This window comes from Phytobacter cepae (assembly GCF_054165735.1).
This window is the reverse complement of record NZ_CM135107.1, coordinates 2,872,259-2,984,820: the sequence shown is the minus strand read 5'-3', so window position 1 is coordinate 2,984,820 and position 112,562 is coordinate 2,872,259. Positions and strand designations below refer to the sequence as shown.

General features: G+C 52.5%; 117 protein-coding genes, 2 tRNA genes, 1 other RNA gene and 1 other annotated feature (2 of these 121 running past the window's edge). Of the genes, 74 read left to right on the top strand and 46 right to left on the bottom strand.

What is annotated here, in order from left to right:
- The 25 genes from ACUY4Q_RS13960 to ACUY4Q_RS13840 all read left to right on the top strand — a co-directional run.
- On the top strand, positions 1 to 978 hold the 3' portion of the coding sequence (locus ACUY4Q_RS13960) for a terminase small subunit (protein ID WP_458043350.1). 18 nt of this gene lie to the left of the window's left edge; only the last 978 of its 996 coding nucleotides appear in the window; the start codon falls outside the window, past its left edge; the stop codon is at positions 976 to 978.
- Entirely contained in the window at positions 956 to 2,260 is a 1,305-nt protein-coding gene (locus ACUY4Q_RS13955) for a terminase large subunit domain-containing protein (protein ID WP_458043349.1), read from the top strand. The genes ACUY4Q_RS13960 and ACUY4Q_RS13955 overlap by 23 nt, the downstream gene beginning before the upstream one ends.
- 3 nt (positions 2,261 to 2,263) lie before the next feature.
- Positions 2,264 to 3,667, top strand: a complete 1,404-nt coding sequence (locus ACUY4Q_RS13950) for a DUF4055 domain-containing protein (RefSeq protein ID WP_458043348.1) — start codon at positions 2,264 to 2,266, stop codon at positions 3,665 to 3,667.
- A 1-nt stretch (position 3,668) separates the two neighbouring features.
- Positions 3,669 to 4,781, top strand: coding sequence for a phage minor head protein (locus ACUY4Q_RS13945; RefSeq protein ID WP_458043347.1), 1,113 nt, complete (start codon positions 3,669 to 3,671; stop codon positions 4,779 to 4,781).
- Between the two features lie 132 nt (positions 4,782 to 4,913).
- Positions 4,914 to 5,099, top strand: a complete 186-nt coding sequence (locus ACUY4Q_RS13940; protein WP_458043346.1) for a hypothetical protein — start codon at positions 4,914 to 4,916, stop codon at positions 5,097 to 5,099.
- 136 nt (positions 5,100 to 5,235) lie between these two features.
- Entirely contained in the window at positions 5,236 to 5,988 is a 753-nt protein-coding gene (locus tag ACUY4Q_RS13935; protein ID WP_458043345.1) for a DUF6651 domain-containing protein, read from the top strand.
- 19 nt (positions 5,989 to 6,007) lie between these two features.
- A complete protein-coding gene (locus ACUY4Q_RS13930) occupies positions 6,008 to 7,144 on the top strand; it encodes a major capsid protein (protein WP_458043344.1) in 1,137 nt (378 codons plus the stop codon).
- A 39-nt stretch (positions 7,145 to 7,183) separates the two neighbouring features.
- Positions 7,184 to 7,477: a hypothetical protein gene (locus ACUY4Q_RS13925; protein ID WP_458043343.1), complete on the top strand. Its 294-nt coding sequence runs from the start codon at positions 7,184 to 7,186 to the stop codon at positions 7,475 to 7,477.
- A gap of 2 nt (positions 7,478 to 7,479) precedes the next feature.
- Positions 7,480 to 7,962, top strand: a complete 483-nt coding sequence (locus tag ACUY4Q_RS13920) for a DnaT-like ssDNA-binding protein (protein ID WP_458043342.1) — start codon at positions 7,480 to 7,482, stop codon at positions 7,960 to 7,962.
- Between the two features lies 1 nt (position 7,963).
- A complete protein-coding gene (locus ACUY4Q_RS13915; RefSeq protein ID WP_458043341.1) occupies positions 7,964 to 8,317 on the top strand; it encodes a hypothetical protein in 354 nt (117 codons plus the stop codon).
- Positions 8,318 to 8,319: 2 nt separating this feature from the next.
- Positions 8,320 to 8,919, top strand: coding sequence for a hypothetical protein (locus ACUY4Q_RS13910; protein WP_458043340.1), 600 nt, complete (start codon positions 8,320 to 8,322; stop codon positions 8,917 to 8,919).
- Positions 8,920 to 8,926: 7 nt separating this feature from the next.
- The gene (locus ACUY4Q_RS13905) at positions 8,927 to 9,325 is read left to right on the top strand and encodes a DUF4128 domain-containing protein (protein ID WP_458043339.1); all 399 of its coding nucleotides are present in this window, start codon (positions 8,927 to 8,929) and stop codon (positions 9,323 to 9,325) included.
- 46 nt (positions 9,326 to 9,371) lie between these two features.
- Positions 9,372 to 10,304, top strand: a complete 933-nt coding sequence (locus tag ACUY4Q_RS13900) for a phage tail tube protein (protein ID WP_458043338.1) — start codon at positions 9,372 to 9,374, stop codon at positions 10,302 to 10,304.
- A gap of 46 nt (positions 10,305 to 10,350) precedes the next feature.
- Positions 10,351 to 10,689, top strand: coding sequence for a phage tail assembly chaperone (locus ACUY4Q_RS13895; protein WP_458043337.1), 339 nt, complete (start codon positions 10,351 to 10,353; stop codon positions 10,687 to 10,689).
- A gap of 17 nt (positions 10,690 to 10,706) precedes the next feature.
- Complete coding sequence (locus ACUY4Q_RS13890; protein ID WP_458043336.1) at positions 10,707 to 10,994, top strand: DUF1799 domain-containing protein; 288 nt, start codon at positions 10,707 to 10,709, stop codon at positions 10,992 to 10,994.
- Positions 10,994 to 13,804, top strand: a complete 2,811-nt coding sequence (locus tag ACUY4Q_RS13885) for a phage tail tape measure protein (RefSeq protein WP_458043335.1) — start codon at positions 10,994 to 10,996, stop codon at positions 13,802 to 13,804. The genes ACUY4Q_RS13890 and ACUY4Q_RS13885 overlap by 1 nt, the downstream gene beginning before the upstream one ends.
- Before the next feature lie 106 nt (positions 13,805 to 13,910).
- A complete protein-coding gene (locus tag ACUY4Q_RS13880; protein ID WP_458043334.1) occupies positions 13,911 to 14,258 on the top strand; it encodes a hypothetical protein in 348 nt (115 codons plus the stop codon).
- A 66-nt stretch (positions 14,259 to 14,324) separates the two neighbouring features.
- Complete coding sequence (locus tag ACUY4Q_RS13875) at positions 14,325 to 14,675, top strand: phage tail protein (protein ID WP_458043333.1); 351 nt, start codon at positions 14,325 to 14,327, stop codon at positions 14,673 to 14,675.
- Between the two features lie 8 nt (positions 14,676 to 14,683).
- A complete protein-coding gene (locus ACUY4Q_RS13870; RefSeq protein WP_458043332.1) occupies positions 14,684 to 15,457 on the top strand; it encodes a phage minor tail protein L in 774 nt (257 codons plus the stop codon).
- Between the two features lie 12 nt (positions 15,458 to 15,469).
- On the top strand, positions 15,470 to 16,201 hold the full coding sequence (locus ACUY4Q_RS13865) for a C40 family peptidase (RefSeq protein ID WP_458043331.1): 732 nt from the start codon (positions 15,470 to 15,472) through the stop codon (positions 16,199 to 16,201).
- Positions 16,189 to 16,785, top strand: a complete 597-nt coding sequence (locus tag ACUY4Q_RS13860; protein ID WP_458043330.1) for a tail assembly protein — start codon at positions 16,189 to 16,191, stop codon at positions 16,783 to 16,785. Before ACUY4Q_RS13865 ends, ACUY4Q_RS13860 begins: the two co-directional genes overlap by 13 nt.
- 55 nt (positions 16,786 to 16,840) lie before the next feature.
- Positions 16,841 to 20,668: a TipJ family phage tail tip protein gene (locus ACUY4Q_RS13855; protein ID WP_458043329.1), complete on the top strand. Its 3,828-nt coding sequence runs from the start codon at positions 16,841 to 16,843 to the stop codon at positions 20,666 to 20,668.
- 56 nt (positions 20,669 to 20,724) lie between these two features.
- Positions 20,725 to 22,722, top strand: a complete 1,998-nt coding sequence (locus tag ACUY4Q_RS13850) for a pyocin knob domain-containing protein (protein WP_458043328.1) — start codon at positions 20,725 to 20,727, stop codon at positions 22,720 to 22,722.
- Positions 22,722 to 23,138, top strand: coding sequence for a tail fiber assembly protein (locus tag ACUY4Q_RS13845; RefSeq protein WP_458043327.1), 417 nt, complete (start codon positions 22,722 to 22,724; stop codon positions 23,136 to 23,138). The genes ACUY4Q_RS13850 and ACUY4Q_RS13845 overlap by 1 nt, the downstream gene beginning before the upstream one ends.
- Before the next feature lie 120 nt (positions 23,139 to 23,258).
- The gene (locus ACUY4Q_RS13840; protein WP_458043326.1) at positions 23,259 to 23,624 is read left to right on the top strand and encodes a hypothetical protein; all 366 of its coding nucleotides are present in this window, start codon (positions 23,259 to 23,261) and stop codon (positions 23,622 to 23,624) included.
- Positions 23,625 to 23,873: 249 nt separating this feature from the next.
- Here the strand turns inward: ACUY4Q_RS13840 and ACUY4Q_RS13835 are convergent, their stop codons facing one another.
- Both ACUY4Q_RS13835 and ACUY4Q_RS13830 read right to left on the bottom strand, forming a co-directional pair.
- Complete coding sequence (locus ACUY4Q_RS13835; RefSeq protein ID WP_458043325.1) at positions 23,874 to 24,548, bottom strand: HNH endonuclease; 675 nt, start codon at positions 24,546 to 24,548, stop codon at positions 23,874 to 23,876.
- Positions 24,541 to 26,064, bottom strand: a complete 1,524-nt coding sequence (locus ACUY4Q_RS13830) for an AAA family ATPase (RefSeq protein ID WP_458043324.1) — start codon at positions 26,062 to 26,064, stop codon at positions 24,541 to 24,543. The genes ACUY4Q_RS13835 and ACUY4Q_RS13830 overlap by 8 nt, the downstream gene beginning before the upstream one ends.
- 547 nt (positions 26,065 to 26,611) lie before the next feature.
- On the opposite strand from ACUY4Q_RS13830, the gene ACUY4Q_RS13825 reads away from it, so the two are divergent.
- Entirely contained in the window at positions 26,612 to 26,806 is a 195-nt protein-coding gene (locus ACUY4Q_RS13825) for a hypothetical protein (RefSeq protein ID WP_458043323.1), read from the top strand.
- Between the two features lie 65 nt (positions 26,807 to 26,871).
- Here ACUY4Q_RS13825 and ACUY4Q_RS13820 read toward each other — a convergent pair whose 3' ends face one another.
- Positions 26,872 to 27,132, bottom strand: coding sequence for a hypothetical protein (locus ACUY4Q_RS13820; protein ID WP_458043322.1), 261 nt, complete (start codon positions 27,130 to 27,132; stop codon positions 26,872 to 26,874).
- A gap of 215 nt (positions 27,133 to 27,347) precedes the next feature.
- On the opposite strand from ACUY4Q_RS13820, the gene thrS reads away from it, so the two are divergent.
- From thrS to selO, 14 genes are all read left to right on the top strand, one after another.
- Positions 27,348 to 29,276: a threonine--tRNA ligase gene (gene thrS, locus ACUY4Q_RS13815; protein WP_458043321.1), complete on the top strand. Its 1,929-nt coding sequence runs from the start codon at positions 27,348 to 27,350 to the stop codon at positions 29,274 to 29,276.
- 3 nt (positions 29,277 to 29,279) lie between these two features.
- Complete coding sequence (gene infC, locus ACUY4Q_RS13810; RefSeq protein ID WP_437430553.1) at positions 29,280 to 29,822, top strand: translation initiation factor IF-3; 543 nt, start codon at positions 29,280 to 29,282, stop codon at positions 29,820 to 29,822.
- A gap of 94 nt (positions 29,823 to 29,916) precedes the next feature.
- Complete coding sequence (gene rpmI / locus ACUY4Q_RS13805; RefSeq protein WP_003030583.1) at positions 29,917 to 30,114, top strand: 50S ribosomal protein L35; 198 nt, start codon at positions 29,917 to 29,919, stop codon at positions 30,112 to 30,114.
- A gap of 51 nt (positions 30,115 to 30,165) precedes the next feature.
- Positions 30,166 to 30,522 carry a 50S ribosomal protein L20 gene (gene rplT, locus ACUY4Q_RS13800; RefSeq protein WP_313083822.1) on the top strand — a complete coding sequence of 119 codons (357 nt, stop codon included), beginning with the start codon at positions 30,166 to 30,168 and terminating at the stop codon, positions 30,520 to 30,522.
- A 117-nt stretch (positions 30,523 to 30,639) separates the two neighbouring features.
- Positions 30,640 to 30,763 (top strand) — a sequence feature (Phe leader region).
- On the top strand, positions 30,645 to 30,689 hold the full coding sequence (gene pheM, locus ACUY4Q_RS13795) for a pheST operon leader peptide PheM (protein ID WP_001386830.1): 45 nt from the start codon (positions 30,645 to 30,647) through the stop codon (positions 30,687 to 30,689). Its footprint overlaps the feature before it by 45 nt.
- 51 nt (positions 30,764 to 30,814) lie before the next feature.
- A complete protein-coding gene (gene pheS / locus ACUY4Q_RS13790; RefSeq protein ID WP_458043320.1) occupies positions 30,815 to 31,798 on the top strand; it encodes a phenylalanine--tRNA ligase subunit alpha in 984 nt (327 codons plus the stop codon).
- Between the two features lie 15 nt (positions 31,799 to 31,813).
- On the top strand, positions 31,814 to 34,201 hold the full coding sequence (gene pheT, locus ACUY4Q_RS13785; protein ID WP_458043319.1) for a phenylalanine--tRNA ligase subunit beta: 2,388 nt from the start codon (positions 31,814 to 31,816) through the stop codon (positions 34,199 to 34,201).
- Positions 34,202 to 34,205: 4 nt separating this feature from the next.
- A complete protein-coding gene (gene ihfA, locus ACUY4Q_RS13780; RefSeq protein ID WP_001229266.1) occupies positions 34,206 to 34,505 on the top strand; it encodes an integration host factor subunit alpha in 300 nt (99 codons plus the stop codon).
- A gap of 100 nt (positions 34,506 to 34,605) precedes the next feature.
- Complete coding sequence (btuC, locus tag ACUY4Q_RS13775; protein WP_458043318.1) at positions 34,606 to 35,592, top strand: vitamin B12 ABC transporter permease BtuC; 987 nt, start codon at positions 34,606 to 34,608, stop codon at positions 35,590 to 35,592.
- A gap of 34 nt (positions 35,593 to 35,626) precedes the next feature.
- Complete coding sequence (locus tag ACUY4Q_RS13770) at positions 35,627 to 36,178, top strand: glutathione peroxidase (protein ID WP_458043317.1); 552 nt, start codon at positions 35,627 to 35,629, stop codon at positions 36,176 to 36,178.
- Positions 36,175 to 36,924, top strand: coding sequence for a vitamin B12 ABC transporter ATP-binding protein BtuD (btuD, locus tag ACUY4Q_RS13765; RefSeq protein ID WP_458047341.1), 750 nt, complete (start codon positions 36,175 to 36,177; stop codon positions 36,922 to 36,924). Before ACUY4Q_RS13770 ends, btuD begins: the two co-directional genes overlap by 4 nt.
- A 75-nt stretch (positions 36,925 to 36,999) precedes the next feature.
- Positions 37,000 to 37,464 (top strand): C40 family peptidase, encoded by a 465-nt coding sequence (locus tag ACUY4Q_RS13760; RefSeq protein ID WP_458043316.1) that lies wholly within the window; start codon positions 37,000 to 37,002, stop codon positions 37,462 to 37,464.
- Positions 37,465 to 37,790: 326 nt separating this feature from the next.
- Positions 37,791 to 38,504, top strand: a complete 714-nt coding sequence (locus tag ACUY4Q_RS13755) for an EAL domain-containing protein (RefSeq protein WP_458043315.1) — start codon at positions 37,791 to 37,793, stop codon at positions 38,502 to 38,504.
- Between the two features lie 61 nt (positions 38,505 to 38,565).
- Complete coding sequence (selO, locus tag ACUY4Q_RS13750; RefSeq protein WP_458043314.1) at positions 38,566 to 40,008, top strand: protein adenylyltransferase SelO; 1,443 nt, start codon at positions 38,566 to 38,568, stop codon at positions 40,006 to 40,008.
- 7 nt (positions 40,009 to 40,015) lie between these two features.
- Here the strand turns inward: selO and hemP are convergent, their stop codons facing one another.
- The 3 genes from hemP to ppsR all read right to left on the bottom strand — a co-directional run bounded on the left by hemP (position 40,016) and on the right by ppsR (position 42,385).
- Entirely contained in the window at positions 40,016 to 40,213 is a 198-nt protein-coding gene (hemP, locus tag ACUY4Q_RS13745; protein ID WP_458043313.1) for a hemin uptake protein HemP, read from the bottom strand.
- A 142-nt stretch (positions 40,214 to 40,355) separates the two neighbouring features.
- A complete protein-coding gene (aroH, locus tag ACUY4Q_RS13740; protein ID WP_458043312.1) occupies positions 40,356 to 41,399 on the bottom strand; it encodes a 3-deoxy-7-phosphoheptulonate synthase AroH in 1,044 nt (347 codons plus the stop codon).
- Between the two features lie 149 nt (positions 41,400 to 41,548).
- A complete protein-coding gene (gene ppsR, locus ACUY4Q_RS13735) occupies positions 41,549 to 42,385 on the bottom strand; it encodes a posphoenolpyruvate synthetase regulatory kinase/phosphorylase PpsR (RefSeq protein ID WP_458043311.1) in 837 nt (278 codons plus the stop codon).
- A 332-nt stretch (positions 42,386 to 42,717) separates the two neighbouring features.
- Between ppsR and ppsA the strand changes: the two genes are divergently transcribed.
- The 3 genes from ppsA to ACUY4Q_RS13720 all read left to right on the top strand — a co-directional run bounded on the left by ppsA (position 42,718) and on the right by ACUY4Q_RS13720 (position 45,768).
- Positions 42,718 to 45,096 (top strand): phosphoenolpyruvate synthase, encoded by a 2,379-nt coding sequence (gene ppsA, locus ACUY4Q_RS13730; RefSeq protein ID WP_458043310.1) that lies wholly within the window; start codon positions 42,718 to 42,720, stop codon positions 45,094 to 45,096.
- A gap of 238 nt (positions 45,097 to 45,334) precedes the next feature.
- Positions 45,335 to 45,523, top strand: a complete 189-nt coding sequence (locus ACUY4Q_RS13725) for a hypothetical protein (RefSeq protein ID WP_458043309.1) — start codon at positions 45,335 to 45,337, stop codon at positions 45,521 to 45,523.
- A gap of 41 nt (positions 45,524 to 45,564) precedes the next feature.
- Positions 45,565 to 45,768 carry a hypothetical protein gene (locus ACUY4Q_RS13720; RefSeq protein WP_458043308.1) on the top strand — a complete coding sequence of 68 codons (204 nt, stop codon included), beginning with the start codon at positions 45,565 to 45,567 and terminating at the stop codon, positions 45,766 to 45,768.
- An 80-nt stretch (positions 45,769 to 45,848) separates the two neighbouring features.
- Here ACUY4Q_RS13720 and rprA read toward each other — a convergent pair.
- An RNA gene (gene rprA, locus ACUY4Q_RS13715) (antisense sRNA RprA) lies at positions 45,849 to 45,956 on the bottom strand.
- Between the two features lie 189 nt (positions 45,957 to 46,145).
- Entirely contained in the window at positions 46,146 to 47,258 is a 1,113-nt protein-coding gene (gene ydiK / locus ACUY4Q_RS13710; RefSeq protein WP_458043307.1) for an AI-2E family transporter YdiK, read from the bottom strand.
- 193 nt (positions 47,259 to 47,451) lie between these two features.
- On the opposite strand from ydiK, the gene ydiJ reads away from it, so the two are divergent.
- The 3 genes from ydiJ to lpxP all read left to right on the top strand — a co-directional run bounded on the left by ydiJ (position 47,452) and on the right by lpxP (position 52,046).
- Positions 47,452 to 50,508: a D-2-hydroxyglutarate dehydrogenase YdiJ gene (gene ydiJ / locus ACUY4Q_RS13705; RefSeq protein WP_458043306.1), complete on the top strand. Its 3,057-nt coding sequence runs from the start codon at positions 47,452 to 47,454 to the stop codon at positions 50,506 to 50,508.
- The gene (gene menI / locus ACUY4Q_RS13700; protein ID WP_458043305.1) at positions 50,505 to 50,915 is read left to right on the top strand and encodes a 1,4-dihydroxy-2-naphthoyl-CoA hydrolase; all 411 of its coding nucleotides are present in this window, start codon (positions 50,505 to 50,507) and stop codon (positions 50,913 to 50,915) included. Before ydiJ ends, menI begins: the two co-directional genes overlap by 4 nt.
- Before the next feature lie 213 nt (positions 50,916 to 51,128).
- Positions 51,129 to 52,046: a kdo(2)-lipid IV(A) palmitoleoyltransferase gene (gene lpxP / locus ACUY4Q_RS13695; protein WP_458043304.1), complete on the top strand. Its 918-nt coding sequence runs from the start codon at positions 51,129 to 51,131 to the stop codon at positions 52,044 to 52,046.
- 110 nt (positions 52,047 to 52,156) lie between these two features.
- On the opposite strand, the gene ACUY4Q_RS13690 is transcribed toward lpxP, so the two are convergent.
- Positions 52,157 to 52,366 (bottom strand): hypothetical protein, encoded by a 210-nt coding sequence (locus ACUY4Q_RS13690; RefSeq protein ID WP_458043303.1) that lies wholly within the window; start codon positions 52,364 to 52,366, stop codon positions 52,157 to 52,159.
- 204 nt (positions 52,367 to 52,570) lie between these two features.
- On the opposite strand from ACUY4Q_RS13690, the gene zinT reads away from it, so the two are divergent.
- The 10 genes from zinT to ldtE all read left to right on the top strand — a co-directional run bounded on the left by zinT (position 52,571) and on the right by ldtE (position 61,370).
- Positions 52,571 to 53,194: a metal-binding protein ZinT gene (gene zinT, locus ACUY4Q_RS13685; RefSeq protein ID WP_458047340.1), complete on the top strand. Its 624-nt coding sequence runs from the start codon at positions 52,571 to 52,573 to the stop codon at positions 53,192 to 53,194.
- A 112-nt stretch (positions 53,195 to 53,306) separates the two neighbouring features.
- Positions 53,307 to 53,945, top strand: a complete 639-nt coding sequence (leuE, locus tag ACUY4Q_RS13680; protein WP_458043302.1) for a leucine efflux protein LeuE — start codon at positions 53,307 to 53,309, stop codon at positions 53,943 to 53,945.
- 162 nt (positions 53,946 to 54,107) lie between these two features.
- On the top strand, positions 54,108 to 54,344 hold the full coding sequence (locus tag ACUY4Q_RS13675; RefSeq protein ID WP_458043301.1) for a DUF1272 domain-containing protein: 237 nt from the start codon (positions 54,108 to 54,110) through the stop codon (positions 54,342 to 54,344).
- Positions 54,345 to 54,740: 396 nt separating this feature from the next.
- Positions 54,741 to 55,109 carry a Fe-S cluster assembly scaffold SufA gene (sufA, locus tag ACUY4Q_RS13670; protein ID WP_458043300.1) on the top strand — a complete coding sequence of 123 codons (369 nt, stop codon included), beginning with the start codon at positions 54,741 to 54,743 and terminating at the stop codon, positions 55,107 to 55,109.
- 8 nt (positions 55,110 to 55,117) lie between these two features.
- A complete protein-coding gene (gene sufB / locus ACUY4Q_RS13665; protein WP_458043299.1) occupies positions 55,118 to 56,602 on the top strand; it encodes a Fe-S cluster assembly protein SufB in 1,485 nt (494 codons plus the stop codon).
- Positions 56,603 to 56,618: 16 nt separating this feature from the next.
- Positions 56,619 to 57,365 (top strand): Fe-S cluster assembly ATPase SufC, encoded by a 747-nt coding sequence (gene sufC / locus ACUY4Q_RS13660; RefSeq protein WP_458043298.1) that lies wholly within the window; start codon positions 56,619 to 56,621, stop codon positions 57,363 to 57,365.
- Positions 57,340 to 58,611, top strand: coding sequence for a Fe-S cluster assembly protein SufD (gene sufD / locus ACUY4Q_RS13655; protein WP_458043297.1), 1,272 nt, complete (start codon positions 57,340 to 57,342; stop codon positions 58,609 to 58,611). The genes sufC and sufD overlap by 26 nt, the downstream gene beginning before the upstream one ends.
- Positions 58,608 to 59,828, top strand: coding sequence for a cysteine desulfurase SufS (gene sufS / locus ACUY4Q_RS13650; protein ID WP_458043296.1), 1,221 nt, complete (start codon positions 58,608 to 58,610; stop codon positions 59,826 to 59,828). Before sufD ends, sufS begins: the two co-directional genes overlap by 4 nt.
- Before the next feature lie 11 nt (positions 59,829 to 59,839).
- Entirely contained in the window at positions 59,840 to 60,256 is a 417-nt protein-coding gene (gene sufE / locus ACUY4Q_RS13645; RefSeq protein ID WP_458043295.1) for a cysteine desulfuration protein SufE, read from the top strand.
- Positions 60,257 to 60,353: 97 nt separating this feature from the next.
- The gene (gene ldtE, locus ACUY4Q_RS13640) at positions 60,354 to 61,370 is read left to right on the top strand and encodes a L,D-transpeptidase LdtE (protein WP_458043294.1); all 1,017 of its coding nucleotides are present in this window, start codon (positions 60,354 to 60,356) and stop codon (positions 61,368 to 61,370) included.
- Positions 61,371 to 61,438: 68 nt separating this feature from the next.
- On the opposite strand, the gene ACUY4Q_RS13635 is transcribed toward ldtE, so the two are convergent.
- The 7 genes from ACUY4Q_RS13635 to mdtK form a co-directional block, all read right to left on the bottom strand.
- Positions 61,439 to 61,675 carry a major outer membrane lipoprotein gene (locus tag ACUY4Q_RS13635; protein WP_437430426.1) on the bottom strand — a complete coding sequence of 79 codons (237 nt, stop codon included), beginning with the start codon at positions 61,673 to 61,675 and terminating at the stop codon, positions 61,439 to 61,441.
- 308 nt (positions 61,676 to 61,983) lie between these two features.
- Positions 61,984 to 63,396 carry a pyruvate kinase PykF gene (gene pykF / locus ACUY4Q_RS13630; protein WP_458043293.1) on the bottom strand — a complete coding sequence of 471 codons (1,413 nt, stop codon included), beginning with the start codon at positions 63,394 to 63,396 and terminating at the stop codon, positions 61,984 to 61,986.
- Positions 63,397 to 63,403: 7 nt separating this feature from the next.
- Positions 63,404 to 63,604: a protein YnhH gene (ynhH, locus tag ACUY4Q_RS13625; protein ID WP_458043292.1), complete on the bottom strand. Its 201-nt coding sequence runs from the start codon at positions 63,602 to 63,604 to the stop codon at positions 63,404 to 63,406.
- Between the two features lie 283 nt (positions 63,605 to 63,887).
- A complete protein-coding gene (locus ACUY4Q_RS13620; RefSeq protein ID WP_458043291.1) occupies positions 63,888 to 64,679 on the bottom strand; it encodes an inositol monophosphatase family protein in 792 nt (263 codons plus the stop codon).
- 304 nt (positions 64,680 to 64,983) lie between these two features.
- A tRNA-Val gene (locus ACUY4Q_RS13615) sits at positions 64,984 to 65,060 on the bottom strand.
- Positions 65,061 to 65,070: 10 nt separating this feature from the next.
- Positions 65,071 to 65,147: transfer RNA gene (locus ACUY4Q_RS13610), tRNA-Val, on the bottom strand.
- Positions 65,148 to 65,298: 151 nt separating this feature from the next.
- Complete coding sequence (gene mdtK / locus ACUY4Q_RS13605; protein WP_458043290.1) at positions 65,299 to 66,672, bottom strand: MdtK family multidrug efflux MATE transporter; 1,374 nt, start codon at positions 66,670 to 66,672, stop codon at positions 65,299 to 65,301.
- A 227-nt stretch (positions 66,673 to 66,899) separates the two neighbouring features.
- On the opposite strand from mdtK, the gene ACUY4Q_RS13600 reads away from it, so the two are divergent.
- A complete protein-coding gene (locus tag ACUY4Q_RS13600; RefSeq protein WP_458043289.1) occupies positions 66,900 to 67,544 on the top strand; it encodes a riboflavin synthase subunit alpha in 645 nt (214 codons plus the stop codon).
- Positions 67,545 to 67,587: 43 nt separating this feature from the next.
- On the opposite strand, the gene cfa is transcribed toward ACUY4Q_RS13600, so the two are convergent.
- Both cfa and punC read right to left on the bottom strand, forming a co-directional pair.
- Positions 67,588 to 68,736, bottom strand: coding sequence for a cyclopropane fatty acyl phospholipid synthase (cfa, locus tag ACUY4Q_RS13595; RefSeq protein ID WP_458043288.1), 1,149 nt, complete (start codon positions 68,734 to 68,736; stop codon positions 67,588 to 67,590).
- 294 nt (positions 68,737 to 69,030) lie between these two features.
- Entirely contained in the window at positions 69,031 to 70,230 is a 1,200-nt protein-coding gene (gene punC / locus ACUY4Q_RS13590) for a purine nucleoside transporter PunC (RefSeq protein WP_458043287.1), read from the bottom strand.
- 114 nt (positions 70,231 to 70,344) lie between these two features.
- Here punC and punR point away from each other — a divergent pair, with 114 nt between their 5' ends.
- Entirely contained in the window at positions 70,345 to 71,256 is a 912-nt protein-coding gene (gene punR / locus ACUY4Q_RS13585) for a DNA-binding transcriptional activator PunR (RefSeq protein WP_458043286.1), read from the top strand.
- Between the two features lie 19 nt (positions 71,257 to 71,275).
- On the opposite strand, the gene purR is transcribed toward punR, so the two are convergent.
- Entirely contained in the window at positions 71,276 to 72,301 is a 1,026-nt protein-coding gene (gene purR / locus ACUY4Q_RS13580; protein WP_458043285.1) for an HTH-type transcriptional repressor PurR, read from the bottom strand.
- A 298-nt stretch (positions 72,302 to 72,599) separates the two neighbouring features.
- Here purR and cydH point away from each other — a divergent pair, with 298 nt between their 5' ends.
- Positions 72,600 to 72,689: a cytochrome bd-I oxidase subunit CydH gene (gene cydH / locus ACUY4Q_RS13575; protein WP_458043284.1), complete on the top strand. Its 90-nt coding sequence runs from the start codon at positions 72,600 to 72,602 to the stop codon at positions 72,687 to 72,689.
- A gap of 170 nt (positions 72,690 to 72,859) precedes the next feature.
- On the top strand, positions 72,860 to 74,029 hold the full coding sequence (locus tag ACUY4Q_RS13570) for an MFS transporter (RefSeq protein WP_458043283.1): 1,170 nt from the start codon (positions 72,860 to 72,862) through the stop codon (positions 74,027 to 74,029).
- Between the two features lie 81 nt (positions 74,030 to 74,110).
- On the opposite strand, the gene ACUY4Q_RS13565 is transcribed toward ACUY4Q_RS13570, so the two are convergent.
- Positions 74,111 to 74,956 (bottom strand): C40 family peptidase, encoded by an 846-nt coding sequence (locus ACUY4Q_RS13565; RefSeq protein WP_458043282.1) that lies wholly within the window; start codon positions 74,954 to 74,956, stop codon positions 74,111 to 74,113.
- Between the two features lie 341 nt (positions 74,957 to 75,297).
- Between ACUY4Q_RS13565 and grxD the strand changes: the two genes are divergently transcribed.
- The gene (gene grxD, locus ACUY4Q_RS13560; RefSeq protein ID WP_437889183.1) at positions 75,298 to 75,645 is read left to right on the top strand and encodes a monothiol glutaredoxin 4; all 348 of its coding nucleotides are present in this window, start codon (positions 75,298 to 75,300) and stop codon (positions 75,643 to 75,645) included.
- Between the two features lie 41 nt (positions 75,646 to 75,686).
- Here grxD and rnt read toward each other — a convergent pair whose 3' ends face one another.
- The 4 genes from rnt to ACUY4Q_RS13540 form a co-directional block, all read right to left on the bottom strand.
- Complete coding sequence (gene rnt / locus ACUY4Q_RS13555; RefSeq protein WP_458043281.1) at positions 75,687 to 76,337, bottom strand: ribonuclease T; 651 nt, start codon at positions 76,335 to 76,337, stop codon at positions 75,687 to 75,689.
- Positions 76,338 to 76,428: 91 nt separating this feature from the next.
- The gene (gene gloA, locus ACUY4Q_RS13550; protein WP_458043280.1) at positions 76,429 to 76,836 is read right to left on the bottom strand and encodes a lactoylglutathione lyase; all 408 of its coding nucleotides are present in this window, start codon (positions 76,834 to 76,836) and stop codon (positions 76,429 to 76,431) included.
- A gap of 84 nt (positions 76,837 to 76,920) precedes the next feature.
- Entirely contained in the window at positions 76,921 to 78,015 is a 1,095-nt protein-coding gene (locus tag ACUY4Q_RS13545; RefSeq protein WP_458043279.1) for an alkene reductase, read from the bottom strand.
- 53 nt (positions 78,016 to 78,068) lie between these two features.
- Positions 78,069 to 78,665, bottom strand: a complete 597-nt coding sequence (locus ACUY4Q_RS13540) for a TetR/AcrR family transcriptional regulator (protein ID WP_458043278.1) — start codon at positions 78,663 to 78,665, stop codon at positions 78,069 to 78,071.
- A 122-nt stretch (positions 78,666 to 78,787) separates the two neighbouring features.
- Here ACUY4Q_RS13540 and ACUY4Q_RS13535 point away from each other — a divergent pair, with 122 nt between their 5' ends.
- From ACUY4Q_RS13535 to sodC, 3 genes are all read left to right on the top strand, one after another.
- Positions 78,788 to 79,027 carry a DUF1289 domain-containing protein gene (locus ACUY4Q_RS13535; RefSeq protein ID WP_458043277.1) on the top strand — a complete coding sequence of 80 codons (240 nt, stop codon included), beginning with the start codon at positions 78,788 to 78,790 and terminating at the stop codon, positions 79,025 to 79,027.
- 48 nt (positions 79,028 to 79,075) lie between these two features.
- On the top strand, positions 79,076 to 79,972 hold the full coding sequence (locus tag ACUY4Q_RS13530; protein WP_458043276.1) for an aldo/keto reductase: 897 nt from the start codon (positions 79,076 to 79,078) through the stop codon (positions 79,970 to 79,972).
- A gap of 79 nt (positions 79,973 to 80,051) precedes the next feature.
- On the top strand, positions 80,052 to 80,573 hold the full coding sequence (sodC, locus tag ACUY4Q_RS13525; protein ID WP_458043275.1) for a superoxide dismutase [Cu-Zn] SodC: 522 nt from the start codon (positions 80,052 to 80,054) through the stop codon (positions 80,571 to 80,573).
- Here sodC and ACUY4Q_RS13520 read toward each other — a convergent pair.
- Genes ACUY4Q_RS13520 through ACUY4Q_RS13510 form a run of 3 tightly spaced genes read right to left on the bottom strand, consistent with a single transcriptional unit; the run spans position 80,566 to position 83,677 of the window.
- Positions 80,566 to 82,578 (bottom strand): FUSC family protein, encoded by a 2,013-nt coding sequence (locus ACUY4Q_RS13520; protein ID WP_458043274.1) that lies wholly within the window; start codon positions 82,576 to 82,578, stop codon positions 80,566 to 80,568. The two genes, sodC and ACUY4Q_RS13520, sit on opposite strands and share 8 nt — an antisense overlap.
- A 2-nt stretch (positions 82,579 to 82,580) precedes the next feature.
- Positions 82,581 to 83,438 carry an efflux RND transporter periplasmic adaptor subunit gene (locus ACUY4Q_RS13515; protein ID WP_458043273.1) on the bottom strand — a complete coding sequence of 286 codons (858 nt, stop codon included), beginning with the start codon at positions 83,436 to 83,438 and terminating at the stop codon, positions 82,581 to 82,583.
- Positions 83,439 to 83,440: 2 nt separating this feature from the next.
- Positions 83,441 to 83,677, bottom strand: coding sequence for a DUF1656 domain-containing protein (locus tag ACUY4Q_RS13510; RefSeq protein ID WP_458043272.1), 237 nt, complete (start codon positions 83,675 to 83,677; stop codon positions 83,441 to 83,443).
- Between the two features lie 175 nt (positions 83,678 to 83,852).
- On the opposite strand from ACUY4Q_RS13510, the gene slyA reads away from it, so the two are divergent.
- Positions 83,853 to 84,293 (top strand): transcriptional regulator SlyA, encoded by a 441-nt coding sequence (gene slyA, locus ACUY4Q_RS13505; RefSeq protein WP_458043271.1) that lies wholly within the window; start codon positions 83,853 to 83,855, stop codon positions 84,291 to 84,293.
- A 66-nt stretch (positions 84,294 to 84,359) separates the two neighbouring features.
- Here slyA and slyB read toward each other — a convergent pair whose 3' ends face one another.
- Complete coding sequence (slyB, locus tag ACUY4Q_RS13500; protein ID WP_437430451.1) at positions 84,360 to 84,827, bottom strand: outer membrane lipoprotein SlyB; 468 nt, start codon at positions 84,825 to 84,827, stop codon at positions 84,360 to 84,362.
- A gap of 282 nt (positions 84,828 to 85,109) precedes the next feature.
- Here slyB and anmK point away from each other — a divergent pair, with 282 nt between their 5' ends.
- The 4 genes from anmK to tyrS all read left to right on the top strand — a co-directional run bounded on the left by anmK (position 85,110) and on the right by tyrS (position 88,766).
- Positions 85,110 to 86,234, top strand: a complete 1,125-nt coding sequence (gene anmK / locus ACUY4Q_RS13495; RefSeq protein ID WP_458043270.1) for an anhydro-N-acetylmuramic acid kinase — start codon at positions 85,110 to 85,112, stop codon at positions 86,232 to 86,234.
- 95 nt (positions 86,235 to 86,329) lie between these two features.
- Positions 86,330 to 86,653, top strand: coding sequence for a C-type lysozyme inhibitor (gene mliC, locus ACUY4Q_RS13490; RefSeq protein ID WP_458043269.1), 324 nt, complete (start codon positions 86,330 to 86,332; stop codon positions 86,651 to 86,653).
- Between the two features lie 57 nt (positions 86,654 to 86,710).
- A complete protein-coding gene (gene pdxH, locus ACUY4Q_RS13485; protein WP_458043268.1) occupies positions 86,711 to 87,367 on the top strand; it encodes a pyridoxamine 5'-phosphate oxidase in 657 nt (218 codons plus the stop codon).
- A 124-nt stretch (positions 87,368 to 87,491) separates the two neighbouring features.
- Positions 87,492 to 88,766: a tyrosine--tRNA ligase gene (gene tyrS / locus ACUY4Q_RS13480; protein WP_458043267.1), complete on the top strand. Its 1,275-nt coding sequence runs from the start codon at positions 87,492 to 87,494 to the stop codon at positions 88,764 to 88,766.
- Positions 88,767 to 88,819: 53 nt separating this feature from the next.
- On the opposite strand, the gene gstA is transcribed toward tyrS, so the two are convergent.
- Positions 88,820 to 89,422, bottom strand: coding sequence for a glutathione transferase GstA (gene gstA / locus ACUY4Q_RS13475; protein WP_458043266.1), 603 nt, complete (start codon positions 89,420 to 89,422; stop codon positions 88,820 to 88,822).
- 108 nt (positions 89,423 to 89,530) lie between these two features.
- Positions 89,531 to 91,036, bottom strand: a complete 1,506-nt coding sequence (gene dtpA / locus ACUY4Q_RS13470; RefSeq protein WP_458043265.1) for a dipeptide/tripeptide permease DtpA — start codon at positions 91,034 to 91,036, stop codon at positions 89,531 to 89,533.
- 741 nt (positions 91,037 to 91,777) lie between these two features.
- Between dtpA and ACUY4Q_RS13465 the strand changes: the two genes are divergently transcribed.
- Positions 91,778 to 92,209: a CopD family protein gene (locus tag ACUY4Q_RS13465; protein ID WP_458043264.1), complete on the top strand. Its 432-nt coding sequence runs from the start codon at positions 91,778 to 91,780 to the stop codon at positions 92,207 to 92,209.
- A gap of 12 nt (positions 92,210 to 92,221) precedes the next feature.
- Here the strand turns inward: ACUY4Q_RS13465 and nth are convergent, their stop codons facing one another.
- The 10 genes from nth to blr form a co-directional block, all read right to left on the bottom strand.
- Positions 92,222 to 92,857, bottom strand: a complete 636-nt coding sequence (nth, locus tag ACUY4Q_RS13460; protein ID WP_458043263.1) for an endonuclease III — start codon at positions 92,855 to 92,857, stop codon at positions 92,222 to 92,224.
- Complete coding sequence (locus ACUY4Q_RS13455; protein ID WP_458043262.1) at positions 92,857 to 93,549, bottom strand: electron transport complex subunit E; 693 nt, start codon at positions 93,547 to 93,549, stop codon at positions 92,857 to 92,859. The genes nth and ACUY4Q_RS13455 overlap by 1 nt, the downstream gene beginning before the upstream one ends.
- A 2-nt stretch (positions 93,550 to 93,551) precedes the next feature.
- A complete protein-coding gene (rsxG, locus tag ACUY4Q_RS13450; RefSeq protein WP_458043261.1) occupies positions 93,552 to 94,172 on the bottom strand; it encodes an electron transport complex subunit RsxG in 621 nt (206 codons plus the stop codon).
- Positions 94,173 to 94,181: 9 nt separating this feature from the next.
- Complete coding sequence (rsxD, locus tag ACUY4Q_RS13445; protein ID WP_458043260.1) at positions 94,182 to 95,234, bottom strand: electron transport complex subunit RsxD; 1,053 nt, start codon at positions 95,232 to 95,234, stop codon at positions 94,182 to 94,184.
- The gene (rsxC, locus tag ACUY4Q_RS13440; RefSeq protein WP_458043259.1) at positions 95,235 to 97,448 is read right to left on the bottom strand and encodes an electron transport complex subunit RsxC; all 2,214 of its coding nucleotides are present in this window, start codon (positions 97,446 to 97,448) and stop codon (positions 95,235 to 95,237) included.
- Complete coding sequence (gene rsxB, locus ACUY4Q_RS13435; RefSeq protein ID WP_458043258.1) at positions 97,441 to 98,019, bottom strand: electron transport complex subunit RsxB; 579 nt, start codon at positions 98,017 to 98,019, stop codon at positions 97,441 to 97,443. The genes rsxC and rsxB overlap by 8 nt, the downstream gene beginning before the upstream one ends.
- On the bottom strand, positions 98,019 to 98,600 hold the full coding sequence (rsxA, locus tag ACUY4Q_RS13430) for an electron transport complex subunit RsxA (RefSeq protein ID WP_458043257.1): 582 nt from the start codon (positions 98,598 to 98,600) through the stop codon (positions 98,019 to 98,021). The genes rsxB and rsxA overlap by 1 nt, the downstream gene beginning before the upstream one ends.
- A gap of 76 nt (positions 98,601 to 98,676) precedes the next feature.
- Positions 98,677 to 99,114 (bottom strand): DUF2569 family protein, encoded by a 438-nt coding sequence (locus ACUY4Q_RS13425; protein ID WP_458043256.1) that lies wholly within the window; start codon positions 99,112 to 99,114, stop codon positions 98,677 to 98,679.
- Positions 99,115 to 99,185: 71 nt separating this feature from the next.
- On the bottom strand, positions 99,186 to 99,401 hold the full coding sequence (ydgT, locus tag ACUY4Q_RS13420) for a transcription modulator YdgT (protein ID WP_458043255.1): 216 nt from the start codon (positions 99,399 to 99,401) through the stop codon (positions 99,186 to 99,188).
- A 241-nt stretch (positions 99,402 to 99,642) separates the two neighbouring features.
- Complete coding sequence (gene blr, locus ACUY4Q_RS13415; protein WP_458043254.1) at positions 99,643 to 99,780, bottom strand: division septum protein Blr; 138 nt, start codon at positions 99,778 to 99,780, stop codon at positions 99,643 to 99,645.
- 224 nt (positions 99,781 to 100,004) lie between these two features.
- On the opposite strand from blr, the gene ACUY4Q_RS13410 reads away from it, so the two are divergent.
- Entirely contained in the window at positions 100,005 to 101,045 is a 1,041-nt protein-coding gene (locus tag ACUY4Q_RS13410; RefSeq protein WP_458043253.1) for an oxidoreductase, read from the top strand.
- A gap of 43 nt (positions 101,046 to 101,088) precedes the next feature.
- Here ACUY4Q_RS13410 and add read toward each other — a convergent pair whose 3' ends face one another.
- The 3 genes from add to malX all read right to left on the bottom strand — a co-directional run bounded on the left by add (position 101,089) and on the right by malX (position 105,009).
- On the bottom strand, positions 101,089 to 102,096 hold the full coding sequence (gene add, locus ACUY4Q_RS13405) for an adenosine deaminase (protein ID WP_458043252.1): 1,008 nt from the start codon (positions 102,094 to 102,096) through the stop codon (positions 101,089 to 101,091).
- A 101-nt stretch (positions 102,097 to 102,197) separates the two neighbouring features.
- The gene (locus ACUY4Q_RS13400; protein WP_458043251.1) at positions 102,198 to 103,370 is read right to left on the bottom strand and encodes a MalY/PatB family protein; all 1,173 of its coding nucleotides are present in this window, start codon (positions 103,368 to 103,370) and stop codon (positions 102,198 to 102,200) included.
- Between the two features lie 46 nt (positions 103,371 to 103,416).
- Positions 103,417 to 105,009, bottom strand: coding sequence for a maltose/glucose-specific PTS transporter subunit IIBC (malX, locus tag ACUY4Q_RS13395; protein ID WP_458043250.1), 1,593 nt, complete (start codon positions 105,007 to 105,009; stop codon positions 103,417 to 103,419).
- Between the two features lie 153 nt (positions 105,010 to 105,162).
- Between malX and malI the strand changes: the two genes are divergently transcribed.
- On the top strand, positions 105,163 to 106,191 hold the full coding sequence (gene malI, locus ACUY4Q_RS13390) for a Mal regulon transcriptional regulator MalI (RefSeq protein WP_458043249.1): 1,029 nt from the start codon (positions 105,163 to 105,165) through the stop codon (positions 106,189 to 106,191).
- Positions 106,192 to 106,218: 27 nt separating this feature from the next.
- Here malI and ACUY4Q_RS13385 read toward each other — a convergent pair whose 3' ends face one another.
- Both ACUY4Q_RS13385 and manA read right to left on the bottom strand, forming a co-directional pair.
- Positions 106,219 to 107,778 (bottom strand): YdgA family protein, encoded by a 1,560-nt coding sequence (locus ACUY4Q_RS13385; protein ID WP_458043248.1) that lies wholly within the window; start codon positions 107,776 to 107,778, stop codon positions 106,219 to 106,221.
- Positions 107,779 to 107,877: 99 nt separating this feature from the next.
- Positions 107,878 to 109,056 (bottom strand): mannose-6-phosphate isomerase, encoded by a 1,179-nt coding sequence (gene manA, locus ACUY4Q_RS13380; RefSeq protein ID WP_458043247.1) that lies wholly within the window; start codon positions 109,054 to 109,056, stop codon positions 107,878 to 107,880.
- A 197-nt stretch (positions 109,057 to 109,253) separates the two neighbouring features.
- On the opposite strand from manA, the gene fumA reads away from it, so the two are divergent.
- Both fumA and fumC read left to right on the top strand, forming a co-directional pair.
- On the top strand, positions 109,254 to 110,900 hold the full coding sequence (fumA, locus tag ACUY4Q_RS13375) for a class I fumarate hydratase FumA (protein WP_458043246.1): 1,647 nt from the start codon (positions 109,254 to 109,256) through the stop codon (positions 110,898 to 110,900).
- Between the two features lie 148 nt (positions 110,901 to 111,048).
- Positions 111,049 to 112,449, top strand: coding sequence for a class II fumarate hydratase (gene fumC / locus ACUY4Q_RS13370; RefSeq protein ID WP_458043245.1), 1,401 nt, complete (start codon positions 111,049 to 111,051; stop codon positions 112,447 to 112,449).
- Here the strand turns inward: fumC and tus are convergent.
- On the bottom strand, positions 112,446 to 112,562 hold the 3' end of the coding sequence (gene tus / locus ACUY4Q_RS13365; RefSeq protein ID WP_458043244.1) for a DNA replication terminus site-binding protein. Its footprint extends 813 nt past the window's final position; the window shows 117 of its 930 coding nt (coding positions 814–930); the start codon falls outside the window, past its right edge — the gene reads right to left on this strand; it ends in the stop codon at positions 112,446 to 112,448. The genes fumC and tus overlap by 4 nt on opposite strands.

The following is a 112,562-nucleotide window of genomic DNA, read 5'->3' as shown; positions in this document are numbered from 1 at the left end:
GGCGTGCTTCAGCAACGGTTCCTGTCCGATCATGCCGCAACCGGCGTATCACCGAAGGATTGGTGTGAAGCGCAGGGACTGAACTACGCGACTGCACGTCGACACATCAAAAAACCAACTGCGCAAATTGCGCAAAAAATTGCGCAAAAAACTGCGCAGAAAAAAGTGCGCACTGCGCAAAAGGAAAAGAGCGCAGAAGAACTGGCGGATGCCAAACTGAGTCCTAAGGTAAAACGCTTCATTGCTGAATACCTCAAGGACCAGAACGCCACCGCAGCAGCTGAACGGGCTGGCTATAGCGACCCAAACTATGGTCGCCAACTTCTTACGAATCCTAACGTTGCGCAGGCTATTGCGCAGCAGCAGAAAGCATCCATTGAGCGCACGCTTGGCAGTGCTGATGAAGTGCTTGAGCAGATGTGGCGCCTTGCCACTTTCGACGCTAACCATCTCTCACAATATCGTCGCGGGGCATGTCGCTACTGCTGGGGCTTCGGTCACCAGTACCAATGGCGTGATGCTGTGGAGCACGAAGAGAGGCGACTCGAAGCGGTTGAGCGTAAACGTCGCGAGCCTGAGGATGTGGGCGGTTATGGCTATGACCACAACCGTGAGCCTAACCCTGAATGCCCTCGCTGTAATGGTGATGGCATTGGACAGCCATATTTCTCCGATACCCGGAAGCTGGCCCCTGATGCCGCTCTGGCCTATTCAGGAGTGAAGCTCGGCAAGAATGGCGTTGAGATAACAGCTATCAGTCGCGAACGCATGTACGAAGCGGTGATGAAGCGGCTTGGCCTGGCTGATAGTGAGTTCGCGCAACGTCTCCAGCAAATCGAAATCGAGCGCCGGCAACTGGAGGTTGAGAAACTCCGCAAAGAGCTGGCAGCCGACCCTGAGGATGATGTCCCGGCACCAGTTGCAATCAACATCAACGTGATAGATGCGAGGGTTCGTGATGATAGCGCCGACGCTTAATGTTCCCCAGGCGCGCTTCCTCGCTATGCCGCATAAATTTAAGGCCTATGTTGCCGGGTTCGGATCCGGTAAAACGTGGGTTGGCTGCGGCGGCATCTGCAAGGGGATGTGGGAGTTTCCCAAAATAAACCAGGGCTACTTCGCGCCGACCTATCCTCAGATTCGTGACATCTTCTATCCGACAGTGGAAGAGGTGGCATTTGACTGGGGGATGAACGTCAAAATCAATGAGGGGAACAAAGAGGTTCACTTCTACGCTGGACGACAGTATCGCGGTACGACGATTTGCCGTTCGATGGAAAAGCCAGGCTCGATTGTCGGCTTTAAAATCGGCAATGCGATGGTTGATGAGCTGGATGTTATGGCTGCCGCTAAAGCGCAGCAGGCATGGCGAAAAATTATCGCTCGTATGCGATACAAAGTAGATGGCCTGCGCAATGGCATCGATGTCACCACCACCCCGGAAGGTTTCAAGTTCGTCTATCAGCAGTTTGTTAAAGCCGTGCGGGATAAGCCTGAGCTGGCGACGCTGTACGGCCTGATTCAGGCCTCTACCTTCGATAATGAAAAGAACCTTCCCCACGATTACATCCCTTCGCTGATGGATTCTTATCCGCCAGAGCTGATTAAGGCGTATTTGCGCGGACGGTTCACCAACCTGACCAGCGGCACCATCTACCACCAGTTCGATCGCCGGCTGAATGGCTGTGTCGATGAGGAACAAGCTGGCGAATCGCTTTACATCGGTATGGACTTCAACGTCGGGAAGATGGCAGCCATTGTTCATGTGCTGCGTGACGGAGAGCCACGTGCCGTTCGTGAACTGGTGAAGGTCTACGATACCCCGGCGATGATTAAGCGCATCCAGGAGGAATTCTGGCGCTATGAGGGCGGGCGTTACGTGGCCTCGCGTCAGATTTACATCTATCCGGATGCTTCCGGCGATTCGCGCAAATCAAACAATGCCAGCGCCACGGATATCGCCCAGCTTAAACAAGCCGGATTCAGTGTGGTGGTGAATGCTGCCAACCCGCCAGTGAAAGACCGCATTAACTCAGTGAATGCCATGTTCTGCAACGGCAACGGCGAGCGTCGTTACAAAGTGAATGTGACCCGCTGCCCTGTCTACACCGAGAGCCTGGAGCAGCAGGTTTGGGCGGCTAATGGCGAGCCGGATAAGTCCGCTGATAACGATCACCCCAATGATGCTGGTGGGTATTACATCGTGAAGCAATTCCCGATCATCAAACCAACTGGCAAAGTCACCAAACTACGGATGTAAACCATGCCTGATATTTCTACACCCAATCTGGACTATGGGAACATGGTGCAGGCGTGGGACATTAACGACGCCCTCATGGGCGGCACACTGTATATGCGCGAGCTGGGTGAAGCATATCTCCCGCGCTGGCCGAAAGAAGACAAAGAGGATTACAAAAAGCGCCTGGCGGTGGCCACGCTCCTGCCAGCTTATGAGGAGACAATCAACCAGAATGTCGGGCGTGTGTTTGCTGAGCCTATCCAACTGGGCGAGAATGTCCCGGATGCGCTGCGCGAGTATACGAAGAATGTTGATCTGGAAGCCAGTCGCCTCGATGTATGGGCGCAGGCCTTCTTCAGTCTTGCGATGCAGTACGGCCTGTCTCATGCGCTGGTGGATTATCCGCGGGTGGATGCCGAACAGGTGAAGACCAAAGCCGATGAGAAAGCTACTGGTGCACGGCCATACGTAACCATGCTTAATCCCCGCCAGGTGATCGGCTGGAAGTCAAAGATAGTCGGCGGTAAGAGGCAGCTTACTGCGCTGCGAATAAAAGAAGTAGTGGTCGAGGACGGCGACGACTTCGGCCAGACAAAAGTTGAGCAGATCCGACTGTTGACGCCTGGGAAGGTGCAGATTTACCGCAAAGCCACTGGCGCTGATGTTCAGGTGAACTGGACGCTGCATGAAGAATGGCAAACGTCGCGGCAGGACATCACGCTTGTCACGCTCTACACCAAGCGTACCGGGTTCATGTGCGGTTCTCCACCGCTCCTGAATATGGCGCTGCTGAACGTGAAGCACTGGCAGAGTCAGAGCGAGCAGGACAATATTCTTCATGTTGCGCGCGTGCCGCTGCTGACGGTATTTGGCCTTGGCGATGGTGAAGAGTTAGTTATAGGGTCTTCCTCGGCAACTCAATTCTCCGACCGTCAAACGCAGGGGCTCGAATACGTCGAGCACACCGGCTCTTCAATAGGTGCAGGCAAAGAGTCTCTCGCTGAGCTGGTGGAACAGATGCGACAGGCAGGTGCGAAGCTGCTGCGTACCGATAACACCTCGACAAAGTCCGTAGACCAGACCTCTGAAGAGAAAATGCAGGAGCAGTCGCCGCTCTACACCATGGCAACCAGCCTGGAAGACACGATCGACAACATCCTGCAAATCATGGCTGAGTACATCGGTGAGAAAGATGGCGGCAGCGTTGATGTCCGTACCGAACTGGATGTGGAATCGAAAGAGTTTAACCCACCAGCTGCGCTGGCTATCCAGGCGTTGCGTCAGGGCGGTGATATCCGTCGTGTGGATGCTATCAAATCCCTGCAGAAGCTGAACATCATAGATGCCGATGCGGACCCTGACGTGGTGCTGAACGAACTGCTGACCGAGTCGGCTTCCCTGACCGAACCGCCGACAGAAGAGGTGTGAAATGGCGCGTTCCGTTAATGACCGGCTGCAGGACGAGACGATAGCCCATGGCCTGTATGTGTCCCGTTATGGTACTGGCGTTGCACGGCGCATGATATCGCTTCTGAATAAGATGGATGCTGACCTTGCCGCAAAACTGCTGGTGCTGCTGGACGGCAAACGAGCGGATACCTACAGCGCCCGCCGCCTGGCATCGCTGCTGGCTGGTGTGCGCGAACTGAACCAACAGGCCTATGAGCCGATTAACGATGCGCTGGCGCGGGAGCTGATGCGCTATGTTGAGTATGAGGCCGGATACCAGTTGGACCTGTTCAGCAGCATCATTCCGAAGCAGATCGTCAAGCATGTGCCGCTGCAGAGTATCGCACCTGAGCAGGTCTACGCCGCAGCAGTGGCGCAGCCGTTCCAGGGGCGTCTGCTGAAGGAGTGGGGCCAGAAGCTTGAGGCTGACCGGCTGGACAAAATCACCAACGCTGTCCGCTCTGGGTTCCTCCAGGGTGAAACGGTAGAGCAGATTGTCCGGCGTGTAGCCGGCACACCAAAACTCAACCGTGAAGACGGGGCGATCAACGCATCCCGGCGCGACCTGGCTGTAGTGACGCGTACAGCGGTGAATCATATGGCCGCCACTGCACGTCAGGAGTTCGCCCAGGCTAACAGTGATATCGTGAAGGCCAAACAGTGGTCCTCAACGCTGGACACCCATACGAGCCAATGGTGCATCATCCGTGACCGCAAACTTTACTCGCTCGACGGCAAGCCGCTGGGGCATCAGATTCCGTATCTGCGCGGACCCGGTAAAATCCATTTCTGCTGTCGCTCGTGCGAAATTCTGGTTACGAAATCGTGGGAAGAGCTAAAGATTCCCTCCGACGAGCTGAGTAGCGCCACACGTGCCTCAATGGACGGGCAAGTGCCAGCGCAAACCAGCTATGCCGACTGGCTCGCCCGGCAGCCATACGCCCGGCAGGAACAGGTGCTGGGCGTGACAAGGGCACTGATGTTGCGTGATGGAAAAATCACTGTACCTGAGATGTTTAACGACCGTGGAGAGTATCTCACCCTTGAGCAACTAACACGTGAATCGAGTCCTGGAGGCGAAAATCCTAGATAGTGCTTATGATAAAGGCTGGTGGCGTGCATTAAGCGCCTATTCAGCAGAGTCGCCCAGGGAACTGTTTGCCAAGATAGTTTCAGCATTCGTGAATGGCGACAAGCGAAACATTTTCGACCCAGAGATACTAGATTGGCTGAGAATAAATTCCCGTACCTGACAAAAGCATTTGAACTGGCCCACGCTGAACCGCTGCCCGATGACATTGTCGAGCAACTTGATGCTATCTGTAAGGAAGCTGGAGAAATCACACCAGAGGGCAGAATGATTGGGGTCCTGATCGGCTCTATTTACACCAAGCTGCACAGCAAAGAATAACGCTCATTTCTGATACGAAAAATCCAATTAAGGCTGCCTCCGGGCAGCTTTTTTTATGCCTGCCGCTGAGCGGATGCGACGCGGCGCCCGGGTCGGATGACCCATTATCAATGGCCGGAAGGCTGGAGCAAAAACAATGAAACTCAAACTTGATGCTAACGGCAATGTGGTCGTTGAAAACGGTATGCCTGTCTATGTCCATGATGACGGCAAAGAAATCCCGTTCGACGCGGTCGCAGCGATGACCAAAATCACTTCTCTGAACGGTGAGGCCAAAACCCATCGTGAAGCGAAGGAAGCGGCGGAAGCCAGTCTCGCGAAATTCGCTGGCATCACCGACCCGACCAAAGCGGTCGAGGCCCTGGAAATGATGACCAAAATCGACCAGAAGAAGCTGATCGACGCAGGCGCAGTTGACCAGGTGAAGGCCGAGATCACCAAGGTATTCCAGCAGCAGCTGGACGAAGCGAACGGCAAGACCAAGCAGCTCGAAACCCAGCTCTACGACGAGATGATCGGCGGCCGCTTCGGTGGCTCTAAGTTCATTTCCGAGAAGATGGCGATTCCGGCTGAGTTCGTGCGTTCCCACTTCGGGCAAAACTTCAAAATCGAAGACGGCAAGGTCGTGGCTTACGACGGGCAGGGCAATAAGGTGTTCTCCCGTACCAAACCCGGCGAACTGGCTGGCTTCGATGAAGCGCTGGAATCTCTGGTCGAGTTGCATCCGCAGAAAGACTACATCCTCAAAGCGTCCGGCAACAGCGGCGGCGGTTCACATCAGTCGCAGCATCAGGCCGGGCAAAAAACCATGAAACGCGGTGCGTTCGACGCTCTGGATGGCGCAGGCAAGCAGGCTGCCCTGAGCGACGGCGTCAGCATCGTCGATTAAACGAAAGGATATTTAGTATATGAGCAACACGCTTACTGGGTTAATTCCTACTCTCTACACCGCACTGAACCGCGTATCCCGCGAGCAGGTGGGCTTTATCCCTGCCGTGGCGCGCAATGCAAAAGCTGATGCTGCGGCCAAAGACCAGACCGTCACCGCGCCGGTAGCACCGAAAACTACCACCGTTGATATCACCCCGGCGGCAACCGCGCCAAACGATGGCGATCAAAACATCGGTACCGTGGATGTCAAAATCACCAAATCCAAAATGGCCCCGGTCAAATGGAACGGTGAAGAACAACTGGCGATCGGTCCGTCAGGTAACTACGACGTCATTTTGGCTGACCAGTTTTCTCAGGCTTTCCGCGCGTTAAGCAATGAAATGGATGCCGACCTGGCGGCGCTGTATTACAAATCCTCTCGCGCTGTCGGTGCGCCGAAAGATACACCGTTCAGCATTAAAGACGATCTGTCTGATGCAGCACTGGCCCGCCAGATTCTGGTGGATAATGGTGCCCCAACTACCGACCTGCGCATGGTGCTTGGCGGCGAAGCGATGGCCTCAATTCGTGGTAAGCAGTCCGTGCTGTTCAAGGCGAATGAAGCCGGTACCGACCAACTCCTGCGTGAAGGCATCATCGGTCGCGTGATGGGCTTTAACCTGCACGAATCCGCCAACATCAAGCGCACTGCGAAAAGCACTGCGGCGGGCTTTAAGGTCAACGGCGCGAAGAAAGAGGGCGACATCATTGTTGCTATCTCTGCTGGCACTGGCGGTGTTGCTGCCGGGACCGCAGTGAAGTTCGATGGCGATGACAACAAGTACATCGTCGTAGCGGCAACCTCTTCCACTATCACCATCGGCGCGCCGGGCCTGCGTCAGGATCTTGCAGACCAGGCAGCCGTTACTGTGCTGAGCGAGTTCGCGCCAAACATGGCATTCGATCGCAACGCATTCCTGCTGGCGTGCCGTACTCCGGCAATGCCAAAAGGCGGTGACACTGCCGACGACGTCATGAACGTGACTGACCCTCAATCCGGTATCACCTTCCAGATCGCACTGTATCGCCAGTACCGTCAGGTGCGCTATGAGGTCGGTGTAGCGTGGGGTGTTGCATCCGTTCAGCCTGAGCATTCCACCATCATCATGGGTTAACCACAGGGGCTTCGGCCCCTTTGTTTTTCAGGAGGCCCAATGGCCGGATTAACCAGAGAACAGCGCGCGCAGCGTGAGGCTAAAAAGCTTGCGGCGCAGAACGGCGCTGAACATGCTCCTGCCCAGCAGGAACAGCAGCAGGAACAGCAGCAGGAACAGCAGCAGGAACAGCAGCAGGAACAGCAGCAGGAACAGCAGCAGGAACAGCAGGGAGTTGTGCTGGTGGTCATGGTGCGTGATACCCCGGAGTTCCCCGGCGGCCCGCTGAGCGCTGAGGTTCACCCTGACGAGGTTGACAACTGGCTGGCGCTGGACTGGCGACTGGAGGAATAACCATGCTGGTTGCCGATCCCCATTCACCTAATTTCAACAGCTACGCCAGCGTGATTGACCTGCGCGCATTCGCGGCGGGGCGCAGATATACCGTTCCTGCCGACGATGAAGAGTGTGAGACGTTGCTGATGCAGGCGATGGACTTTCTGGAAGGGAAAATATGGCGAGGGCAGCGCTCCAGCGCATCGCAGCCGCTGTCATGGCCGCGTTCGGGCGTGCGCTTCGATGGTGTTGACCTGCCGGATGACGCCATCCCTCAACGTCTGGTTGATGCGCAATGTCGCCTGGCTATCGAGTCGCAGGAGATTGACCTCACGCCTTCGGTTGCTGGTGGTGGCGCGGTGGTTATGGAGCGTGTTGAGGGTGCGGTAACGGTCCAGTATGAGCCGGGCACGAATAAGGCGGCACCGTCATTCCCCTGGTTCTACTCCTCATTGCGCGGGCTGGTGGTGGGCGGCAATCAGATCCGCATTAATAGGGGGTGATATGGCAATCGACTACCGACGCATGCGAAACACCGCGACCCGGTTGCTGACCGAGAACGGGAAGGCCTATCCGCTTACCCGCGGTGGCGGCACTACCCGCGATCAGTTCGGTAAAGAGTTAACGACTCCGGCAATCACTTCGACCGTCACTGGCGTTATCACCGAGTATTCCTCCCGTGAAATCGATGGCTCCCTGATTGCCACTGGTGATAAGAAACTCGCGGCCACGTTTGAAACTGAAGTGCGTATTGATGACCGCATCGAAATCGACGGCAAAAGATGGCGTGTGGTTCAGCCGAACCCGGTTAAACCTGCCGGTGTGCTGATCTCTTATAACATCCAACTAAGGGCATGATCATGGGTAGCAGTGCGAATCAACCCTTTCTGGCTGCCATTAAGTTGTTCGTTGATGGCTCTAAAGAGGAAATGGATGACGTTATCAGGCGAACGGGTATCAAAATCCTGGGACGGCTGGTGGATATGTCCCCGGTTGGCCAGCCTGATATTTGGGAGGTTAACCAGACTGCATCAGCCTATAACACCGCTGTTCGCGAGCATAATGCGACTCTGCGCGAGGATCCGTCAAACCTGACAAAGGCAGGACGGCTTAAGCGTGGCCTGCGTGTCAACGACTCGATGGATATCAAAAAGCCTGAGGGGTATGTCGGCGGGCGCTTCAGGAACAACTGGTACGTGGGCTTTGACAGCCGGCCAACCCAATCCAACGATACACCTGACGCTTCAGGCCAGGGCTCAAACTCCCGTGGCCTCGCAGTGCTTGAGGTGTTCAGAGTAGGACAGGTCAGCTCGATTTTCTTTACCAACAACCTGCCATATGCGCCGGCGCTGGAAAACGGTCATTCAAATCAGGCGCCAGGCGGTATGGTCGGACTGACAGCACTTGACGCGGCACAACTATTCCGTGAAGCAATGAGCGAGGTGCGCAATGGCCGGTGACCAGACAATGCGGATTGCTGATCTGCTGGAAGGTCGTGTAGCGGCTATTTGCTCCTCGATTGGGCTGCCAGTTACCTGGCCAAACATCGTCTTCGCTCCCCCTGATAATGCCCCTTATGGACGCGTTTATGTCTTACCGGCGCAAACTGTAGGGCAGGACCTGGAAGGTCAGTTGTGTACGTACCAGGGTATTCTGCAGCTCAATATCATCGCGCCAGCAGGTAGCGGTGTAACTCAGGCGAGAGGGTTGGTTAAGTCTGTCGCTGACGCCTTCCCGGAAGGGTTACCGCTGGTTGATGGTGACCTGACGGTTTATATAAACGGGCCGCCGCAGGTGCGCCAGCCAATTCAGAACGATATCGATATTACACATCCCGTCAGCATGCAGTACCGCGCTGATTACTGACCCGCCGCCCGGCGGGTTTTTTATTATCTAAATTCAGGAGAGTGCTATGGCATTCGCTATCCCCAACGGCTCACGTGTGAATGTGGCCAGGGCCTATCTGACTCCAGTTGTTTTCACTGCAGCATCGAATGCAACGGAGTGTGAGCTCACTGTTGCCTCAGCCGCAGGCATTCTGGCGGGAGATGTTGTCCAGGTGAATTCTGGCTGGCTCAAGCTCGACAACATGGTGTTGCGGGTCAAATCGGTTACCACCACAAAAGTGGTGCTGGAAGCGTTCGATACTACGGACACCAGGAAATTCCCGACGGGCACTGGCGCAGGTACGCTACGTAAAATTGATTCGTGGATCACCATGCCTCAGGTTATGACACTGTCCACCGAGGGCGGTGACCAGCAGACTATCAGCGTCCAGTTCATGGAGGATGATAAGGCCCGAACTATCCCAACATTTAAGAACGCCGTTGTTCAGGTTTATACCTTCGCGCATGACCCGCAACTGGCTATCTATAAGCGTCTGATTGACCTGGACGATTCTAGTGATACCACTGCTGTATGGTTTAACAATCCGCGTGGTAAGGCCGACCGCTTCTATTCCGCCAAGGTGTCATTCCAGCGCGTGCCTAAAACCGAAATCAACGCAGTGGAAAGCAACGAAGCGCGCATGAACTTCGAATCTGACATGCAGATTTACCCGATCGCCGACTCATCCGCTACCCCTCTTGCTTTCCTGACTAACCTTCCAGCGACCAAAAGTGTTGCTGCAGGTTCTTCTTTGGATCTGGCAGTGGTTATGCAGGGCGGCTCCGCCCCTTATACCTATGTGTGGAAAAAAGGCGGAACTGCTATTCCGGGCAAAACGGCTTCAACGTTCAACATCCCTTCGGTTGTATCCGGCGATGCCGGTTCTTACACCTGCGAGGTCACCGACGCCGCAGGTAAGACCCTGACCTCATCTGGTTGCACGATCACCGTCAGCTAATTAACTGGCCCGGTTCGCCGGGCTTTCTTTTCTCTGAGGAACCAAAATGACCCAATTTTCCCTGATCCCGGACCCCACTTTTTCCACCACTGCAAGCATCCCTCGTGCCGGCGCTGAAGACGGCAAACTGTCCTTCACCTTCCGCCATAAAACGCTGGAGGAGTTGCGCGCCATGGATGAGCAACTGCAGAAAAAAGCAGGTGATAAAAAGAGTGTCATCGAGCCGCAGGCCGACTACCTGATGGAGATTGTCGAAGACTGGGCGCTGCCTGACGAGTTCAACCGGGATAACGTGATCGTCCTTCTGCAGAACTATCCGCGCGCATTCGATAGCATCGGCCTGGCCTACACCAAAGAGCTGGTGGCGATCCGCGAAAAAAACTAAGGCAGGTCGCTGCAGCGTTGTACACGCCCGGACCAACTCTCGCGGAGTTAGCTGCTTTTGGTTTGACGCCTGAGGATGTGGAAGAAGAGGTGGGGATCCTGCCGTCAGCCTGGCATGCGTTCACCATCTTTTCTGCCCTGGCGACACAATGGCGCGTGGGCGCGAGCGGGGCTACTGGCCTTGATTACAACGTTCTCCCCTGGATGTTCAAATTGCACGGGGTAGAGGATGCGGCGGCCTGCATGGCTGATATTCAAATAATGGAAAGTGAAGCTCTCAAAGTGATGCATAAGGAGACGAGCTAATGACAGATCAAATCGCCTCGATTACTTTGCGGGCCGATGTTTCAGACCTTAAAACAGCCAGTAACGAACTCGATAAATTGAACGAGGCCGCAACGGGCGCAGTTGCGGGTGCTGATGCCCTGGCTGAAGCCGCGAAGCGGGTTAAGCCGTCCGCTCGTGAGGGGGCGGAAGGCATACGGGAACAACGCGAAGCCCTCAAAGGCTTGCTGGAAAATATCGACCCGGTCACCAAAGCCCTGAACCGACTCGATGAGCAGCAGGATGCGCTGCGCAATTTCCAGACCAGAGGTTTTCTGGATACCGACACCTTCCAGGCCTATAACAAGATTCTCGACGATACCCGTCTGAAGCTGACGGACACCGGCGAGGCTGCCGCGCGCGCTCAAACCGAACTGGCGGCAACGCAGGCCGCCGAAAAACAGTCGGCGTCACTAAAGAACCTGCTCAGCTCAATCGACCCTACGATTCGAGCATTCAATTCACTGGATGAGCAGCATTCACAACTGGTGGCACATTTCGAAGCCGGGCGTATTAACGGGGCTCAGTTCGAACACTTCAATGACATCCTTAATCAGACGCGTCAGCGCCTCTCCAGCGTCGCCGATGTGATTCCCGAAGCGCTGACAAAGCAACAGATTGCGGCGCAGAAGGCTGGTATTTCCCTGGGGCAGTACAGCGCAGCAATGCGCATGCTCCCGGCGCAGTTAACCGACATTGCGACACAGCTGGCAGGCGGCCAGTCTCCGTTCCTGATCCTTCTCCAGCAGGGCGGCCAGATTAAAGATTCGTTCGGCGGCGTTGGTAATACTTTCAAAGTTTTCCTGTCTTATTTAAACCCCATAAACGCGGCACTTGGTCTGTCAGCGCTAGCATTGGGTGGGTTGGCTGTTGCTGTGTATAAGGCACGGCAGGAGATTGATGAAGCATTAAAAATAGCGGCATCGTCTCTCGGTGCCAGTGGTGATGCTGCAGAACGGCTCGCTCTCAACATGGTCGCCATTTCTGATAAAACAGGTAAGACGATTGATGATGTCAGCAAGATGTTCATCACTACCAATGATGGTGCAAGCGAATCAATCAAAAAACTGATTGATGTCGGCTTTAGCTATGATGAGGCGAGGAAAGAGGTTGAGAAGTACAAAAGCACGGGCAATTTCACCTCACTGAATGCTGAGATTGACGTGCACCGACGGGAAATCCTTAAGATCGGTGACGCATGGTCAGAAGCCGCTATCAAGGAGAAGAACAGGTATACCGGTTCAAACCTTGGTAAGCAGAACGTCGCGCTTGGCGGTGGTATTGACTACGGGCTTAAATTCATCGCGCAGGGTATTGACCTGCAAAAAACGATGAATCAACTGACAATTGACGGTAACAAAGCAGTTGCAGACTCAGTTGACTGGATCAATAAAGCGTGGGAATCATCCGATCGTGTTGCTGGAGCGGAGGCCAGATTAAAAGAGGCTCATGAACAGTCGCGAAAAATTGCGTTTTCTGGCGATAGAGAGGCAATAGCAAACGCTCAGCAGCTTATTGTGTTACGCCAGCGTGAGGTTGATGAGGCAAAAAAACAGCGGGATAAAAAACCAAAAACCCCCGCAGTTAAAGTCGATGCTGACGACCGCACCATCGAGAACTACCAGTCCCAGTCCCGAACACTGACTGAGACCCTGGAAACCCTTCGAAAGACTGGTGATGTACACGCGAAAAACTCAGAGCTGAGTAAGCAACAATCTCGCTTCGCCGAACTTGACGAGGCATCAAAAACTCGTGCACTGACAACTCAGGAAAAGTCGCTTCTCTCGAGCCGGGATGCCATCCTCAACGCCGCAAAAGTTGTGGATCAGAAAAATAAAGAAGTTGAAGCCCAGCAGAAAATTAACGGGCTGGCATTGCAGGCCAATAAGTACGTTACGCAGATGTCGGAAAAAACAGCTGCTTTACGTGATGGTGCAGGTCTTAGCAGTCGCCAGACACAGCGATTGATGGAAGAGGCTCAGCTCAAACAGGGATGGCTTAATGGCGGGGGCAAAACTGGAGATGCTGGGTATGAAAAGGAATTAAAAGCCCTTCGAAATTATTACGCTGAAGAAGACAGGCTGCGCGGCGACTGGAAGGCTGGCGCATTAAGCGGTTGGAATGAATATCTTGAAGCCGCCACCAACACTTACGACTCCGTGAAGAACGTTGCGGGCTCAGCGCTAAATGGCCTATCTGGCATGTTGACCGACCTGATGATGACCGGCAAAGCATCGATAAAGGAGTTCGGTATGTCGATGCTGAAGATGATAGCAGAGGTGGTTAACCGGTTGCTGGTGGCCTATGCGGTTCAGGCGGCGATGGGGTGGATAAGTGGTTCGGCAAAAACTAACCCTCAAGGCGGTGGTATCGGCAGTCCCGATTTTCAAGGCCCCATCCGTAATGCTAAAGGCGGAGTCTATGACTCTCCAGGCCTCAGTAAGTATGTGAACGGTGTCTATGACTCTCCGCAATACTTCTCCTTCCAGGGCGCGTCGAAGTTTGCTAAAGGCGGTGTTTTTGCTGAGGCTGGTGCTGAGGCGATAATGCCGCTGACGCGTGACTCCGCGGGGCGATTGGGGGTCAGGGCGCAGGGCGGGGGTGGTACGGCTCCTCAGGTTAATATTGATATTTACGTTGATAATAAAGGTAATGCAACTTCGACTTCATCTGGAGACGGCAGCGCTGCAGCAAGGGCGCTAGGGAGTGAAATTGAGGCCAAGGTTACTGAGATTCTGAGAAGAGCAGCCCGCAGTGATGGCCTTCTCGGTCGGCAATTTCAGTCAAAATAAAACCCTGCCTATACCTTTCTGAGATAGCAATATCACTTACGCCTAGTTACACCATTGCATCCCTTGGTTATCATGCGCTAAACCATCCTTATCAAGGGAGAAGATTGTGCGCATAGAATGGGCTTTAGTTTTTCTATTAATTTTTGGAGTGAGTGGATGCAAAAACTTAACCGATTTGAGGAGTAAGGATCCTGACTTAACACTCTCATCAAGCAAATCGACACAAGTAGTATCTGAATGTTTGCTATTCGGATGGCAGTCTAAAAAACTCTTGGATGGCAGCACTATAAATACGTTCATGCAGCCTTACCCTGGGGGCAATACTGTCTATACCGAAAATTACACCGCCGCCGCTGATGTTGTGAAATATGATGGCGGCACACAGATAAGACTATACCTGCGAAGCTGGTACATAAGAGATAGTTTTGCAAAAATAGCAAAAGCTTGCATTTAAAAATCAAGCCCGCTCCCGGGCGTCAATCAATACCCAGCTTCGGCTGGGTTTTTTTATGGAGCAAATATGGCCGTTGATACTTACAAGTGGCGCTCGCAACTTGGAGCGGGCGCTATTGAATACAGTCAGACTATACGATCAGCTCAGTTTGGCGATGGCTATGAACAGGTTGCTGACAATGGTATTAACTCAACTGCAATTAAGATCCCGATGAAACACACTGGCATCGAAACGGAAGTTAACGCCGTTCGTGATTTCCTTCTGGCCCATACAGTAAAAGCTTTCATCATTACTCCACCGGGCGAAGCTAAAGGTCTTTATCGGGTAGTTGCAGATTCTGTTCAAAAAAACCAGATAAGCAGCAAATTTGCAGAGCTGACATTCACCCTTAAGCGCGCCTATGGCGTCTATGCGTGAGGTGACTCATGGTTGCTCTGATTGATACGGCGGCCTCACTTTCCCCCGGTGGTCGCGTACGACTTATTGAGGTTGATGCGAGCGAGTTTGCTGGTGGCATTCACCGTTTCCATTATGCGCCTTTTCCTCATACCCCAACTGAAATTGATGCGGCTAAAGGCGACGAGAACAAACTGGGACCCAAACCAATTATCTGGGGTGGGAAAACTTTCGATTTCTGGCCGTACCAGGTTACAGGTCTGGCCATGTCCACTGACCAGGCCGCCGAACCAACGCTGAGCGTTTCCAACCTGGACGGGCACATCACGGCGCTCTGCCTTCAGTTTAAGGACATGGTGAATGCAAAGGTTAGCGTTATTGACACCTACTCCATTTATCTGGATCCAGTGAACTTCCCCGGGGGCGTTAATTCCACCGCCGATTCGTCTATGTTTACTCTCCAGACCTTCTGGCTCGATACGAAAACGGCTGAAGACGATGAGATCGTGACGTGGTCACTGAGTAGTCCTGCGGATTTACAAAGCCTCGTGATTCCAACCCGGCAAATCACTTCATTATGCGAATGGGCACTGCGCGGACAATATCGCAGCGGTGACGGCTGCACCTACAACGGTACGGCGTATTTCGATGCGAAGGGTAATGCAGTCGCAGACCCGGCGCTGGATGTGTGCGGCGGCTGCCTCAATGACTGCCGTAAGCGGTTTGGTGCCGGACTGGCAGAACCTAACGCCGCAAACCTCGATTTTGGTGGCTTCCCGGCAACTGTTCTCTTCTCCCGATAACCGGATATACCAATGAATAAAACTATTATGGCGGCGATCCGCGTGCATGCGCTGGAGGAGTGCCCGCGCGAGTGCTGTGGCTTCGTCATCCAGTCGGGGCGGCGTCAGCGTTACATTCCGGTTCCGAACACCCACGAAAACCCGACAGAACATTTCCGCATTGACGGCGCGCACTGGGCGGATGCTGAGGATGTCGGAACGATTGTTCGCGTCATCCACTCCCATCCGGGCGATGGGGCGCGACCTATTCCTTCAGACCTCGATCGCCAGCAGTGCAATAACTCCGGCGTGGTCTGGGGCATCTACGCGCCGGACTGCGATGAGTATGCAGAGATAGCACCTGATGTCACCCCATTAGTTGGCCGCCCGTTCATCCTCGGTTCGCACGACTGCTGGGGGCTGATCATGGACTGGCACGCCACCCAGGGCGTGACACTTAACGATTTCCGTGTGGATTATCCATGGTGGGAGAGCCAGTACCCGGACAACCTGTATTTCGAGAACTGGGAGCGTGAGGGGTTTATCGAATGCGACCCGGCGCCGGGCTGCATGGTCATCATGCAGGTTGAGTCTGATAAGTGGAACCATGCGGGGATCATCACCGAAGAAGGCGAGCTTCTTCACCACTTGTACGGGCAGCCATCCTGTATTACGCCCTACGCCCGGGGTTATTTCAAAGACCGGACGATGATATGCGTCCGCCACAAGAACCTGCCTCAGGAGATTAAGCTATGGCGCGGTTAACCACTATTCGTTTTTATGGCGCACTGGGAGCGCGGTTCGGGCGCGTTCACAGACTGGCTGTTCAGACATCAGCAGAAGCGGTGAAGGCTTTGTGCATCAACCTTGATGGGCTGGAAGCCTACCTGATGAATGCCAAAAATAACGGAATGACATTCGCGGTGTTTCGCGGAAAGCGAAATATCGGCGTTGAAGATTTCAAAGACCTGAGTGGCGATAGCGACATCCGTATTGCTCCTGTGATGGAGGGTGCTAAAAAGGCGGGCATGTTCCAGACGATTATGGGAGCGGTAATGATTGTGGCGGGCCTTGCTTTGGGGCCGGTTGGATGGGGGGTAATAGGGGCAACCATGGCTACCGGATTAATTGTTGGCGGTATCAGTTCTATGGCGGGGGGAATTTATCAGATGCTTTCACCTCAACCTAAAGGATTACAGATGCGCCAGGATGCCGACAACAAACCTTCTTATGCCTTCGGTGGCGCTGTTAACACGATGGCAATGGGCAACCCCGTAGCTCTGCTTTATGGCGAGCGTGAGATTGGCGGCGCGATTATCAGCGCGGGAATTGTCGCTGAAGACATCTGACGCAACTTCTTTCAGCAAATAGCACCCAATAGGGTGCTTTTTTTATGGATGTAATATGGCAACGATCACTGGTGCGAAGGGCGGAGGCCAGAAGCAGCATACGCCCGTAGAACAGCCGGATTCAGCTCAGTCGATGGCGCGGTGCCGTATGTTGCTGGCGTTAGGGGAAGGCGAGTTTGCGGGTGGCCTGGATGCGACACGTATATTCCTGGATGGCACACCGCTGGGCAATGCTGACGGAACAATGAATTTTGAGGGTGTTTCGTGGGATTTTCGACCAGGAACACAGACTCAGACACCGATCCCCGGTTTCCCCGCTGTCGAAAACGAAATAAGCATTGGTGTTTCACTCACGAAAGCAACGCCATGGACGCGGGCTATTAGTAATACCCAGCTCGATGCAGTGCTGGTGCGCGTTGGCATTCCGCAGCTACAAAAGCAGGAAAAAGACGCGGATATTGTTGGCACAACTGTCAAATACCATATCGACCTGGCTATAGACGGTGGCGCTTTTTCCACAATCATGACCAAAACAGTCACGGAGAAACTCAGCGCGCTGTACGAACTGACGCATCGCATAAATTTGCCAAAGGCCAATACTGGCTGGCAAATTCGTGTAGTCCGCGACACCGCAGACAGTACCAGTCAGTTGCTGCAAAATAAAACGCAGGTGCAGGCGATAACTGAAGTGATCGATGCGCGCCTGCGTTATCCGCATACAGCGCTGTTGTATGTGTCATTTAATGCAAAATCATTCAGCAATATTCCAAAGATCTCCTGCAAGCCCAAAGGGCGCATCATCCGTATTCCCCAAAACTATGACCCGGTTGCCCGCAGTTACAGCGGAACCTGGAACGGTACGTTCAAATGGGGCTGGACCAACAACCCGGCGTGGATCTGGTTTGATGTCCTGACAGAGCCGCGCTTTGGCCTGGGTCGTCGTGTAACTGTAGACATGCTGGATAAGTGGGAGCTTTACCGCATTGCCCAACGCTGCGATCAGAAGGTACCGGACGGGAAAGGTGGCAATGGTAATGAGCCTCGCTTCATGTTCGACGTCTATATCCAGTCCGAAGCAGATGCCTGGCAGGTGATTAAGGATATCGCCGCGGGCTTCAACGGAATGACTTTCTGGGGCAACAACATGTTCAATGTTGTCTCCGATATGCCAGCTGATATGTCGAAGTTGCAGATCCTCACCCGTGCTTCTGTAGTTGGCAAGCCGGTGTACTCGAGCGGCAGTGAAAAAAACCGTTTCTCCAGTGCACTTGTTAACTTCAGCGACCCGGACAATCACTATCAGGACCGTACTACGGCAGTGATGTTCCCCGAACTCGTGAAGCAGTTCAAATTTAAGCAGACACAGTTAACAGCTATCGGTTGCACGCGTGAAAGCGAGGCGCAGCGACGCGGTGGATGGGCGGTGTACTCTAACTTCCTGGACCGAATCATCACACTGCAGACGGGTCTGGACGGGGTTGTTTATGTGCCGGGAACAGTTTTTGCCTTTGCTGATGAACGGGTGTCCGGTCGCATTTATGGCGGACGCATCACCGAATATAATTCTGCGATTAAAGCTGTTACAACGGATCGCGGGACCAGTGCTGTTGCAGGGGATTCATTGCTGATCCGCACTCAGGGCGGCACTGTTGAAAGTCGGGTTATCCAGGCAGTAAATGGCACGCAGCTGATTGTATCCACACCGTTCAAAGCTGCACCACTCCCTAACGCCATATTCGTTATCGATGCCGGACAGCTCCGCCTGCAGTATTTCAGAGTAACTAATCTGACATTTAATGATGAGGAAAATACATTCACCATTACCGGGACGGAATACAATGCGTCAAAATATGATGCTGTTGATAACAACGCCCGTCTGGATACCCCTCCGATCAGCCTGATTCCAACCGGGCTGGTGGCGCAACCACAAAATGTAGTTATTACCAGTTACGACTCCGTCCGCCAGGGGCAGCGTATTGCTACGCTGGTTGCGTCCTGGGATCCGCCTCTGGATAAGAATGGCAAACCCCAGGCAGATATCGTTTCATACCGGGTACAGTGGAAACGGGGTGAGAATGAGTGGATCAATGTTCCTGCAACAGGGCTACGTAATATCGAAGTGCCTGGGATTTTTGAAGGCGACTACCTCGTCAGAGTTTGTGCCATTAATTCTGGGGGGGCGTCGAGCCTCTGGGCGTCCTCCACTCTTACGCACCTGAGTGGGCGAATCGGCGCGGTACCGAAGCCTGTCGGACTTATTGCTACGCCAATCAACTGGGGTATTCAGCTCAACTGGGCATTCCCTGCAGGCAGCGAAGATACCCTTCAAACAGAAGTTCAGTACTCTGCATCGAGTACGGGTAATAACCCGATGCTCCTGGCCGGCGTTCCTTACCCCCAGCATTCATATACTCAGGCGGGCTTACGTGCAGGGCAGGAATTCTGGTACCGGGCGCGCCTTGTCGACCGTATAGGTAACCAGTCAGACTGGACTGACTGGGTGCGCGGGATGTCGAACGACCAGGCCAGTGATTATCTGGACGCTATTAAAGACCAGGTTCTGCTGGCCGCTGACGGTAAGGCGTTAACCGAGAAAATTGATTTCAGTATCGCCGGGATTTTGCAGGGCACACTGGCGGATATCCAGGGCGCGAAAGTTTCATTCGAGCAGTTTGGCATTGCGCGCGCTGAGATCTCCCAGGCTCAGGAGCTCATAGCTGATGCTGACAAGGCGTATGCGGAGTTCAAAGACCTGGTGGCTGTCCGGTTTGGTGACAGTGCTGCCGAAATCCTCACGGTTAAAAAGGCGCAGGCCACAACGGATTCTGCGTTGGCATCTCTGACCACAACGGTACAGGCGACCACGGAGAATGTGGATGCTCTCACTGGACGGATAACTAAAGCCGAGGCCAGTGTGGTGAGCATCAGCGAGGCGCAGACCAGTACTGACAAGGCGCTGGCTACGCTTGAGCAGCAGACAACTGCGACGTTTGATAAACAGCAGTCTGCGATAAACCAGAAGTTCACCTCATACGCTGACGCCACAAGTGCCAATGCTATCTACACGCTAAAAGCGGGCGTGAAATACAACGGCAATTACTATGATGCGGGTTTGTCGGTAGCGGTACTGGTCAACAATGGACAGGTATCAACCCGCGTTGCCATTAATGCAAATGAACTGGTTGTATTGTCCGGTAGCAGTACCAGCCAGATGTATTCGCCGTTCGCCATCATAAATGGTCAGGTGTTTCTGAACGATGCCTTTATTCAGAACGGCACAATCACGTCGGCCAAAATCGCGGATGCGGCCATCACCAACGCCAAAATCGCAAATGCCTCCATCACTAACGCCAAAATCAGCGGCGATTTGTGGTCAGCTAATTTTGTGTCGGGCATGTTTGGCTGGATTGTGAGGCAGGACGGCAGCGCTGAATTCAATAACGTTTTGATACGGGGGACTGTTGAGGCGGATGAATTTATTGGCGACGTGGCAAACGGGCAGGTATTCCCGGATACGGGCATCTCATCAACAGCCAACGTTGCCTTTACCTATACGGATTCCGGGACCAAATCGCGGGCTAAACATGTCGTGCTGATGGCGATGGTGAGTGTGGGTGGAGCAACCGGGCCAGGCACAGACGGCGGCGCAGCGGACGTGACCATGAGAATAGGTAACGTCAGCAAAACCTACCGCGTCAAAACAGTTTCCGGGCAAGGCAGGGTTTATACCACGTTGATGGTCAGCGCACTTATAACAGCGCGTTCTGTTGCCTGCTCTATTTCAGCTAACACCGGCGGTGAGTCATCAGGTGGCACCTGCCAGATCCTGTCTCCCAGCGTGATCGTTGCCCGTGGTTCGGGCGCATTCGAACAGACCACCTAATCCACCCAATACCACAAACCCGGCTCCGGCCGGGTTTTTTTATGCCCGGAGATAATATGTCCGCAGGAACTCTCAAATTTACCAACGGCTCAAACGCAGTTGTCGGTACCGGCACCACCTTCACCACAGACCTGAAAGCCGGTGATGTCATTACAACGACCATCGGCGGGGTGTTCTACACCCTGTTTGTGGATACCGTGACGAGCAACACCGCCGCCACGCTGACCGACCCGTTTACCGGGCCGACGACGACCGGCGCGGCATGGGTCGCCGTGCCGCAGCTGGCGCTCAACCGCATCACTGCGGCGCTGGCCGCACAAACAGCTGAAGCCGTTCGTCGCATTCTCCAGGAGAACGCCAACTGGCAGGCGTTTTACTCCGGCAGCGGGGATATCGTGGTCACGCTCCCGGATGGCACGCCGACGGGGCGACAGGTACCCGGCCCGTCCTGGTCGAAACTGATGACTACCATCGGCACTCCCCGCCAGTTTCGGGGTGACGTGGGGACCGCTGATTTAAACACGATTGATGGCTCTGTCGAGGGGGATTACAACCAGCCCCGCAACTCCAGCGCGACGGCGTCCCGTAATTATCCCGTCAATCTGGCGGGCTCCCTGCGTGTCTACAGCACCAACGCCAACAATATTAAATCCTGTATTCAGGAGTACGACGTATGGGACCGCAACAACACCTATACCCGATGCGGTGTCAGTACTGCCGCTGGCGTGGTCACCTGGACTGACTGGAGTGAGGTGAGTGCCGGGGCGCTGCGGTCAACACTTATCGCAAGTACCACTGACCTGGATACGCTGAACAGTCTGGCGTATCTGGGCACCTACCGCGTTTCTGCCGGGACACTGGCGAACCACTATCCCTATGAAGGTTTTGCGGGCTCTGTTGAGGTCGTCCAGGGTTACAGCAACGGGGTACAGCAGTTTGCCGTGTCTAACTACGGCAACACCTTTATGCGCTATATGTCCAGCGCAACAGTATGGTCAGCCTGGGTTAATACCGGCATTCAGGCACTGCCAGCTTTCTTTGAGGGAAATGCGGATAATTTACTGGATGACGGGGACTACCCCACCAGTAGTTTAACAACAGGGCTACCGGGACTCGATATGCTGGGCCTGGGGTCGCTGCCTTCAAACTGCCGTCTTGCAGTTCGTACGCAGCGCAATAACACCTCTGTCACCCAGGAATGGACTATTTATGGTTCCAGTGTCTCGCATAATGGGCGTAAATTTCACCGCGAGAAATTTTCGACTAATGCCTGGACGCCGTGGCAGGAAATCCTCGACACGCGGAGCATTGGCAACCTGTTCGGCATCGGGGCATCAAATCCGTCTCTGACCGGATTCGACTGGCAGAATTACGCGTTCGTCAACGGTGCCAGCTATCAGGTTTCTGCACCCAGCCAGGTGAACCCGCCCGTTGAGCTGAGTCAGCTGGGCAATCTGTCTTTGGGTGTCAATGTCCTGGGGATGTCGGGCGACCCGTCCAGCACCACGGCTATTTCCTGGTGCCTGATGCAGGTCTCCACCTACGTGAACGGGACCGGGTCCACCCGGCGCTTATTTCACGTTGTGTTTCGTGGCACGAAGGGCAACCGCTCTTATTCTGTAATCGAAATCCTCGCAGGCGCTGATATGGCCGACGCCCGTAACCGGCTGGGGGCATTCCCGGCGGCAGGGGGAACGCTGGGCGGTCCTCTTGCGATTAACACTGCGGCGAACATCAGAACTACGCTCGCAAACCTCGGCTTTTCTCAGGCCAGCGTGAATGCCTTTGACATCCCTGGTGCATCCCGAAATATGCGCGTAGTTACTGCAACCGCAGTTGTGACAACTAATAGCGCAGGGAATGGCACGGTGACGTTTCCGTCAGCATTCCCGAATGCGTGTATGTCGGTTGTCGCCAGCCACGGCGACAGAAATGGCGTCGGCACACTGAACGTTGTCGGATTTTCCACGGGCAGCATTACGGGATTCAATTTTTACGCGGAGGGCGTCATCAGTGCCGCCTGCCGTGTTAACTACATTGCAGTGGGGTACTGATGATGATGTACAGCTCGAAGGTTCAGGGATTTTTTCCGTCTGATGAGGAAGAACAGGCGCCCTATAATGAATCAGGCAATCTGCCTGATGACCTGAGTGAAATCTCTGACGAGGATTATGCCGCCTGGATTAATCCGCCAGCTGGCAAATGCAGTGCCTGGATGGAGGGAAAACCGGTGCTGATTGATGCGCCGGCGGTGAATTACATTCTGGAAGCGGAAACAAAGAGGCAGCAACTTCTTTCAGAGGCTCAGGCCGCCACGTACACCATCAACCTGAAACTGGCGATGGGGCGCACACTGACCGACAAAGAGAAGGTAAAGGTGAATGCCTGGCTGGATTACGTTGATGCGCTAAACGATAGCGACCTGTCAACAGCACCTGACATCGACTGGCCAGAACAGCCTACTGTTTGAATAACAGTTTACAGGGAAGAACCAGAGGCTATTCAAATGTGGCTTTGCCCCTGACCTGACCAGTAAAGTCAGTCATAATTAATCCAGCTTCTTTTCCATAATCTCTCAATAAGGACAGCTATGCACTTTAAATCAGGGATTTTGCTGGCAGGAATCATGCAATTGTCCGGATGTGTGGTGGATGATATGGATTCATCAAATTATAACTATGTCCCGTGGATACAGGTCTTTCAGAAGGTGGACGTTACTGGATGGACGAACATCCGCGACCGTAAGGAAGCACTATACAGTTGCGGTGTCGATCGTCGACAAAATCTGGATGACAAAAACTGGGGGCTGAACGTGGCCTATGAGAATGAAACGCTGCAGGACATCACCAGTCGAAATAAACGCATTTTTGCCTGCATGAAAAGTAAAGGGTATCAGGTCTATGGTTTTGACGAGTGTGGACCAATCAAAAAACCTACCGGACTATGTCCTAACTGAAATTGTCCCATGGGATAATCCTAACAACCTGCGAATAGGGTTACGGGCAGATTACGCTTTCTCAGTGTCCGCTGAGATCGAAAAGCGGAAGTCTGCGGCTTTCTTACTGCGAGATGGAAGTGTCACTAATTTTACCGTATATTAACGAGCGGGAGCATTTCGCTCCCTAAGTAGCTAAATAAAATTAGCTTAACACGCACATTACTACTTTTTACTACACTTTCTGTTATATTTCCAATTGACTAGGTGTCAACGCAGGTTTATTTTTTGCATCAGAGCCTTTAAGGCAATTTCCGCATCGACAGGATTTAGATCATCATAATCCGCCAACCACACTTGAACTGACTCACTAAAACTATTAGTGATACCAATTTCAGTTCCTAACTCTGGAACAAACTCAGAGGTGCCACAAATGGCTTCGCTGAACCGAATTAAATTGCAAATACGGAAAGTTTCGCGGCCTTTATCTGTAATTACTTCATGATATGACCTGCCTTTTTTATCTTTTCTTAGAGTAATATGATCATTGTAAGAGTCAAAGTGCGGATGTATTATTTTGTAAGACTCAGTATTCTCAGGGTAGGGTGCTCCGCTGTCGAGTGTAATTAGTAGCGGGTTTTTTTTGGATTTATACGTATTACAGTCTTTGCACGTAACAGCAAGATTTCTGGGAGTGTAAAGATATTGTGGGTAAGAAGATTTAGGAATAATATGATCAATATCCCATTGCCCACCATGAAATTCTTCTCTTAATCTTCCACAATAAGGACATATGAACTCTTGTTCATTGCGATGATAATCTCTAACTTCTTTGCGGAAGGCTTTACGCACTGAGCACGTACCATCCCAGTGCGAGGCGTCTCCATTGAATGTATTTACAAATTCCTGAGATCTTTCGCTGTATACAATAGGTCTATTAATCATCAGAACTCCTTGCATATTCAAAGCTAAGAATCTGCTTGAATATCAGTTGTACAGGGTCTCCTTCCGGTATTCTCTTTTTATTAATGAGTATGCTGATTTCGTGCATAAATTCATTGTCATCTTCTGTAAGGACGATCGTTTTCGATATCTTAGAAAGTATTAAAAGTAATTTTTTTATGATGAAGTCATTTTTATACCCTGGGCTTTTAAAAACACCGGTAAGTTGTTTTCCAGCAGACTGCTCTCTATAGGCTTTCAAGGGCTGTAGCTCATAAAATCTACCTTTCTCAAGTTTGTTTTCATTTCTTATTATTGAATCAAGATTATCTCTATTTTCTAGAGACAGCACACAGCCATTATCAAACTGCATGCCAGAAATAATTTGAGGTGAATGCGTCGCAATAAGTATATGAGCTTCAAGAGTGTCGGGGCATAAAAGAGATATGAAACGCATAAAATTAAGTTGCCATTCTGGATGTAAACTATTCTCTGGTTCGTCAATACAAATCATGCAGTTTTTTTCTACATATCCACTTAATACAATTGCATTGCCGAATAGTGTTCTCTGCCCAGAACTCAGTGAAACTATGTTGACTTCTTTTTTTGAGTTATGATGCATTACCTGAATTTCAGATACAGTAATCACATCCAATACAAATAAAATACCAATTATTTCAACTTCATTAAGATCATCAAATAGAGATTTAGATTCCGTGCTAATCGTTCCTTCTGCAACAGAAAAATATATACTATTGAAATTTCCCTGTGAAAACTTCCCTGCATCTAACATTAGCAATGTATCGTATAACCCATCCAAATGTTCTTTATATTTACTTTCTCTCAATATAATTTCAATCGACTTGTCCAACTTGAAATTTCTATTTTTTAACTCTTCGTTTTTTATATAATTAATTTTCTTGGTATGCGTAATACCTTCGTCAGACAGTATTGCACCCCCATTGTCCAAACTGCTTAACATAGACAAGACATACTTTATGTTGTGTATGTTTAAAGTACACCTAAGGTGCAAATCAGATTGCAACCCAAACATCATAAATGCTTCTTTCACTCTTTTAGCGTCTTGCAAACCTCTTTTGTTTTTATGACGTAATGAATTTTTAATGCATTGGTCAACAATGCCAGTTATCCCTCGTCTAGTATTGTCATTTACCTCTGGGTGAATGTAACTCATTGTAATTTCAGTTGCTTCTTTATTATTTAATTTATCATTGAGGATTCTATTGGATGTGAATCTATCAAACCTTGAGTTGCATATAGCAATGATTTTACTAGGATTCCTCTCTGACAAACATTCAAGTTCAACAGCGGGGTTGTGACCGGTGTTATTTGCATTGCTAAACAGAAAGAAATTTATAGCCTTACTTAATAAACTAGATTTTCCGCTTGCGTTATCACCGGTGAGAATTGTGTAATAATTGTTATGTGAGTCTTCACTAAAGTCACGGACTCTTATCTTGTCTCGACTTTCGTTCATGATTGAATTTATTCTAAACATTTTCATCCTTAACATTGAACTTAATTAATAATATTATTAATTACATCATTTTCCCGGTTCAGCCACGTGAGCTAGGTTCGGAGCATCACTAAGCACCGTCATCCCAGCAATCCTTATGTTGTGGATACCTTGGATTTCATTGGCATGTTAAGAGCCGATTGTTGTGGCATAGTAAATTTGGCTACTGAAACATAGGTGCCATCATTACTTTGCAGTATATCCCCTCTAGTGACAAACTGAATTTGGTCATCTCTTTATAGGCGCGAAAATTCCGCTCATGGCATAAAGCAGCCTTACCAGGTTTCTTTTGAGCCCAGGATATTTTGCCAACTCCACAAAGCATCCATGAGTTTTGTTCGTCATCTGGAAGTGCCAGCTCTGGTAGCCTTCAACCAAAATCAGTCAGATATTCAGTCGTAAAAATTGATAGCTGAAACCAGTATTGATTTGCCCCTCAATTAAAACTACTGTTTGCATATACAGTGATTATTGAGGGCAGATCATGCCACGCCGAGACGATATAGGTACCGCATTTAGAGCAGCGCTGATGAGAAACCCGAAGGGCTATCTGTGGCTGAGAACTGATGATTTCATCAGGGAACTGGCCGTGAAAAACTGGCATTTCACCCGGGAGGATGCAAACAACTGGATCATCCGTTACCAGTTTGATTTTGCGGACCAGACGTCAGACCACAGTGAAAATCGTCTCTGGCTGCTGCGCAACATGGGGATGGTGCACTGATGGGGTTTCCGAGTCCAGCTCAGGATTACGTAGAGCAAAGAATAGACCTGAACACCGTTTGCGGATTAACCCCGACAACGGGAGTGATAGACACCGCAACCGGGTACGCGATTGTTGAAACGCAACCAGTTCGCATTGAACAGGGTGACACCCTGCTTATTGGGGGGAGCGTTGGATTTCAGTTTGTACGACTGCACGGACATGCGTTCGTCACGCCGGATGGCGACGTCTATGAGGCTGAAGGCCAGGACGGTATCGTGGTGATCGGTCAGGTTAAGTTTTTTGTGTTGCGAGCGGATGAGGATGGTTGCCCAGTTATCTGACATGTAAACACATAACTTTTAACAAAGTGCTGAGACGTGTACTATTGCAGTGAGCTTATCGACAGAAGTGAAGGGTACATTTCATATTTGGTACACATGAATGTACACATTTATCAGAGTGAAGATAAAAACCTTTGCTAACCTGCTGATAGTAAATTGAAAAATGATTTTGCATGTGATCTTACGTGTGGGTCACCACTGCGAATTAAGGATATGAAATGCCAGTAATTACTCTTCCTGATGGCAGTCAACGCCATTTTGATCATGCTGTAAGCCCGATGGACGTTGCTCTCGACATTGGCCCGGGGCTTGCGAAAGCCACCATCGCCGGTCGTGTAAACGGCGAATTGGTTGATGCGTCTGATGTCATTGAACAGGATGCCACGCTCTCTCTCATCACCGCAAAAGATGAAGACGGTCTGGAAATCATCCGTCACTCCTGCGCGCATCTGTTAGGTCATGCGATTAAGCAGCTGTGGCCAAACACCAAAATGGCCATCGGCCCGGTCATCGATAACGGCTTCTACTATGATGTTGACCTCGACCATACGCTGACCCAGGAAGACATCGACGCGCTCGAAAAGCGTATGCACGAGCTCGCCGAGAAAAACTACGACGTTATCAAGAAGAAAGTCAGCTGGCATGAGGCGCGTGAAGCCTTTGTTAAACGCGGTGAGAGCTATAAAGTCTCTATTCTTGACGAAAATATTGCCCATGATGACAAACCTGGTTTGTATCATCATGAAGAATACATCGACATGTGCCGCGGTCCGCACGTGCCGAATATGCGTTTCTGTCATCACTTCAAGCTGATGAAAACAGCCGGCGCTTACTGGCGTGGCGACAGCAACAACAAAATGCTGCAGCGTATTTATGGCACCGCATGGGCCGATAAAAAAGCCCTGAACGCCTATTTACTGCGTCTTGAAGAAGCAGCAAAACGAGACCACCGTAAAATTGGTAAGCAACTCGACCTGTACCACATGCAGGAAGAGGCACCGGGTATGGTATTCTGGCATAACGATGGATGGACCATTTTCCGTGAACTGGAAACGTTTGTTCGTTCTAAACTGAAAGAGTATCAGTACCAGGAAGTGAAAGGCCCGTTCATGATGGACCGTGTGCTGTGGGAAAAAACCGGCCACTGGGACAACTACAAAGATGCGATGTTTACCACATCCTCTGAAAACCGCGAGTATTGCATCAAGCCGATGAACTGCCCGGGTCACGTGCAGATCTTCAACCAGGGGTTGAAATCCTACCGCGACCTGCCGCTACGTATGGCCGAGTTTGGTAGCTGCCATCGTAACGAGCCATCTGGCGCGTTGCATGGCCTGATGCGCGTTCGTGGCTTTACTCAGGATGATGCGCACATCTTCTGTACCGAAGAACAGGTACGTGATGAAGTGAACGCATGCATTCGACTGGTCTATGATATGTACAGCACCTTTGGCTTCGAGAAAATCGTTGTCAAACTGTCCACTCGTCCTGAAAAACGTATCGGCAGTGACGAAATGTGGGATCGTGCTGAGGCGGATCTGGCGGTTGCGCTGGAAGAGAATAATATCCCATTTGAGTATCAACTGGGTGAAGGCGCATTCTACGGTCCGAAAATTGAATTTACCCTGTATGACTGTCTCGATCGCGCCTGGCAGTGCGGTACTGTACAGCTGGACTTCTCCCTGCCGCAGCGTTTGAACGCCTCTTATGTAGGCGAAAGCAACGAACGTCAGGTACCGGTGATGATTCACCGTGCAATTCTTGGGTCACTGGAACGCTTTATTGGCATTCTGACCGAAGAATTTGCCGGTTTCTTCCCAACCTGGTTGGCACCCGTGCAGGTTGTGGTGATGAATATCACTGATTCTCAAGCCGAATATGTCAACGAATTGACCCAAAAATTGCAAAATGCGGGCATTCGTGTAAAAGCGGACTTGAGAAACGAGAAGATTGGCTTTAAAATCCGCGAGCACACTTTACGTCGTGTCCCTTATATGTTGGTCTGTGGTGATAAAGAGGTGGAAGCAGGCAAAGTGGCCGTTCGCACCCGCCGCGGTAAAGACCTGGGCAGCCTGGACGTAAGTGAAGTGATTGAGAAGCTGCAACAAGAGATTCGCAGCCGCAGTCTTCAACAACTGGAGGAATAAGGTATTAAAGGCGGAAAACGAGTTCAAACGGCACGTCCGAATCGTATCAATGGCGAGATTCGCGCCCAGGAAGTTCGCTTAACTGGTCTGGAAGGTGAGCAGCTGGGTATTGTGAGTCTGAGAGAAGCGATCGAAAAGGCTGAAGAGGCCGGAGTAGATTTAGTTGAAATCAGCCCTAACGCCGAACCGCCAGTTTGTCGTATTATGGACTACGGCAAGTTCCTTTATGAAAAGAGTAAGTCTTCTAAGGAACAGAAGAAAAAACAAAAAGTTATTCAGGTCAAGGAAATTAAATTCCGACCTGGCACCGACGATGGCGACTACCAGGTAAAACTCCGCAGCCTGGTACGCTTTCTGGAAGAGGGTGATAAAGCTAAGATCACGCTGCGTTTCCGCGGTCGTGAGATGGCTCACCAGCAGATCGGTATGGAAGTGCTTAATCGCGTCCGTGACGATCTGAGTGAACTGGCAGTGGTCGAATCCTTCCCATCGAAGATCGAAGGCCGCCAGATGATCATGGTGCTCGCTCCTAAGAAGAAACAGTAAGGCCTTCAAGTAGCGATTCCTGTGGAGCGAAAGCTTCGCAGGATTTGCTCGCCTTTGTTTCGTTTATTAACAATGCGAAGTGGAAGTTATTAAAATGCCAAAAATTAAGACCGTACGCGGTGCTGCTAAGCGCTTCAAAAAAACCGGTGGTGGTGGATTTAAGCGTAAGCACGCAAACCTGCGTCATATTCTGACCAAAAAATCTACTAAGCGTAAACGTCACCTGCGTCCAAAAGGCCTTGTTTCTAAAGGCGATCTGGGTCTGGTAATCGCGTGCCTTCCGTACGCATAAGTCGTTAACGTTTTTTAACTTTTTAATTAGAATAGATACAGGAGAGCACATATGGCTCGCGTAAAACGTGGTGTAGTTGCCCGTGCACGTCACAAGAAAATTTTGAAACAAGCTAAAGGCTACTACGGTGCGCGTTCTCGCGTATACCGCGTTGCCTTCCAGGCTGTTATCAAAGCAGGTCAGTATGCTTACCGTGACCGTCGTCAACGTAAGCGTCAGTTCCGTCAACTGTGGATTGCGCGTATCAACGCAGCAGCACGTCAGAACGGTATTTCTTACAGCAAATTCATCAACGGCCTGAAAAAAGCTTCTGTTGAAATCGACCGTAAGATCCTGGCTGACATCGCAGTATTCGACAAAGTAGCGTTCTCCGCTCTGGTCGAAAAAGCGAAAGCAGCACTGGCATAAGCCAGTTGAAAGAGGGAGCTTGTCTCCCTCTTTTTCGTTTTAACCCTGTCACTACGTTGACATTTATCCGATGAGCCCTTTCAATAAGGTGCCCGGTTTTTACCACACAAGGTAACGCAAGCATGAATGCTGCTATTTTCCGCTTCTTTTTTTACTTTAGCACCTGAACCCGGGAGGCGAGTGCGTGAAAGAAGAAACGGAAAATTAACGCCAAAAGCCTCCAACAGGAGGCTTTTTTTGTGTCTGAATTTTAAGTAAAAAGTCCAATAACAAGGACATAACGAGGAAAATTATGTCACATCTCGCAGAGCTGGTTGCCAGTGCACGGGCAGCCATTAATGATGCCTCAGATGTCGCTACGTTAGATAACGTACGTGTTGAATATCTGGGTAAGAAAGGGCATTTGACCCTTCAGATGACCACCCTGCGTGAGCTGCCGCCAGAAGAGCGCCCGGCTGCCGGAGCGGTGATTAACGAAGCAAAAGAACAGGTTCAACAGGCATTAAATGCGCGCAAATACGATTTAGAAAACGCAGCGCTGAATGCCCGTCTTGCGGCCGAGACCATTGACGTTTCCCTGCCGGGCCGTCGTATTGAAAATGGTGGTCTTCACCCGGTGACCCGCACCATTGACCGTATTGAACACTTCTTCGGTGAACTCGGTTTCACCGTGGCAACCGGTCCAGAAATTGAAGATGACTACCACAACTTTGATGCGCTGAATATTCCTGGTCATCACCCGGCGCGTGCCGATCATGACACCTTCTGGTTCGATGCGACCCGTCTGCTGCGTACGCAGACCTCGGGCGTACAGATTCGTACCATGAAAGACAAACAGCCACCGATTCGTATCATCGCCCCGGGCCGCGTGTATCGTAACGATTACGATCAGACCCACACCCCAATGTTCCACCAGATGGAAGGCCTGATTGTTGATACCAATATCAGCTTTACCAATCTGAAAGGGACGCTGCATGATTTCCTGAGCAACTTCTTTGAAGAAGATCTGCAAATTCGCTTCCGCCCGTCTTACTTCCCGTTCACCGAACCGTCTGCTGAAGTGGACGTGATGGGTAAAAACGGCAAATGGCTTGAAGTGCTTGGCTGTGGAATGGTGCACCCGAACGTGCTGCGTAACGTTGGCATCGATCCGGAAGTGTATTCTGGCTTTGCCTTCGGTATGGGTATGGAACGTCTGACCATGTTGCGTTACGGCGTGACCGATTTGCGCGCATTCTTCGAAAACGATTTGCGTTTCCTGAAACAGTTTAAATAAGGGCAGGACAGAACAATGAAATTTAGTGAACTGTGGTTACGCGAGTGGGTTAACCCGGCTGTCGATAGCGACGCGCTTTCGGATCAGATCACCATGGCCGGTCTCGAAGTTGATGGAGTAGAACCTGTTGCAGGCGCTTTTAACGGGGTAGTTGTGGGTGAAGTGGTTGAATGCGGTCAGCATCCCAATGCCGATAAGCTGCGCGTCACCAAAGTCAATGTTGGCGGTGAGCGTCTGCTGGATATTGTTTGTGGTGCACCAAACTGCCGTCAGGGGCTGAAAGTGGCGGTGGCAACAGTGGGTGCAGTGCTGCCGGGCGATTTTAAGATCAAAGCAGCAAAACTGCGTGGCGAACCGTCAGAAGGAATGCTGTGTTCGTTCTCTGAGCTGGGTATTTCTGACGACCATAGCGGTATTATTGAGCTGCCAGCGGACGCGCCGATTGGCACCGATATTCGTGAATACCTGAAACTGGACGATAACACCATTGAAATCAGTGTTACGCCAAACCGTGCCGACTGCCTTGGCATCATCGGTATTGCCCGTGATGTGGCTGCGTTGAACAAAGCCCCGCTGGTTGAACCGGAAATCGAACCGGTCGCGGCAACCGTCGCCGATACGTTATCCATTCAGGTTGACGCCTCTGATGCCTGCCCACGCTATCTGGGTCGCGTCGTCAAAGGCATCAATGTTAAAGCGCCAACGCCGCTGTGGATGAAAGAGAAACTGCGTCGCTGCGGTATTCGTTCCATTAATGCGGTGGTTGACGTAACCAACTACGTGCTGCTCGAACTGGGCCAGCCAATGCATGCCTTCGATAAAGATCGCATTGAGGGCGGTATCGTCGTTCGTATGGCACACGAGGGGGAAACCCTGGTACTGCTGGACGGCACCGAAGCTAAGCTGAACGCCGATACGCTGGTCATCGCCGACCACAACAAAGCGCTGGCGATGGGCGGTATTTTTGGCGGTGAGCATTCAGGTGTGAATGATGAAACCCAAAACGTACTGCTGGAGTCTGCTTTCTTCAGTCCGCTGTCCATTACTGGCCGTGCGCGCCGCCATGGTCTGCACACGGATGCCTCTCACCGCTATGAACGTGGCGTGGATCCGGCGCTTCAGTACAAAGCAATCGAGCGTGCAACCCGTCTGTTAATCGACATCTGCGGCGGCGAAGCCGGTCCGATCATTGATGTGACCAATGAAGCCACGCTGCCAAAACGTGAAACCATCCGCTTGCGTCGTAGTAAGCTGGATCGCCTGATCGGACACACTATTGCCGATGAAGAGGTCAGCGATATCCTTAAGCGTCTTGGCTGCGAAGTGACTGAAGGTCAGGACGAGTGGCACGCTGTTGCACCCGCCTGGCGTTTCGATCTTGCAATCGAAGAAGACCTGGTGGAAGAAGTTGCCCGACTGTACGGTTATAACAACATCCCTGATGCGCCGGTTCAGGCGGGCCTGGTGATGGGTTCTCACCGTGAAGCCGACCTGTCGCTGAAGCGTGTAAAAACGCTGCTTAACGATAAAGGCTATCAGGAAGTGATCACCTACAGCTTTGTTGATCCTAAAATTCAGCAGTGGATCCATCCGGGTGAAGAAGCGTTGATCCTGCCAAGCCCGATCTCCAGCGAAATGTCCGCGATGCGTCTCTCTCTGCTGACCGGCTTACTGGGCACCGTGGTGTATAACCAGAACCGTCAACAGAACCGCGTTCGTATTTTCGAGACCGGTTTGCGGTTTGTGCCTGATACTCAGGCCCCGCTGGGGATCCGCCAGGACGTGATGTTAGGTGGCGCCATTTGCGGAAACCGTCATGATGAGCACTGGAATCTGGCAAAAGAGAGCGTTGATTTCTTCGATCTGAAGGGCGACCTGGAGTCATTGCTGGACTTAACGGGCAAACTGTCCGCTATTGAATTCCGCAAAGCGAATAATCCTGCGCTTCATCCTGGTCAATCTGCCGAGATTTATCTGAAAGATGAATATGTTGGTTTCATTGGCGTGGTGCACCCAGAACTTGAACGTAAGCTGGATCTCAATGGCCGTACGCTGGTCTTTGAATTGTTATGGAACAAGGTCGCAGACCGCGTGGTTCCTCAGGCGCAGGAGGTTTCGCGCTTCCCGGCAAACCGTCGTGATATCGCTGTTGTCGTGGCTGAAAATGTCCCTGCGGCAGATATTTTGAACGAATGTAAGAAAGTTGGCGTAAATCAGGTAGTTGGCGTAAACTTATTTGACGTGTACCGCGGTAAGGGTGTTGCGGAGGGGCATAAGAGCCTCGCCATTAGCCTGATCCTTCAGGATACCAGCCGTACACTCGAAGAAGAGGAGATTGCCGCTACCGTTGCCAAATGTGTAGAGGCATTAAAAGAGCGATTCCAGGCATCATTGAGGGATTGAACCTATGGCGCTTACAAAAGCTGAAATGTCAGAATATCTGTTTGATAAGCTTGGGCTTAGCAAGCGGGATGCCAAAGAACTGGTAGAGCTGTTTTTCGAAGAGATCCGTCGTGCTCTGGAAAACGGTGAGCAGGTAAAACTCTCCGGTTTTGGTAACTTCGATCTGCGTGATAAGAATCAACGCCCGGGTCGAAACCCGAAAACGGGCGAGGATATTCCCATTACAGCGCGGCGTGTGGTGACCTTCAGACCCGGTCAGAAGTTGAAGAGCCGTGTCGAAAACGCTTCGCCTAAAGAAGAATAATCTGATCTAACTAAAAAGGCCGCTTAGCGGCCTTTTTTCTTTCCACTCCACGTTAGCGCCTTTAAAATCAACAGCCTTAACGATCGATTAACGAAATGCCATGCAGAGATATGCTCAACGACAGCGACGTCGGAACAGCCAATGGCTTGCGGGTCTGACGCTCCTTTTGCTGCTCGCCGTGATGATAAGCCTGTGTGCTGGGGACCAGTGGATTGCGCCTGGTAAGTGGTTTAATGCCAATGGGCAGCTTTTCGTCTGGCAGATTCGTATGCCGCGAACGCTTGCTGTATTACTGGTCGGGGCTGCACTGGCCCTCTCGGGAGCCATTATGCAGGCGCTATTTGAAAACCCGCTCGCGGAACCCGGATTGCTCGGTGTCTCTAACGGCGCCGGAGTAGGGTTAATTGCGGCAGTATTACTGGGCGGTGGCACATTACCTGACTGGTCGTTGGGGTTGTGTGCCATTGCCGGAGCGCTGGTGGTCACCGTGATCCTGTTGCGCTTCGCCCGGCGTCAACTGTCTACCAGCCGCTTACTGCTGGCAGGTGTGGCACTGGGCATTATTTGTAGCGCGCTGATGACCTGGGCCATTTACTTTTCCACCTCCTTCGATCTACGCCAGTTAATGTACTGGATGATGGGCGGATTTGGCGGTGTCGACTGGCGTCAAAGTTGGCTGATGCTGGCGCTGTTGCCCGTTATGGTCTGGGTCTGTTTCCAGTCTCAACCGCTGAATATTCTGGCCCTCGGCGAAACGTCTGCCCGTCAGTTAGGGTTGCCACTATGGCTATGGCGCAACCTGCTTGTGGTCGCGACGGGCTGGATGGTTGGCGTCAGCGTTGCGCTGGCGGGGTCGATTGGCTTTATCGGCCTGGTCGTCCCCCATATGCTGCGGCTGTGCGGCTTGACCGATCATCGTGTACTGCTTCCAGCCGGGGCACTGGCAGGTGCCATCGCGTTATTGTTTGCAGATGTGGTGGCACGTTTGGCGCTCAACGCGGCAGAGCTGCCCGTAGGCGTGGTGACCGCAACACTGGGCGCACCTGTTTTTATCTGGCTATTATTAATGTCCAGGGTCGGGCGCTAAGACGCGTGACCTGTCTTTCAACTGAGAGGATGCTATGCACCAGGATATTTTGAACACTGAGATTACAACGATTGATGGCGAAACTCTTTCGCTGGATACGTACCGGGGTAAGGTTCTGCTGATCGTGAACGTGGCGTCAAAATGCGGTCTGACGCCGCAGTATGAGCAACTGGAAAACATTCACAAAGCATGGGAGAAAGACGGCTTTAGCGTTCTCGGCTTCCCGTGCAATCAGTTCCTTGGTCAGGAACCGGGCAGTGAAGAAGAAATCAAAACCTTCTGCAGTACGACTTACGGCGTGACCTTCCCCCTGTCAGCCAAAATTGATGTCAACGGTGAAAAACGTCATCCGCTTTACAGCAAACTGATTGCAGCAGCACCGAAAGCCGTCGCACCCGAGGAAAGCGGCTTTTATGAACGCATGGCAAGCAAAGGTCGTGCACCGCTCTATCCGGACGACATTCTGTGGAATTTTGAAAAATTCCTGATTGGTCGTGATGGTCAGGTTATCCAGCGTTTTTCCCCGGATATGACGCCGGAAGATCCTATCGTGATGGAAGCTATTAAGCTGGCACTGGCAAAATAATGACCTTGCTGCAACTTCACAACGTTGAGGATGCAGGCAGGCTGGGGCCGGTAACGGCCTCGGTCACTCAGGGGGCTATGTTGCATCTCGTGGGGCCGAACGGCGCAGGAAAGAGCACCTTGCTGGCCCGTATGGCGGGTGTGACGCGCGGTGCTGGCGAGGTTATCTTAGCCGGGCAGACTCTCGACACGGTGCTTGCACCCGTGCTGGCACGGCAGCGTGCTTATCTGGCGCAGCAACAAACGCCGCCGTTTGCCATGCCCGTGTGGCACTACCTCTCCCTGCATCAGCACACACGCCCTCATGACGAGCTGAGTCGCCTTATCTCGGAGGCGCTGGGGTTGAGCGACAAACTGGGTCGACCGGTGAATCAACTTTCGGGGGGGGAATGGCAACGCGTACGTCTGGCAGCCGTCATTTTACAAATTCATCCGGTCGTCAATCCTGAAGGGCAACTGCTGATACTTGATGAACCCATGAACAGCCTTGATGTTGCGCAACAGGCGGCGCTCGACCGCATTTTAAGCGAGCTGGTGCAAAAGGGAATAACGATTATTATGAGCAGCCATGACCTGAATCATACGTTGCGTCATGCCCACCAGGTCTGGCTTCTGAGTCAAGGAAAACTGCTGGCAGCGGGACCGCGTGACGCTGTGATGACTTCGCAAAATCTTACCCACGCTTATGGCATTCCCTTTCGCCGTCTCGACATGGCGGGCCATCGAATGCTCATTCCTGAGGTGTGAGGTTAAACCTGCTTGCGCAAAAGTTAATTCACACGCTAAATTATTCCTGCATAACGATAAATGAGGTTTTCCAGAATGCGCATCTGGTTTCTTTTAGTGGCAACATTAGTGCTCGCAGGATGCAGCAGCCATCGCGCACCGCCCCCTAACGCACGGCTTTCAGATTCAATTACCGTCATTGCGGGTTTGAACGATCAGCTTCGTGACTGGCGCGGGACGCCGTATCGCTATGGTGGGATGAGCCGGAATGGCGTGGACTGCTCCGGTTTTGTCATGATGACCTTCCGTGACAAGTTCGCGCTGGCGCTGCCGCGCGACACCCGCTCGCAGGCCGATATTGGCACGCGGATCGATAAAGACGACTTGCTGCCAGGCGATCTGGTTTTCTTTAAAACAGGATCCGGTGAAAATGGGCTGCACGTTGGCATTTATGATACGGATAATGCCTTCATTCATGCCTCCACCAGTCAGGGGGTGATTCGCTCCTCACTCAATAATGTCTACTGGCGGAAAAATTTCTGGCAAGCCCGGCGTATTTGAATCCCATCCTTCATGATTCCTCACGGGCGGGTGGCTTGACCCGCCGTCGATGAGTACTAAACGCAAACTTCCGTGGATATTCCGTCTAAAATTCATCATTTCTTCAATATTTTTGATTTTACTAGGGTTTGCCGCATAGTGACTTCCCGTGACCGGGAAGTGGCTGGCAGGAAAAATTTATCCAGGATAAGCTGACAGAAGTTGTAGGGAACGCGTAACAGAATAATGGAAAATCATGAAGCCTGGCTTATTAAAATCAACTACGTTGAGAATGGTCGCATTTGTTTATCAATGCCGGATCTCACCCATGAAACGGGGCTGGCGCAATGATCGTATCGTTAGATGACTCTTACAGTTCAGAACTCTCTTTTCTGCCTGCCCGCAGCGGCTTTGGCATGCTGGTTGGGCTGGAAATTGTCGTCAATTTTGTCGGGGTGTCGAATAATGTTCGCGCCCCTGTAGAGCTCATTTTACCGCGTCTCAATGCCGCGGATGCGCTGACCTTATTTAAAGAGCAGTTGGCCCTTGCCGAGTCGTGCAAGCTTTTTTTCATTCAGCATCAGCTCGTTGCCTGGATAAACATTTCACCCGCCATCGTTGAAGCATTAATTTCAGATGAAGAGTTATCAGCCACGGTTGCCCGGCTGACTTTTGTGGAACTTTCGATCACTGAAAATTTCCCCGATTTAAATCTTGGCCGTGACAATCCGCAGCTAGCCCGCTTGTGCGATCGTTATCCCATTGTGCTGGCGAATTTCGGTGCCGGTAACATAACCTCTAAAGCTATTTTCGACGGACTCTTTAAGCGCGTCGCGCTGGATAAAAACTTTGTGCATCAGCGCTTAACTTCACGCTCTTTTGAGCCTTTTATGCGGGCGATTGTGTCGCAGATTGCGCCTTACTGCCGTTCGGTCATGATTGCCGGCATTGACGACGAGAAAACGTTAAAACGTGTCGCACCTTATCAATTCAGCGCTATGCAAGGGAATCTGTGGCCTGCGGTGACGGTGCCGATGATCACCAGCCTGGTGCATGTCTAAGAAACCTTTAACCACTGTTTAACATTCCTTAAACACTCTACAATAAAAGGCAGGAGGAACCATGAACCTGTCTTTTATTACTCGCTGGCGCGATGAGCTGCCAGGCTTTTATACCTCACTTTCCCCAACCCCTTTACAGAATGCCCGCGTGCTCTGGCACAACGAAACGCTGGCGGAAACGATGGGGATTGCCCCATCACTGTTTACGCCTGAGGTTGGGGCGGGGGTATGGGGTGGTGAAACACTGCTGCCCGGCATGTCGCCTCTGGCACAGGTCTACAGTGGGCATCAGTTTGGTGTCTGGGCCGGTCAGTTGGGCGATGGCCGGGGCATTCTGCTCGGTGAGCAACAGTTGCCGGATGGCACCACGCTGGACTGGCATTTGAAAGGGGCGGGGCTGACACCTTATTCCCGGATGGGCGACGGGCGCGCGGTTCTGCGCTCTACGCTGCGCGAAAGCCTGGCGAGTGAAGCGATGCACGCGCTTGGGATCGCCACTACGCGCGCACTGTCGGTGGTCACCAGTGATACGCCCGTTCAGCGTGAACGCGCTGAGCCGGGGGCAATGATGATGCGTATTGCGCAAAGCCATGTCCGTTTTGGTCACTTCGAGCACTTTTACTACCGACGCGAACCGGAAAAAGTTCGTCAACTGGCCGATTTTATTATCCGTCATCACTGGCCGCACTTGCAGGACGAGGCCGACAAATACGTGCTGTGGTTTAGCGACGTGATTACGCGCACGGCGCAGCTTATTGCTCGCTGGCAGGCGGTCGGTTTCGCCCATGGAGTAATGAACACCGATAACATGTCGATTCTGGGCCTGACGATGGACTACGGGCCCTTTGGTTTCCTGGACGACTACAAGCCGGACTTTATCTGTAATCATTCGGACTATCAGGGACGGTACAGTTTCGATAATCAGCCGACGGTTGCCCTGTGGAATTTGCAACGGCTGGCACAAACGCTTTCACCGTTTATCAGTATCGATGCATTAAATGCAGCGCTGGAAGGGTATCAGGAGGTCCTCCTGAACGAGTACGGAACGCTGATGCGGCAGAAACTCGGTTTCTTTACCCAGCAGAAGGCAGACAATGAGGTGCTGAGCGGCCTTTTCTCACTGATGGCTAAAGAAGGAAGCGATTACACCCGCACGTTCCGCTTGTTGAGTCATACAGCGCAACAGGAGCAACAGTCACCGCTGCGCGATGAGTTCATTGACCGCGAGGCCTTTGACAGCTGGTATACGCGCTATCGTGAACGCTTACTGGCGGAACAGGTTGAAGATGCGGCACGTCAACAGGCTATGCAAAGCGTTAACCCTGCGGTGGTGTTGCGCAACTGGCTGGCACAGCGTGCGATCGAACAGGCAGAGCAAGGAAACACGGATGAACTTTATCGCCTGCATGCGGTATTGCGTGAACCGTATCGCGACCGCGACGATGATTACAGCAGGCGGCCGCCTGACTGGGGCAAGCGTCTTGAAGTGAGTTGTTCGAGTTAAACGACACTCATTTAGTGAGGATAAGTTTGCCTGCCTGGGTTTGACGCAGCAGGTATTCTTGTCCCTGATGAATGATAACAATGCGGGCGGACTTTCCGAGCAGGTCCTGGCTGCTGATGCGTCGATCGCCAGGCAGGATGCTGGCGGGGTTTGCATTCGTCGCTGGTGGCTCAGCCTGAGCGGTGGTGTTATCCCTGTTAGACATGATAGATCGCAATGAGAGTCAAGTTATATTGATAATCATTATCGATACTTCATCTGATGACGGCAAGTATTATTCAAAGAATTGATAAGTTTACTGAATAAGTGCTCTGCGCCTGCCAGGGTTAAGGCAGGCGCAAGGGGCGTTAACGTGTCGCTACTGCGGCAGCGAGGCGGTCCAGAAGAGTTTCACTGTCTTCCCAGTTCAGGCAGGGATCGGTAATCGACTGGCCGTACACCAGTGGCTGACCCGCAACAATTTTTTGCGTGCCTTCCTGCAGGAAGCTCTCAACCATGACACCGGCAATAGCCGATGAGCCCGCGCGAATTTGCTGGCAAACGTCATCACACACCTCCAGTTGACGGCGATGCTGCTTCTGACAGTTACCATGGCTAAAATCGACGACCAGTTGCTCGGGCAGATTGAACTCCCTGAGCGTTTCACAGGCACTGGCAATATCCTCGGCGTAAAAGTTAGGTTTTTTGCCGCCGCGCATAATAATGTGACCATAAGGATTGCCGCTGGTCTGATAAATCGTCATCTGACCGTCCTTGTCTGGCGAGAGGAACATATGACTGGCGCGTGAGGCACGAATTGCATCGACAGCAATACGTGTGTTGCCATCCGTCCCGTTCTTAAAGCCCACGGGGCACGAGAGGGCAGATGCCATTTCACGGTGGATTTGGCTCTCGGTAGTCCGTGCTCCAATCGCTCCCCAACTGATCAAATCAGCAATAAACTGCCCCGTCACCATATCAAGAAACTCGGTTGCGGTCGGAACCCCCAGTTCATTCACGTCCAAAAGCAGTTTACGGGCGAGCTCAATACCATGATTAACACGATAACTGCCGTTGAGATCAGGATCGGATATTAAGCCTTTCCAGCCCACCACGGTGCGCGGTTTTTCGAAGTAGGTGCGCATAACAATTTCGAGTTTCGTATCGTGCTTTTCCCGCAAGATTTGCAAACGGCGAGCATAGTCCATTGCCGCATCCCGATCGTGGATGGAGCAAGGACCAATAATCACTAACAGACGTTTATCTTCACCATTGAGGATTTTTTCTACACGACGTCGGGACTGAGTGACATGCTCCGCGACCGCTGGGGTCACGGGATGTCGCTGCGCAAGCTCTTCTGGCGTCACCAGAGTGTCGATGCGCGCAGTGCGAAGTTCATCGGTTTTATTCATCAGCGTTCTCAAAAATTTTTTGCTCAAACGGCGCTATGCCGGAGGCGATGCCACACCATAAACCAATCACCGCTTAATTCAATAGCAGGTTGTGATAGGCATCACATTCAAGGCCCGCATGATAGCAAAAACATTACTCATGTACTAGCTTATTGGTACATGCGGCGACTGAGCCCCATAATGTCGAGAATTTTGGTAGCAATTTCTTCAACCGAATAATTTGTGCTGTTAAGCCAGGGAATCTGGTTTTTGCGATACAGCGCTTCGACTTCCGTCACTTCCATGCGGCACTGACGCATCGACGCGTATCGGCTGTTCTCGCGGCGTTCTTCTCGGATAGCCGCTAAGCGTTCAGGATTAATGGTCAGACCAAATAATTTATGCTGAAGTGGTTTTAAGGAGGCAGGTAAAACTAAATTATCCATGTCATCAGCAATAAACGGATAATTCGCTGCGCGAATGCCGAATTGCATGGCCAGATAAAGACTAGTGGGTGTTTTGCCACACCGTGACACGCCCAGTAAAATCACCTGCGCCTGATCGAGGTTGCGCAACGAAATACCATCATCGTGCGCCAGGGTGTAATCGATAGCGGCGATACGGGCATCGTATTTAATGAGATTGCCTGGATTTAACCCATGCGTGCGATGCGCAATAGGCGTTGGTTCCAATTTTAATTCCTGCTGCAACGGAGCGACCAGTGCCTGAACGATATCCTGACAGAATCCTTCGCTCTGTAAAATAATTGTGCGGATTTCCGGTAGCACAATGGAATAAAACACCAGCGGACGGATACCAGATTGCTGAAAGATGGCGTCAATCTGGTCTTTGACCGCCCTGGCGCGGCTTTCATTCTCAACAAACGGTAGCGTGATACTGTTTATCGATACCGGAAATTGCGACATCACCGCATGTCCTAATACTTCAGCGGTGATAGCGGTACCATCGGAAATATAAAACACCTGGCGATCAACGGCACTGTCCATTTTGCTCTTCCTGATAGTCATTGATAATTATCTAAAAGCATAAATTAAAGTCTGATAACTGCGTAGCGCCTTTTTTCATTTTTTAAAATGAAACGCTATTTTTATTTTTAATGAAAAGCACAGTTCAATTTTATTAAGAGCTTACGAAGCGAATGGTTTTGTTGCTGCGATGATAATCAATGCCTTACCAATCGGCGGTAAACTGTCCGAAAAGGTAAAAAATAAAACTGCTTGAACGATTCACCGTTTTTTTCAGAAGAATAATTATGCCAGGATGATTTCGTTATCCGAGCGTTAATTATCCATTCAAATATCACAAAAGGATTGTTTCGATGTCCAATAATGGCTCGTCTCCGCTGGTGCTTTGGTATGACCAACTCGGCATGAATGATGTAGACAGAGTTGGAGGCAAGAACGCCTCTCTTGGTGAAATGATTACCAATCTGTCAGGTATGGGGGTCTCTGTACCCAATGGTTTTGCGACCACCGCCGACGCCTTTAACCAGTTCCTGGAACAAAGCGGTCTGAATCAACGCATCTATGACCTGCTGGATAAAACGGACATTGATGATGTGACCGAGCTGGCAAAAGCCGGTACCCAGATTCGTCAATGGATTGTCGATACTCCGTTCCAGCCGGCATTTGAAGAGGCCATTCACCAGGCGTATGCACAACTTTCGGCTGATGATGAGCAGGCCTCCTTTGCGGTGCGTTCTTCTGCGACAGCGGAAGATATGCCGGATGCCTCATTTGCCGGGCAGCAGGAGACCTTCCTAAACGTACAGGGCTACGATGCGGTTCTGGTGGCGGTGAAACATGTGTTTGCTTCACTGTTTAACGACAGGGCAATCTCCTACCGTGTTCACCAGGGGTACGACCATCGTGGCGTCGCACTCTCAGCCGGTGTGCAGCGAATGGTACGCTCGGATATTGGTTCCGCAGGGGTGATGTTCTCGATTGATACCGAATCCGGTTTCGATCAGGTGGTCTTTATCACTTCCGCGTTCGGGCTGGGTGAGATGGTGGTGCAGGGCGCCGTTAACCCGGACGAATTTTATGTCCATAAGCCAACGCTTGCTGCCGATCGTCCGGCCATTGTTCGCCGTACTATGGGATCGAAAAAGATTCGCATGGTCTACGCACCCACCCAGGAGCATGGCAAGCAGGTTCGCATTGAAGATGTTGAGCAGGCCGAGCGTGACCGCTTCTCTCTGACCGATAGCGAAGTCCAGGAACTGGCGAAGCAGGCTGTCCAGATTGAGAAACACTACCAGCGTCCAATGGACATCGAATGGGCGAAGGATGGCCATACCGGCAAATTGTTTATTGTGCAGGCGCGCCCGGAGACCGTTCGTTCACGCGGCAAAGTTATGGAACGCTACACCCTGCACGCGCAAGGGAAAATCATTGCCGAAGGCCGCGCTATCGGCCATCGCATTGGCGCAGGGCCGGTGAAAGTGATTCATGACATCAGTGAAATGAACCGCATCGAGCCCGGTGATGTACTGGTAACCGACATGACCGACCCGGACTGGGAACCGATCATGAAAAAAGCCTCGGCGATTGTCACCAACCGTGGCGGTCGTACCTGCCATGCGGCGATTATCGCCCGCGAGCTGGGGATCCCGGCCGTGGTCGGGTGTGGCGATGCGACAGACCGTATTAAAGAGGGTGAAAACGTTACCGTCTCCTGTGCGGAAGGCGACACCGGTTATGTCTACGCAGATATGCTGGACTTCTCGGTTAAAAGCTCAAGCATTGATGAAATGCCGCCGCTGCCGTTGAAGATCATGATGAACGTGGGTAACCCGGACAGAGCGTTTGACTTTGCCTGTCTGCCAAATGAAGGTGTTGGCCTGGCGCGTCTCGAATTTATCATCAACCGCATGATTGGTGTGCACCCACGAGCCTTGCTGGAGTTCGACGATCAGGACGCGAAATTACAAAGTGAGATTCGTGAGCTGATGAAGGGTTACGATTCACCGAAAGAGTTTTATGTTGGCCGCCTCACCGAAGGCATCTCAACGCTGGGTGCTGCATTCTACCCGAAACGGGTGATTGTGCGCCTTTCCGACTTCAAATCTAACGAGTATGCCAACCTGGTGGGTGGCGAACGTTACGAGCCTGAAGAAGAGAACCCGATGCTGGGCTTCCGCGGGGCAGGCCGCTATGTCGCTGATAGCTTCCGTGATTGCTTCGCGCTGGAGTGTGATGCGGTTAAACGCGTGCGCAACGAAATGGGCCTGACCAATGTGGAAATTATGGTGCCGTTCGTCCGTACCGTAGACCAGGCAAAAGCAGTGGTGGAAGAGCTTGCACGTCAGGGGCTTAAACGTGGCGAGAACGGCCTCAAAATCATCATGATGTGTGAAATTCCATCGAACGCTTTGCTGGCGGAGCAATTCCTCGAATACTTCGATGGCTTCTCCATTGGGTCGAACGACATGACGCAGTTGGCATTGGGTCTGGATCGTGACTCTGGTGTGGTTTCTGAACTGTTTGATGAACGTAACGAGGCGGTAAAAGCGCTGCTCTCGATGGCAATTCAGGCTGCGAAGAAACAGGGCAAATATGTCGGTATCTGCGGACAGGGGCCGTCTGACCATGAAGATTTCGCTGCATGGTTGATGGAAGAAGGCATCGACAGCCTCTCTTTGAACCCGGACACCGTGGTGCAAACCTGGTTGAGCCTGGCTGAACTGAATAAGTAAGTCTGTATAAAACTCACCCCATCTCTTCGAGGTGGGGTTTTTTTATGCCTGAACGACACCACAAAAGCCTTTTCAGAATGGTACAAATTGTGTTTTAGCACGCTTAACTTAGAGAGGTGGTTATTTTAAAGAATAGAATTGCCGCACTTATTACAGACTTTAATCTCTGTTCTTCAACGTGTGAAAGAATAAAGCGGAAAGTCTCTCTTTAGGCTAAGTGTCGCATTAAGGGTACAAAATGAAACGCCTGATACTGCTTTTAACACTCCTTTCCTGCATCAGTCTGACCGGTTGCGCTTCCTACAACGAACACATCAAAGCATGCCATGGTGAAGATACCTCAACCGCGCATCTGGTGATGGATTATTTGCCCATCGGGGCGGTTGTTGATAACGGATATTGTGCGGCGAAGGATTCTGCCAAATAACGGGCTTTACCCTGGCTGTTCGGGACAATGAGGATAGTCAAATGCATTTCTATCAGGTCGATAACCTGCATGCCGTTATTGCGCGGTTGGTTGAGATAAAAGCATCAGAAAATGAATATGAACGGCTGTTGTCTCACCTGTGTGAAGCAGGGGAATACGCATTAAAAGAGCACACCGAAACGGCTTATAACACCTTTATGGATGAGTGCGGAGTTGCGCTGACTCAGATGAAGATTGAAATGTGAGCGAGACAAAAGGGTAAATAAGATGGCGTTGAGCACTTCGGATGCTATTACGGCACCTGGTGAAACCGCCCGCGTTGCACAGAAAAAAAAGCCCATCGTGGGAGATGGGCAAAGACTACACACAGCAATTCGTTGTTTCACTCAGGGGATTTCCATGCTTATAAATCAATGCGTTGATTTATAACCGTGACCTAATAGTAGGCATCTCGATTTTTTGCGTCGATCAGATTCGTCTCATTAGTTTAACATCTGTAAAGAATTTGCGAGGGATATGAGGCAGCAGGGCGGCAAAGCAGCGTCAACAGGCATCAAAGGGAAATGGATTGATTAGCGACGCTTAATATTACTTTAAGAAAGGCGGGTTTCCCCGCCATGACTTAGTGCGGAAGTTCGTCTTTATGCGCAGCGGGTTCGAGAACGTCATTGCTGACAGGCCCAGGGACCGGGACCTCATTAACCCAGGCGGAAAAGAGTCGCCAGCTCACGGCGAGCAGCACGGGGCCAATAAACAAGCCGATCATCCCAAATGCCACCAACCCGCCAATCACCCCTGAAAGAATCAGAATCAGCGGCAGGTCGGCACCCATGCGAATCAGCATCGGGCGGATAAAGTTATCCAGTGTACCCACCACGCAACTCCAGACCAACAAGACGGTACCCCAGGTGGAATCGCCACTCCAGTAAAGCCAGATAACTGCCGGCACCAGCACAATCAGCGGCCCCAGTTGCACCAGGCAGGTCATCAACATAATCACCGTAAAGAGGGTGGCATAGGGGATGCCGCTCACCGCAAGACCGATACCGCCCAGCACCGCCTGAACTAACGCGGTGACCACTACGCCCAGTGCAACCGCACGGATCGCTTGCCCGGCCAGCAGCACGGCGGCATCACCGCGATGAGCGGCAAGCCGGAAGGCAAAGTGGCGAATCCCTTCCGCCACGCGCTCACCACGCCAGTAAAGCAGGGCGCTGAAGAGCAACATGAGACCGCAATGGAGCATGAAACGGCCAATATGGGCGGCCTGACCAACAAACCATGTGGTCGTCGTACCCACGTATGGGCGCACTTTCGCCAGAATGGCGCTTCCTCCCATATCAAGCAGACTATGCCAACCGCTGTACAATTTATCGCCGAACAGGGGAATGCTGTTGAGCCAGCCCAGGTCCGGCGGCGTCAGTTCCCCGGAGGTAATTGCGCCAATTACCGGCCCGCTGGTATCAACGAGACTATTAACCAGCAAGGCGACCGGAATAATGAACAGCAGCGTGAGCATAATCGTCATTGCCAGGACGGCGAGGGAGCGCCGTCCAAAAAGGATACGCTGGACGCGAATAAGCACCGGCCAGGTGGCAATGACCACCGTACCTGCCCAGGCGAAGCCAAGAATAAAGGGCTGAACGATCCACAAACAAGCGACGATCATAAGGGCCAGGAACAGGACAGACAGCATGACCTGCGGCACATCCCTGGATTGCTGTTGAAAGGCCATAAGAGGTATTTACCTTAAAGAGGGTTAGGTGAAATCACTTAAGACAATCATTGATGATTTCGGTGCGTTTGGACAGTCAAATTCCGCCCATAATTCTGGTGGGCGTATAAGAAAAAAATGTGATACAACGTTGGGTGCTGCAAGCAAACGATTAACTATTCACAACTCTAACAGTCAGGCAGGGTCAAGAGTAATGATCCCACAGATTTCTCAGGCACCAGGCGTCGTTCAATTGGTGCTGAATTTTTTACAGGCACTGGAGCAACAAGGTTTTACAGGCGACACCGCCACGAGCTATGCCGACAGGCTAACTATGGCGACGGACAACAGTATTTATCAACTGCTGCCGGATGCGGTCGTCTTTCCCCGTTCCACTTCTGATGTCGCCTTAATTGCCCGTCTCGCCGCGCAAGCGCGTTTCCAGTCGTTGGTCTTTACCCCACGTGGTGGCGGTACCGGCACCAACGGACAGGCGCTGAACCAGGGCATCATTGTCGATATGTCTCGCTACATGAATCGCATCATGGAAATTAACCCCGAAGAAGGGTGGGTGCGGGTCGAAGCGGGGGTGATAAAAGATCAGCTTAACCAGTACCTCAAGCCCTACGGCTACTTCTTTGCGCCAGAATTATCCACCAGTAACCGCGCTACCCTTGGCGGCATGATCAATACCGATGCCTCCGGTCAAGGTTCTCTTGTCTATGGTAAAACCTCAGATCATGTGCTGGGTGTTCGGGCGGTGCTCCTGGGCGGCGACATCCTCGATACCCAACCCGTACCGGTTGCGCTGGCAGAAACGTTAGGCAAAGCGAACACAACAGTGGGCCGGATTTACCGGACCGTCTATGAACGTTGCCGTGAAAACCGCGAACTGATCATTGAAAAATTCCCAAAACTTAACCGTTTTTTGACCGGTTATGATTTGCGTCACGTCTTCAATGATGAGATGACGGAGTTCGATTTGACTCGCGTGTTGACCGGATCGGAAGGCACGTTGGCGTTTATCACTGAAGCCCGGCTGGATATCACTCCACTGCCGAAGGTGCGGCGACTGGTCAACGTCAAATATGATTCGTTTGATTCCGCGCTGCGTAATGCGCCTTTCATGGTCGATGCCCGCGCCCTGTCGGTTGAAACGGTTGATTCGAAAGTTCTCAACCTGGCCCGGGAAGATATTGTCTGGCATTCCGTCAAAGAGCTGATTACCGACGTACCGGATAAAACGCTGCTTGGCCTGAACATTGTTGAGTTCGCTGGCGATGATCTTGAGCTCATCACCAGCCAGGTCAGTTCACTTTGCGCACGGCTGGATGAGCTGATGGCGAAGGGAGAAGGGGGCGTCATTGGCTGGCAACGTTGTGACGATCTGGCGGGCATTGAGCGCATTTACGCAATGCGTAAAAAAGCGGTGGGCCTGCTGGGCAATGCCAAAGGGGCGGCTAAACCCATTCCGTTCGCTGAAGATACCTGCGTGCCTCCCGATCATCTTGCGGACTATATCGTCGAGTTCCGTGCCCTGCTGGACAGTCATGGTCTGAGTTATGGCATGTTCGGGCATGTGGATGCTGGCGTGCTGCATGTGCGCCCGGCGCTGGATATGTGCGATCCGCAGCAAGAGATCCTGATGAAGTCGATCTCCGATGACGTGGTGGCACTGACCGCCAAATATGGTGGCTTGTTGTGGGGTGAACACGGTAAGGGCTTTCGGGCCGAATACAGCCCGGCTTTCTTTGGTGAGGAGCTCTACGCCGAACTGCGTAAAGTGAAAGCGGCATTCGATCCGGATAATCGCCTTAACCCCGGCAAAATTTGCCCCCCTGAAGGTATCGATGCGCCGATGCGACAAGTGGATGACGTCAAACGCGGCCATTTCGACCGACAAATACCGATCTCGGTGCGCACCTCGTGGCGTGGCGCTATGGAGTGTAATGGCAACGGCTTGTGCTTCAACTTTGATGCCAAAAGCCCGATGTGTCCGTCGATGAAGATCTCCGGCAACCGCATTCATTCGCCGAAAGGTCGCGCTACGCTGGTACGCGAATGGTTGCGCTTGCTCGCCGATCGGGGTGTTGATCCGATCAAGCTCGAAAAAGAGCTGCCGGAAAGACGAGCCAGCCTGCGCACATTGATAGAGCGTACCCGTAATAGCTGGCATGCGCGTAAAGGAGAATACGATTTCTCCCATGAAGTGAAAGAGGCCATGTCCGGTTGTCTCGCCTGTAAAGCCTGCTCAACACAATGCCCGATCAAAATTGACGTGCCGGATTTCCGCTCGCGTTTCCTGCAGCTCTATCACACCCGTTATTTGCGACCCCTGCGCGATCATCTGGTGGCGACGGTCGAAAGTTATGCGCCGCTGATGGCGAGAGCGCCCAGAACGTTTAACTTCTTTATGAGCCAGCCGTGGGTACGTTCACTGTCGCAAAAACACATTGGCATGGTGGATCTGCCGCTACTCTCGGCACCTTCGTTGCAGCGCCAGATGGTGGGGCATGCCACGGCTAACCTGACGCTTGAGCAGCTTGAACAGCTTAGCGATGAACAGAAAGCCAAAACCGTGCTGGTGGTTCAGGACCCCTTCACCAGTTACTACGATGCGCAGGTTGTGGCCGATTTTGTTCGCCTGGTTGAAAAACTGGGGCTGCAGCCGGTGGTGTTACCGTTCTCACCCAACGGCAAGGCACAGCACATTAAAGGCTTCCTGCATCGCTTCGCAAAAACGGCGCAAAAAACCTCCGACTTCCTTAATAGAGTCGCGCAGTTGGGGATGCCGATGGTGGGGGTCGATCCTGCCCTGGTGCTCTGTTATCGCGATGAGTACAAGCAGGTGTTAGGTGACACCCGCGGTGACTTCCATGTTCTGCTGGTGCATGAATGGCTCTCAACTGCGATGAATAACATCGAATCTCGCGACGTAAGCGGCGAGTCCTGGTATTTATTTGGCCACTGCACTGAAGTCACTGCACTGCCTGCGTCACCCGGCCAGTGGGCAGGCATTTTTGCCCGTCTGGGGGCGAAGCTGGAAAACGTGAGCGTGGGATGCTGCGGCATGGCGGGCACTTACGGTCATGAGGTGAAAAACCACGCTAATTCACTCGGCATCTATGAGCTTTCCTGGCATCAGGCGATGCAGCGTCTGCCGCGCAGTCGTTGCCTTGCCGCAGGTTATTCCTGCCGTAGTCAGGTGAAGCGCGTTGAAGGTAACGGGGTACGCCATCCCCTACAGGCTTTACTGGAGATTATAGGATGATCTGGAAACGTGCGGTGACGCTTGAAGCCCTGAACAGTATGGGCGAGGGTAATATGGTCGGGTTGCTCGACATTCGTTTTGAGCGCATCACTGACGATGCGCTGGAAGCGACCATGCCTGTCGATAATCGGACCCATCAACCTTTTGGATTATTGCACGGGGGGGCCTCCGTGGTACTGGCGGAGACCCTCGGCTCGGTTGCCGGGTATCTGTGTACCGAGGGCGAGCACAAAGTGGTAGGCGTTGAGGTGAACGCGAACCATATCCGCTCAGTAAAAACCGGACGTGTGCGCGGCGTTTGCCGCGCGCTCCATACCGGGGCGCGCCACCAGGTCTGGCAGATTGATATCTTTGATGAACAGGACCGCCTTTGCTGCTCATCTCGCCTGACCACTGCGGTTGTATAATCCTGTTACGGCAGGTTATACCTGTCGTAAAAATTCATACTAACTTCATCTTTCTTTACACGCCGCGTCGTCCCGCCATGTTATTATTGCACAATTCAACACCCCCATAGCATCAACATCTATTGGAGTGAGACGCTGTAACGCATTAAGACCTAATGACAGGATTCATTGTTTCCTTAAGCGCTACTCCTATCGGGCTTTAAGGTAATCATTATGCATAGTTCTTTTAAACTGGCGTTTCTGCACCCGCGTCACTGGGTCACCTGGGCTGGGCTGGGTTTACTCTGGCTGCTGGTTCAACTTCCCTATCCTGTCTTATCTCGTCTTGGCGAAACCATTGGTAAACTTTCCCGCCGTTTTCTGAAGCGTCGCGAGTGTATTGCCCGCCGTAATCTTGAATTATGTTTCCCTGACATGACGAACGAGATGCGCGAGGCCATGATTGAAAAAAACTTTATGTCATTGGGCATGGGGTTGTTTGAAACCGGTATGGCCTGGTTCTGGTCAGACAGCCGCGTACGTCGCTGGTTTGATGTGGAGGGCTACCAGAATCTGGTGCAGGCCCAGGCAAACCAAAAAGGCGTGATGGTGGTCGGGGTTCACTTTATGTCACTTGAATTGGGTGGCCGTGTCATGGGGCTGTGCCAGCCCATGATGGCAACCTATCGGCCGCATAATAACGAACTGATGGAGTGGGTGCAGACCCGCGGGCGTATGCGGTCAAATAAATCCATGATCGACAGGCGTAACCTCAAGGGCCTCGTTAGCGAGCTTAAGAAAGGCGAAGCGGTATGGTTCGCGCCGGATCAGGATTACGGTCGCAAGGGCAGTACATTTGCGCCATTCTTCTCCGTACCAAATGCCGCGACCACCAACGGCACATACGTTCTTTCGCGTCTCTCCGGGGCCAGCATGCTGACGGTAACCATGGTGCGTAAAGCGGACCGCTCAGGGTATCAACTGCATATCGGCAGAGCGTTGACGGATTACCCGGCGAAAGATGAACATGAGGCGGCCAGTTACATTAACAAAGTGATTGAACGCGAAATCCTGCGCGCCCCGGAACAATACTTGTGGATCCACCGTCGCTTCAAAACGCGTCCACAGGGCGAAGTATCTTTATATTTGTAAGTTACCGTGTCCAATCCGCGCAATGCGGGTTGGACATTATTTTGCAGCCTGATTTCGCATATCCTTCTGATGACCAAACCTCACTGACTGACCGCTCTTGTTTCGTCTCCTCAGTGAAGCGCAGGAATGTCCATACTTTTTAGCTTGATGACGAAGTGATTGTCATGACGGGTTATTTTTGCGCCCTCATCACAATATTCGGCTGAAAGCTGAAAAAAAGTATCGGCATCCACATCAAATGCCAGTTCAACTTCTTTTTGCTTACCGGAATTGAGCAGTTGATACGCCTGACTCAAGCTGTGTGCTTTAGCGATAGACATGAAGAATGACCTCATTGACCGTGGTGTCGTGGTTAAAATGTGACCACCTTTTTATAGCAGGGAATGGTCAAATTACCAGTCAGCAGTCAGTGCGCAAAATGCCCTTCGCAATGTATTGATGTTGGTTATGTTATAATATAACATCTGCAACTCATTAATATAAAAGAGGGTCATATTGTGGTACGTCACTTTGCAAAATTAGCTATTGCTCTGGGTACAGTTCTGATTAGCGGACAGGCGCTTTCTCATGGCCACCACTCTCATGGCGCGCCGTTAACTGAGAAAGAGCAGAAAGCCGCAGAAGGGGAGTTTGATAATAACGATGTTAAAGACAGAAATTTGTCAGACTGGGACGGCGTATGGCAGTCCGTCTTGCCTTATCTGGTGAGCGGTGACCTTGATCCGGTGTTCAAAAAGAAGGCCGAAAAAGATTCGAGCAAAACCTTTGACGATATCAAAGCCTATTATCGCAAAGGGTATGCAACGGATGTGGACACCATTGGTATTGAGAATGGGGTGATGGAGTTTCACGTCGGCGATAACGTCAGCAGCTGCAAATACGATTATGCGGGTTATAAAATTTTAACGTATGTCTCTGGTAAAAAGGGCGTGCGTTACCTGTTCGAATGTAAGGATGCCACCAGTAAGGCCCCGAAGTATGTGCAGTTTAGCGATCATACTATTGGACCCCGTAAATCCGCCCACTACCATATTTTCATGGGAAACACCTCGCAGGCAGCCCTGCTTGAAGAGATGGACAACTGGCCGACCTACTACCCTTATCAACTGAAAAAGGAAGAGGTCGTCGACGAAATGTTACATCATTGATGAAACAACACCGTCTTCTCAGGAAGCTCGCTGCGGCGGGCTTTTTTTATGGCTACGCTTTGTGTAGCATACGCGCCCAGTGCAGCGCCTGAAGGTATCTCAAGGAGGATATGTGTTTGCCGAATACGGTGTGATCAGCTTCTGGTCCTATTTCATTGGTGCCATTTTCATCATCCTGGTTCCCGGGCCTAATACCTTTTTCGTATTGAAAAACAGCATTGCCGGGGGGCTTAAAAGGGGTTATGTCGCTGCGGCGGGCGTCTTTCTGGGTGATGCCATTTTGATGTTTCTGGCCTATGCCGGGGTGGCAACGCTGATTAAAACCACACCCGTCTTGTTCAACATTGTTCGTTATCTCGGCGCGTTTTACCTGCTCTGGCTTGGGCTTAAAATGCTTTACAGCACGCTGTTCCGTCGGGCCAGTGCGAACCCGGAACACGAAGTTCAGAAAGGGGAAATATTCAAACGATCGCTGATTCTGAGCCTGACAAATCCCAAAGCGATTCTCTTTTATGTCTCGTTTTTTGTGCAGTTTATAGATATCCATTACTCCAGCCCGGGGATGTCATTCTTCATCCTCGGCGTGACATTAGAGATGATCAGCGTTTGTTATTTCAGTTTTTTGATTGTTTCTGGCTCTTATGTGACGCAGTTGGTTAAGACCAAAAAGCGGCTTGCGAAGCTCGGCAATTCTTTAATTGGGCTGCTGTTTGTCGGCTTTGCCGCACGACTGGCAACATTGCAATCCTGAACATTCGGCCATGCAAATTACAGGCTCGCTTCGGCGGGCTTTTTTATTTTACTGCGTTGTCGCTGAAGGTATGTGAACCTTAAAAATGACTTTCGCAAGCTTAATAAAACTGCTATTGCTGCACACTAATCAACGAAGTATGGCCGTGAAGAAGAGGTTGATATGTTGGAGTTAAGACCGGGATGTGAGTGTTGCAACACCGATTTACCCGGCGATTCAGCCGATGCGGTGATCTGTTCTTTTGAATGTACCTTTTGCCGCGAGTGTGCAACAAAAATGGCGCTCCGTTGCCCGAACTGCGGGGGAGAGCTGGTCAGCCGCCCGCGCCGCTCTGCAGAAAAACTGGTTAACAATCCGGCTTCAACATCGCGCACGTTTAAACCCCTTGGCTGCAGTTAAGCGAAGCGCTTTTGCTCATGATATTTCTATCCCCTTTACAATAAGGGGATATTCTCCCCCTGATTTTTGCTTCCCTTTGTAGCAAAACAGTCATTTGCTGCCGTCAGAAACCTGTTCGCCCGCTTTTTTTAGCAGGCTATCTCAAAAATAGGCATTGCCTATACATCTTTAGCGGTCGCCGCTATTTACAAATGCCAGAAAAAATAGCCATTATTTATCAATTCATTAAACAATTTGTCACTTACCTGTAAAGCCTGTTGAGAGGGTCTATGCTTATAACATGCGCCTAAAAAACGGGCAGTACATGAATAACCCTTCGGAATAGAGGTTGAAGTGATAATCATTATCACTAACATAGTGTTATGCCTTTCAGGCTTCATGACATGAGGTAGACCCATGGAATCGCAATCAGAAACATTTAACCCGGCCGACTTTACCTGGCGTGGGTTGTCAATTACACCCGCTGCGGCAGAACACATTCGTGCGCTGATTCGCAAGCAACCCGAGCTGTTGGGCGTGCGTCTTGGCATCAAACAAACCGGCTGTGCAGGGTTTGGTTATGTGCTGGATACGGTCAGTGAACCGGCTAAGGATGATCTGCTATTCGAAAACGAAGGCGCGCGGCTTTATGTACCCCTTCAGGCGATGCCGTTTATCGACGGAACCGAAGTGGATTATGTGCGTGAAGGGTTAAACCAGTTATTCAAATTCAATAACCCGAAAGCCCAGAACGAATGTGGCTGCGGCGAAAGCTTTGGGGTATAGGCGGTACTATGTCTCGTAATACTGAAGCAACTGACGATGTCAAAACCTGGACCGGGAACCTCAATTACAAAGAGGGCTTTTTCACCCGGCTCAATACCGATGAATTGGCGAAAGGCATCAATGAAGATGTCGTGCGCGCTATCTCGGCTAAACGTAATGAACCTGAATGGATGCTGGAGTTCCGCCTCAACGCGTTTCGCGCCTGGCTTGAAATGGAAGAACCGCACTGGCTTAAAGCCCAGTATGAAAAGCTGGACTACCAGGATTACAGCTATTACTCAGCACCATCATGTGGCAGCTGCGACGACACGTGCGCTTCGCAGCCCGGAGCGGTGCAGCAAACTGAGGCCAATGGCTGGTTAACACAAGAAGTTGAAGAAGCCTTCAACCAGCTCGGTGTGCCGGTACGTGAAGGGAAAGAAGTGGCCGTTGATGCCATTTTTGACTCCGTCTCCGTGGCCACCACCTACCGTGAAAAACTCTCGGAACAGGGCATTATTTTCTGCTCTTTTGGTGAAGCCATTCATGATCACCCGGAGTTGGTAAAAAAATACCTCGGTACCGTCGTCCCGTCCAACGACAACTTCTTCGCGGCTCTTAACGCTGCGGTCGCTTCAGATGGCACCTTTATTTACATCCCGAAAGGTGTGCGTTGCCCTATGGAGCTTTCAACCTATTTCCGCATCAACGCGGAAAAAACCGGCCAGTTCGAACGAACCATTCTGGTGGCCGATGAAGGCAGCTATGTCAGCTACATCGAAGGGTGCTCTGCGCCCGTGCGCGACAGCTATCAGCTTCATGCAGCTGTTGTGGAAGTGATCATTCACCGTGATGCGGAAGTGAAATATTCCACCGTACAGAACTGGTTCCCGGGAGATAACAACACCGGCGGCATTCTGAACTTCGTCACCAAGCGTGCGCTGTGCGAAGGCGAAAACAGCAAAATGTCCTGGACCCAATCGGAAACCGGATCGGCAATTACCTGGAAATACCCGAGCTGTATTCTGCGCGGCGATAACTCCATCGGTGAGTTTTTCTCGGTGGCTTTGACCAGCGGTCATCAGCAGGCGGATACCGGCACCAAGATGATCCACATCGGTAAGAACACCCGCTCGACCATTATCTCCAAAGGCATCTCTGCCGGTAAAAGCCAGAACAGCTACCGCGGGCTGGTGAAAATCATGCCGAGCGCCACCAACGCGCGTAACTTTACGCAGTGTGACTCCATGCTGATTGGGCCGGATTGTGGTGCGCATACCTTCCCGTACGTGGAGTGTCGCAATAACAGTGCTCAGCTTGAACATGAAGCCACTACGTCGCGGATTGGAGAAGATCAGCTGTTTTACTGCTTGCAGCGCGGCATCAGCGAAGATGATGCCATCTCGATGATCGTCAATGGTTTCTGTAAGGATGTGTTCTCCGAACTGCCGCTGGAGTTTGCCGTTGAGGCGCAAAAACTGCTGGCCATCAGTCTTGAACACAGCGTCGGTTAAGGATTAAGGAACAAATATGTTAAGTATTAAAGACCTGCAGGTTAGCGTTGAAGACAAAGAGATTCTGCGAGGCCTGAACCTGGAGGTTCGCCCGGGCGAAGTGCATGCCATCATGGGGCCAAACGGCTCGGGTAAAAGTACGCTCTCGGCTACCCTTGCCGGCCGTGAAGATTACGAAGTGACCGGTGGCAGTATTGCCTATAAAGGCAAAGATCTGCTGGAGCTTTCCCCTGAAGATCGCGCCGGTGAAGGCGTGTTTATGGCGTTTCAGTATCCGGTTGAAATTCCGGGTGTCAGTAACCAGTTTTTCCTGCAAACCGCGCTGAATGCGGTACGTAAATACCGCGGTCAGGATGAGCTGGACCGCTTTGACTTCCAGGATTTAATGGAAGAGAAGATCAAATTGCTGAAAATGCCCGAGGATTTGCTGACGCGCTCGGTCAACGTGGGTTTCTCCGGTGGCGAGAAAAAGCGTAACGATATTCTGCAAATGGCGGTACTGGAACCGAATCTCTGCATTCTTGATGAGACCGATTCGGGGCTGGACATTGATGCCCTGAAAATCGTGGCCGATGGGGTGAACTCCCTGCGCGATACGCAGCGCTCATTTATTATCGTCACCCACTATCAGCGCATCCTTGATTACATCAAGCCAGACTACGTGCATGTGCTCTATCAGGGCCGTATCGTCAAATCCGGTGATTTCACGCTGGTTAAGCAACTGGAGGAGCAGGGGTATGGCTGGCTTACCGAACAGCAGTAATGCACTGCAACAGTGGCACCACCTGTTTGAAATGCAGGGTGGGGCACTTTCTGAAGACGCGCAACGGCATCTTCAACACATGCTGCGCCTGGGCTTGCCGACGCGTAAGCATGAAAACTGGAAATACACGCCGCTTGATGGGCTGCTTAACAGTGAGTTTGTTGCCCGTGCTGGTGCATTAACGGCGGCCCAATGCGCGGCACTGGCGCTTCCGGTTGATGCCCTGCGCCTGGTCTTTGTTGACGGGTATTTCAATGCGGAGTTGAGCGACGATACCACCGACTCTGGTTTCAACATCACTATTAACGAGGATCGCACTTCGCTTGCGGATCCTGTTCAGCCTGATGTGTTTTTGCATTTGACTGAGAGCCTGGCACAGACCGTGACGCATATTCAGGTTGCGCGAAATCAGCGCCCAGCCAGAACCTTATTGCTGATGCACGTTACGCAGGGGGTTGACGGAGAAGAGATGAACACGGCGCATTATCGCCATCACATCTCACTGGCGGAAGGGGCGGAAGCCACGGTTTATGAGCACTACGTCAGTCTTAATGACCAGCGCCATTTTACCGGCGCACGCTTCACCATGGAGGTGGCGGCCAATGCGCAGTTGCACCATTTCAAGATGGCCTTCGAAAATCCGCTGAGTTATCACTTTGCGCACAACGACATTCGTCTCGCGGGCGATGCGCTGGCGGATAGCCACAGTTTTCTGTTGGGTAGTGCAGTGAGCCGTCATAACACCAGCACCCAACTCAACGGTGAGAACACCACGCTGCGCATGAACAGTCTGGTCATGCCGGTTAAATCTGAGGTCTGCGATACCCGCACCTGGCTTGAGCATAACAAGGGCTACTGTAACAGCCGTCAGTTGCACAAGACTATCGTGAACGATAAGGGGCGTGCGGTCTTTAACGGTCTGATTAACGTGGCTCAGCATGCGCTGAAAACCGACGGTCAGATGACCAACAACAATTTATTATTGGGCCGCCTGTCTGAAGTCGATACCAAGCCGCAGCTGGAAATTTACGCTGACGATGTGAAATGCAGTCACGGTGCGACCATTGGCCGCATTGACGACGAACAGATGTTCTATTTGCGCTCCCGTGGGATTGACGAACAGGCGGCGCAACAGATGATCATTTATGCCTTTGCCGCTGAACTGACGGAAGCGATTGGCGACGAAGCGCTCAGGCAGCAGGTGCTGGCCCGTATTGGTCAGCGTCTTGCGGGAGGCAATGCATGACCTATTCCGTTGACAGCATACGCGCCGATTTTCCGGTCCTGACGCGTGAAATCAATGGTGTTCGGCTGGCGTATCTGGACAGCGCTGCCAGCGCGCAAAAACCCGCTCAGGTCATTGATGCGGAGGCGGAGTTTTACCGTCAGGGTTATGCTGCCGTTCATCGGGGCATACATACGTTAAGTGCCGAAGCCACACAGCGCATGGAAAAGGTCCGTGAGCAGGTGGCCGGTTTTCTTAACGCTCGCTTGCCTGAGGAGCTGGTGTTTGTTCGTGGCACCACCGAAGGGATCAACCTGGTGGCGAACAGCTGGGGCGATAGCCAGGTCCAGACCGGTGACAACATCATTATCAGCGCGATGGAACATCACGCGAATATCGTTCCGTGGCAGATGTTGTGCGAGCGGGTGGGCGCCGAACTCCGCGTGATCCCGCTTAACCAGGACGGCACGCTGCAACTCGACGCATTGCCGGGTTTGCTTGATGCACGCAGCCGCCTGTTGGCCATTACCCAGGTTTCAAACGTGCTCGGCACCGAGAACCCGGTGGCGGAAATGATTGCGCTGGCGCATCAGCATGGCGCGAAGGTGCTTGTTGATGGCGCGCAGGCCATCATGCACCACCAGGTCGATGTTCAGGCGCTGGATTGTGATTTTTACGTCTTCTCGGGGCATAAATTGTACGGGCCGACGGGCGTTGGCGTACTTTACGTCAAAGAGGAGATCCTTCAGGCCATGCCGCCATGGGAAGGCGGAGGCGCGATGATCGCGACCGTCAGCCTTACTGAAGGTACCACCTATGCTAAGGCACCGTGGCGCTTTGAGGCCGGTACGCCGAATACCGGGGGCATTATCGGTTTAGGTGCGGCCATTGACTATGTGAGCGCCGTTGGGCTGGAAAATATTGCCCGCTATGAGCAGTCGCTCATGGATTATGCCCTGAAAGCGCTCGCGGAGGTGCCAGACCTCACGCTGTACGGCCCAGCGCAGCGACTGGGTGTAATTGCCTTTAATTTGGGTAAACACCACGCTTACGATGTGGGCAGTTTCCTCGATAACTACGGAATTGCCGTTCGTACAGGCCATCATTGCGCCATGCCGTTAATGGCATTTTATAATGTGCCGGCCATGTGTCGTGCCTCACTGGTCATGTATAACACGCAAGAAGAGGTGGATCGTCTGGTAGCTGGCCTGAAACGTATTCATCAGTTGCTGGGTTAAGAGAGGGGAAGATGGCCGTATTACCGGATAAAGAGAAACTCCTGCGAAATTTTGGTCGCTGCACCAACTGGGAGGAGAAATATCTTTATATTATTGAGCTGGGGCAGCGCTTATCGCCGTTAGACGAAAGTGCGCATGTTCCTGAAAATATCATCCAGGGATGTCAAAGCCAGGTGTGGATTGTGATGCACCACAATGACAACGGGGTCATTGAATTAACGGGCGACAGTGATGCCGCTATTGTTAAAGGGCTGATAGCGGTGGTGTTTATTCTCTATCAGCAAATGACCCCGCAGGATATCGTCGCCTTCGATGTTCGTCCGTGGTTTGAAAAGATGTCCCTCACTCAACACCTTACCCCTTCGCGTTCGCAAGGGCTGGAAGCGATGATTCGCGCAATTCGCACCAAAGCCGCCAACATTAGCTAAACTCAAAAGACAGCTTTCATCCTGTTACGCGAGGTGGTTTTACCGCCTCGCTGGATTTTCAGCATTCGGCATCAGCCGTGAATACAGGAGTTTTAGCATGAACCGCGCGTCTCTTATCATAATAAGTCTTATCGGCGCGTACAGCGCCATTCAGAGCGCCTGGGCGGTGGATTATCCTCTTCCTCCTTCAGGCAGTCGCCTTATCGGGCAAAATCAAACCTACACCGTGCAAACAGGAGACAAGAACCTTCAGGCCATCGCTCGCCGTTTCGACACCGGCGCGATGCTCATCCTCGCCGCCAACAATACCATCGCACCGGTGCCTGGACCGGGCACCGTGGTCACTATCCCGTCTCAGATGCTGTTACCGGATATGCCACGGGAAGGGATTGTGGTCAACCTTGCCGAACTGCGGCTTTATTATTACCCGCCGGGTCAAAATATTGTGCAGGTTTTCCCGTTGGGGATAGGGCAGCAGGGGCTTGAAACGCCGGTCAGCGTGACGCGCGTGAGCCAAAAAATTCCTAATCCAACCTGGACGCCCACGGCAGGTATTCGTGCGCGTTCATTGGCGAATGGGATAACGCTGCCGCCCGTTGTGCCTGCCGGGCCAAATAACCCGCTGGGTCGCTTCGCGCTGCGTTTAGGGATTGGCCATGGCGAATACCTTATTCATGGCACCAACGCGCCTGACAGCGTGGGGCTGCGCGCGAGTTCGGGATGTATGCGTATGAACGCGGCGGACATCGAGACACTGTTCTCGCAGGTCACTACCGGCACACGTGTGGCCATCATCAACGAACCGGTGAAATATTCGATCGAACCGGACGGGCGGCATTACATTGAAGTGCATCGTCCTTTGTCCCAGACGCTCGAGGAGAATCCGCAGACGCTGCCCATCTCATTCTCAGCGACGCTTGCAGGCGCTATTGAACAAGGCGGCGGAGACAGGATGTTGATTGATAAGGCGCTTAACCGCCGTGCGGGCTACCCGGTTGCAATACCCGCTAATAAAAATGGTCAGGTTGTGACGCAAGGGGTGGTGTCAGTACAGAACAGTGCGGCAAAGCCAGTGACAGAAGAAGATGAGGCTGGCGCAACGGTGACGCAGTAAATCGGGGAACGGTTGAAGAGAGGCAAAAAAAATGGCGCACAATGTGCGCCATTTCAACACAGGTACTATTACTTACGGTATTTAGTAGCCTGGTTGTCCAAACGCTGGTTAGCGCGTGCTGCGTCGTCTTTAGCAGCCTGAACGTCGGAACGGATTGCGTTCACGTCGTTGCTCAGCTGGTCAACTTTAGCGTTCAGAGTCTGAACGTCAGAAGACAGCTGATCGATTTTAGCATTGCTGGAGCAACCAGCCAGCAGAGTAGAAGCCAGGATTACCGCGCCCAGTACCAGTTTAGTACGATTCATTATAAATACCCTCTAGATTGAGTTAATCTCCATGTAGCGTTACAAGTATTACACAAAGTTTTTTAGGTTGAGAATATTTTTTTGATGGGAATTCACTTAAATTTGATCGTTCGCTCAAAGAAACACCTACTTTGAATAAAACGTTAAAAAAAGTGTGATAAAACAGCAAGCTTCCATCGGATTCATCTTAGATAATAGCCTGTTTAAATAGTGAATTCCGATTTGCTTTTTTATTCATATTAATTTCAGATAAATAAAAAAAGCGCCCTGAGGCGCTTTTTTAATCACAGAACGTTGTCTGGTTATTATTACAGCACGTGCACAGAAGCCGTGTTGGTGGTGCCGCTGGAAACCAGTGCGCCAGAAACCATGACCACGACGTCGCCCTTCTGAGCCAGACCGCTCTGTACAGCCAGTTCTTTGCCCTGAAGATAGAAATCATCTGTAGAAGCGATTTCTTCAACCAGCTGCGCCACAACGCCTTTCGTCAGCACGAGCTGGCGAGCGGTGGTTTCATTGGTGGTCAGCGCCAGGATGGTGGCGTCCGGGAAGTATTTACGTACTGCACGCGCAGATTTACCGCCCTGGGTTGCAACCACGATCAGCGGTGCATCCAGTTTCTCAGCGGTTTCAACTGCGCCACGGCACACTGCTTCGGTGATGCGCAGTTTGCGGCTGTCGTTGTTGAAGTCCAGACGGCTGGTCATCACGCGGTCGGTGCGTTCGCAGATGGTGGCCATGATGGTCACGGCTTCCAGCGGGTATTTCCCTTTCGCTGATTCACCAGACAGCATGACTGCATCGGTACCATCCAGAATGGCGTTCGCCACGTCGCCAGCTTCTGCGCGGGTCGGACGTGGGTTTTTGATCATAGAATCAAGCATCTGCGTGGCAGTGATAACCACTTTACGCGCGCGGATACATTTTTCAATCATCATCTTCTGCGCGAAGATAACTTCTTCAACCGGGATTTCAACGCCCAGATCGCCACGTGCAACCATGATGCCGTCAGACGCTTCGAGGATTTCGTCGAAGTTATTCAGGCCTTCCTGGTTTTCGATTTTGGAGATGATCTGGATGTTTTCGCCGCCGTGGGCTTTCAGGTGTTGACGGATTTCTTCAACATCAGAGCGCTTACGGATGAAAGAGGCAGCGACGAAGTCAACGCCTTGTTCACAACCGAAGATCAGGTCTTGTTTATCTTTTTCAGCCAGCGCTGGCAGCGCAATGGAAACGCCTGGCAGGTTAACGCCTTTGTTTTCGCCCAGGTCGCCATTGTTCAGTACCTTACAAACAACTTTATCGCCTTCAATGGCGGTCACTTCCATGCCGATCAGACCATCGTCCACCAGCACGGTGTTACCTACCTGCAGGTCTTCGGTGAAGCCAGCGTAGGTCACTGCGACAGTCTCGTTGTTACCGACAACGGTTTTATCCGTTGTGAAGGTGAAGGTCTGGCCCGCTTTCAGCGCGACGTCATTACCGCCTTCCAGTTTGATGGTGCGGATTTCCGGACCTTTGGTGTCCAGCAGAATCGCCGCTTTTTTACCGGTTTTGCTCATCACGTTGCGCAAGTTCTGAATGCGCTGGCCGTGTTCAGCATAATCACCGTGAGAGAAGTTCAGACGCATTACGTTCATGCCTGCGTCCAGCATTTTGGTCAACATCTCTTCGGATTCGGTTTTCGGACCGATGGTGCAAACAATTTTGGTCTTTTTCATGACAGTTTTAATCTTTAAGTTGAGAGAGGGAAAGGGAAATCACGCTCCGGTGTGCGCATCGCGCCGGAGTTAAGCTTGTGTTGCGAAAGTTGCGATGCCACAGCCTAAGAATAGGTGACATCAAAAAAGCGTGCAGGGTAATAAAGTGTGCGCGTGTTTCAGCCCAACCGGGTATACAGCGATGTAATGTGAGAAATTTACAGTTCAATGAGCTGAAACCATTCAAGAGTGAATAGGCGGCTATTATACGACGAAAAAGGAGCAAAAGGAAAATGAAAACGCTGTTTCAAAAATCTTCTGTGCAGTTTCACAACGAAGTGTTATCAACGTGTTAAGTTAGCACAAATTTGAATTCAAGGGGTTGACGACCGAGCGGGTCTACTCCCCACGAAAAGCGTCGTTGCTGGCAGAGAACTTATTGTAACGCCGCCGTTTCTTAACACCAACATTGATGAAACAAAAAGGGCAAAACGGCGGCAGGCTTAATCGATTTAGCTATTTAGAATACGCAGTGCCTCTTCATGCAGACGAGGGCAACCTGACGCTAGAATTTTACCGCCCAACTCCGGGCGATCGCCGCTCAGTGTAGTGACAACCCCACCTGCCTGCTCAATGATGGGTATAAAAGCAACAATATCATAGGGTTGAAGCGAATATTCCAGGCAGAGATCGATCTGCCCGGCCGCCAGCATGGCCATGGCATAGCATTCACCGCCGTAGCGGGTCATCAAGGCCTGTGCATCAAGGGCGGCAAAATTGACCTCTGGCATCTGGCTAATAGGCTCAGGTGAGGTGGTATGCAGTATGGCCTGAGCGAGGGGTATCTCTTTGCGGGTATGCATTTGCGCAAGTCCCTGGGGACCGTTGCGCCATGCCTGCTTCCCGTCCCCCCAGAAACGCTCCCCGGTGAAAGGTTGCCCCATCATGCCGAGGTGTCCACGCCCTTCAACCGTTAAGCCAATCAGTGTGCCCCAGACTGGCAGACCACACAAAAAGGGTCGGGTCCCGTCAACCGGATCAAGCACCCATTGCAGCGGGCCGGATCCCGTGGTGCCAAATTCCTCTCCCATGATGGCGTGGTCAGGATAACGGGCATTAATGATGGCCCGCATGGCGCGTTCGGCTTCTCTGTCGGCATCCGTCACCGGATCAAAACGGTAGCCCTCTTTCGGTTTGCTACCCACGTGCAAATTCATTTGTGAACGAAAACGCGGCAATGTTTGTTTATCTGCGGCGTCAGTGAGTTCGTGGATAAAGTCGATATCAGGAAGGGTATAGGCCATGGTTCTGTCCTTAGTGAATGTTCATGACGGTAAACGCTGTGATGCTCGATTATGCTCGATAGTGCATTGTTACGTTAATTTAAACAAGCGGCAGAATGAGAATCGTACGGGATACGCCATTGACGCAGCAATGCAGGACGGCTGAATAAGTCAGGGAGGGCAAAGTTCTTAATATCGCTCAAAAGCGAGATGAAATAATGGCTTAAGGAAGATTTTGAAACAGACGATTACGAGCGGCGAGAGAAATATTTCGCTAACAGAAAATTTAAGGAATAGAGGAGGTAAAACAGGGAATATCATGAAATGGTGCGTCCGAGTGGACTCGAACCACCGACCCCCACCATGTCAAGGTGGTGCTCTAACCAACTGAGCTACGGACGCACTGAAGAAATGGTGCGTTCAATTGGACTCGAACCAACGACCCCCACCATGTCAAGGTGGTGCTCTAACCAACTGAGCTATGAACGCATTGTTGTGCCTGACAACGGGGACGAATATTAGCGGCAGGGCGGGAATGTGGCAAGCAGAAAATAGCAATTTTCTTTCTGAATTCACGCGATTGCGGAACAACTGCGCAATGTGCCGAGAAAGTAGCCGCCATCAGGCGGCTGGTAAGGGGTTATCGTGCCGCACGCTGCAAAATAGTCGCGGAAGGCTGACGTTGCAGGAAACGCATTCTGAGCATCATGAGGATGGCGGCAGAGGTCAGGCCGATGATGAAGCCGATCCAGAAACCCGCCGGACCCATGCGATCAACCACCAGGTCGGTGAGTGCCAAAATATAGCCTGACGGCAGTCCGAGTACCCAGTACGCCGTGAAGGTAATAAAGAAGATCGAACGGGTATCTTTATAACCACGCAAAATCCCGCTTCCGATAACCTGTATGGAGTCTGATATCTGGTAGATAGCCGCCAGCATCATGAGCTGAGATGCCAGCGTAATCACTTTCGGGTTATCGTTGTACAGCAGGGCGATAGGTTCGCGAAGCGACACGGTAAAAATAGCCGTAAGAACCGCGATGCAAACCCCCACGCCCAGTCCGGTGCGGGCTGCCGTTTGCGCATCCAGTGTTGAACCCTGGCCTAAGCGATATCCCACGCGAATCGTTACGGATGCGGCAAGCGATAACGGCAGCACAAACATCAGCGAGCTGAAGTTCAGCGCAATCTGGTGACCTGCGACATCGACAATGCCGAGCGGTGAAACCAACAGCGCGACCACGGCAAATAGCGTAACTTCAAAAAATAGCGCCAGCGCAATGGGCAAGCCTAACTGCACGAGGCGTTTTAACACTGCCCCGTCAGGTTTACTAAAGCCGCTGTCGTTACGGATATCCCGCATAGAGCCAGCACGTTTTACATACGAAAGCATGCAGGCAAACATCACCCAATATACGGCGGCGGTAGCAACCCCACAGCCGATGCCGCCCAGTTCAGGCATGCCAAAATGCCCGTAGATAAAGACGTAGTTAACGGGAATGTTGACCAGCAGGCCGAGAAAACCAATCACCATGCCGGGTTTGGTTTTTGCGAGCCCCTCACATTGGTTACGCGCGACCTGGAAAAAGAGATAGCCTGGTGCACCCCAGAGTAAGGCGCGCAGATAGCCGACGGCTTTGTCTGCAAGCTCAGGATCAATGTTATGCATGGCGCGAATAATATGGCCTGCATTCCACAGCACAATCATGATCAGAATGGAGACGAGTCCGGCCAGCCAAAACCCCTGACGCACCTGATGGGCGATCCGCTCACGTCGTCCGGAACCATTCATTTGCGCAATAACCGGCGTCAGGGCCAGCAAGAGTCCATGACCAAAGAGGATGGCCGGAAGCCAGATGGAAGTCCCAATAGCTACCGCTGCCATATCCGTGGCGCTGTAGCCCCCCGCCATGACGGTATCGACGAACCCCATCGCGGTTTGGGCGATTTGCGCAATCATCACCGGGATAGCCAGTGCTAATAACTGGCGCGCTTCTGTGAAGTACTTCTGCACTGCGAACACCTATACATTGTTGTTATTGGAGAGATAAAAAAACGCCGCCTTAACGGGCAGCCAGAGGAGGAGCAGGGGAATAAGCCAGACTATTGTAGCGAGGATTAGCTAATTATCTAGTGAAAAAACAGTCGCCGGGGTACCAAGGCTGGCAACATGATTTTCCACCTGTTATTGTGCATTCAGAAAGCGGTTACGCCGTGAAAAGGAAATACAGGAGTAGTGGCATGTTTACTGGTATTGTACAGGGCACCGCAAGACTGGTGTCCGTCGATGATAAACCCAATTTCCGTACGCACGTTGTTGAATTACCCGACCATATGCTGGGTGGGATTGAAACCGGCGCGTCGATTGCTAATAACGGTTGTTGCCTGACCGTAACAGAGATTAATGGTAGTCACATTAGTTTCGATCTGATGAAAGAAACGCTGCGAATTACCAATCTGGGTGAATTAGCGGTGGGCGATGCGGTTAACGTCGAACGCGCGGCGAAATTTAGTGATGAAATTGGCGGTCACCTGATGTCGGGCCATATTATGACGACTGCTGAAATTTCAAAAATTCTAACCTCAGAAAACAATCGTCAGATCTGGTTTAAAGTTCAGGACCCGACCTTGATGAAATACATCCTGTACAAAGGATTTATTGGCATCGATGGCATTAGTTTGACGGTGGGTGAGGTCACCCCGACGCGCTTTTGTGTGCACCTGATCCCTGAAACGCTGCAGCGCACTACGCTTGGAGCCAAGAAGCTCGGTCAACGGGTGAATATAGAAATCGACCCGCAAACCCAGGCGGTTGTCGACACGGTAGAACGTGTACTGGCCTCGAAAGAAGCCGCGGCGGTAAAAGCTGCCAGCAGCGAAGAGTAAAGGCAAAAAATAAACCCCGACATTTCGGGGTTTATTTTTTAAATTATCGCGCTACGCGTAAGCCATTTTCTATACCCCGACTAAAAACAACCTGCCAGAGCTGAATATCCCGCGCACGAAACGCACCTGCACAGGCGTTCAAATAGTAGCTAAACATTCTTTTAAAACGATCGGAATAGTTCTCTGCAATCTCTGGCCAGCTCGCGAGAAAACGCTCATGCCAGGCCATTAATGTTTTATCGTAATCTGCGCCGAAATTATGCCAGTCTTCCATAACAAAATGGGACTCACTGGCAGTAGCGATCTGGCGCACAGAGGGCAGGCAACCATTCGGGAAAATATAACGGTCTATCCAGGGGTCAACACTGAGATCGGTTTTTTTCGAACCGATGGTGTGAAGCAAGAATAAACCTTCCGGTTTGAGATTGCGGTCCACCACGGCGAAATAGGTGGCATAGTTTTTTGGCCCGACATGTTCAAACATTCCGACAGAGACAATACGATCAAATTGTTCATTGAGATCGCGATAATCCTGCAGACGAATATCAACATCCAGTCCCGCGCAACGTTCCTGAGCCATTTTTTGCTGTTCTGCTGAAATGGTAACGCCTACGACGCTCACGCCATAGCGTTGCGCCATAAATTGCGCCAGTCCTCCCCAACCACAACCAATATCCAGCACCCGCATACCCGGCTGAAGCTGCAGCTTTTCACAAATAAGGGTGAGTTTGGCGATTTGCGCCTCTTCAAGACCTTGAGCCTCTTTCCAGTAGGCGCAAGAGTATTGCATCTGCGGATCCAGCATACGCGTAAACAGATCGTTGCCCAGGTCGTAATGCTCTTTGCCGACGATCCAGGCGCGTTTTTTTGTTTGCAGATTAAATAATCTTGCCCCGGCGATACGCAGGGTGTCTTTCAAATGATGGGGCAGTTGATGTTCCAGCCCGGCACGCAACACCTGGGTAAAAAAAGTGTCCAGCCGGTCACACTCCCACCAGCCGTCCATGTAGCTTTCCCCAAGCCCCAGTGAACCCTCTTGTAACACGCGTTTAAAAAAATCCGGATGTTTAACCTGGATGTCCGATGCCGCAGAACCGTTAACCTGAATGCCGGCGCGGCTTAATAGCTCGCTTGCTATACGGAACCAGTTATCATCCCGTACGTTTACTTCTTCTATACACGATGAACTCATAACTTCTCCATCACCTGCAAGTGATCGATACCGTCAAAAAGCGTTGCCGCCTTTGGGGTGTGAGAAATATCACGGTGGAACCGTGAGGCTGATATCCGACGTAGAACAGAGGAAGGGAGATACCCTTGCCAGAATGGCCTTCCATGGTGAAACGGGCGCGATCCTGCTCCCGTTAATGCTTACAAAATTTTATTTTAGTACAGCCGAAATTGAGTATAGGCCTCAAAATCGGCTGATACAACCATAAACAATTAGCAGGCTAATCGCACAAATGTCACATAATTACGAGTGCAATCAGGCATGACTGGACGATTCAAGAGACGCTTTCTGGCGACGCGCATTATTTTCACGGCGTTGCATCACGAAACCCAGACCCGCCAGCAACACTGTCGACACCATTACACTGGTGGTCGCCAGGAGTGGGAAGGCGATCAGTGCTGATACCACCAGACTGGCAATAAAACACAAGCCCAGTTGCAGTGTGTTCTGCAGCGCAGCAGCCCGACCCGTGGCGTGAGGGAAGGGGCGCAGTGCTTCTGCGACCACGATGGGGTAAATCGCGCCGTTAGCCACGGCCATCAGGCAGAAGGGGATCAGCAGAGCAGTCAGGGAAGCACCAGGCAGCAAGCCCACGGCCCAGGTGGCAATCACGCTGAATGCAAAGGCGACCAACAGCCAGGGCAGCAAGCGCGCGCCAGACCATTTTTGCAGCGCCCAGCGGCAGCTATAACCCCCTATCAGGAAGGCGATGGTTTGTGGAACATAGCTCAGGCCAATGATGGTCGGGCCATAACCCATATCATGCAAAATAAAGGGAGAACCGGTCAGCCAGGCAAAGAAGCTGGCGGAGCAGGCGGCATAAATCAGCACGTTACCCCGGTAGGCTTTATCACGCAGCAGGGTAAGAAAGGTCACCGGCTGCGCGTCCGGGGCCGGTTTACGCGGCATAGCGCGCAGACGCAGCGCCGGCAGCATGAGCACCACCGTAATGGCGAAGAGGGTCGCAAAAATGGCCTGCCAGGAAAAATGGGCGAGGATCCAACTGCCAAGCAGTGGCGCGAGGGCGGGAGACAATCCAACCAGCGGCATGATAGTGGCAAAAATACGGTTAGTCCGTTGTGCCGGGTAGTGGTCGGTAACCAGCGCCTGCCAGGTGACGGCGGCCGCACAAACGCCCACGGCCTGAATAAAGCGCAAAACCAGCAGCCAGCGGGCATCCTCTACCCAGATCATTCCCAGGCAGCCGAGGGCAAAGATGGCCAGGCCACTTAACAGTACCGGCTTACGCCCATAGCGATCGGACAAGGGCCCCCAAACCAGCTGCGCGACAGCAAATCCGGCAAGGAAGAGGCTCAGCGTCGCGCTGACCACGGCGGCAGAAGTGTGCAAATCTTGCTGAATATTGGCGAAGGCAGGGAGGTACATGTCCGTTGCGAGGAAGCCGAGTACGCTTAATCCCGCCAGCCAGACTAAAAATCCTTTTCCTGGTTGCATGGTAAAAATCTCTTTCTTGTGCAGGTAAACAGGGAAACAGAGTCTAGGGAGTGTAACTTCGGTTGTGAACCGCTAATATTTGCGAATGGGTTTCAAAATTTTTGCAGGCAAAATATGTGGTCAGAATATTCTCTTGAAGTCGTCGACGCAGTGGCTCGCAATGGTAGCTTTAGCGCGGCCGCGCAGGAGCTGCATCGTGTGCCCTCTGCGGTCAGTTATACGGTGCGCCAACTGGAAGAGTGGCTCGCCGTTGCGCTTTTTGAACGTCGTCATCGCGATGTAGAACTCACCCCCGCCGGGGTGCTGTTTTTAAAAGAAGGGCGCTCTGTTATCAAAAAAATGCAGATCACCCGCCAGCAATGTCAACAAATTGCCAATGGCTGGCGTGGTCAACTGGCCATTGCTGTCGACAATATCGTCAAGCCTGAACGAACCCGGCAGATGATTGTTGATTTCTATCGCCATTTTAGCGATGTCGAACTGTTGGTGTTCCAGGAAGTATTTAACGGCGTTTGGGACGCATTGGCAGATGGCCGCGTGGAACTGGCCATCGGGGCGACGCAGGCGATACCCGTCGGGGGGCGCTATACCTTTCGGGATATGGGCATGCTGAGCTGGAAATGTGTAGTGGCGAGTCATCACCCGCTGGCCGGGATGAAGGCACCTCTCAGTGACGATACCTTGCGCAACTGGCCTTCGCTGGTGCGTGAAGATACCTCACGCTCTCTGCCGAAACGCATAACCTGGCTGCTGGATAACCAGAAACGGGTTGTGGCCCCGGATTGGGAATCGTCCGCCGCCTGCCTCTCTGCGGGATTGTGTGTTGGCATGGTGCCGGCACATTTTGCGCGCCCCTGGCTGGACAAAGGAGAGTGGGTGGCGCTGGAGCTTGAAAATCCTTTCCCGGACGCGGCCTGTTGCCTGACCTGGCAGCAAAACGAAGCTTCACCGGCGTTAAACTGGCTGCTGAGTTATTTGGGGGATAGTGAAACGCTGAATCGGGAGTGGTTGTGGGAGCAGGATTGACCCGCTCCCCTTGCAGAGATTAACGGCGATAATCGCGGAATGGACCATCCGCCACCGAACGACGCTCGATCAGTCGCGGATGGACTTCAATAGACTGGGAGACCTCACGTTTGTTAACGATACGGTCGAGCAGCATATTGAATGCCGTTTCACCCAGCGAATCCTTTGGCTGATGGATAGTGGTCAGCGACGGGGTAAAGTAGCGTGAGTTGCGCACGTTATCGTAACCGATCACCGAAATATCCTGTGGCACACGCAGGCCCATTTCGTCTGCTGCACAGAGGGCGCCCATCGCCATGATATCGCCACCGCAGAAAACAGCGGTGGGGCGGGATGGCTGGGTGAGAATTTGTTGCATGGCGCGATAACCGGACTCCGGTTCGAAATCGCCCTGAACAATCCAGTTTTCCGCTACGCTGATATGCGCTTCTTCCATCGCTTTCATAAAGCCAGCCAGTCGGCCTGCACCGGTATTACGCTCAAGCGGTCCTGGGATGACGCCAATGTCACGATGACCGCGTTCGACCAGATAACGCCCGGCCATGTAGCCGCCTTCAAACGCATTATCGATGACGGTGTCGGTAAAATCGGCTTTAGCTTCACCCCAGTCCATGACCACCATCGGAATATGGCGGTACTCGCCAAGCATAGTCAGCAGGGATTCCGGGTACTCTGAACACATCACCAGTAAACCATCAACGCGCTTTTGCGCCATCATCGACAGGTAGGCGCCTTGTTTTTCAAAATTGTTCCAGGCGTTACCCAAAATGAGGGTATAGCCTTTCTGGAAACAGTTCTTCTCAACGGCTTCGATTATCTCGGCAAAATAGGCCGCTTCGCTGCTGGTGGCCAGCAAACCGATGGATTTTGTGTGATTCACCTTCAGGCTACGGGCGACGGCACTCGGCGAGTAGTGAAGCTCCTTAATGGCCGCCCACACAGCATTACGCGTCTCTTCAGCGACGAAACGGGTTTTGTTAATAACATGTGATACGGTTGTGGTGGAAACGTTTGCTCGCTTCGCTACGTCTTTGATCGTTGCCATCAGATGTCACTCCATGCCATATCATAAGCTCCTGAAAATGCTAAAGGTAAACGTTTGCCTGCCTTCACCCTTTCACCGCGCGATGTACTGTTTTACGCCGGGAAAAAGACATTGGACGTCAGGAGGGGAGTCAATGGCCGGTACGCTAATAAATTTAGCGTCGAATTTTGTCTTATCTTGACCAAAAGGGGAAGCGCTAAAACGTATATCAATCTAAATCCTGCAAGATTTTTACGTTTATTTGTGCAAAAATGCGCTACCTCACTTTTTATGGGGTAATAGGAAAGGAGAAAAATTGATGAGCACCGACCTGAAGTTTTCTTTAGTGACGACTGTCATTGTGCTGGCCCTGATTGTTGCGGGTGCGATGACGGCGGCTCTGCACTGAGTTACCCCGAGGGAGAGTTCTCTCCCTCGCTGTTTTCTTCTTCTATTATCCCGAATTCAGCAATACTCTTTTCGCGTTTCACTCTCTTCTGTTTTTTGTGAACGCTGTCATACTTTTGACTTCTGTGACGGTGTCGGCCAACGACACGGCATTTCCGGAGTCAATAAATCATGAAAGTAAATTATCCACTGCTTGCCCTGGCGATAGGCGCTTTTGGCATCGGTACCACCGAGTTTTCCCCGATGGGACTGCTGCCCGTCATTGCACGGGGTGTCGATGTATCGATTCCGGCAGCGGGAATGCTGATCAGTGCCTATGCCATAGGTGTCATGGTGGGGGCCCCCCTTATGACGTTGCTGCTTTCCCATCGCGCGCGGCGTAATGCACTGATTTTTTTGATGGCAATCTTTACGCTTGGCAATGTGTTGTCCGCCATCTCGCCTGATTACACCACGCTCATGCTGTCGCGCATTATTACCAGTCTCAATCATGGCGCATTCTTTGGACTGGGTTCGGTGGTTGCCGCAAGCGTAGTGGCAAAAGAGAAGCAGGCCAGTGCGGTTGCCACCATGTTCATGGGGCTGACGATTGCTAATATCGGCGGGGTGCCGGCGGCGACATGGCTCGGTGAAACCATTGGCTGGCGGATGTCATTCCTTGCCACAGCGGGCCTTGGCATTATTGCGATAGTCAGCCTGTATCTCTCCTTGCCAAAAGGTAATGCCGGAGAGCGACCCGATGTACGTAAAGAACTCTCCGTACTGATGCGTCCGCAGGTGGTATCCGCTTTGATGACAACCGTACTGGGCGCCGGGGCGATGTTTACGCTTTATACCTATATCTCGCCTGTACTGCATGATATAGCCGACGCAGGACCCGCATTTATTACCGCAATGCTGGTGCTTATTGGCGTAGGGTTCTCTTTGGGGAATTATCTGGGTGGCAAGCTGGCTGACCGTTCCGTGACCGGAACCCTGAAAGGTTTCTTGCTGTTATTGATTGCCATCATGTTGGCGATCCCCTGGCTTGCACGCAGTGAAGTTGGCGCGGCGATCGGCATGGTTGTATGGGGTGCTGCCACCTTCGCGATTGTGCCGCCCCTACAGATGCGGGTTATGCGTGTCGCGCATGAAGCACCCGGTCTCTCTTCTTCAGTCAATATCGGCGCGTTCAACCTGGGAAATGCGCTGGGGGCAGCAGCGGGGGGCGCGGTGATTTCAGGTGGTCTCGGCTATGTTTTTGTTCCGGTAACCGGGGCGGTGATTGCCGGGATGGCATTACTGCTGGTGCTGTTGTCCGGTCGCGGTGCGGCTAATCCAGCCTGTGCGACCGCTGAATAAATAAAAAGCAGGAGGTTTACCCTCCTGCTTTTTACCTGCGTTTCAGGGTTATGACCTGCCATCACGCTCGAGGCAGCATATTTATCGAATGGTTTTAGGCGTGACCACGCGGCGGGCGCCAACATAATGACGCTGCCAGTAGTCTTCGCTTAACGACGTTATCTGGATATCCTGGCCGCTACGCGGAGACTGGATAAATTTGCCGTTGCCTACATACACACCCACGTGGTCAGCTGTACCGCGACCTTGAGTACGGAAAAATACCAGATCGCCGCTTTCCAGCTCTGCGACGTTGACCGGAGAGGCATCACGCAGGTGATACATCTCGTTCGCGGTACGAGGGATACGGAATTTTACGAGGTCTTTGTAGGCGTAATACACCAGTCCACTGCAATCAAAACCGGTCATTGGAGAGGTACCGCCCCAATGATAAGGCTTGCCAATCTGGTTCATCAGCTTTGACATTGCGGTTTTCTGAATTTTTTGCATCCGCACTTTGTGCGCTTCAGAAATCGTGACGGGTTTGCTTCCTTTCACTTTTACACATTGCGATTTATGGCCTTTACGCTTTGTGCATTTTTCGGTCATAGCAATAACCGGAGCGGGAACCTTGCTGGATTTACTATGACGGGGAGTATTCTTGCTGGTTTTACTGCTTGCGGTTTTCTTGCTGACGGTCGAGGTTTTTTTTGCCGTCGTTACTTTTTTATTTTCGGCTTTCGCCGTTGCCCTGGAGGCGGTGCCACTGCTTTTCTTTGATGTTTTATTGGTCTGACTATTTTTCTTACGTTCGGATGCTTTCACTACGTGCGACTTATTGACGGCCGCGCCTCGCGTTTGCTCAGAGGCCGTTGCTAAAGGTGTAAATGTCAGCGTAGTGAACAACAAAGCACAGAGCGTGATTGAAGCTTTTTGAATTCGCGCCACTGAGCAATCCCCTGGATAAGTGCAGGCATTCAATAATGCTTGCGTATGATTTAGAACCGCGTCGATTCTAATCCATAAAAAGCAGAAAAGTTAATAGGCTTTTTGCATCTAAAACTCTGTTTCGTTAGCAAGCGCAAAAAAAAGCACCAGTTATGCCCCTCATAAGCTCAATTGTTGAACTATCACGCGGCGGGAGAGGGGCGACCATGGGCACTTACGACGTAGATGAGGGTGACAGACGATAAAATAATGAGTGGTGAACAAAATGTTATTTTCCGTTGCTCGCATGAACCGTTACAATGACAGTTATCTGCCGATAAGAAGTTGAAGGAAGCAAGACAATGAGCACTACTCTTGAAAAAATCCAGACCCAAATCGCTGAGAACCCAATTCTGCTTTACATGAAAGGTTCTCCTAAACTGCCAAGCTGTGGTTTCTCCGCACAGGCTGTACAGGCGCTCTCTGCGTGTGGCGAACGCTTTGCTTACGTAGATATCCTGCAAAACCCGGATATTCGTGCTGAGTTGCCAAAATACGCTAACTGGCCGACGTTCCCGCAGCTGTGGGTCGACGGTGAGCTGGTCGGCGGTTGCGATATCATCATCGAAATGTATCAGCGCGGCGAACTGCAGCCGTTGATTAAAGAGACGGCTGCGAAGTACAAATCTGAAGAGCCGGGCGCAGAGTAATCTCTTAGCGCAAAAGAAAAGCGACCCTCGGGTCGCTTTTTTTATGCCTGTTCATCACCTGGCGGTAAAGGCCAACCGCCGAGGCGTTTCCAGCGATTCACTATTTCACAAAACAGCAGGGCAGTTTGTTCAGTATCGTATAGAGCGGAATGGGCCTGAGCGGCATCAAAATCAAGCCCGGCCGCCGCACACGCTTTGGACAGCACCGTTTGCCCCAGAGCCAGTCCGCTTAAAGAGGCCGTATCAAACGTCACGAAAGGGTGGAAGGGGTTGCGCTTCAATGAGGCACGCTCTGCCGCAGCCATCATAAAGCTGTGATCAAAGGTGGCATTATGGGCCACCATGATGGCGCGGTTGCAGTTGCTGTCTTTGATCCCTTTGCGCACCATTTTGAAGATGGCATGCAGGGCGTCGTACTCGTTCACGGCACCTCGCAGGGGGTTGCTCGGATCGATACCGTTAAAGGCCAGCGCTTCAGGCTGTAAATTAGCCCCTTCAAACGGCTCAACATGGAAATGCAGTGTCTCATCAGGCATCAACCAACCTTCTGAATCCATTTTCAACGTGATTGCAGCGACTTCGAGTAATGCATCAGTTTTGGCATTAAACCCGGCGGTTTCAACATCAATAACGACTGGGTAAAAACCACGAAAACGGTCGCACAGACCGGTGAGTTGAGCATTATCGGACATCTGAATCTCTTGGAATGGGAAAATGGCAGCGCATTATGGCAAATTTTGGGAAGGGATGGAAACGACGGGCGCACGGGGGCGCCCGTAACGATCAATTGCCCAGACCGCGTCCGGCATCTTTGGCTTCAATCAGCTCAACTTTATAGCCATCGGGATCTTCGATAAAGGCGATAACCGTAGTACCGCCTTTGACCGGGCCGGCTTCACGGGTCACGTTGCCACCGTTCTGGCGAATGCGTTCGCACGCTTGTGCGGCATTGTCCACTTCCAGTGCAATGTGGCCGTATGCAGTACCGAGCTCATAGCTGTCTACATCCCAGTTATAGGTCAGTTCCAGTACTGCGGTTTCAGATTCCGGGCCGTAACCCACGAAAGCCAGAGAGTACTTATATTCCGGGTTTTCGCTGGTGCGCAGCAGGGACATCCCCATGACGTTGGTATAAAAATCAATGGAACGCTGCAGGTCGCTAACGCGAAGCATGGTATGGAGAAAGCGCATAATATCCTCTTTTGCGTAAGTGAATTCTTATTCGAAACAGAGTTTTAGTATAGCGGCGAATCCTTGCCGCTATCAATCGAGGGATTATAAAGAGGGGTAATCGGTGTAACCTTCTGCACCACCACCGTAGAAGCTCTCCGGGCGTTGCGGGTTCAATGCGGCTTTGTGCTTCAGGCGCTCAACCAGATCCGGGTTAGCAATATAGTCGCGACCAAAGGCCACGGCGTCGATTAACCCTTTGCCGATCAGATCTTCTGCTTTTTCCAGGGTGTAAGCACCCGCACCAACGATAGGCCCATGGAAACGCTCGCGCACTTTCTGGCGGAAGGCTTCGGTGTAAGGCTCGCCGCCAGCCCAATCCGGCTCGGACATGTGCAGATAAGCGATGCCGCGTTTACCCAACTCTTCAATCAGATACAGCGCATCCGCTTCTTCATTCGGACCATTATCGGTGTTCTGGAAAGAGCCGATAGGGGAAACACGAATACCGATACGATCGGCACCCCAGGCTTCGCTGACGGCATCAACCACTTCCAGCACCAGACGTGCGCGGTTTTCAACGCTGCCACCGTATTGATCGGTACGCTGATTCGCAGACGGAGAGAGGAACTGGTGCAGCAGATAGCCATGCGCAGAATGCAGCTCAACAAGATCAAAACCGGCTTCGCGGGCGTTGATTACTGCCTGACGGAAATCATTCACGATCCCTGGGATCTCGTCGGTTTCCAGCGCGCGAGGAACAGAGGTCTCTTCACGGGTTGGGTTACCGTTCGCATCACGAAGAGAGGTACGGGTCCCTGCGGCAATCGCAGACGGGGCGACCGGTGCCTGTCCACCCGGTTGCAGAGTGTGGTGAGAGATACGACCGGTGTGCCACAACTGGACGGCGATACGGCCATCTTCAGCGTGAACGCCATCGGTTATTTTTTTCCATGCGGCAATTTGCTCCGGGCTGTGAAGACCCGGTGCGCCCGCATAACCTTTCGCCTGCGCAGAAATCTGCGTAGCTTCACTGATGATCAAACCAGAGCTGGCACGCTGACGATAATATTCGGCCATCAGTGGGGTAGGAATATCGCCCGGCTCGATGCTACGCAGACGCGTCAGGGGTGCCATAAATACACGGTTTGGCGCGGTAATTGCACCCACTTTCAAAGGGGTAAATACGTTACTTGACATAGATTCTCCTGAATAGACCGGTCGACTAGTAATAGTTTAAATAAAAACGCCTGTCAGGCAGGCGCTGCAATAATGGTTTGCGCGTGGGCCAGGGCACTTTCCAGTGGCACGGCACTGCGTGAAATCTTGGCTTGTAAATTTGCGCCCAGCCAGAGCGCATAAAGCACCTGAGCCTGCGTTTGTGCGTCACCCGGAAAGGTTAGACATTTTTCAAGGCGCCCGTTCTCCAGCGCACTCGCCAGCAGAGTGATAATCTGGCCGGCCCCTTTGTCCATTGCCGTACGCATGGTTTCGGACAGGTCACACACCTCGGCAGAGAGCTTCACCGTAAGGCAGCCGCTGATAATGCCCTGGTCGCAAAATTGCACCAGCGTGTGGCGGTAATACGCCAGCAGACGATCCCGGTAATTGCCTTCGCCATGGGCAAAATGGTCTGCGAGTCGTTGATGGTAACCAGCATAGTGCCGCTCCAGTAACGCCACGCCAAACGCTTCTTTTGAACGAAAATAGTGATAGAAAGAGCCCTTAGGCACTTCCGCCGTTTTCAATAATTCGCTCAACCCCATTCCGGTAAAACCCCGGTGCATACAAAGTCGCTCGCCGGTGGCCAGGAGGTGTTCGCGGGTATCGTGTTCGCTGTTTCTGCTCATGGAGTGGCACTCTACTAGACCGATCGGTCGGGTGCAAGTGGCAATAGATGCGCTTTTTCGACTTGCAGGTTAGGGCCTGACCGTCTTCAATGAAAGGTATGAGAGCAGAGAGAGGGTCAGACGTGGCAGAGCAACTGGAATTCTTCCCCGTTCAAAGCCCGTGCCGGGGAATATGCCAGTCCGATGAACGGGGATTTTGTCGCGGCTGTCTGCGTAGCCGTGAGGAGCGGTTTAACTGGCAAACGATGACCGATGCTCAAAAGCAAGAGGTGCTTCGCCTGTGTCGCCAGCGCTTATTGCGCAAATTACGTGCGAATAAAACCAGTCCACCTGAAGAACCTCAGCAGCCTTCACTTTTTTGACGCCATAATTGCGTATACTCAGCAGAAATTATTGTTGAGGAAGTGGTTATGGTTCAGCGAATTACCCTTGCACCGCAAGGACCAACGTTTTCCCGTTTCGTGATGGGCTACTGGCGTTTAATGGACTGGAATATGTCTGCGCGCCAGTTGGTGAGCTTTATTGAAGAGCATCTTGATCTCGGTGTGACCACCGTCGACCATGCCGATATCTACGGTGGTTACCAGTGTGAAGCGGCGTTTGGTGAAGCAATGAAACTGGCGCCGCAGCTGCGCAGCCGGATGGAAATTGTCACCAAATGCGGCATTGCCACCACGGCGCGCAAAGAGCATGCCATTGGTCACTACATTACTGAGCGCGATCATATCATCGCCAGCGCCGAGCAGTCGCTCACTCATCTGGCAACCGATCATCTTGATTTACTGCTTATTCACCGTCCGGATCCATTGATGGATGCCGATGAAGTCGCGGAAGCATTCCTGCACCTCCATCAAAGTGGGAAAGTGAGCCATTTCGGTGTTTCCAATTTTACGCCAGCCCAGTTTGCCTTACTGCAATCACGTCTGCCGTTTACCCTGGCCACCAACCAGGTTGAGCTTTCACCGGTACACCAGCCGTTATTGCTCGACGGCACCCTCGACCAGCTCCAGCAACTGCGTGTCCGCCCGATGGCGTGGTCCTGCCTTGGCGGAGGGCGTTTGTTTAATGACGCTGAATTCCAGCCGCTGCGTGATGAACTCGCACAAGTGGCGCAGGAACTGAATGCTCAAAGCATTGAGCAGGTCGTGTATGCCTGGGTTATGCGTCTGCCGTCTCAGCCCCTGCCAATAATCGGTTCCGGGAAAATTGAGCGTGTACGCTCTGCGTTGGTGGCAGAAAGCCTCAATATGACGCGCCAGCAGTGGTTCCGTATTCGTAAAGCGGCGCTGGGTTATGACGTACCCTAACGTGCGATGAGGCACAGTTTCCGGTGAATCTTTTCTCCTGAGTTAAACTTACAGGGGAAAAGTGAAAACCGGAGGTCTTATGAAGCGTTTTAGTCTGGCAATCGTAACGCTGTTCGTCTGCGCAGGGGCGCAGGCGGCCAGTGAAAAAGTCGAGATGAACCTGGTAACACCGCAGGGAACGGGGCAGTCTATCGGGACGGTCTCCATTGCTGAAACCGACAAAGGGCTGACGTTTACGCCTGATCTTAATGGTCTTCCCCCAGGCGAACATGGCTTTCATGTGCATGCTAAAGGGAGCTGCGAACCTGCGTTAAAAGAGGGCAAGCCCTCCGCTGCTGAAGCCGCAGGCGGGCACCTTGACCCCCATACCACGGGTAAACATGAAGGCCCAGAGGGGATGGGGCACCTGGGCGATTTGCCAGTGCTGGTTGTAAATAATGATGGCAAAGCCACTGACGAGGTGGTTGCGCCGCGCCTGAAAAAACTTTCAGAAGTGAAAGATAAAGCGCTCATGATCCACGTGGGCGGCGACAACATGTCCGATTCGCCAAAACCGTTGGGCGGTGGCGGAGAACGTTATGCCTGTGGCGTCATCAAGTAAGGGCGCTGTCGATTGAGCCTGCGGTTGGTGCCAGTTCCAGCTGGGAAAGTGAGCAGTGCAAGCGCCAGATAACCGCCGCGAGTTCGCGGGCAGCAGGCTGATGATGGTGGGCCAGCGTATCGCAGATGCGCTGGAACTCCGCCAGGGTCACGGCCAGGGGGCGTTGCTGAACGCCCCGTTCGCTCATCACATCGCGCAGTAAACTCAAACAGAGGTCCCGAACCTGACTCAATGGGTCTGAGCGTGCCTCCCATTTTCTCAACTGCCACACCACGTGAGAACAGTTGAGTAAAACCACTCCCCAACGCAATAACCATCGACGAGCGAGCGCATCCTGGCTGGTACTCAACTGACTAATGTGATGATAAACCACCGACTCGAACTCATGCTCACTGCGTGTGGGGCGGCGACTCAGTTGATCGACAAATTCACGACGTAACGCGCGTATCTGACGGCGACTTTTGCGCGCATCAGAACCGGGGCGAAGAACAGCGAACGCCAGCCATGACAATGCCACACCAAGAATTTTGGCCAAATCGTCATTAAGAAAATCTGCCAGATCGTAAACCGGGGGATTAGTGACCGAGATGAAGGAGCCCATAAAGACAATGAGCTGCCCCCACAGTCCGGCCTGTTTCGGCATCTGCAATTTAAACAGTTGCATCGTTGCCAGCAGGGGAAACAGGAACAGTAAAAAAATCCAAAGCTCACTGATTTGTACCATCAGGCCAAACTTAACCACAAAACTAAACAGCGTTAGCAGGAACAGCGTGCGTAGCAACAAAGTGAGAGAGCGGAAGGGGGCGGGAGATACGGAATAAAGCACACAGCTGATTGCGGCCAGCGTCAGAGCGGCGGAGCCTGACTCCCACTGAGAAGTAATCGTCCATGCCCCCACGAGGCTCAGGGCACAAAAGCTGCGTAACCCGCTCCAGAGCGCTTCGGTATTATCGGTGTAGCGCGTCAGCCCTGCCCGGTGCGGCAAACGATATTCGGTCACCGGGGTGGCATTTTCAACGCGCGCAAGCCAGCGACTGCTATTAAGATACAGGCGACAGAAATAGCGCAAACGCTGCCAGAACGCCTGATGTTTGTAGTCCCCATCGTCGCAAGGTTTCAGAGGGGCAATAATTCGCGCCACGGTATACAGATCTGTCTGCGGCTTCGCCAGCGCAACGATTAATGCGTCGATGATGTCACGGGTCGACGGGGGCGCATCCGGCCAGTTGACCAGCATTCTGCGCAGGCTGGAGATAACACTGGTCAGACGCAGCTGCTGGTGAAGTAAGTAGTTGAGTAAGGCATTCTGCCGGCGGAAACGATAATGGCTCCAGAAGGCCTGAATGCGCAACAGGTTCATCGTCAGGATCTGACCTATGACGCTCTCGTGCGCGGTGCGGATGGCATCGGTACTCTCGGGCTGCAACAACAAACTGGCATGCTCCAGCAAGCGCGCATGCATTTTTTTCAGTGCCGACAGCAGCGTGGTGCCGTCCGACGTGCTGGGCAGGATCATCATCATCATGCCGCCGCATAAAATGCCCAACATAACCTCGCAGACGCGGGCCTGAGCGATGTCCCAAAGCTCGGTGGTGTCGGTGATATTAACCACCGGAAAAGCAATAATTGCTGCGGTATAACCGGCGAGCTGAAAGGCGTAAGCCACATTGTTACTGAACTGAGCGCAAGCCCAGGTGCATAACCCTATCCAGCCTGCCATCGCAAAAAGAAACAGCCAGGGATCGTTGAGCGTATGGCCGGCTATCATCAGAGCGGCGCAGGCCCCCATCAAACTCCCCGCTACCCGGCCAAGACTTTTACTGATCACGCCGCCAACGGTAGGAAAACTCACCACCGCGGCGGAGGTCATTGCCCAGTAGGGCTCATCCAGGTTGAGACAATAGGCAATGGTGAGGGCGAGGCACATGGCCACACTGTTACGAATGGCATAGCGCCACTGCCCGGACGTCGCCGTTGACCAGGGGAAGGGGATGGGACCTTTCACACTCAACGCTCAATCGACACGGTGCAGGTGGTGCCGGATATCAACGTCACTCCAGCGGGCAGCGCATCAAACTGGATACGCACCGGAACACGCTGCGCCAGGCGAACCCAGGGCACGTTGGGTTTGATGTCGGGGACCAGTCCACTGTCCGTTTCTACGCTTTGGTCGTAGATGGCGCGCCCGATACTGGAAACGTGACCCTGTAACGTAATGTTCCCGCTATATAACACTATTCTGGCGATGTCGCCCTGGCGAATATGGCGCAGTTTGGTCTCTTCAAAATAGCCCACGACATAAAATGAATGGCTGTCGACAAGGGCAAAAACCGGCTCTCCTGCCGTGGCGTAGTTACCCTTACGGGTTGTGAGATTGGTCACCCAACCGTCCACCGGGGCTTTAACCGTGGTTTGCTCGCGCTGCCATTTCGCCTGTTCCAGTTGAGCCTGCGCGACGGCGACACTGGCTTGCATCGCTTTGACATTGATATTGGCGGTGTCGAGATCTTCAGCCGAAATATACCCCCTGGACAGATGGCGTCGGCGGTTGGCTTCGTTATTGGCTTTGGAAAGATCGGTCTGCGCACGCGCCAGCTGCGCCTGCGCATTGAGTACTGCGATGTCGTAAGGGGTCTCGTCAATGCGAAATAAAACGTCACCGGCTTTGACGAACTGATTATCTTTAATATTGAGCGTAGTGATACTTCCTGAGACCTGCGGAGTAATACTGACCTGCTCAGCACGCACTTTCCCATCGCGTGTCCAGGGAGACTGCATATAAAAGTTCCATAACCACCATCCGGCAACAAGGGCAACTGCCAGAACCAGTAACGTCGAAAAGTATTTCAGGGATTTTAATTGCATAGTCAAAACGCCATCAACAGGGCCAGCGATGCGCCAATCGCAATCACAAACAGGGAAAGGTCCATCAAAATGGGGTGCCAGATATCACCCGCATACATCCAGTCACGCAGAAACCGGTGTACGATCAGCCAGAGTAAGAAGCCCAACATTACGGCTTTGAAAATCGGCGGAAAGTAGACCGAGGCGCCGAAAATCAGGTCCTGCAGGGGCAACGCAGGGGAGTGAAGGGGTAACGTCACGAGTTTTAATCCTTTGAAAGCATCGCTGGTTCATTTTTAAAGCATAGATTCATCGCGCAGAGGAGGAAAGGAAGCAGTGATGACGCGAGCAGAGCAATGCATTTGTTTTAGAAATATAAATGCTGCACACTATTCTAAAATCAGTATAATAACTTAGCAAGCTAATTATAAGGAGATGAAATTGGAATCGCCATTAGGTTCTGATCTGGCACGCTTAGTGCGCATCTGGCGTGCATTAATTGACCATCGCCTGAAACCTCTGGAATTGACGCAAACGCATTGGGTTACGCTGCATAACATTCATCAGCTTCCACCCGATCAGTCGCAAATTCAACTGGCAAAAGCGATTGGCATTGAGCAGCCTTCGCTGGTGCGCACTTTGGACCAACTGGAAGAGAAAGGTCTTATTTCTCGACAGACGTGTGCCAACGATCGCCGTGCAAAACGGATTAAATTGACAGAAAAAGCGGACCCTATCATCGAAGAGATGGAAACGGTCATCAAGAAAACGCGGGGAGAGATACTTTCCGGGATTTCTGCCCAGGAGCTAGAACTGTTAATCAGTCTGATTTCGCGGTTAGAACAAAATATCAATGAACTGCAGTCGAAAGACTAAAATGCAAAAAGCCTTGTTAAAACAAGGCTTTTTTTTCGTCAAACGCTCGCGACCACCACATTCAACTTAACGCGGTGATACGGTAACCTGACGACCATTGGTAGCCAGTGCCACACGTTGGCCTGCTGCGAAACGAGAGTTGCCCTGTTTCTGCACGACCATAATGCTGCTGCCATCGTCTTTACGAATTTCCAGCTCGACGCCCTGGGATTTATTCATCGCTCCCTGCACGCCCTGACCTGCAACGCCGCCGGCTACGGCGCCTGCTGCGGTTGCCAGTGAGCGCCCGGTGCCACCGCCCACGGTGTTACCCAGGAAACCACCCAGCACTGCACCACCCAACGCGCCGATCACGTTGCTGTCATCGCCGCCCTGAATCTGCACCGGACGAACGTTGACAATGGTGCCGTAAGTGACATTTTGCACCTGTTTGGCTTCAGAGGCGGTATAGACGTCTCCGGAGAGCGAATTATCGTTAACACAACCAGCCAGAGTGAAACCAACCAGCGTAACTGCCAGTGCACGTAACATCATTTATGAATCTCCTGTTCACCAAAACGCGCTCGGATGAGCATCCGTCATGAGTAAATTATATGGCATCTCGCCATTCCTGGTCATGTCTTCTGCCAAAACGTGACAGAAATAATAGCCAAACCGGGTTTAACCCTCTTTAAACGAACCGATTATAAGTCAGCGGGGGCTATTTGAGACGGGAGAAAGTCTGACTTGATTGTTAAAAAGTATTTGTAATCGATAGTCAGGGTCACTGTTTTATGGTGGAGTGATAGGCCTCAGTTTTGCAAAGAAGGAAGGCGTATGAAATCGGGTCGCTACATTGGCGTGATGTCGGGAACGAGTCTGGATGGAGTAGATGTGGTTCTCGCGACGATTGACGAACGGATGGTGGCACAACAGGCAAGTTTAACCTGGCCTATGCCCATCGCCTTGAAGGAGGCGATTCTGAACGTCTGCCAGGGCCAACAGCTGACCCTCTCGCAACTGGGCCGTCTGGACAGTCAGTTAGGTAAGCTCTTTGCCGATGCTGTCCAGGCGTTGATGACACAAGAGCGTCTTACTGCCAAAGATATCGTGGCGATTGGCTGCCACGGCCAGACCGTCTGGCATGAACCCACTGGCGATGAGCCCCATACCCTGCAAATCGGCGATAATAATCAGATTGCTGCCCGTACCGGTGTAACCGTGGTGGGGGATTTTCGTCGGCGCGATATCGCGCTCGGTGGGCAGGGCGCGCCGTTGGTGCCTGCCTTCCATCAAGCTTTACTTATGCACCCGACGGAACGTCGCATGGTGCTTAATATTGGTGGTATTGCCAATATTTCTCTGCTCATTCCCGACAAGCCGGTCAGAGGCTATGACACCGGGCCGGGGAATATGCTGATGGATGCCTGGATCTGGCGTCAGCTTGGCAAACCCTACGACAAAGATGCGCAGTGGGCGAGCGGGGGAAAGGTTATCCTGCCGTTACTGCAAAATATGTTGAGCGATCCCTACTTCGCCGCGCCAGCGCCGAAAAGCACCGGCCGGGAATATTTCAACTATGGCTGGCTTGAACGCCACCTTGCGCATTTCCCGGCGCTGGATCCCCGTGACGTTGAAACGACGCTGGTGGAGCTGACTGCCGTGACCATTTCAGAGCAGGTGTTGCTAAGCGGAGGTTGCGAGCGGCTGCTGGTCTGCGGCGGCGGCAGCCGCAACCCACTGGTGATGGCGCGTCTCTCTGCGCTGTTACCGGGCACGGAAGTGACCACAACCGATGAAGCCGGTATCAGCGGTGATGATATGGAGGCGCTGGCCTTTGCATGGCTTGCCTGGCGTACCCTGGCAGGTTTACCCGGCAATCTCCCCTCTGTGACGGGAGCCTCTCAACCCACCGTGCTGGGGGCGATTTTTCCCGCCAATCCACGACAGAATCAGAGTTAACTGACGTTCACCTCGCCAGCGTACCGTTAGACTCCAGGTTTTAGGGAGGATGTTTGTCGCATCCTCCAGGACCTGGACCGTCGTGGAATTGCCTTATGAAAAAAATACTCATCGCCTGTCTGCCCGCACTGCTCGCCGGATGCAGCTACTACAATCAGTTTGTCGAGAGAATGCATACCGATACGCTGGCCTATCAGTGTGAAGAAAAACCCCTGACCGTGAAGCTCAATAAAACGCGTCAGGAAGCGAGTTTTGTCTATGACGACAAATTGCTGACCCTTGAACAAGGTCTGTCGGCGTCAGGTGCACGTTACACTGATGGTGTTTACGTCTTCTGGTCAAAAGGCGACAGCGCCACGGTCTACAAACGCGACCGCATTGTGCTGAACAACTGTCAGCTACAGAATCCGCAGCGTTGAGATTTTCGCAGGGGGGGCGCACAATAGCCCCACCTAATGACTCATAACGCTAACGCCATGTCTGATAACGATCAATTGCAGCAAATCGCACACCTGCGCCGTGAATACACCAAAGGCGGACTTCGCCGCAACGACCTGCCTGCTGAGCCACTGCCTCTGTTTGAACGTTGGCTGGGCCAGGCCTGTGAAGCCAAACTTGCCGACCCCACTGCAATGGTGGTCGCGACAGTCGACGAAAACGGTCAACCTTATCAACGTATTGTCCTGTTAAAACATTATGACGAGCGCGGTCTGGTGTTCTACACCAACCTGGGCAGCCGTAAAGCACAGCAGATCGAGAAAAACCCGGCCATCAGCTTGCTTTTCCCGTGGCATATGCTGGAACGTCAGGTCATGGTGATTGGTAAGGCCGAACGTCTCTCTACGCTTGACGTTGTAAAGTATTTCCACAGTCGCCCGCGCGACAGCCAGATTGGTGCATGGGTTTCTCAGCAATCCAGCCGCATCTCGGCCCGTGGCATTCTGGAAAGCAAGTTCCTCGAACTCAAACAAAAGTTCCAGCAGGGTGAAGTCCCGCTGCCAAGTTTCTGGGGAGGGTTCCGCGTCACTATTGAACAAATGGAATTCTGGCAGGGCGGTGCTAACCGTCTACACGATCGTTTTTTGTATCAACGCGAAAACGATGCCTGGAAAATTGATCGCCTCGCCCCATAATCCCTAAAAAATGTTGTGCTAAGCGCTGGTGCTCCTGCATCCGGCGCTTTATTCTATGTAACTTTCGCAGCTGGCGGAAAGTCGTGTACCGGCAGAGGTGCAGTCGTTTTAAATGGAGAATTTGATGGCAAGCAGTAACTTGATTAAACAATTGCAAGAGCGCGGGCTGGTAGCCCAGGTGACGGACGAAGAAGCGTTAGCAGAGCGACTGGCGCAAGGCCCGATCGCGCTCTATTGCGGCTTCGATCCCACCGCTGACAGCTTGCATTTGGGGCATCTTGTTCCTTTGTTATGCCTGAAACGCTTCCAGCAGGCAGGTCATAAACCTGTCGCGCTGGTGGGCGGCGCAACGGGTCTCATTGGCGACCCCAGCTTTAAAGCCGCCGAGCGTAAACTGAACACCGAAGACACCGTGCAGGAGTGGGTGGATAAAATCCGCAAACAGGTCGCGCCTTTCCTCGACTTTGACTGTGGCGAAAATTCAGCGATTGCAGCCAACAACTACGACTGGTTTGGCGGCATGAACGTGCTGACTTTCCTGCGTGATATCGGCAAGCACTTCTCTGTTAACCAGATGATCAATAAAGAAGCGGTGAAACAACGTTTGAACCGTGACGATCAGGGGATTTCGTTTACCGAGTTTTCATACAACCTGCTGCAGGGTTATGACTTCGCCTGTCTGAACAATTTGCACGGTGTGGCGCTGCAAATCGGGGGCTCCGATCAATGGGGTAACATTACCTCCGGTATCGATCTTACCCGTCGCCTGCATCAGAACCAGGTCTTTGGCCTGACAGTTCCGCTGATAACCAAAGCGGACGGCACCAAGTTCGGTAAAACCGAAGGCGGCGCAGTCTGGTTAGATCCGAAGAAAACCAGCCCGTACAAGTTTTATCAGTTCTGGATCAACACCGCAGATGCTGACGTTTATCGCTTCCTGAAATTCTTCACCTTTATGGACATCGCGGACATCAATGCGCTGGAAGAAGAAGATAAGAACAGCGGTAAAGCGCCACGTGCCCAGTACGTACTGGCCGAGCTGGTGACGAAACTGGTGCACGGTGAAGACGGTCTGGTGGCGGCAAAACGCATCACCGAAAGTCTGTTCAACGGTACCTTGAGCGATCTGAGCGAAGCCGATTTCGAGCAGCTGGCGCAGGATGGCGTACCAATGATCGAGATGGAAAAGGGTGCTGACCTGATGCAGGCGCTGGTCGATTCCGAGCTGCAGCCGTCGCGTGGTCAGGCGCGTAAAACCATCGCCTCCAACGCGGTCACTATCAACGGTGAAAAACAGGCGGACCCGGAGTACGTCTTTGCCGACGGCGATCGTCTGTTTGGGCGTTATACGCTGCTGCGTCGTGGTAAGAAAAACTACTGCCTGATCTGCTGGAAGTAAGCTATCGGTAATCATGAAAGGGAGTGAGAAATCACTCCCTTTTTTTATGGCGGTTAAATCCCTTCCGCCGCCATCGCCGCCGCAACTGCCGGGCGCGCGGCCACACGCTGCATATAGGCGGTGATATTTCCGGCCGCAGGCAGGGTCAGTTTTACCGCCACCGCCCAGCGCAGTACGGTGAACAGGTAACCATCGGCAATAGAGAAATGGTGACCGTTAATCCACTGCTGGTTTGCCAGGGTATCGTCGACGTATTGCAGTTTTTTCTCCAGCAAGGCGCGCGCAGTCGGTTTGAAATCTTCCGGAGTATCCGGGCGGAACAGAGGCGTAAAGCCTTTGTGCAGTTCGGTCGCGACGAAATTCAGCCATTCCAGTGTCTTATAACGCGTTAAATCACCCACGGGCGCCAGCAGCTGGCTTTGCGGCGCGCTGTCTGCAACATACTGCATAATCGCCACCCCTTCGGTCAGCAGCGTGTATGCATCAATCTGCAGCGCAGGGATCTGCCCCTTCGGGTTAATAGCAAAAAAGTCGTCACCGTTTTCCAGGCGTTTTTTCATCAAATCGACACTAGCCAGTTCAACGTCTTTTCCTGCTTCGCGCAGGGCAATATGGGAAGCCAGTGAGCAAGCACCTGGTTTGTAAAACAGTTTCATTCTTCTCTCCTTTTAGCTGAATTCCGGCATAGATTATTCCCCTCAGGCATAAAAAAAAAGCCGTTAACGAAAAGTTAACGGCTTTGCCAGACAGAACAGCACTAATGGCTATGCGACAGCTTTTTCAGCGTCTTGCGCGTCTTTATCGTCTGACAGCGTCATACGGTTCAGCTTAGGCGCGGCAATAATCATCAGCGCGGCAATTACCGCCGTGACAATACCGATCTGCAGGAAGACGTGACCATAGATTTCCAGTGACAGCAACGGGTCGGTTACGTTCTCTGGGATGGCCATCTGATTGGCGACATAACCGGCGATGATGTTTGCCCCAGCGGTGGTCAGGAACCAGCTACCCATGATGAAGCCCATCAGGCGCTGCGGCACCAGCTGTGCCACCATTGCCAGACCCAGACCGGAGATCATGAGTTCACCAATACTCTGCAGGCCATAGCTTGCAACCAGCCAGTTAACGGAAACAATACCGGCTTCTGAGGCGAATTTCGTCCCCAGCGGCAGCACCAGGAACGCACCAGAGCAGAGCACCATACCCATGGCGAATTTGTGCGGCATCGGCAGGGTATCGCCCATTTTATTGTAGATAGCGGCGAGAATTGGGCTACCGATGATAATCCAGAACGGGTTCAACGCCTGGAACTGCTCCGGCTCAAAGGTAAGGCCCAGCAGAGTATGCTCAACGTTACGGATAGCGAAGAAGTTCAGGGAGGTTGGCATCTGGCTGTAGAGCACGAAGAAAACGATAGCCTGCAGCATCAGGATGAAGGCGACAATCATTTTACGGCGTGCCGCGCCCTGCAGAGCAAAGGTCTCTTTAGCAAAGATGCACACGATGCACAGTGCGACAACACCGAGAACCATACGCGCAATACCCTGGTTATGCAGCAGCCAGGTGGCAATGGCAACCAGGATCACGACACCTACGATGGTTGCCAGCAGGTAACCGATGCGCACCGGTTCGAAGTCAGGTTTAGAGCCGTAGTTTTTCACCCAGCGTTTGCAGAAGGCAAAGTTCACGATAGTGATCAGCAGACCCACTACGCTCAGCGCGAAAGCAACGCTCCAGCCAAAGCGGGCAGCAAGCCATGGCGTGGCCAGCATGGAGAAGAAAGACCCCACGTTAACGGCCATGTAGTACATGGTAAATGCACCGTCCAGGCGCGGGTCATCTTTAGCGTAGCATTTCGACAGAAGAGAAGACGGATTAGCCTTAAACAGGCCATTACCTACGGCAATTGCCGCCATCCCCATATAGACGATACCCGCATCGTGGCCGGACCAGGCAACCAGCGCATAACCGGCTGCAAGTACAATCGCACCCAGCATAATGACGCGTTTAGTCCCCAGGACTTTGTCGCCTAGCCAGCCGCCGATGGCAACGAGGCCGTACACCAGTGCACTAAAGGAAGAGAACAACGTAATGGAATCGGACTCAGACATACCCAGCTGTTTCACCAGGTAAACGGCCATGATTCCTTGCAGACCGTAAAAGCCGAAACGCTCCCACAGCTCAATTGAAAAGATCAGGTAAAACGCTTTGGGTTGTTTGAAAGCGTTAAGACTTACGCTTTCTGTTGGTTTGTTGTTTGCTGTAGACACAAATACCTCTTTTTTTTCATCCCATATTAACGGGGGGATTCGGCACACGATGCCCAGTATTCATCGTGTTTATAATAATTGCGGGAGGGAAAACGGCGGGTAATGTTCCTTATCCTGACACTTGAGGCAAGGCTTTTGTAATGAACTGTTACATTTATCTTTAGCGATATTATAAACCGCTACTGCAAATGTTATTCAGCGTTAAATTTTGCCGCCCGGATTATGGTAGTTTTTTTCACTAACTGCTTGGGGATGAAATGGACTTAAGGTTATATCTTCTGCTGTTTTGCCTGTTAGGTAGTTTATCGGGCTGCGTGGTGATTATTTAATGGATATATATATCGGTTTTTAGCAATATAATGGATATGCTACGCAAACGTTATCGTCTATGTGATCGACTCATTAACATGATGATAGCAAAATGATAATAATCACCCGTGGGTAGAATTTTTTTGTCATAAAAAAACTATATACCATGATAAATGCTAATAAGCCCCCGCGTGGGCAATGAATGTTGACGATAGCGGAATAATCATCGTTAAGTGCTCTTCAACGCAGAATATGACAACGCAGTCTGGCATAAGCCGGGTTCAGGGGGCATATTGAGGGAAAACGTGTAAGTGGAGAGTCCATAGTAGATCAATGTTTTTGCGAATCTTTTTGTTTGTATAGCTGTAGTCAATGACATGTCTTCTCGATGCTGGCAGACTGCCTTTCTTATATTTTTTCGGAGTTTACCCCATGAATTTACACCCGTGGCTGAATGCTATACACATTATCGCGGCCATTATCTGGACAGGTGGAATGCTGGTGATGGCGGTCGTGGTGGGCTGGTGCGGCCATTTGATCCATCAAAAGGCGACATTACCTGTAGCTCTGTTGGAACACGTTCGCCAGTGGAGTCGAAAAGTCACCTCGCCCGCGATGGTAGTGTTATGGCTGATGGGGCTTGCAATGTTACTGCTGCACGGGCAAATGCCGCATGCCTGGCTTATCGTGAAAATCCTGCTGGTGATCGGGCTTTCCGGTATCCACGGCGTGCTGAGTGCCACACTGCGCCGTCTGGCCACGGGGCAGGGAAGTCGTATTCCGGGCGTTGTCTCTCAGGCCACCGCGGGGATTAGCGTGGCGGTGGCGTTAATTATTTTGCTCGCGGTCTTCAGGCCTTTCTGAACCAACGCGCGTTCAGAGTTCCGTTTTACTCTCGTACTCGCAGAGATCCTCGATGATGCAGGAGCCACAGCGGGGTTTGCGAGCAATGCAGGTGTAACGGCCGTGCAGAATAAGCCAGTGATGACAGTCGACTTTAAATTCCGCAGGGACGACGCTGAGCAGCTTCTCTTCAACCTGTTCTACGTTTTTACCGGGCGCGAAATGCGTCCGGTTGCAAACACGAAAAATATGGGTATCTACTGCAATAGTCGGCCAGCCAAACGCCGTATTCAGCACCACGTTAGCTGTCTTACGACCGACACCGGGCAGCGCTTCCAGCGCCGCTCTGTCTTCGGGGACTTGACCCGCATGCTGTTCGAGCAAAATACGGCAGGTTTTAATGACGTTTTCCGCTTTGGTATTAAACAGGCCAATGGTTTTGATATAGCCTTTTAACCCATCAACGCCAAGTTCCAGCATCGCCTGCGGGGTGTTTGCGACCGGATAGAGCAGGGCGGTGGCTTTATTGACACTCACGTCAGTGGCCTGTGCTGAGAGCAGCACGGCAATCAGCAGTTCAAAAGGTGAGTTAAAATTCAGTTCTGTCGTCGGGTGCGGATTATCGTCCCGCAGGCGGGTCAGGATTTCCCGCCGTTTCACTTTATTCATCAGGCGTTCCCGGGCACGGTTTGCGTTGTATCGCGCGCGATCGCTGCGGCACGGCGTTTTTTCGAACGCTCGTCGATCAGGTATTTAATGGCCAGCAACATTCCGAGGCCGATAAAGGCACCCGGTGGCAGCATGGCCAGTAAGAAAGAGGAGTCGGTGTGGAAGACTTCGACACGCAACACTTTTGCCCATCCGCCCAGCAGGCTATCGGCACCGTCAAACAACGTACCGTTACCCAAAATCTCGCGCAGCGAGCCCAGCGTAAACATGGTGCAGGTTGCGCCCATACCGATAGAAAAACCGTCCAGCGCAGAAAGGCCAGGGCTTTTTTTAGCGGCAAAGGCTTCTGCGCGTCCGACCACAATACAGTTGGTCACAATCAGAGGGATGAAAATCCCCAGCGACTGATATAACCCATAGGCATAGGCATTGATCAGCATCTGCACGATGCTCACCACCGAGGCAATGATCATCACGTAAATGGGAATACGGATTTCTGACGGCGTCCAGCGGCGTACCAACGAGATGGTCAGGTTGGTTAGCGTCAATACCAGTGTGGTCGCCAGCCCCAGCCCCAGCGCATTTGTGGCAGTGGAGGTGACCGCAAGCAGAGGACACATCCCCAACAGCTGAACCAGGGCAGAGTTATTTTTCCACAACCCCTGGACGATGATCTCTTTAATTTCGCTCATGGTTACTCCCCACAACTCGGCAAACTGGAAAGCTGGCCAGGCAAGCTCTGGGCATACAGGCCCGCTCGCTTAACAGCATTGACTACCGCACGGGGGGTAATAGTGGCGCCGGTAAACTGATCAAAATCACCGCCGTCTTTTTTCACTGCCCAGTGCGTATCGTTCGCGCCTTCAATTTTCTTACCGGCGAAACGGGTGATCCAGTCGGAAATACGCAGTTCAATTTTGTCACCGAGCCCCGGCGTTTCATGGTGTTCAGTGACACGTGTGCCCAGCACCGTTCCGTTAAAATCGGCACCCACTAATAGCTGAATGACGCCAGAGTAGCCATCAGGGGCGGTGGCTTCGAGTATGGCTCCCACTGGCGTATCGTCTTTACGTGCGATGTAGACTTTATGTGTGCCTTTTCCAAGCTCAGGGGCATCCACCAGGTAACAACTGTTCTGCAAGGCATTATTATAGCTGTCGGCAGGGAGGACCTGGCTGAACAACGCTTTTTGCTGCATCACGGCCTGTTCGGCAATGGTGGATTTGGTGAGCTGGTTAATAGCCGCAGTCATGCCGGTTGATGCCGCCGCGAACAGCGTCAACGTCATGCCATATTTTCGCATGGTATCAAGCATGGCGACTCCTTAACGATGGCCGTACACGCGAGGGCGTGTGAAATAATCAATCAATGGGACAGTAATATTCGCCAGCAATACTGCAAACGCCACACCGTCCGGGTAACCCCCGTAGCTGCGGATAAGCCAGACCAGCAAGCCGGCAAGTGCACCGAAAATCAGGCGACCTTTATTTGTCGTTGAGGCGGTAACCGGGTCGGTCAAAATAAAGAATGCCCCGAGCATGGTGGCGCCTGAAAGCAGATGCACCAGTGGTGATGCGAGGCTGCCTGGCGAGAAGAACCAGCCGAGCGTTGAACAAACCGTGAGTGAGATAAGGAAACTCACCGGAATGTGCCAGCGAATCGTTTTTTTAGCGAGCAGGAACAGGCCACCTAACAGATAACCGGCGTTGACCCACTGCCATCCCGCACCCGCCAGTGCGCCACTGAATATCGGGTAGTGAAGGATCTCACTGACGCTGTGGCCGGCGTGCAGCGAGGTTTTAAAGGTATCCAGCGGTGTGGCCTGGCTGATGCCATCAATGCCCATACGCAGGCTATCCATGGTGTGACCCGTGGCGGCATGACCGTTAAAAATGATCTGAACGGCATCCATCAGCCCAGGCACCGTCCTGGCAATTTCAAACGGCGGTAGCCAACTGGTCATCTGTACCGGGAAGGAGATGAGCAGCACCACATAACCAATCATTGCCGGGTTAAAGGGGTTATGCCCCAGCCCACCATAAAGCTGCTTGGCGATGATGACGGCAAACACGGTACCCAGGACAACCATCCACCAGGGGGCAAAAGGAGGAATGCTAATGGCCAATAACAGCCCGGTGAGCAGGGCGGCATTATCAGACAGAATGCCTTTGACATTTTGCTTACGCAGATGCAGCACCACGGCTTCAGAAGCCAGCGCAGAGGCAATGGCGATGGCGATTTGGATCAGGGTTCCCCAACCAAAAAACCACCATTGCGCCGCGATGCCCGGCAAGGTGGCGAACACGACCAGCATCATTATCCGTGAGGTCTGACGCTGGTTATGGGTATAAGGGGAACTTGCGATTCTGAAAACCATTTAATCCTCGTTAACGGCTTGCTGTGCGGCTTTTTTGGCCTGAACCCGAGCGATAGCTGCCGCTACTGCTGCTTTCCGGGGATCGTCATTGGCGGCGTCCGTCGACGCGGACTGCTGCTGTAATTTTTTGGCTTTCGCGCGGGCAATCGCTGCTTCTACCGCTGCTTTGCGCGGGTCGACCGGCTCGGCAACCACGGGTGCAGGTGCAGCGACCGGGGCCTCTGTCACGCCCTGTTGCTGTCGTTTTCTGGCCTTCGCGCGGGCAATCGCTGCTTCCACGGCGGCTTTGCGCGGGTCGATTGGCTCAGCAACCACGGGGGCAGGTGCAGCGACCGGGGCTTCTGTCACACCCTGTTGCTGTAGTTTTCTGGCTTTCGCACGCGCAATCGCCGCTTCCACCGCAGCTTTGCGCGGGTCGACCGGCTCAGCATCCGTCGGTTCGGCAATCGGTGCCGGGGGTTCGGCGCCGGTTTGCTGTAATTTTCTGGCTTTTGCACGGGCGATAGCGGCTTCCACCGCCGCTTTGCGCGGATCCAGCGGTTCGGCGGTGGTGGTGTCACCTGATTCAGCGCGTTCCGTCTGCAAGGCTTTCTCCGCCTGACGTGCGCGTGCCTGCGCCTTACGTGCTTCACGGGCGGCAATCATTTCGCTGTTATCCGGTGTGCTGCCGGCCTGAACAACCAGCGTCTGCGCGGCTGTGCTGTGTTTTTCACGCACCCTCGCCAGGGCTGCGTCAATCGCCTGCTGATCTTTCGCCGCTGGCTGTACCGCAGACTGCTTATGGCGCTCTGCACGCGCCGCTTTTTCACGTTCCAGACGTGCCTGACGCGCTTCAAAGCGGGCTTTTGCTTCGGCGTTACGCTTCTCTTCCTGTGCAATGGCGTAAATTTCCGCTTTCTCCTGACGGAAATATTGCACCAGTGGAATACTGCTCGGGCAAACCCAGGCACAGGCCCCACATTCGATACAGTCTGAAAGGTTGTGCGCCGTGGCTTTATCATGCTGCTGACCTTTACTGAACCAGTAAAGCTGCTGTGGCAGCAGATCGGCCGGGCAGGCATCCGCGCATGCGCTGCAACGAATGCAGCCCTGCTCTTCCGTTTGTTCACCCATTTCACTGGGGGAGGGGGCAAGCAGGCAGTTGGTAATTTTAACCACCGGCACATCGAGCCAGGGCAGCGTAAAGCCCATTAGCGGCCCGCCCATGATGACTAACTGCTCGGCTGACGGGCAGAAACCGGCGTTGTCCAGCAAATGACGCACCGGTGTTCCCAGACGCGCCCAGACGTTTCCTGGCTGGGTGACGCTTTCACCCGTCAGCGTCACCACACGTTCGGTCAGCGGTTCACCGTCAATAACGGCGCGTTTAATGGCGTAGGCGGTACCGACGTTTTGCATCAGCACGCCGATATCGGAAGAGCGGCCGCCATGGGGAACCTGTTTGCCGGTCAGGATCTGCGTGAGCTGCTTAGCCCCACCGGAGGGGTATTTGGTCGGGATGACGCGCAACTGAATATCATGTGAACCCGCCAGAACCGCACGCAGCATAGAAATGGCCTGAGGTTTGTTGTCCTCAATACCGATCAGTACCTGCCGCGGTTGCAGGATGTGCATCAGAATACGCACGCCTTCAACAATTTGCGCCGCGCAATCCTGCATCAGGCGATCGTCAGCGGTGATGTAAGGTTCACACTCGGCAGCATTAATGATCAACGTCTCGATGAGATCGCCGCCGCCTTTCAGTTTCGCTGCCGTCGGGAAGCCTGCACCGCCTAAGCCCGCGACGCCAAACTGATGGATACGTTCAATCAGCGCTGACCGTTCACGGCTGCGATAATCGCTCCACCCGTCACGTTCAATCCACTGGTCCTCGCCGTCGGCATCAATGATGACGCTGAGCTCTGGCAGGGCAGAAGGATGGGCGGTCGAATGAGGGGCGATTGCCGTGATGAGTCCGGATGTGGGAGCGTGCACCGGCAGCATACGCCCCCGGCCTCGCGTCAGTGCCTGACCGCGCAGAACCCGGTCGCCGACGCTGACGCACAATTCGCCCTCAGCACCGATATGCTGTTTCAGGGGAATAACAAAGCGTGTCGCCAGCGGTAATTGGCGCAGAGGCGTGCCATTAGACTGCGTTTTCATTTCCGGCGGATGAATACCACCGTGAAAATCCCACAGTTTGTCTTTACGAAAAGCGGAGAATAACTTAAGCATGTTGTTCCACGGGAATAATACGCACCGGAATCGTGTGCAAGTCCCATTTCCAGCTGGCGGTGGTCGTTTCAACCGGACGTAACTCAATACACTTCGTCGGGCACGGATCCACACAAAGATTACAACCCGTGCACAGGTCACTCATGACCGTGTGCATAGCGCGGGTCGCGCCAACAATGGCATCGACAGGACAAGCCTGAATACATTTGGTACAGCCGATACAGTTAGCTTCGTCGATAATAGCGAGCATACGCACGGGTTCAAGAGCGGCATCGTCACCGTCTATTGGCTGCGGATCGACGTTAAGCGTTTCGGCAATTTTCAGCATCACGGCTTCACCGCCCGGCGCACAGCGGTTGATTTTTTCACCCTGCAGGCCAACGGCCTCAGCGTAGGGCCGACAGCCAGGATAACCGCACTGGCCGCACTGGCTCTGCGGGAGCAAATCGTCAATTTTTTCGACAACCGGATCCTCTGCAACGGCGAAACGGCGCGACGCATAACCAAGAATGACGCCAAACAGTAGCCCGAGCACGCTCAGGGCAGCAATGGCTATCCAGATTGCATTCATTACAACTTCACCAGACCACTAAAGCCCATAAAGGCCAGAGACATTAGACCTGCGGTAATGAGCGCGATGGCATTACCGCGAAAAGGTGCGGGCACATCGGCGACGACGAGACGTTCACGGATGGCAGCAAACAACACCATGACCAGGGAGAATCCAACGGCGGCAGAAAAGCCATACAACGCGGATTGCAGGAAATTGTGCCCAAGGTTGATATTGAGCAATGGCACGCCAAGCACGGCACAGTTAGTGGTGATCAGCGGCAGGAAGATCCCCAACAGGCGATAGAGCGCCGGGCTGGTTTTACGTACCACCATCTCGGTGAACTGCACCACAACAGCAATGACAAGGATAAATGCCAGCGTGCGCAGGTAGACCAGTTCCAGCGGGATGAGCAGCCAGGTATCAATAATCCAGGCACAAATAGAGGCCAGCGTGATCACGAAGGTGGTGGCAAGCCCCATGCCCATGGCGGCTTCAAGTTTTTTGGACACACCCATAAATGGGCATAAGCCAAGGAACTTCACCAACACAAAATTATTGACCAGAACGGTTCCGATAAAAAGCAGCAGATAGTCTGTCATTAGATGGCCTGAAATAAAAAAGCCGCCTATTATCCGTCAAACGACAGCAGGCGACAACAGAATAACTGTAAGGTTATTACGGGTTCACAAAGGTCTGTTTAACACGCTCAGACCGTTTGAAGTAAGGCACGATGAGCGCAGTGGCGGCCAGAGCAAAAAGCAGATCGCGAACCGCTATTTCATCCGCAACAGGTAAAAAGGCAAAAGATTTCAGTGCCAGCAGCAGCGTGATGAGCAGCCAGATAATCATCTGTTTTAAGACGCTGCGGCGGCGTTTAAAAAAGGCGACAACCAGCCACAGCGTGTAACACCAGACCCCGGACGCAAACGCGAACGAAATAAACCAGATAAACAGATTCGCGACAGGGACAGCACCTATAGCGGCAATGAACTGGGGGAACTGCAGGCGGATAGCATACGCCAGACTGAGCGTCTGGCCCAGCAACGAAACCAGCAACCAGGCAAGGGGGGCAAGAAGCCAGCCGCCGATTCTTTCTGCATGTCTCGTTGTCATACTCTTCCTCATGGCCATAACGCTTTTACCGGCCAGGAGTATAAAGCATTATTGAACGAATGCTACAGATGCTATTGAACGTAATGCCAGACCGACTTGGGGACGCAACCAATGTCGAAAAGACAGCCGCCTGAAACCAGTTCGGCCCGACGGTGATCGGCTGCGCGATACATGTTAATGATTTCTATGTTGTCGGTCAGAGTGTAGTTGAGGTGATCGAACAGTTTTTCCAGACTTTCAAGGGAACTGATTTTGCGAAATTTTAATAAATAGTCCTGAACGGTCATGTTAAGCGTTATCCATATAATAGAAAGACAATAAAACATTCGCGGGTAATTCGGTCGAATAATAAACGGGCTTATCAGCGCATGATTGTCGCTGGGTGCACTACCGTTTATTTAGGAATTTTCTTTAAAGGGTGTTACAGACACCTGGACGGTGCCTGGGGATGAAGAGTAGCGCTCTTCTTTACGACTGGCAATACTCAACTGAATGCCATAATTAAGGGGCAAACGGCAGCAATCTCGTCTATTTTTTCTGCGCGATGTTACTCTGTTCAGGCGGCTGATAATTATCAATATGACTGGCAACGACTAAAAGAAGAGTCGACACGCCCAGCACCATCCAGCCCATTAATTCGATGATACGGTTAAAAATTGACGCCATTTGCTTACATCTCCCTGGTACTGCTTCCTTATTCGGTCCGGAATGTTACCCATGAGCATGAACATCGACAAGATAGCCAAAGTGATTTTTAGCAAAATAGGCCCTTTACCCCTCTATATTGCGATTATTCCTGGAGTTGAATGTTCGCAGGTGAATCAAAGAAGCGGTTGTGGGTAATAGAAAGTTGAGGTCAAATATCCGCTCCAAAGACAGGAGAACGTAATATGAGTGACAATATCCGCGTCGGACTGATTGGCTATGGCTACGCCAGTAAGACCTTCCATGCGCCGCTGATTGCGGGCACACCGGGCATGGAACTGGCTGCCGTTTCCAGTAGCGATGCAGCAAAAGTCAAGGCGGACTGGCCGAGTGTGCCGGTAGTCTCTGAGCCGAAGCACTTATTTAACGATCCCAAAATTGATTTGATTGTGATTCCTACCCCGAATGACACCCACTTCCCGCTGGCGAAAGCCGCGCTGGAAGCGGGCAAACATGTCGTGGTCGATAAGCCTTTCACCGTAACCCTGTCGCAAGCCAGAGAGCTGGACGCGCTGGCAAAAAATCTGGGCCGTGTGCTGTCCGTCTTCCACAATCGCCGCTGGGACAGCGATTTCTTGACCCTGAAAAGTATTTTTGCCGATGGCGCTTTAGGTGAGATCACCTATTTCGAATCGCATTTTGACCGTTATCGCCCGGAGATCCGTAATCGCTGGCGTGAGCAGGCCGGCCCTGGCAGCGGTATCTGGTACGATTTAGCCCCGCATTTGCTCGATCAGGCGGTTAACCTCTTTGGATTGCCGGTCTCCCTCACCGTGGATCTCGCACAATTGCGCCCGGGTTCGCAGGCAACCGACTATTTCCATGCGGTGCTCTCTTACCCGCAGCGTCGCGTCGTGCTGCATGGCACGATGTTGGCGGCGGCGGAGTCTGCGCGCTATATCGTTCACGGCACACGAGGCAGCTTCGTGAAATTTGGTCTCGATCCCCAGGAGGAGCGGCTGAAAAGCGGCGCGAGGCTGCCGCAGGAAGATTGGGGCTATGACATGCGTGATGGAGTACTGACCCGCGTTGAAGGCGAAGAGCGGGTAGAGGAAACCTGGCTGACCGTGCCGGGGAACTATCCGGCTTACTATGCCGGTATTCGCGATGCACTGAACGGGGTGGGAGAGAACCCGGTCCCTGCCAGTCAGGCCATTCGAATCATGGAATTGATAGAATTGGGCATCGAATCGGCGAAGCACCGGGCGACGCTCAGCCTGACGTAATAACAAACGCCGCTCATGAGCGGCGTTTCTTTTTCTCGCGGGATTATGCCTTTCCTTGCTGCACTTTCTCTTTTAATGCCTGCTTTTCGCTCGCGCTGAGAAAGGCAATCTCCAGGCCATTGATTTGCGCCTGGCGAATCTGATCAGGGCTCAGGCCTGCGGCTGGGGCAGCAACGTTATATTCATGACCAATATCCACCCCCTGAACGGCTGGATCATCGGTGTTGATCGACGCAAGCACGCCTTGTTCCAGGAAGGATTTCAGCGGATGTCTCGCCAGTGAGGCCACCGTGCTGGTTTGAATATTGGAGGTCAGGCAGGATTCTATCCCAATACGTTGCTCAGCAAGAAAGGCCACCAGCGCCGGATCGTCAATCGCTTTCACCCCATGTCCGATACGCTCTGCACCGAGCTCACGAATGGCCTGCCAGATACTTTCAGGCCCCGCCGCTTCACCCGCATGAACAGTAATATGCCACCCTGCGTCACGGGCGCGGTTGAAGTGAGAGAGGAACAGACTACCGGGGAACCCCAACTCGTCACCCGCGAGATCTAGCGCAGTGATGCCATCACGGTGAGCCAGAAGCGCATCCAGCTCCTGCTGACAGGCGGCTTCGCCAAAGGTACGGCTCATAATACCGATCAGGCGCGCCTGCACGCCAAAGGCGTTGCTCCCATCGCGCACTCCCGCAATAACGGCTTCGACCACCCCTTCGACGGGTAAATTATGGGTCATTGCCATATAGCCCGGAGAAAAACGCAGTTCAACATAATGCAGGCCGTTACGTGCCGCATCTTCCATGTTTTCATAGGCAACACGGCGGCAGGCTTCCAGCGAGGCCAGCACTTTCACCCCCCAGTCCAGTTTGGAGAGGAAACTCACCAGATCCGGCTCATTGGTGGAGACTTGCACGTGGGGTAACAGGGTGTCGAGCGTGTTGGCAGGAAGAGTGAGGTTAAACTCACGGCCAAGATCGAGAATGGTTTGTGCCCGAATATTGCCGTCCAGGTGGCGATGAATGTCGGTTAGTGGCAGGTTGGTATCAATCATGGTCGCACTCTTGTTTTAGGTAAAGTGCGATCTATTGTAAAAGGAAACCGGCATAAAAAGCCATGTTGCGCAAAAACAATGTTGTTTGCGCAACGCCACGCTTACTGAATAGCCCGAATGCCGGCAATCAGCCGCGCCACGCCTTGCTCCAGTTTTGCACGCGGGCAACCGGCATTCAGACGAATAAAGTGTTGAAAATCAGCACCATACGTTGAACCCGGCATGATCGCCACCTTTTGCCGATGGATTAGTTCATTTTGCAAAGTACCGGCATCAATACCCAATGGCGATAAATCAATCCAGGCAAGATAGGTGGATTCAGGAACCTGCCAGCTAAGCGAGGGAAATGCGCCGTTCAGTTCATCAGCGATATAGCGCAGATTTGCCTGTAAGTAACCGCGAAGGGCATCCAACCAGGTGGCGCCTTCCTGGTAAGCCGCAATATGGGCGACCAGAGACAGGACCGCAGGCGAGGAGAGGCCGTCACGGTTTTTCAGTGCGGCCAGGTAACGGTTGCGGTCAGTTTCATCGGCAATAAACCCGTACGCCCCCGTGAGCGCCGGGATATTAAAGCTCTTGGAGGCTGAGGTAAACAGCGCCCACGGGCCGCGCGCCACCTGATGCCAGGGCGTATGTTGCTGCCTGCTCCACACCATATCCATATGGATTTCGTCGCTTATCACCTTGACCTGATGACGTTCGCAAAGCATCGCCATCTCATTGAGCTCTTCCCGCGTCCAGACTTTACCAGTGGGATTATGCGGACTGCAGAGCAGTAAGATTTTGTTTTCCGGGCAGGCAAGAGCGGACTCCAGTTTTGCCATATCGCACTGCCAGCCTGTCTCATCGTGCTCCAGCGCAACCGGAACAAGCTTACTTTGGTTGCCCGCAACGGTTTTATAAAACGCATCATACGCAGGCGTGTGCACCACGATGCCGTCTCCGGGAGATGACCACTGACGAATCATTTCAGCAATCATATAAATAACCGAGGGGCCATACACCAGGCTGCGGCTGTCAATCATCGTATTGAAGCGATCGTCGAACCAATGGCTGATTGCGCCACTGAACGCGTCATTTTGCCAGCGGCTGTAGCCGAGCACGCCATGATTCAGGCGTTGCTGTAGGGCATCGGTAATGCAGGGGGCCGTTGCAAAATCCATATCGGAAATGGTGAAAGGGAGCAAATCCGCCTCGCCGAATCGGTCAGCAACATAGTCCCACTGCGTGCACCAGGTGCCGTGACGATCGATTATTTTCGAAAAATCAAACATGGCTCTTTCCTTTGAAAAACGCCCCCACGCGGTGAGGGCGATCATGCTATGCGTGTACGGAGTGCATTAATTCCGTCATCTCATCTTTGACTGACTGAACCTGAGGTCCAATCACCACCTGCAGGTTATGCTGATTGAGCTGGATAACGCCGATTGCCCGGTTGGCTTTTAGCGCCGCGCTGTCTACCCGTGACATATCTTTGACCGACAGGCGCAGGCGGGTAATGCAGTTATCCAGCGTGGTGATGTTTTCACTGCCACCCAGTGCGGCAAGGATAGCCGGCACGTTATAGCCGGATTTACCTGTTACGCCACTCGCGGTTTTTTCGGCGCTGCTGGCCGTCTCTGCCTCACGACCTGGCGTTTTGATATTGAAGCGCAGAATAGCGAAACGGAAGATGGCGTAGTAGGTCACAAACCAGACGGCTGCTACCACCGGCACCAGATACCATTTGGTTGCCAGACCGTGAAGTATGCCAAACACCACAAAATCAATGACGTTACCGTCAGTATTGCCGATGGTGACGCCCAGTACGGCCATGACGGTAAAGCCCAGTCCGGTCAACAAAGCATGAATCGCGTACAGAGCCGGAGCAACGAACAGGAACAGGAACTCCAGGGGTTCCGTTGTGCCGCCCACCACGCAGGCAATGACGCCTGAGATCAATAGCCCTTTAATTTTGTGACGGTTTTCCGGTTTTGCGCAGTGGTACATGGCCAGCGCGGCACCCGGTAAACCGCCGAGGAAGGCTGGCATTTTACCCTGCGACAGGAAGCGGGTTGCGCTCTCGGAGAAACCCTGAGTTGACGGGCAGCTCAATTGAGCCTGGAAAATGGTGAGCGCGCCGCTCACGCTATGGCCACATACGTCCATTGTCCCGCCTGCTTCCGTAAAGCGGATAATGGCGACCAGAATATGTTGCAAACCGAAGGGGAGCAGCAAACGTTCGCCGGTACCGAAAATCATCGGACCAAAACTGCCGGCACCATTAATCATCTGTCCAAGCCCGGTGATACCCATGGCGAAGTAGGGCCAGACCAGCGGGATCACTAGCCCAACCAGCCCCATAACCACGCTGGTAATGATGGGCACAAAGCGGGTGCCACCAAAAAACGCCAAGGCATCAGGCAGGCGAATAGTGTTAAAACGCTCGTGCAGGTTCCAGATAATGATCCCGGCGATAACCGCACCCAGGATCCCGGTATCAATGGACTGAATACCGATAACGTTCTGAATATTGTTGGCTTTAAGAATGGCCGCGTCAGTGGTGGGCAGGATGCCTTTGGCGGTGAGCCAAAAGTTAACGGCAAGGTTCATGACGGCATAACCGACAAAACCGGCAAAAGCAGCCACCCCTTTGTTCTCACGCGCCAGCCCCAGCGGGATAGCGATACAAAACATCACCGGCAGGAAACTAAAAGCGAAGGAACCGACTTTCCCCATCCAGACAAAAATCGCCTGCAGAATGGGGTGGCCCAGCGCCGGAAGTAAGGTAATGACACTTTGACTGCTGAGTGAACTGCCAATCCCCAGCATGATCCCGCAGAAAGAGAGCAGCGCGACCGGCAACATAAACGTCTTTCCTAATTGCTGGAAAAACTCCCACAGCGAAATTTTTTGCCTTTTTCTACCGGACATGCGTGCTCCTGATCGTTATGGTGAAGGTGAATGCAGCAGCAAGATAAAACGTTTTACCTAATTTTAGTGCGAAATAAATCACATAATTTGACCATCATATGGTTTATAACATCCGTCATTGGTAAATCGTTTTATCGGGTGTCAGACACTTTTATGTCTACAGTAAAAAAAATCACCATTAACGACGTCGCGTTGGCTGCCGGGGTTTCGGTGACAACGGTGTCGTTGGTACTGAGCGGCAAAGGACGCATTTCCGCCCAGACCGGGCAGCGCGTACACGATGCGATAGAAGAGTTGGGGTTCGTGCGTAATCGTCAGGCCTCGGCACTGCGCGGTGGGCAGACGGGCGTGATCGGCCTGATTGTCTGCGATCTCGCACAAACCTTTTATGCCGAGGCGACATCTGGACTGAGCGAGGCGTTGGAAAGCGAGGGCCGGATGGTCTTTTTACTCCATGGCGGACGTGGCGGCGAACATATGCTGACGCGCCTGAACACGTTGCTGACCCAGGGGGTAGATGGCGTGATTATCGCCGGGATGCCGGGCGAGCAGGGCGCTGCTTTGCGTGCGCGTGCGCAGGAAGCCGGTGTTCCGCTGATTTTTGCCTCCCGGGCCAACTACCCGGATGACAATGATACCGTCCGGCCCGACAACACCCTGGCGGCACAACGGGTGACCGAGCATCTTATTCAGCAGGGGCATCAACGTATCGCCTGGCTGGGTGGCGAAAGTTCGTCCCTGATTCGGGCCGAACGGGTGGGAGGGTATTGCGCCACGCTGTTGAAATACGGTCTGCCGTTTCACAGCGACTGGGTCGTGGAGTGCGACGCCAGTCAGAAACAGGCCGCAGAAGCCGTGCAGTTGCTGCTGAGCCGTAATCCGACTATCGATGCGTTGGTGTGTTATAACGGCCCGACGGCGGTAGGGGCCTGGTTTGGGTTACTGCGCGCAGGGCGTCAGGCAGGGTCGGGACTGGATCGTTTCTTTGAGCAGCAGGTCTCGCTCGCCGCTTTTGCGGATGCCTGGGAACAAGGGCAGTATGATATTCCGGTAGCCTGGGCCACGCTGTCGGGCAAAGAGATGGGGTATCTGCTGGCAGAGCGGATTTTGCAACGCATTGACGCGCCGGAACGCACCTTACACCATGTGGTGCTGTCTCCGGGGCTGGTAGTTAACCCATAAAAAACCCCTCCGAAGAGGGGCTTGCGACTACTGCTGCGGCACCACCGGTGCTGTGGGTGCCGCCGGGTCGGCAGGCACTGCCGGCGCTTGTGGCGCGCCCAAACCCGGTTGCCCCAGGGCAGGCAGGCCGAACATGCCTACAAATTCATCCAGCGGCATCTTCTCACCATTCAGCGTGACCTGACCGTTGGCATACTGCAGGCTGGTGCCAATGGTGTTGTTTTCCATTGTGGTGATGCGGAACATCTGCCCCATCGCCGCCAGCCCTTTAACCTGCTGATTGGCCAGTTTTTCGGCTTCCGCTTGCTGATACCCTTCAAGCTTCGCCACCTGCGTCATAAACTCAACCGCCATATCCATCGGGATGGTCAGCTTGCTGTCGATGGACTTCACATTGCGATCGACTTCCTGTGCCAGGGTCTGTGCCGGCGCGGTGGTTTTGGCCGGATCTTTCAGGAACAGCGACAGGTTAAAGGCGGTTTCACCTTTGGCGTTTTTCCAGCTCAGTGGGGCAATGGTGATAACCGGTTCGCCTTTGAGCAATAACGGTACCGCATTGAAGAAGGCTTCAGTGGCTTTTTGCTGATACAGCACCGGATCCTTCATCACGTCAGGCTGTGCCATAAGGGCCTGAGTCTGGGCGTTATATTGCTGGCTGAACTGGTGCCAGGCTTCGCCGTCAATCTGACCCACCTTCAGGGTCAGCTTGCCGCTGCCCATATCCTGGCCCTGAACTTTCAGGCTGCTAATGGCGTAATCCACCTGGCTGTCGATGTTTTTCTTGTCGGTAGAGACTTCGGATTTGGCATTCAGGTTCATGCCTTCCAGCACGGCCATCTCTTTGTTTTCCACCGCAATCGCCAGTTTATCCAGGGTCAGTTTCTGATTACCAATTCGCTCATTAAAGCTCGAAAGCTCGGTCGTCCCTTCGGTCTTCAGATTATTGAAGGAGAGTTGTACGCGCTGATTGTACTCGTTCACGGCATCAACCAGTGCGCTCTGCGCCTGACCGCTGAGCGTAACAACATTGCCATCCTTGTCCGCACTGAGGCGGAATTCGCCGCCGCTGAACGCGACTTTCTCACCTTCCTTTTCAGAATTCAGCGCGCGCAGGGAGATATCGCTACGCGAATCGCCGCCATAGCCAATACGGGTTTCAACCACAACCGGCGACTGACCTTTGGCGATATCAAACAGCGGCCTGGTCACGTCATTGTTCACAAGCGTAGAGTGAACCGACGCCATGGAAGGAATAAGGTTGAAGGTTTTTAGCTGCGCCAGCGGGAAGGGACCATGATCGACATTTTCATGCAGGACAATACTTTGCCCGGGTTTTAGCCACGGATTCTCTTTACCTTCGACGGGCTTAACCACCAGCTCCAGTTGGCTGGAGAAGAGGCCACGGTGATAATTTTGTGAGGAGATGACCACGCTCGCTTCCGGCGCAACGCGGTTTATCTGACTATTTGCTTCGGTAACCATCTGGGCAAGACGGCCCTCAAGTTGTTTTCCCGTGTACCAGGCACCTGCGGTCCAGACCACACCCAGAGCAATGACAACGCCTACAGCAACCAGCGATTTTTTCATTCGATTTGTCCCTAAAAATAAAACCAGGCGGAACAAGCCGCCTGGACAGATGAAAAGGCTGAGTAAATCTTAGCAACGCTTGCTAAAAAGTTCAGTAACTTAGTCCAGCTTATTATAGACCCGCGCTACGCGTCCGACACCGCTGACGCCGATCGGTGATTCATTGGCCGCGATAAATGCCGACTCGCCAGGCTTGAGCACCAGGCGGTTTTCGCCTTTACTGAGCACGGCTTCGCCCTCTACGCAGAAGACAATGGCTGCACTTTGCTGCGCCAGTTCTGCGGTACGGGTACTGAGGTCATGCAGGGAAAAGGCGAAATCGTCGACCGGAATCGGGAAGTCCAGCGAGGTGTCATTTTTGACCGGCGTGGTCAGCAGCGTGTCGGCCGGTTTAGGGGTGAATTTAACGTTAGCGACCAGCTCAGGAATATCAATGTATTTCGGGGTCAGGCCCGCGCGCAGCACGTTATCGGAGTTCGCCATCACCTCCAGGGCAACCCCTTTCAGATATGCGTGCGGCGTTTCCGCGAACAGGAACATCGCTTCACCTGGCTTGAGTTTCACCACGTTCAGCAACAGGGGAGAGAAAAGACCGCTGTCGTCCGGGTAAAATTCGCTAATCGCGCGAATGGTCTCCCAGGGCTCGCCCTGCTGGCCGTTCAGCGCCGCTTTGAGTACCGCCAGCGCACGGGATTTTTCGTCGCCCTGCATATTAAGCAGAGCAGCAAACAGTTCGCTCAGTCGTTCTGAACCCGGCTGCTGGAGAAAATGCGCGATAGCGTTATGTGCCCCTGCGACCGGTTGAAGCAGCGACACGATTTCTGCAAAGGGGCGGAACGCATTCATCGCCAGGAAGGGGGTGAGGGCGAAGACCAGTTCAGGTTTATGGTTAGGGTCTTTATAATTGCGCTCAGCGGCATCAAGAGGAATACCCGCCGCATTCTCTTTGGCAAAGCCTGTCTCTGAATTCTGCTTATTCGGATGCACCTGAATGGACAATGGCTGATCGGCGCAGAGGACCTTAAACAGGAAAGGCAGTTCACCGAAACGGTCGGCAACTGCCGTACCCAACAGTGTGGATTTATCCTGTTCAATCACCTGACGCAAGGAGTGCGGTTGACCCGCTGCATCCTGCACTTTTGAGCTGCTCTTCGGGTGCGCGCCCATCCACAATTCGGCCATTGGCAAATTGTCAGGGTTGTCGATGCCGTAGAGTTCCGTTAACGCAGTTTTACTTCCCCAGGCATAGTTTTGCACTGAGTTGATGAGTTTTTGCATTATCCCGCCCTTAATCATGTTTAACGTAAGTGCGGGTATTAAAGCAATAAACCCGCATGAAGTAATCAGCGCATGTAAAAAGTCGTACTAGTCTCAGTTTTTGTTAAATAATTGTGTAGGATATGCGGACTCGCTTTTTTGTGGCAGATGGATGTCCTGCCGAATAATAACCAGATCGTGCAGTAAGTGAGAGAACAATGTCGACTAAAACCTTTACTTATCAAGATCCTTTTCCGCTGAAAAAGGACGAGACCGAATATTATTTACTCAGCAGTGACTATGTGTCCGTGGCCGAATTTGAGGGGCAAGAGATCCTCAAAGTTGACCCTAAAGCACTTACCCTGCTGGCCCAACATGCTTTTCATGACGCCTCCTTTCTTTTACGCCCCGCCCACCAGCAGCAGGTTGCCGATATCCTCAGTGACCCGGATGCCAGCGAAAACGATAAATATGTTGCCTTACAGTTTTTGCGTAACTCCGAAATCGCTGCCAAAGGCATTCTGCCGACCTGCCAGGACACCGGCACGGCGATTATCATGGGCAAAAAAGGGCAGCGGGTCTGGACCGGGGGAGGGGATGAAGCCGCGCTCTCCCAGGGCGTCTATAACACCTATATCGAAGACAATCTGCGTTATTCACAAAACGCGGCATTAGACATGTACAAAGAGGTTAATACCGGTACCAACCTGCCGGCGCAGATTGATCTCTACAGTGTCGATGGGGATGAATACAAATTCCTCTGCATTGCCAAGGGCGGCGGTTCGGCGAATAAAACCTATCTCTATCAGGAGACGAAAGCGCTGCTGAGCCCCGGTAAGCTTAAAAACTATCTGGTCGAGAAGATGCGCACGCTGGGCACGGCGGCCTGCCCGCCCTACCATATCGCCTTCGTGATCGGTGGAACCAGTGCCGAAGCCACACTCAAAACCGTTAAGCTTGCCTCGACCAAATACTATGATGGCTTGCCCACCGAGGGGAACGAACACGGTCAGGCCTTCCGTGATGTGCAACTTGAGAACGAATTGCTGATTGAAGCCCAGCAGTTGGGTCTCGGCGCGCAGTTTGGCGGCAAATACTTTGCCCACGATATTCGCGTCGTGCGTTTACCGCGTCATGGCGCATCCTGCCCGGTTGGCATGGGCGTTTCCTGCTCCGCGGACCGTAACATTAAAGGTAAAATTAATCGCGAAGGCGTCTGGCTGGAAAAACTGGAGCAAAATCCGGGTAAATATATTCCTGAATCCTTGCGCGCAGCGGGCGAGGGGGAAGCCATCAAGGTTAACCTCAACCGTTCGATGGAAGAGATCCTCGGCCAGCTTAAGCAGTATCCGGTATCCACGCGGTTGTCACTGACCGGCACGATTATCGTGGCGCGCGACATTGCCCATGCCAAGCTGAAAGAGCTCATGGACGAAGGCAAACCGCTGCCACAATATGTCAAAGATCACCCCATCTATTACGCCGGCCCGGCTAAAACGCCTGAAGGGTACGCTTCAGGCTCGCTGGGGCCAACAACCGCGGGGCGGATGGATTCCTATGTCGATCAGCTTCAGTCTCAGGGCGGCAGTATGGTCATGCTGGCGAAGGGCAACCGCAGTCAACAGGTGACCGATGCCTGCCATAAGCATGGCGGCTTCTACCTGGGCAGCATTGGTGGCCCGGCGGCGATTCTGGCGCAAAACAGTATCAAGAGTCTGGAGTGCGTGGCCTACCCGGAACTGGGTATGGAGGCTATCTGGAAAATTGACGTGGAAGATTTCCCGGCCTTTATTCTGGTAGATGATAAAGGTAACGACTTCTTCCAGCAGATCCAGTCGGGCCAGTGCGGCCGCTGTGTAAAATAAGACCCGCCGCCCTTCGGGGCGGTTTTTTTTGCGCCTTCTTAAAGCGCACGAAGCAATAAACGTCGTTATAACAAGCATCAATACTTAAGCTTTGTTAGCAGGTGAGCCATGTCGGTACTCAACATCACTTCGTAACAGGGAGAAAGTCATGACAACGCATCGTAGTGAAAAAGACTCCATGGGCGCAATTGACGTCCCGGCGGATAAGCTGTGGGGCGCACAAACCCAGCGTTCTCTGGAGCATTTCCGTATTTCAACGGAGAAAATGCCGGTCTCGCTTATCTATGCACTGGCGCTGACCAAACGCGCTGCCGCGAAAGTTAATCAGGATTTGGGGCTACTGGCAGCCGAGAAATCCCGCGCGATTATTGATGCTGCGGACGAGGTACTGGGCGGAAAGCATCCCGAGGAGTTCCCCCTCGCTATCTGGCAAACCGGCTCCGGTACCCAGAGCAACATGAACATGAATGAAGTGCTGGCCAACCGTGCCAGTGAACTGTTAGGCGGTGAGCGCGGAATGGCGCGCAAAGTTCATCCTAACGATGATGTGAATAAGAGTCAGAGTTCGAATGATGTCTTCCCAACGGCAATGCATGTTGCCGCGATTATTGCGCTGCGCGAGCATCTGATCCCTGAACTGCATGTGCTGAAAAAGACGCTCCACGAGAAGGCCATCGCCTTTGCTGACATTGTCAAAATCGGGCGCACCCATTTGCAGGATGCGACGCCGTTGACCCTCGGGCAGGAGATTTCCGGCTGGGTGGCGATGCTCGAGCATAATCTCAAACATATTGAACTCAGCTTGCCGCACCTAAGTGAACTGGCGCTGGGTGGGACGGCCGTCGGCACCGGGTTAAACACGCATCCTGAGTATGCGAAACGGGTGGCTGACGAGCTGGCATCCTTTACCCGTCAGCCTTTCGTCACCGCTCCGAATAAGTTCGAGGCGCTGGCCACCTGCGATGCGTTGGTGCACGCGCACGGCGCCCTGAAAGGGCTGGCTGCTTCATTAATGAAAATTGCTAACGATGTGCGCTGGCTGGCCTCAGGGCCCCGTTGCGGCATTGGTGAGATCTCGATTCCGGAAAACGAACCAGGCAGTTCCATCATGCCAGGGAAAGTGAACCCGACACAGTGCGAAGCGATGACCATGCTCTGCTGTCAGGTGCTGGGCAACGATGTCGCCGTCAATATGGGCGGGGCCTCTGGCAACTTTGAGCTCAACGTTTTCCGGCCGATGGTGATTCATAACTTCCTCCAGTCAGTGCGCCTTCTGGCGGACGGCATGGAGAGCTTTAATGAACACTGTGCAACAGGTATTGAGCCTAACCGCGATCGTATTGACCAACTGCTCAATGAATCGTTAATGCTGGTGACGGCGCTGAACACGCATATCGGCTATGACAAAGCGGCAGAGATTGCCAAAAAAGCGCATAAAGAAGGGCTGACGTTGAAAGCATCGGCGCTGGCGCTCGGCTACCTGACGGAAGCCGAGTTCGACAGTTGGGTGCGGCCTGAATCCATGGTTGGCAGCATGAAGCCAGCCTAATCGGCAACGTACAGGTGCAGCCGGGGAATGATGAGCGTTAACGGCTGCGCTTGGGGCTTATAACGATGCTGGACATTGTCAGCCTGATAGTTAAGCAGCTCGCCAATGTCCGG

What these genes read in the sequence shown, in the direction of transcription:
- ACUY4Q_RS13950 (WP_458043348.1), top strand. Translation starts at nt 2,264, where the DNA reads ATGCCTGATATTTCTACACCCAATCTGGACTATGGGAACATGGTGCAG.
- ACUY4Q_RS13945 (WP_458043347.1), top strand. Translation starts at nt 3,669, where the DNA reads ATGGCGCGTTCCGTTAATGACCGGCTGCAGGACGAGACGATAGCCCAT.
- ACUY4Q_RS13935 (WP_458043345.1), top strand. Translation starts at nt 5,236, where the DNA reads ATGAAACTCAAACTTGATGCTAACGGCAATGTGGTCGTTGAAAACGGT.
- ACUY4Q_RS13930 (WP_458043344.1), top strand. Translation starts at nt 6,008, where the DNA reads ATGAGCAACACGCTTACTGGGTTAATTCCTACTCTCTACACCGCACTG.
- ACUY4Q_RS13925 (WP_458043343.1), top strand. Translation starts at nt 7,184, where the DNA reads ATGGCCGGATTAACCAGAGAACAGCGCGCGCAGCGTGAGGCTAAAAAG.
- ACUY4Q_RS13920 (WP_458043342.1), top strand. Translation starts at nt 7,480, where the DNA reads ATGCTGGTTGCCGATCCCCATTCACCTAATTTCAACAGCTACGCCAGC.
- ACUY4Q_RS13915 (WP_458043341.1), top strand. Translation starts at nt 7,964, where the DNA reads ATGGCAATCGACTACCGACGCATGCGAAACACCGCGACCCGGTTGCTG.
- ACUY4Q_RS13910 (WP_458043340.1), top strand. Translation starts at nt 8,320, where the DNA reads ATGGGTAGCAGTGCGAATCAACCCTTTCTGGCTGCCATTAAGTTGTTC.
- ACUY4Q_RS13905 (WP_458043339.1), top strand. Translation starts at nt 8,927, where the DNA reads ATGCGGATTGCTGATCTGCTGGAAGGTCGTGTAGCGGCTATTTGCTCC.
- ACUY4Q_RS13900 (WP_458043338.1), top strand. Translation starts at nt 9,372, where the DNA reads ATGGCATTCGCTATCCCCAACGGCTCACGTGTGAATGTGGCCAGGGCC.
- ACUY4Q_RS13895 (WP_458043337.1), top strand. Translation starts at nt 10,351, where the DNA reads ATGACCCAATTTTCCCTGATCCCGGACCCCACTTTTTCCACCACTGCA.
- ACUY4Q_RS13885 (WP_458043335.1), top strand. Translation starts at nt 10,994, where the DNA reads ATGACAGATCAAATCGCCTCGATTACTTTGCGGGCCGATGTTTCAGAC.
- ACUY4Q_RS13875 (WP_458043333.1), top strand. Translation starts at nt 14,325, where the DNA reads ATGGCCGTTGATACTTACAAGTGGCGCTCGCAACTTGGAGCGGGCGCT.
- ACUY4Q_RS13870 (WP_458043332.1), top strand. Translation starts at nt 14,684, where the DNA reads ATGGTTGCTCTGATTGATACGGCGGCCTCACTTTCCCCCGGTGGTCGC.
- ACUY4Q_RS13865 (WP_458043331.1), top strand. Translation starts at nt 15,470, where the DNA reads ATGAATAAAACTATTATGGCGGCGATCCGCGTGCATGCGCTGGAGGAG.
- ACUY4Q_RS13860 (WP_458043330.1), top strand. Translation starts at nt 16,189, where the DNA reads ATGGCGCGGTTAACCACTATTCGTTTTTATGGCGCACTGGGAGCGCGG.
- ACUY4Q_RS13855 (WP_458043329.1), top strand. Translation starts at nt 16,841, where the DNA reads ATGGCAACGATCACTGGTGCGAAGGGCGGAGGCCAGAAGCAGCATACG.
- ACUY4Q_RS13850 (WP_458043328.1), top strand. Translation starts at nt 20,725, where the DNA reads ATGTCCGCAGGAACTCTCAAATTTACCAACGGCTCAAACGCAGTTGTC.
- ACUY4Q_RS13845 (WP_458043327.1), top strand. Translation starts at nt 22,722, where the DNA reads ATGATGATGTACAGCTCGAAGGTTCAGGGATTTTTTCCGTCTGATGAG.
- ACUY4Q_RS13840 (WP_458043326.1), top strand. Translation starts at nt 23,259, where the DNA reads ATGCACTTTAAATCAGGGATTTTGCTGGCAGGAATCATGCAATTGTCC.
- ACUY4Q_RS13835 (WP_458043325.1), bottom strand. Translation starts at nt 24,548, where the DNA reads ATGATTAATAGACCTATTGTATACAGCGAAAGATCTCAGGAATTTGTA.
- ACUY4Q_RS13830 (WP_458043324.1), bottom strand. Translation starts at nt 26,064, where the DNA reads ATGTTTAGAATAAATTCAATCATGAACGAAAGTCGAGACAAGATAAGA.
- ACUY4Q_RS13825 (WP_458043323.1), top strand. Translation starts at nt 26,612, where the DNA reads ATGAGAAACCCGAAGGGCTATCTGTGGCTGAGAACTGATGATTTCATC.
- ACUY4Q_RS13820 (WP_458043322.1), bottom strand. Translation starts at nt 27,132, where the DNA reads ATGTCAGATAACTGGGCAACCATCCTCATCCGCTCGCAACACAAAAAA.
- thrS (WP_458043321.1), top strand. Translation starts at nt 27,348, where the DNA reads ATGCCAGTAATTACTCTTCCTGATGGCAGTCAACGCCATTTTGATCAT.
- rpmI (WP_003030583.1), top strand. Translation starts at nt 29,917, where the DNA reads ATGCCAAAAATTAAGACCGTACGCGGTGCTGCTAAGCGCTTCAAAAAA.
- rplT (WP_313083822.1), top strand. Translation starts at nt 30,166, where the DNA reads ATGGCTCGCGTAAAACGTGGTGTAGTTGCCCGTGCACGTCACAAGAAA.
- pheS (WP_458043320.1), top strand. Translation starts at nt 30,815, where the DNA reads ATGTCACATCTCGCAGAGCTGGTTGCCAGTGCACGGGCAGCCATTAAT.
- pheT (WP_458043319.1), top strand. Translation starts at nt 31,814, where the DNA reads ATGAAATTTAGTGAACTGTGGTTACGCGAGTGGGTTAACCCGGCTGTC.
- ihfA (WP_001229266.1), top strand. Translation starts at nt 34,206, where the DNA reads ATGGCGCTTACAAAAGCTGAAATGTCAGAATATCTGTTTGATAAGCTT.
- btuC (WP_458043318.1), top strand. Translation starts at nt 34,606, where the DNA reads ATGCAGAGATATGCTCAACGACAGCGACGTCGGAACAGCCAATGGCTT.
- ACUY4Q_RS13770 (WP_458043317.1), top strand. Translation starts at nt 35,627, where the DNA reads ATGCACCAGGATATTTTGAACACTGAGATTACAACGATTGATGGCGAA.
- ACUY4Q_RS13760 (WP_458043316.1), top strand. Translation starts at nt 37,000, where the DNA reads ATGCGCATCTGGTTTCTTTTAGTGGCAACATTAGTGCTCGCAGGATGC.
- ACUY4Q_RS13755 (WP_458043315.1), top strand. Translation starts at nt 37,791, where the DNA reads ATGATCGTATCGTTAGATGACTCTTACAGTTCAGAACTCTCTTTTCTG.
- selO (WP_458043314.1), top strand. Translation starts at nt 38,566, where the DNA reads ATGAACCTGTCTTTTATTACTCGCTGGCGCGATGAGCTGCCAGGCTTT.
- hemP (WP_458043313.1), bottom strand. Translation starts at nt 40,213, where the DNA reads ATGTCTAACAGGGATAACACCACCGCTCAGGCTGAGCCACCAGCGACG.
- aroH (WP_458043312.1), bottom strand. Translation starts at nt 41,399, where the DNA reads ATGAATAAAACCGATGAACTTCGCACTGCGCGCATCGACACTCTGGTG.
- ppsR (WP_458043311.1), bottom strand. Translation starts at nt 42,385, where the DNA reads ATGGACAGTGCCGTTGATCGCCAGGTGTTTTATATTTCCGATGGTACC.
- ppsA (WP_458043310.1), top strand. Translation starts at nt 42,718, where the DNA reads ATGTCCAATAATGGCTCGTCTCCGCTGGTGCTTTGGTATGACCAACTC.
- ACUY4Q_RS13725 (WP_458043309.1), top strand. Translation starts at nt 45,335, where the DNA reads ATGAAACGCCTGATACTGCTTTTAACACTCCTTTCCTGCATCAGTCTG.
- ACUY4Q_RS13720 (WP_458043308.1), top strand. Translation starts at nt 45,565, where the DNA reads ATGCATTTCTATCAGGTCGATAACCTGCATGCCGTTATTGCGCGGTTG.
- ydiK (WP_458043307.1), bottom strand. Translation starts at nt 47,258, where the DNA reads ATGGCCTTTCAACAGCAATCCAGGGATGTGCCGCAGGTCATGCTGTCT.
- ydiJ (WP_458043306.1), top strand. Translation starts at nt 47,452, where the DNA reads ATGATCCCACAGATTTCTCAGGCACCAGGCGTCGTTCAATTGGTGCTG.
- menI (WP_458043305.1), top strand. Translation starts at nt 50,505, where the DNA reads ATGATCTGGAAACGTGCGGTGACGCTTGAAGCCCTGAACAGTATGGGC.
- lpxP (WP_458043304.1), top strand. Translation starts at nt 51,129, where the DNA reads ATGCATAGTTCTTTTAAACTGGCGTTTCTGCACCCGCGTCACTGGGTC.
- ACUY4Q_RS13690 (WP_458043303.1), bottom strand. Translation starts at nt 52,366, where the DNA reads ATGTCTATCGCTAAAGCACACAGCTTGAGTCAGGCGTATCAACTGCTC.
- ACUY4Q_RS13675 (WP_458043301.1), top strand. Translation starts at nt 54,108, where the DNA reads ATGTTGGAGTTAAGACCGGGATGTGAGTGTTGCAACACCGATTTACCC.
- sufA (WP_458043300.1), top strand. Translation starts at nt 54,741, where the DNA reads ATGGAATCGCAATCAGAAACATTTAACCCGGCCGACTTTACCTGGCGT.
- sufB (WP_458043299.1), top strand. Translation starts at nt 55,118, where the DNA reads ATGTCTCGTAATACTGAAGCAACTGACGATGTCAAAACCTGGACCGGG.
- sufC (WP_458043298.1), top strand. Translation starts at nt 56,619, where the DNA reads ATGTTAAGTATTAAAGACCTGCAGGTTAGCGTTGAAGACAAAGAGATT.
- sufD (WP_458043297.1), top strand. Translation starts at nt 57,340, where the DNA reads ATGGCTGGCTTACCGAACAGCAGTAATGCACTGCAACAGTGGCACCAC.
- sufS (WP_458043296.1), top strand. Translation starts at nt 58,608, where the DNA reads ATGACCTATTCCGTTGACAGCATACGCGCCGATTTTCCGGTCCTGACG.
- sufE (WP_458043295.1), top strand. Translation starts at nt 59,840, where the DNA reads ATGGCCGTATTACCGGATAAAGAGAAACTCCTGCGAAATTTTGGTCGC.
- ldtE (WP_458043294.1), top strand. Translation starts at nt 60,354, where the DNA reads ATGAACCGCGCGTCTCTTATCATAATAAGTCTTATCGGCGCGTACAGC.
- ACUY4Q_RS13635 (WP_437430426.1), bottom strand. Translation starts at nt 61,675, where the DNA reads ATGAATCGTACTAAACTGGTACTGGGCGCGGTAATCCTGGCTTCTACT.
- pykF (WP_458043293.1), bottom strand. Translation starts at nt 63,396, where the DNA reads ATGAAAAAGACCAAAATTGTTTGCACCATCGGTCCGAAAACCGAATCC.
- ACUY4Q_RS13620 (WP_458043291.1), bottom strand. Translation starts at nt 64,679, where the DNA reads ATGGCCTATACCCTTCCTGATATCGACTTTATCCACGAACTCACTGAC.
- ACUY4Q_RS13600 (WP_458043289.1), top strand. Translation starts at nt 66,900, where the DNA reads ATGTTTACTGGTATTGTACAGGGCACCGCAAGACTGGTGTCCGTCGAT.
- cfa (WP_458043288.1), bottom strand. Translation starts at nt 68,736, where the DNA reads ATGAGTTCATCGTGTATAGAAGAAGTAAACGTACGGGATGATAACTGG.
- punC (WP_458043287.1), bottom strand. Translation starts at nt 70,230, where the DNA reads ATGCAACCAGGAAAAGGATTTTTAGTCTGGCTGGCGGGATTAAGCGTA.
- punR (WP_458043286.1), top strand. Translation starts at nt 70,345, where the DNA reads ATGTGGTCAGAATATTCTCTTGAAGTCGTCGACGCAGTGGCTCGCAAT.
- purR (WP_458043285.1), bottom strand. Translation starts at nt 72,301, where the DNA reads ATGGCAACGATCAAAGACGTAGCGAAGCGAGCAAACGTTTCCACCACA.
- cydH (WP_458043284.1), top strand. Translation starts at nt 72,600, where the DNA reads ATGAGCACCGACCTGAAGTTTTCTTTAGTGACGACTGTCATTGTGCTG.
- ACUY4Q_RS13570 (WP_458043283.1), top strand. Translation starts at nt 72,860, where the DNA reads ATGAAAGTAAATTATCCACTGCTTGCCCTGGCGATAGGCGCTTTTGGC.
- grxD (WP_437889183.1), top strand. Translation starts at nt 75,298, where the DNA reads ATGAGCACTACTCTTGAAAAAATCCAGACCCAAATCGCTGAGAACCCA.
- rnt (WP_458043281.1), bottom strand. Translation starts at nt 76,337, where the DNA reads ATGTCCGATAATGCTCAACTCACCGGTCTGTGCGACCGTTTTCGTGGT.
- gloA (WP_458043280.1), bottom strand. Translation starts at nt 76,836, where the DNA reads ATGCGCTTTCTCCATACCATGCTTCGCGTTAGCGACCTGCAGCGTTCC.
- ACUY4Q_RS13545 (WP_458043279.1), bottom strand. Translation starts at nt 78,015, where the DNA reads ATGTCAAGTAACGTATTTACCCCTTTGAAAGTGGGTGCAATTACCGCG.
- ACUY4Q_RS13540 (WP_458043278.1), bottom strand. Translation starts at nt 78,665, where the DNA reads ATGAGCAGAAACAGCGAACACGATACCCGCGAACACCTCCTGGCCACC.
- ACUY4Q_RS13530 (WP_458043276.1), top strand. Translation starts at nt 79,076, where the DNA reads ATGGTTCAGCGAATTACCCTTGCACCGCAAGGACCAACGTTTTCCCGT.
- sodC (WP_458043275.1), top strand. Translation starts at nt 80,052, where the DNA reads ATGAAGCGTTTTAGTCTGGCAATCGTAACGCTGTTCGTCTGCGCAGGG.
- ACUY4Q_RS13515 (WP_458043273.1), bottom strand. Translation starts at nt 83,438, where the DNA reads ATGCAATTAAAATCCCTGAAATACTTTTCGACGTTACTGGTTCTGGCA.
- slyA (WP_458043271.1), top strand. Translation starts at nt 83,853, where the DNA reads ATGAAATTGGAATCGCCATTAGGTTCTGATCTGGCACGCTTAGTGCGC.
- slyB (WP_437430451.1), bottom strand. Translation starts at nt 84,827, where the DNA reads ATGATGTTACGTGCACTGGCAGTTACGCTGGTTGGTTTCACTCTGGCT.
- anmK (WP_458043270.1), top strand. Translation starts at nt 85,110, where the DNA reads ATGAAATCGGGTCGCTACATTGGCGTGATGTCGGGAACGAGTCTGGAT.
- mliC (WP_458043269.1), top strand. Translation starts at nt 86,330, where the DNA reads ATGAAAAAAATACTCATCGCCTGTCTGCCCGCACTGCTCGCCGGATGC.
- pdxH (WP_458043268.1), top strand. Translation starts at nt 86,711, where the DNA reads ATGTCTGATAACGATCAATTGCAGCAAATCGCACACCTGCGCCGTGAA.
- tyrS (WP_458043267.1), top strand. Translation starts at nt 87,492, where the DNA reads ATGGCAAGCAGTAACTTGATTAAACAATTGCAAGAGCGCGGGCTGGTA.
- gstA (WP_458043266.1), bottom strand. Translation starts at nt 89,422, where the DNA reads ATGAAACTGTTTTACAAACCAGGTGCTTGCTCACTGGCTTCCCATATT.
- ACUY4Q_RS13465 (WP_458043264.1), top strand. Translation starts at nt 91,778, where the DNA reads ATGAATTTACACCCGTGGCTGAATGCTATACACATTATCGCGGCCATT.
- nth (WP_458043263.1), bottom strand. Translation starts at nt 92,857, where the DNA reads ATGAATAAAGTGAAACGGCGGGAAATCCTGACCCGCCTGCGGGACGAT.
- ACUY4Q_RS13455 (WP_458043262.1), bottom strand. Translation starts at nt 93,549, where the DNA reads ATGAGCGAAATTAAAGAGATCATCGTCCAGGGGTTGTGGAAAAATAAC.
- rsxG (WP_458043261.1), bottom strand. Translation starts at nt 94,172, where the DNA reads ATGCTTGATACCATGCGAAAATATGGCATGACGTTGACGCTGTTCGCG.
- rsxD (WP_458043260.1), bottom strand. Translation starts at nt 95,234, where the DNA reads ATGGTTTTCAGAATCGCAAGTTCCCCTTATACCCATAACCAGCGTCAG.
- rsxC (WP_458043259.1), bottom strand. Translation starts at nt 97,448, where the DNA reads ATGCTTAAGTTATTCTCCGCTTTTCGTAAAGACAAACTGTGGGATTTT.
- rsxB (WP_458043258.1), bottom strand. Translation starts at nt 98,019, where the DNA reads ATGAATGCAATCTGGATAGCCATTGCTGCCCTGAGCGTGCTCGGGCTA.
- rsxA (WP_458043257.1), bottom strand. Translation starts at nt 98,600, where the DNA reads ATGACAGACTATCTGCTGCTTTTTATCGGAACCGTTCTGGTCAATAAT.
- ACUY4Q_RS13425 (WP_458043256.1), bottom strand. Translation starts at nt 99,114, where the DNA reads ATGACAACGAGACATGCAGAAAGAATCGGCGGCTGGCTTCTTGCCCCC.
- ydgT (WP_458043255.1), bottom strand. Translation starts at nt 99,401, where the DNA reads ATGACCGTTCAGGACTATTTATTAAAATTTCGCAAAATCAGTTCCCTT.
- blr (WP_458043254.1), bottom strand. Translation starts at nt 99,780, where the DNA reads ATGGCGTCAATTTTTAACCGTATCATCGAATTAATGGGCTGGATGGTG.
- ACUY4Q_RS13410 (WP_458043253.1), top strand. Translation starts at nt 100,005, where the DNA reads ATGAGTGACAATATCCGCGTCGGACTGATTGGCTATGGCTACGCCAGT.
- add (WP_458043252.1), bottom strand. Translation starts at nt 102,096, where the DNA reads ATGATTGATACCAACCTGCCACTAACCGACATTCATCGCCACCTGGAC.
- ACUY4Q_RS13400 (WP_458043251.1), bottom strand. Translation starts at nt 103,370, where the DNA reads ATGTTTGATTTTTCGAAAATAATCGATCGTCACGGCACCTGGTGCACG.
- malX (WP_458043250.1), bottom strand. Translation starts at nt 105,009, where the DNA reads ATGTCCGGTAGAAAAAGGCAAAAAATTTCGCTGTGGGAGTTTTTCCAG.
- malI (WP_458043249.1), top strand. Translation starts at nt 105,163, where the DNA reads ATGTCTACAGTAAAAAAAATCACCATTAACGACGTCGCGTTGGCTGCC.
- ACUY4Q_RS13385 (WP_458043248.1), bottom strand. Translation starts at nt 107,778, where the DNA reads ATGAAAAAATCGCTGGTTGCTGTAGGCGTTGTCATTGCTCTGGGTGTG.
- manA (WP_458043247.1), bottom strand. Translation starts at nt 109,056, where the DNA reads ATGCAAAAACTCATCAACTCAGTGCAAAACTATGCCTGGGGAAGTAAA.
- fumA (WP_458043246.1), top strand. Translation starts at nt 109,254, where the DNA reads ATGTCGACTAAAACCTTTACTTATCAAGATCCTTTTCCGCTGAAAAAG.
- fumC (WP_458043245.1), top strand. Translation starts at nt 111,049, where the DNA reads ATGACAACGCATCGTAGTGAAAAAGACTCCATGGGCGCAATTGACGTC.